Origin of the sequence: Kribbella sp. NBC_01510, from assembly GCF_045040325.1 — a bacterium.
Taxonomy (GTDB): domain Bacteria; phylum Actinomycetota; class Actinomycetes; order Propionibacteriales; family Kribbellaceae; genus Kribbella.
Genome location: NZ_CP109418.1, coordinates 2321791 through 2437133, shown reverse-complemented (window position 1 = coordinate 2437133; position 115343 = coordinate 2321791). Strand labels below are relative to the sequence as shown.

Annotated in this window: 106 protein-coding genes and 1 tRNA gene (2 of these 107 only partly in view); 55 read left to right on the top strand and 52 right to left on the bottom strand. The window is 68.9% G+C overall.

Features of this window, described 5'->3' with window-relative positions; all coding sequences use genetic code 11:
• Nucleotides 1–2847: the 5' portion of a phosphodiester glycosidase family protein gene (locus OG558_RS12105; RefSeq protein WP_405070304.1), read on the bottom strand. 573 nt of this gene lie to the left of the window's left edge; the window shows 2847 of its 3420 coding nt (coding positions 1–2847); the start codon lies at nt 2845–2847; its stop codon lies off the left edge, out of view.
• 143 nt (nt 2848–2990) lie between these two features.
• Nucleotides 2991–3683, bottom strand: a complete 693-nt coding sequence (locus OG558_RS12100) for a response regulator (RefSeq protein WP_405070303.1) — start codon at nt 3681–3683, stop codon at nt 2991–2993.
• A gap of 175 nt (nt 3684–3858) precedes the next feature.
• Between OG558_RS12100 and OG558_RS12095 the strand changes: the two genes are divergently transcribed.
• Genes OG558_RS12095 through OG558_RS12085 form a run of 3 tightly spaced genes read left to right on the top strand, consistent with a single transcriptional unit; the run spans nt 3859 to nt 6733 of the window.
• Nucleotides 3859–4404: a hypothetical protein gene (locus OG558_RS12095; RefSeq protein WP_405070302.1), complete on the top strand. Its 546-nt coding sequence runs from the start codon at nt 3859–3861 to the stop codon at nt 4402–4404.
• A 28-nt stretch (nt 4405–4432) separates the two neighbouring features.
• Nucleotides 4433–5590, top strand: a complete 1158-nt coding sequence (locus tag OG558_RS12090) for a sensor histidine kinase (RefSeq protein WP_405070301.1) — start codon at nt 4433–4435, stop codon at nt 5588–5590.
• A 15-nt stretch (nt 5591–5605) separates the two neighbouring features.
• Nucleotides 5606–6733: a sensor histidine kinase gene (locus OG558_RS12085; protein WP_405070300.1), complete on the top strand. Its 1128-nt coding sequence runs from the start codon at nt 5606–5608 to the stop codon at nt 6731–6733.
• 75 nt (nt 6734–6808) lie between these two features.
• Here the strand turns inward: OG558_RS12085 and OG558_RS12080 are convergent, their stop codons facing one another.
• A complete protein-coding gene (locus OG558_RS12080; RefSeq protein WP_405070299.1) occupies nt 6809–7132 on the bottom strand; it encodes a rhodanese-like domain-containing protein in 324 nt (107 codons plus the stop codon).
• 138 nt (nt 7133–7270) lie between these two features.
• Here OG558_RS12080 and OG558_RS12075 point away from each other — a divergent pair, with 138 nt between their 5' ends.
• Nucleotides 7271–8110, top strand: a complete 840-nt coding sequence (locus tag OG558_RS12075) for a hypothetical protein (protein WP_405070298.1) — start codon at nt 7271–7273, stop codon at nt 8108–8110.
• 14 nt (nt 8111–8124) lie between these two features.
• On the opposite strand, the gene OG558_RS12070 is transcribed toward OG558_RS12075, so the two are convergent.
• Nucleotides 8125–8982: an Fpg/Nei family DNA glycosylase gene (locus OG558_RS12070; protein ID WP_405070297.1), complete on the bottom strand. Its 858-nt coding sequence runs from the start codon at nt 8980–8982 to the stop codon at nt 8125–8127.
• Nucleotides 8983–9096: 114 nt separating this feature from the next.
• Here OG558_RS12070 and OG558_RS12065 point away from each other — a divergent pair, with 114 nt between their 5' ends.
• Nucleotides 9097–9243, top strand: a complete 147-nt coding sequence (locus OG558_RS12065; RefSeq protein WP_329483297.1) for a hypothetical protein — start codon at nt 9097–9099, stop codon at nt 9241–9243.
• Here the strand turns inward: OG558_RS12065 and OG558_RS12060 are convergent, their stop codons facing one another.
• The 3 genes from OG558_RS12060 to OG558_RS12050 form a co-directional block, all read right to left on the bottom strand.
• Nucleotides 9244–10068: a class I SAM-dependent methyltransferase gene (locus OG558_RS12060; protein ID WP_405070296.1), complete on the bottom strand. Its 825-nt coding sequence runs from the start codon at nt 10066–10068 to the stop codon at nt 9244–9246.
• Nucleotides 10069–10110: 42 nt separating this feature from the next.
• Nucleotides 10111–11064 (bottom strand): DUF6528 family protein, encoded by a 954-nt coding sequence (locus tag OG558_RS12055; RefSeq protein WP_405070295.1) that lies wholly within the window; start codon nt 11062–11064, stop codon nt 10111–10113.
• Nucleotides 11065–11183: 119 nt separating this feature from the next.
• Entirely contained in the window at nt 11184–11453 is a 270-nt protein-coding gene (locus OG558_RS12050) for a hypothetical protein (protein ID WP_405070294.1), read from the bottom strand.
• 82 nt (nt 11454–11535) lie between these two features.
• Here OG558_RS12050 and OG558_RS12045 point away from each other — a divergent pair, with 82 nt between their 5' ends.
• The 5 genes from OG558_RS12045 (at nt 11536) to OG558_RS12025 (ending at nt 15801) form a co-directional block, all read left to right on the top strand.
• A complete protein-coding gene (locus tag OG558_RS12045; RefSeq protein WP_405070292.1) occupies nt 11536–12489 on the top strand; it encodes a GlxA family transcriptional regulator in 954 nt (317 codons plus the stop codon).
• Nucleotides 12489–12908, top strand: coding sequence for a GNAT family N-acetyltransferase (locus OG558_RS12040; protein WP_405070291.1), 420 nt, complete (start codon nt 12489–12491; stop codon nt 12906–12908). The genes OG558_RS12045 and OG558_RS12040 overlap by 1 nt, the downstream gene beginning before the upstream one ends.
• A gap of 244 nt (nt 12909–13152) precedes the next feature.
• Complete coding sequence (locus tag OG558_RS12035; protein ID WP_405070290.1) at nt 13153–13848, top strand: PadR family transcriptional regulator; 696 nt, start codon at nt 13153–13155, stop codon at nt 13846–13848.
• Nucleotides 13849–13993: 145 nt separating this feature from the next.
• The gene (locus OG558_RS12030) at nt 13994–14983 is read left to right on the top strand and encodes an ATP-binding cassette domain-containing protein (RefSeq protein ID WP_405070289.1); all 990 of its coding nucleotides are present in this window, start codon (nt 13994–13996) and stop codon (nt 14981–14983) included.
• A complete protein-coding gene (locus tag OG558_RS12025) occupies nt 14983–15801 on the top strand; it encodes an ABC transporter permease (protein WP_405070288.1) in 819 nt (272 codons plus the stop codon). Before OG558_RS12030 ends, OG558_RS12025 begins: the two co-directional genes overlap by 1 nt.
• Before the next feature lie 111 nt (nt 15802–15912).
• Here the strand turns inward: OG558_RS12025 and OG558_RS12020 are convergent, their stop codons facing one another.
• On the bottom strand, nt 15913–16983 hold the full coding sequence (locus tag OG558_RS12020) for an adenosine deaminase (RefSeq protein ID WP_329483288.1): 1071 nt from the start codon (nt 16981–16983) through the stop codon (nt 15913–15915).
• 80 nt (nt 16984–17063) lie between these two features.
• Between OG558_RS12020 and OG558_RS12015 the strand changes: the two genes are divergently transcribed.
• Both OG558_RS12015 and OG558_RS12010 read left to right on the top strand, forming a co-directional pair.
• Nucleotides 17064–18044 (top strand): YhcG family protein, encoded by a 981-nt coding sequence (locus tag OG558_RS12015; protein WP_405070287.1) that lies wholly within the window; start codon nt 17064–17066, stop codon nt 18042–18044.
• An 88-nt stretch (nt 18045–18132) separates the two neighbouring features.
• Nucleotides 18133–19137: an NAD(P)-dependent alcohol dehydrogenase gene (locus OG558_RS12010; RefSeq protein WP_405070286.1), complete on the top strand. Its 1005-nt coding sequence runs from the start codon at nt 18133–18135 to the stop codon at nt 19135–19137.
• A 54-nt stretch (nt 19138–19191) separates the two neighbouring features.
• On the opposite strand, the gene OG558_RS12005 is transcribed toward OG558_RS12010, so the two are convergent.
• On the bottom strand, nt 19192–19665 hold the full coding sequence (locus OG558_RS12005) for a nitroreductase family deazaflavin-dependent oxidoreductase (protein ID WP_405070285.1): 474 nt from the start codon (nt 19663–19665) through the stop codon (nt 19192–19194).
• A 112-nt stretch (nt 19666–19777) separates the two neighbouring features.
• Between OG558_RS12005 and OG558_RS12000 the strand changes: the two genes are divergently transcribed.
• The gene (locus OG558_RS12000) at nt 19778–20545 is read left to right on the top strand and encodes a TetR/AcrR family transcriptional regulator (RefSeq protein ID WP_405070284.1); all 768 of its coding nucleotides are present in this window, start codon (nt 19778–19780) and stop codon (nt 20543–20545) included.
• A gap of 27 nt (nt 20546–20572) precedes the next feature.
• Here the strand turns inward: OG558_RS12000 and aat are convergent, their stop codons facing one another.
• The gene (gene aat, locus OG558_RS11995) at nt 20573–21238 is read right to left on the bottom strand and encodes a leucyl/phenylalanyl-tRNA--protein transferase (RefSeq protein ID WP_405070283.1); all 666 of its coding nucleotides are present in this window, start codon (nt 21236–21238) and stop codon (nt 20573–20575) included.
• 216 nt (nt 21239–21454) lie between these two features.
• Between aat and OG558_RS11990 the strand changes: the two genes are divergently transcribed.
• Both OG558_RS11990 and OG558_RS11985 read left to right on the top strand, forming a co-directional pair.
• Nucleotides 21455–22150, top strand: a complete 696-nt coding sequence (locus OG558_RS11990; protein ID WP_405070282.1) for an EcsC family protein — start codon at nt 21455–21457, stop codon at nt 22148–22150.
• A 48-nt stretch (nt 22151–22198) separates the two neighbouring features.
• Entirely contained in the window at nt 22199–22585 is a 387-nt protein-coding gene (locus OG558_RS11985; RefSeq protein ID WP_405070281.1) for a VOC family protein, read from the top strand.
• Here the strand turns inward: OG558_RS11985 and OG558_RS11980 are convergent.
• On the bottom strand, nt 22577–23422 hold the full coding sequence (locus OG558_RS11980; RefSeq protein ID WP_405070280.1) for a helix-turn-helix transcriptional regulator: 846 nt from the start codon (nt 23420–23422) through the stop codon (nt 22577–22579). The two genes, OG558_RS11985 and OG558_RS11980, sit on opposite strands and share 9 nt — an antisense overlap.
• A gap of 232 nt (nt 23423–23654) precedes the next feature.
• The gene (locus OG558_RS11975; RefSeq protein WP_405070279.1) at nt 23655–24581 is read right to left on the bottom strand and encodes a hydroxymethylglutaryl-CoA lyase; all 927 of its coding nucleotides are present in this window, start codon (nt 24579–24581) and stop codon (nt 23655–23657) included.
• 56 nt (nt 24582–24637) lie between these two features.
• Here OG558_RS11975 and OG558_RS11970 point away from each other — a divergent pair, with 56 nt between their 5' ends.
• Entirely contained in the window at nt 24638–25282 is a 645-nt protein-coding gene (locus OG558_RS11970; RefSeq protein ID WP_405070278.1) for a GNAT family N-acetyltransferase, read from the top strand.
• 78 nt (nt 25283–25360) lie between these two features.
• On the opposite strand, the gene OG558_RS11965 is transcribed toward OG558_RS11970, so the two are convergent.
• Entirely contained in the window at nt 25361–26143 is a 783-nt protein-coding gene (locus tag OG558_RS11965; protein ID WP_405070277.1) for a metallophosphoesterase family protein, read from the bottom strand.
• A gap of 142 nt (nt 26144–26285) precedes the next feature.
• Between OG558_RS11965 and OG558_RS11960 the strand changes: the two genes are divergently transcribed.
• The 4 genes from OG558_RS11960 to OG558_RS11945 all read left to right on the top strand — a co-directional run bounded on the left by OG558_RS11960 (nt 26286) and on the right by OG558_RS11945 (nt 30838).
• Nucleotides 26286–27080 (top strand): hypothetical protein, encoded by a 795-nt coding sequence (locus OG558_RS11960; protein ID WP_405070276.1) that lies wholly within the window; start codon nt 26286–26288, stop codon nt 27078–27080.
• Nucleotides 27080–28396 carry a hypothetical protein gene (locus OG558_RS11955; RefSeq protein WP_405070275.1) on the top strand — a complete coding sequence of 439 codons (1317 nt, stop codon included), beginning with the start codon at nt 27080–27082 and terminating at the stop codon, nt 28394–28396. The genes OG558_RS11960 and OG558_RS11955 overlap by 1 nt, the downstream gene beginning before the upstream one ends.
• A 264-nt stretch (nt 28397–28660) precedes the next feature.
• On the top strand, nt 28661–29128 hold the full coding sequence (locus OG558_RS11950) for a MarR family transcriptional regulator (RefSeq protein WP_329483275.1): 468 nt from the start codon (nt 28661–28663) through the stop codon (nt 29126–29128).
• A 102-nt stretch (nt 29129–29230) separates the two neighbouring features.
• Nucleotides 29231–30838 (top strand): molybdopterin-dependent oxidoreductase, encoded by a 1608-nt coding sequence (locus OG558_RS11945; protein ID WP_405070274.1) that lies wholly within the window; start codon nt 29231–29233, stop codon nt 30836–30838.
• On the opposite strand, the gene OG558_RS11940 is transcribed toward OG558_RS11945, so the two are convergent.
• Nucleotides 30819–31430 (bottom strand): TetR/AcrR family transcriptional regulator, encoded by a 612-nt coding sequence (locus tag OG558_RS11940; protein ID WP_329483273.1) that lies wholly within the window; start codon nt 31428–31430, stop codon nt 30819–30821. The genes OG558_RS11945 and OG558_RS11940 overlap by 20 nt on opposite strands.
• A gap of 56 nt (nt 31431–31486) precedes the next feature.
• Between OG558_RS11940 and OG558_RS11935 the strand changes: the two genes are divergently transcribed.
• Together OG558_RS11935 and OG558_RS11930 are read left to right on the top strand one after the other, a co-directional pair.
• Nucleotides 31487–32212, top strand: a complete 726-nt coding sequence (locus OG558_RS11935; protein WP_405070273.1) for a hypothetical protein — start codon at nt 31487–31489, stop codon at nt 32210–32212.
• On the top strand, nt 32209–34272 hold the full coding sequence (locus OG558_RS11930) for a YhgE/Pip family protein (RefSeq protein WP_405070272.1): 2064 nt from the start codon (nt 32209–32211) through the stop codon (nt 34270–34272). Before OG558_RS11935 ends, OG558_RS11930 begins: the two co-directional genes overlap by 4 nt.
• Here the strand turns inward: OG558_RS11930 and OG558_RS11925 are convergent.
• From OG558_RS11925 to OG558_RS11915, 3 genes are all read right to left on the bottom strand, one after another.
• The gene (locus OG558_RS11925; protein WP_405070271.1) at nt 34269–35510 is read right to left on the bottom strand and encodes a hypothetical protein; all 1242 of its coding nucleotides are present in this window, start codon (nt 35508–35510) and stop codon (nt 34269–34271) included. The two genes, OG558_RS11930 and OG558_RS11925, sit on opposite strands and share 4 nt — an antisense overlap.
• Before the next feature lie 109 nt (nt 35511–35619).
• Entirely contained in the window at nt 35620–36291 is a 672-nt protein-coding gene (locus OG558_RS11920) for an N-acetylmannosamine-6-phosphate 2-epimerase (RefSeq protein ID WP_405070270.1), read from the bottom strand.
• Complete coding sequence (locus OG558_RS11915) at nt 36288–37175, bottom strand: N-acetylglucosamine kinase (RefSeq protein WP_405070269.1); 888 nt, start codon at nt 37173–37175, stop codon at nt 36288–36290. Before OG558_RS11915 ends, OG558_RS11920 begins: the two co-directional genes overlap by 4 nt.
• A gap of 113 nt (nt 37176–37288) precedes the next feature.
• Between OG558_RS11915 and OG558_RS11910 the strand changes: the two genes are divergently transcribed.
• Entirely contained in the window at nt 37289–38119 is an 831-nt protein-coding gene (locus OG558_RS11910) for an LLM class flavin-dependent oxidoreductase (protein WP_405070268.1), read from the top strand.
• Here the strand turns inward: OG558_RS11910 and OG558_RS11905 are convergent.
• On the bottom strand, nt 38116–39546 hold the full coding sequence (locus OG558_RS11905) for a gamma-aminobutyraldehyde dehydrogenase (protein WP_329483266.1): 1431 nt from the start codon (nt 39544–39546) through the stop codon (nt 38116–38118). The genes OG558_RS11910 and OG558_RS11905 overlap by 4 nt on opposite strands.
• Nucleotides 39547–39553: 7 nt before the next feature.
• Nucleotides 39554–41179, bottom strand: a complete 1626-nt coding sequence (locus tag OG558_RS11900; protein WP_405070267.1) for an amidohydrolase — start codon at nt 41177–41179, stop codon at nt 39554–39556.
• A 179-nt stretch (nt 41180–41358) separates the two neighbouring features.
• On the opposite strand from OG558_RS11900, the gene OG558_RS11895 reads away from it, so the two are divergent.
• From OG558_RS11895 to OG558_RS11885, 3 genes are all read left to right on the top strand, one after another.
• Nucleotides 41359–42747 carry an aspartate aminotransferase family protein gene (locus OG558_RS11895; protein ID WP_329483264.1) on the top strand — a complete coding sequence of 463 codons (1389 nt, stop codon included), beginning with the start codon at nt 41359–41361 and terminating at the stop codon, nt 42745–42747.
• A gap of 848 nt (nt 42748–43595) precedes the next feature.
• Nucleotides 43596–43961 carry a hypothetical protein gene (locus OG558_RS11890; protein WP_405070266.1) on the top strand — a complete coding sequence of 122 codons (366 nt, stop codon included), beginning with the start codon at nt 43596–43598 and terminating at the stop codon, nt 43959–43961.
• A 2-nt stretch (nt 43962–43963) separates the two neighbouring features.
• Nucleotides 43964–44545, top strand: coding sequence for a carboxymuconolactone decarboxylase family protein (locus OG558_RS11885; protein WP_405070265.1), 582 nt, complete (start codon nt 43964–43966; stop codon nt 44543–44545).
• A 287-nt stretch (nt 44546–44832) separates the two neighbouring features.
• On the opposite strand, the gene OG558_RS11880 is transcribed toward OG558_RS11885, so the two are convergent.
• The 5 genes from OG558_RS11880 to OG558_RS11860 are packed head-to-tail and all read right to left on the bottom strand — an operon-like array spanning nt 44833 to nt 50215.
• Entirely contained in the window at nt 44833–46200 is a 1368-nt protein-coding gene (locus OG558_RS11880; protein WP_405070264.1) for an NAD(P)/FAD-dependent oxidoreductase, read from the bottom strand.
• The gene (locus tag OG558_RS11875) at nt 46197–46994 is read right to left on the bottom strand and encodes an ABC transporter permease (protein WP_328524980.1); all 798 of its coding nucleotides are present in this window, start codon (nt 46992–46994) and stop codon (nt 46197–46199) included. The genes OG558_RS11880 and OG558_RS11875 overlap by 4 nt, the downstream gene beginning before the upstream one ends.
• Nucleotides 46991–47893 (bottom strand): ABC transporter permease, encoded by a 903-nt coding sequence (locus tag OG558_RS11870; protein WP_329483260.1) that lies wholly within the window; start codon nt 47891–47893, stop codon nt 46991–46993. Before OG558_RS11870 ends, OG558_RS11875 begins: the two co-directional genes overlap by 4 nt.
• Entirely contained in the window at nt 47890–49023 is a 1134-nt protein-coding gene (locus OG558_RS11865; RefSeq protein ID WP_405070263.1) for an ABC transporter ATP-binding protein, read from the bottom strand. Before OG558_RS11865 ends, OG558_RS11870 begins: the two co-directional genes overlap by 4 nt.
• Nucleotide 49024: 1 nt before the next feature.
• Nucleotides 49025–50215: a spermidine/putrescine ABC transporter substrate-binding protein gene (locus OG558_RS11860; RefSeq protein WP_405070262.1), complete on the bottom strand. Its 1191-nt coding sequence runs from the start codon at nt 50213–50215 to the stop codon at nt 49025–49027.
• 146 nt (nt 50216–50361) lie between these two features.
• Here OG558_RS11860 and OG558_RS11855 point away from each other — a divergent pair, with 146 nt between their 5' ends.
• Together OG558_RS11855 and OG558_RS11850 are read left to right on the top strand one after the other, a co-directional pair.
• The gene (locus OG558_RS11855) at nt 50362–50844 is read left to right on the top strand and encodes an Lrp/AsnC family transcriptional regulator (RefSeq protein ID WP_405070261.1); all 483 of its coding nucleotides are present in this window, start codon (nt 50362–50364) and stop codon (nt 50842–50844) included.
• Between the two features lie 65 nt (nt 50845–50909).
• A complete protein-coding gene (locus OG558_RS11850; RefSeq protein ID WP_405070260.1) occupies nt 50910–52190 on the top strand; it encodes an NAD(P)/FAD-dependent oxidoreductase in 1281 nt (426 codons plus the stop codon).
• Here the strand turns inward: OG558_RS11850 and OG558_RS11845 are convergent.
• On the bottom strand, nt 52176–52817 hold the full coding sequence (locus OG558_RS11845; RefSeq protein ID WP_405070259.1) for a nucleotidyltransferase domain-containing protein: 642 nt from the start codon (nt 52815–52817) through the stop codon (nt 52176–52178). The two genes, OG558_RS11850 and OG558_RS11845, sit on opposite strands and share 15 nt — an antisense overlap.
• Before the next feature lie 133 nt (nt 52818–52950).
• A complete protein-coding gene (locus tag OG558_RS11840; protein ID WP_405070258.1) occupies nt 52951–53691 on the bottom strand; it encodes a GntR family transcriptional regulator in 741 nt (246 codons plus the stop codon).
• Between the two features lie 171 nt (nt 53692–53862).
• Between OG558_RS11840 and OG558_RS11835 the strand changes: the two genes are divergently transcribed.
• Genes OG558_RS11835 through OG558_RS11800 form a run of 8 tightly spaced genes read left to right on the top strand, consistent with a single transcriptional unit; the run spans nt 53863 to nt 64487 of the window.
• Nucleotides 53863–54651 (top strand): TIGR03084 family metal-binding protein, encoded by a 789-nt coding sequence (locus OG558_RS11835; protein WP_405070257.1) that lies wholly within the window; start codon nt 53863–53865, stop codon nt 54649–54651.
• Nucleotides 54648–56360, top strand: a complete 1713-nt coding sequence (locus OG558_RS11830) for an acyclic terpene utilization AtuA family protein (RefSeq protein WP_405070256.1) — start codon at nt 54648–54650, stop codon at nt 56358–56360. Before OG558_RS11835 ends, OG558_RS11830 begins: the two co-directional genes overlap by 4 nt.
• Nucleotides 56357–57478 (top strand): acyl-CoA dehydrogenase family protein, encoded by a 1122-nt coding sequence (locus OG558_RS11825; protein ID WP_405070255.1) that lies wholly within the window; start codon nt 56357–56359, stop codon nt 57476–57478. The genes OG558_RS11830 and OG558_RS11825 overlap by 4 nt, the downstream gene beginning before the upstream one ends.
• A complete protein-coding gene (locus OG558_RS11820) occupies nt 57475–59085 on the top strand; it encodes an acyl-CoA carboxylase subunit beta (RefSeq protein ID WP_405070254.1) in 1611 nt (536 codons plus the stop codon). The genes OG558_RS11825 and OG558_RS11820 overlap by 4 nt, the downstream gene beginning before the upstream one ends.
• Before the next feature lie 5 nt (nt 59086–59090).
• A complete protein-coding gene (locus tag OG558_RS11815; protein ID WP_405070253.1) occupies nt 59091–61082 on the top strand; it encodes an acetyl/propionyl/methylcrotonyl-CoA carboxylase subunit alpha in 1992 nt (663 codons plus the stop codon).
• Nucleotides 61079–62236 (top strand): acyl-CoA dehydrogenase family protein, encoded by a 1158-nt coding sequence (locus OG558_RS11810; RefSeq protein WP_405070252.1) that lies wholly within the window; start codon nt 61079–61081, stop codon nt 62234–62236. The genes OG558_RS11815 and OG558_RS11810 overlap by 4 nt, the downstream gene beginning before the upstream one ends.
• 48 nt (nt 62237–62284) lie before the next feature.
• A complete protein-coding gene (locus OG558_RS11805) occupies nt 62285–63850 on the top strand; it encodes an AMP-binding protein (RefSeq protein ID WP_405070251.1) in 1566 nt (521 codons plus the stop codon).
• A complete protein-coding gene (locus OG558_RS11800; RefSeq protein WP_405070250.1) occupies nt 63843–64487 on the top strand; it encodes a TetR/AcrR family transcriptional regulator in 645 nt (214 codons plus the stop codon). Before OG558_RS11805 ends, OG558_RS11800 begins: the two co-directional genes overlap by 8 nt.
• Here OG558_RS11800 and OG558_RS11795 read toward each other — a convergent pair.
• The gene (locus OG558_RS11795) at nt 64460–65188 is read right to left on the bottom strand and encodes an AraC family transcriptional regulator (protein WP_405070249.1); all 729 of its coding nucleotides are present in this window, start codon (nt 65186–65188) and stop codon (nt 64460–64462) included. The genes OG558_RS11800 and OG558_RS11795 overlap by 28 nt on opposite strands.
• 55 nt (nt 65189–65243) lie before the next feature.
• On the opposite strand from OG558_RS11795, the gene OG558_RS11790 reads away from it, so the two are divergent.
• A complete protein-coding gene (locus tag OG558_RS11790) occupies nt 65244–66377 on the top strand; it encodes an MFS transporter (RefSeq protein WP_405070248.1) in 1134 nt (377 codons plus the stop codon).
• Here OG558_RS11790 and OG558_RS11785 read toward each other — a convergent pair.
• Complete coding sequence (locus OG558_RS11785) at nt 66374–68623, bottom strand: NACHT domain-containing protein (RefSeq protein ID WP_405070247.1); 2250 nt, start codon at nt 68621–68623, stop codon at nt 66374–66376. The genes OG558_RS11790 and OG558_RS11785 overlap by 4 nt on opposite strands.
• A gap of 216 nt (nt 68624–68839) precedes the next feature.
• Here OG558_RS11785 and OG558_RS11780 point away from each other — a divergent pair, with 216 nt between their 5' ends.
• The 3 genes from OG558_RS11780 to OG558_RS11770 all read left to right on the top strand — a co-directional run bounded on the left by OG558_RS11780 (nt 68840) and on the right by OG558_RS11770 (nt 71972).
• Nucleotides 68840–70294: an MDR family MFS transporter gene (locus OG558_RS11780; protein ID WP_405070246.1), complete on the top strand. Its 1455-nt coding sequence runs from the start codon at nt 68840–68842 to the stop codon at nt 70292–70294.
• A 103-nt stretch (nt 70295–70397) separates the two neighbouring features.
• Nucleotides 70398–70901 (top strand): hypothetical protein, encoded by a 504-nt coding sequence (locus OG558_RS11775; RefSeq protein WP_405070245.1) that lies wholly within the window; start codon nt 70398–70400, stop codon nt 70899–70901.
• A gap of 33 nt (nt 70902–70934) precedes the next feature.
• Complete coding sequence (locus OG558_RS11770) at nt 70935–71972, top strand: GNAT family N-acetyltransferase (protein WP_405070244.1); 1038 nt, start codon at nt 70935–70937, stop codon at nt 71970–71972.
• Here the strand turns inward: OG558_RS11770 and OG558_RS11765 are convergent.
• On the bottom strand, nt 71969–72400 hold the full coding sequence (locus OG558_RS11765) for a MarR family winged helix-turn-helix transcriptional regulator (RefSeq protein ID WP_405070243.1): 432 nt from the start codon (nt 72398–72400) through the stop codon (nt 71969–71971). The genes OG558_RS11770 and OG558_RS11765 overlap by 4 nt on opposite strands.
• A 28-nt stretch (nt 72401–72428) precedes the next feature.
• On the opposite strand from OG558_RS11765, the gene OG558_RS11760 reads away from it, so the two are divergent.
• The gene (locus tag OG558_RS11760; RefSeq protein WP_405070242.1) at nt 72429–72824 is read left to right on the top strand and encodes a MarR family winged helix-turn-helix transcriptional regulator; all 396 of its coding nucleotides are present in this window, start codon (nt 72429–72431) and stop codon (nt 72822–72824) included.
• 1194 nt (nt 72825–74018) lie between these two features.
• On the opposite strand, the gene OG558_RS11755 is transcribed toward OG558_RS11760, so the two are convergent.
• Nucleotides 74019–74192, bottom strand: a complete 174-nt coding sequence (locus OG558_RS11755) for a hypothetical protein (protein ID WP_328524955.1) — start codon at nt 74190–74192, stop codon at nt 74019–74021.
• Between the two features lie 229 nt (nt 74193–74421).
• Between OG558_RS11755 and OG558_RS11750 the strand changes: the two genes are divergently transcribed.
• Genes OG558_RS11750 through OG558_RS11735 form a run of 4 tightly spaced genes read left to right on the top strand, consistent with a single transcriptional unit; the run spans nt 74422 to nt 78427 of the window.
• Complete coding sequence (locus OG558_RS11750; RefSeq protein ID WP_405070241.1) at nt 74422–75717, top strand: XRE family transcriptional regulator; 1296 nt, start codon at nt 74422–74424, stop codon at nt 75715–75717.
• A 7-nt stretch (nt 75718–75724) separates the two neighbouring features.
• Nucleotides 75725–76285: a GNAT family N-acetyltransferase gene (locus tag OG558_RS11745; RefSeq protein WP_405070240.1), complete on the top strand. Its 561-nt coding sequence runs from the start codon at nt 75725–75727 to the stop codon at nt 76283–76285.
• 27 nt (nt 76286–76312) lie between these two features.
• The gene (locus OG558_RS11740; protein ID WP_328524952.1) at nt 76313–77197 is read left to right on the top strand and encodes an oxygenase MpaB family protein; all 885 of its coding nucleotides are present in this window, start codon (nt 76313–76315) and stop codon (nt 77195–77197) included.
• A gap of 27 nt (nt 77198–77224) precedes the next feature.
• Nucleotides 77225–78427: an ROK family protein gene (locus OG558_RS11735; RefSeq protein ID WP_405070239.1), complete on the top strand. Its 1203-nt coding sequence runs from the start codon at nt 77225–77227 to the stop codon at nt 78425–78427.
• A gap of 60 nt (nt 78428–78487) precedes the next feature.
• Here the strand turns inward: OG558_RS11735 and OG558_RS11730 are convergent, their stop codons facing one another.
• From OG558_RS11730 to OG558_RS11705, 6 genes are all read right to left on the bottom strand, one after another.
• Complete coding sequence (locus OG558_RS11730) at nt 78488–79084, bottom strand: ParA family protein (RefSeq protein ID WP_329483232.1); 597 nt, start codon at nt 79082–79084, stop codon at nt 78488–78490.
• 112 nt (nt 79085–79196) lie between these two features.
• Nucleotides 79197–80153: an ABC transporter substrate-binding protein gene (locus OG558_RS11725; RefSeq protein WP_405070238.1), complete on the bottom strand. Its 957-nt coding sequence runs from the start codon at nt 80151–80153 to the stop codon at nt 79197–79199.
• Nucleotides 80150–82102: an ABC transporter permease subunit gene (locus OG558_RS11720; protein WP_405070237.1), complete on the bottom strand. Its 1953-nt coding sequence runs from the start codon at nt 82100–82102 to the stop codon at nt 80150–80152. Before OG558_RS11720 ends, OG558_RS11725 begins: the two co-directional genes overlap by 4 nt.
• On the bottom strand, nt 82102–83157 hold the full coding sequence (locus OG558_RS11715) for a glycine betaine/L-proline ABC transporter ATP-binding protein (protein ID WP_329483228.1): 1056 nt from the start codon (nt 83155–83157) through the stop codon (nt 82102–82104). The genes OG558_RS11720 and OG558_RS11715 overlap by 1 nt, the downstream gene beginning before the upstream one ends.
• 119 nt (nt 83158–83276) lie before the next feature.
• Nucleotides 83277–83735, bottom strand: coding sequence for a group II truncated hemoglobin (locus OG558_RS11710; RefSeq protein WP_405070236.1), 459 nt, complete (start codon nt 83733–83735; stop codon nt 83277–83279).
• Between the two features lie 12 nt (nt 83736–83747).
• Nucleotides 83748–84647, bottom strand: coding sequence for an aminoglycoside phosphotransferase family protein (locus OG558_RS11705; RefSeq protein WP_405070235.1), 900 nt, complete (start codon nt 84645–84647; stop codon nt 83748–83750).
• 38 nt (nt 84648–84685) lie between these two features.
• Here OG558_RS11705 and OG558_RS11700 point away from each other — a divergent pair, with 38 nt between their 5' ends.
• Nucleotides 84686–85402, top strand: coding sequence for a hypothetical protein (locus tag OG558_RS11700; RefSeq protein ID WP_405070234.1), 717 nt, complete (start codon nt 84686–84688; stop codon nt 85400–85402).
• Here the strand turns inward: OG558_RS11700 and OG558_RS11695 are convergent.
• Both OG558_RS11695 and OG558_RS11690 read right to left on the bottom strand, forming a co-directional pair.
• Entirely contained in the window at nt 85380–86021 is a 642-nt protein-coding gene (locus OG558_RS11695; RefSeq protein ID WP_405070233.1) for a class I SAM-dependent methyltransferase, read from the bottom strand. The two genes, OG558_RS11700 and OG558_RS11695, sit on opposite strands and share 23 nt — an antisense overlap.
• A gap of 182 nt (nt 86022–86203) precedes the next feature.
• Nucleotides 86204–87037 (bottom strand): siderophore-interacting protein, encoded by an 834-nt coding sequence (locus OG558_RS11690; RefSeq protein WP_405070231.1) that lies wholly within the window; start codon nt 87035–87037, stop codon nt 86204–86206.
• 201 nt (nt 87038–87238) lie between these two features.
• On the opposite strand from OG558_RS11690, the gene OG558_RS11685 reads away from it, so the two are divergent.
• Entirely contained in the window at nt 87239–89848 is a 2610-nt protein-coding gene (locus tag OG558_RS11685; RefSeq protein ID WP_405070230.1) for a hypothetical protein, read from the top strand.
• Nucleotides 89849–89854: 6 nt separating this feature from the next.
• On the opposite strand, the gene OG558_RS11680 is transcribed toward OG558_RS11685, so the two are convergent.
• The 3 genes from OG558_RS11680 to OG558_RS11670 form a co-directional block, all read right to left on the bottom strand.
• Nucleotides 89855–90295 carry a type II toxin-antitoxin system VapC family toxin gene (locus OG558_RS11680; protein WP_405070229.1) on the bottom strand — a complete coding sequence of 147 codons (441 nt, stop codon included), beginning with the start codon at nt 90293–90295 and terminating at the stop codon, nt 89855–89857.
• The gene (locus OG558_RS11675; protein WP_329483220.1) at nt 90292–90546 is read right to left on the bottom strand and encodes a type II toxin-antitoxin system prevent-host-death family antitoxin; all 255 of its coding nucleotides are present in this window, start codon (nt 90544–90546) and stop codon (nt 90292–90294) included. The genes OG558_RS11680 and OG558_RS11675 overlap by 4 nt, the downstream gene beginning before the upstream one ends.
• A 125-nt stretch (nt 90547–90671) precedes the next feature.
• Nucleotides 90672–91793: an endonuclease gene (locus tag OG558_RS11670; protein WP_405070228.1), complete on the bottom strand. Its 1122-nt coding sequence runs from the start codon at nt 91791–91793 to the stop codon at nt 90672–90674.
• 452 nt (nt 91794–92245) lie between these two features.
• Between OG558_RS11670 and cysS the strand changes: the two genes are divergently transcribed.
• Entirely contained in the window at nt 92246–93709 is a 1464-nt protein-coding gene (gene cysS / locus OG558_RS11665; RefSeq protein ID WP_405070227.1) for a cysteine--tRNA ligase, read from the top strand.
• A 25-nt stretch (nt 93710–93734) separates the two neighbouring features.
• On the opposite strand, the gene OG558_RS11660 is transcribed toward cysS, so the two are convergent.
• The 4 genes from OG558_RS11660 to OG558_RS11645 are packed head-to-tail and all read right to left on the bottom strand — an operon-like array spanning nt 93735 to nt 97171.
• On the bottom strand, nt 93735–94634 hold the full coding sequence (locus OG558_RS11660; protein WP_405070226.1) for an ornithine cyclodeaminase family protein: 900 nt from the start codon (nt 94632–94634) through the stop codon (nt 93735–93737).
• Nucleotides 94631–95761 (bottom strand): aminotransferase class I/II-fold pyridoxal phosphate-dependent enzyme, encoded by a 1131-nt coding sequence (locus tag OG558_RS11655; protein WP_405070225.1) that lies wholly within the window; start codon nt 95759–95761, stop codon nt 94631–94633. The genes OG558_RS11660 and OG558_RS11655 overlap by 4 nt, the downstream gene beginning before the upstream one ends.
• Nucleotides 95745–96368, bottom strand: a complete 624-nt coding sequence (locus OG558_RS11650; protein WP_405070224.1) for a transcriptional regulator — start codon at nt 96366–96368, stop codon at nt 95745–95747. Before OG558_RS11650 ends, OG558_RS11655 begins: the two co-directional genes overlap by 17 nt.
• Nucleotides 96365–97171 (bottom strand): PrsW family intramembrane metalloprotease, encoded by an 807-nt coding sequence (locus tag OG558_RS11645; RefSeq protein WP_329483214.1) that lies wholly within the window; start codon nt 97169–97171, stop codon nt 96365–96367. The genes OG558_RS11650 and OG558_RS11645 overlap by 4 nt, the downstream gene beginning before the upstream one ends.
• A gap of 226 nt (nt 97172–97397) precedes the next feature.
• Here OG558_RS11645 and OG558_RS11640 point away from each other — a divergent pair, with 226 nt between their 5' ends.
• Entirely contained in the window at nt 97398–101039 is a 3642-nt protein-coding gene (locus tag OG558_RS11640) for a S8 family serine peptidase (protein ID WP_405070223.1), read from the top strand.
• Between the two features lie 59 nt (nt 101040–101098).
• Here OG558_RS11640 and OG558_RS11635 read toward each other — a convergent pair whose 3' ends face one another.
• The 3 genes from OG558_RS11635 to OG558_RS11625 all read right to left on the bottom strand — a co-directional run bounded on the left by OG558_RS11635 (nt 101099) and on the right by OG558_RS11625 (nt 104985).
• Entirely contained in the window at nt 101099–102076 is a 978-nt protein-coding gene (locus OG558_RS11635) for a helix-turn-helix domain-containing protein (protein WP_405070221.1), read from the bottom strand.
• A gap of 336 nt (nt 102077–102412) precedes the next feature.
• Nucleotides 102413–104245, bottom strand: coding sequence for a hypothetical protein (locus OG558_RS11630; protein WP_405070220.1), 1833 nt, complete (start codon nt 104243–104245; stop codon nt 102413–102415).
• The gene (locus OG558_RS11625) at nt 104230–104985 is read right to left on the bottom strand and encodes an ABC transporter ATP-binding protein (RefSeq protein ID WP_405070219.1); all 756 of its coding nucleotides are present in this window, start codon (nt 104983–104985) and stop codon (nt 104230–104232) included. Before OG558_RS11625 ends, OG558_RS11630 begins: the two co-directional genes overlap by 16 nt.
• Before the next feature lie 136 nt (nt 104986–105121).
• Between OG558_RS11625 and OG558_RS11620 the strand changes: the two genes are divergently transcribed.
• Nucleotides 105122–105952 (top strand): carbon-nitrogen hydrolase family protein, encoded by an 831-nt coding sequence (locus tag OG558_RS11620; protein WP_405070218.1) that lies wholly within the window; start codon nt 105122–105124, stop codon nt 105950–105952.
• 5 nt (nt 105953–105957) lie between these two features.
• Here the strand turns inward: OG558_RS11620 and OG558_RS11615 are convergent, their stop codons facing one another.
• From OG558_RS11615 to OG558_RS11600, 4 genes are all read right to left on the bottom strand, one after another.
• On the bottom strand, nt 105958–106707 hold the full coding sequence (locus OG558_RS11615; protein ID WP_405070217.1) for a hypothetical protein: 750 nt from the start codon (nt 106705–106707) through the stop codon (nt 105958–105960).
• Nucleotides 106700–109438 carry a CHAT domain-containing protein gene (locus OG558_RS11610; RefSeq protein ID WP_405070215.1) on the bottom strand — a complete coding sequence of 913 codons (2739 nt, stop codon included), beginning with the start codon at nt 109436–109438 and terminating at the stop codon, nt 106700–106702. The genes OG558_RS11615 and OG558_RS11610 overlap by 8 nt, the downstream gene beginning before the upstream one ends.
• Nucleotides 109439–110278, bottom strand: coding sequence for a hypothetical protein (locus tag OG558_RS11605; protein WP_405070214.1), 840 nt, complete (start codon nt 110276–110278; stop codon nt 109439–109441). It lies immediately after the preceding gene.
• 156 nt (nt 110279–110434) lie between these two features.
• Nucleotides 110435–110521: transfer RNA gene (locus OG558_RS11600), tRNA-Leu, on the bottom strand.
• Between the two features lie 167 nt (nt 110522–110688).
• On the opposite strand from OG558_RS11600, the gene OG558_RS11595 reads away from it, so the two are divergent.
• The 5 genes in view from OG558_RS11595 to OG558_RS11575 are tightly spaced (at most 10 nt apart) and all read left to right on the top strand, a layout consistent with a single transcriptional unit that may run on beyond the window.
• The gene (locus OG558_RS11595; RefSeq protein WP_405070213.1) at nt 110689–111516 is read left to right on the top strand and encodes an FhaA domain-containing protein; all 828 of its coding nucleotides are present in this window, start codon (nt 110689–110691) and stop codon (nt 111514–111516) included.
• A gap of 10 nt (nt 111517–111526) precedes the next feature.
• Complete coding sequence (locus tag OG558_RS11590; RefSeq protein WP_328524923.1) at nt 111527–112009, top strand: FHA domain-containing protein; 483 nt, start codon at nt 111527–111529, stop codon at nt 112007–112009.
• 10 nt (nt 112010–112019) lie between these two features.
• Nucleotides 112020–113405, top strand: a complete 1386-nt coding sequence (locus tag OG558_RS11585) for a PP2C family protein-serine/threonine phosphatase (protein WP_405070211.1) — start codon at nt 112020–112022, stop codon at nt 113403–113405.
• The gene (locus OG558_RS11580; RefSeq protein ID WP_329483202.1) at nt 113402–114799 is read left to right on the top strand and encodes an FtsW/RodA/SpoVE family cell cycle protein; all 1398 of its coding nucleotides are present in this window, start codon (nt 113402–113404) and stop codon (nt 114797–114799) included. Before OG558_RS11585 ends, OG558_RS11580 begins: the two co-directional genes overlap by 4 nt.
• A protein-coding gene (locus OG558_RS11575) for a peptidoglycan D,D-transpeptidase FtsI family protein (protein WP_405070210.1) crosses the window boundary here: on the top strand, nt 114796–115343 show its 5' portion. It continues 907 nt past the right edge of the window; the window shows 548 of its 1455 coding nt (coding positions 1–548); its start codon is at nt 114796–114798; the stop codon falls past the right edge of the window. Before OG558_RS11580 ends, OG558_RS11575 begins: the two co-directional genes overlap by 4 nt.

Genomic DNA, 115343 nt, shown 5'->3' with positions numbered 1-115343 from the left:
GGCGGCTTCCTTGCGGTCGCCGAGCTGCGAGTTCTGCGTCGGCGACGGATCGTCGATCGGGTGATGCGCCATCACCACCACGTTGCGGATCGTCGTGTTCGTCGCCGCGTCGTCCAACTGCTTGCGCAGGTCGAGGATCTGGTCGAACCCGCCCGCCCGGAGCGATCCCAGCGACGAGTCGCGCAGGATGAACCGCGTGCCCTTGTGATCGAAGGTGCTGGTCGGCGACCCGAACACCTTGGTCCACTCGGACAGGTCACCCGGCCCGTACGTCTCGTGATTGCCCGGCACGTAGTGCACCGGCACCTTGCCGGCGACCTCCTCGTCGATGATCTGCTTCGCCAGCGCGATGTCCGGCCCGAACGCGCGGTCGACGAAGTCACCGTTGATCACCAGGAAGTCCGGTTTCTGCGCGAGCGCCTCGCGGATCGTCCGCCGGGCCTGCTTGACGTAGTCCGAGTTCGGGTCGTCGGAGGTGAACTGCGCGTCCGACATCACCGCGAACCGCCACCGGCCGCCGCCGGTCACCGTCCCGTCCGTCACCACCATCGGGTCGATCACCTTCGCGGGCGGCTCCATCGTCACCGGCGGCGCGCTGCGGACGGTCAGGTCGTCGATGATGATCCGGCCCGAGTACTGCCGGGTCGGCACGGTCTCCACCACGTAGATCCGCCAGAACCGCAGCGGCATCGTCAGACCGGGCGGGATGTCGGCCTCGACGTACTTCCAGCCGGTCCAGTCGACCGCGGTCGCGAGGTTCAGCGTCTGCGCGGTGCCGCCGGCGGCGTCGTACGCGTTCGCCCGCAGCCACGCGCCCTTGCCGTCGCCGTACACCCACGCGCCGAGCTTCTGCGGCTGTCCCGGGAGCGTCTGCTGCGGAGTCTGCGAGAGGTACGCCGCTCGCGTCGCCGTACTGCCCGTGAGTGAGTAGTCGAGCGCGATCGCCTGGCCACCGTCATGGCCCTCGGCCGCCGACCGCGACGCCGTCGCCGCACCGACCGGTACGGCGTTCGCCGCCCACTTGCTCAGGTCGTCGACCTCGTCCACCACCGTACTGGCCAGCCCGGCCGTGACACTGAGCTGCGTCGACAGGTTGCCGACCGTGGCGGTGATCACGGTCGACACCGCTTCGTTGCTCAGGGCATTCACGTCAAACCCGTTGCCGCGCGCAACCACATTCACGACCGCGGGGTCGTAGGTCAGCTTGACGTCGCGCGGTTCGATCCAGGTCGAGAAGCCGTCGGCGTCGTACCCGTCGACCTCGAAGAAGCCCTTGGCCGTTGCGTCGGACAACGACACCTGCCGGGTCGACGGCGCCAAGCGGGTCGGCGGACCGAGCACTGTCATCGGGAACCTTCCGTTCGCCGTACCGCGGGCCGCCGTGATCACCGCGTCGCCTGCCTTCCGACCGATCACCACGCCATGCTGGTCGACCCGGACATTGCTCCCACCGAACCAGTACGGCGTACCCGTCGCCGGCGCGTACGTCTCGTCGTGACCGGTGGCGGTGAGGACGCGGCTGAGGCCGGTGAGGACGCGGGAGCTGCGGGAGATGTCGGTGTCCGGCTGCTCGGCCGCGGTGCCCACCGCCTCGACTCGGAAGCCCTTCAGCTTGCCGGAACCCTTCACCGGCAGCAGGCCGAGGCCGTTCGGGATCAGCCGCTCGCCGCCGTCGGACGGGTCGTTCACGACCTGCGGCGCCGCCTTGCCCGGCGTCCGGGCCAGCATCGTCGACGAGCCGCCGCCGTCCAGGTTGAGCGCGTCGTCGGCCCCGAGGCCGATCATCAGCTGACCCATCTCCTTCAGCGACAGGCCGCGAGAACCGGTCGTGCGGCCGTCGACGGTGAGCAGGATCATCCGGCTGCCGTCCGCGTCGAACCCGATCGCGGTCCGCGGCGCGAGGTCGGCGTCCGGCACGTCGCCGGGGACCTTGCCGTCCTTCGCGAGCTGCGTGTTGCCGCTGATGCCGACCGCGACATCCGTCGCGTCGGGGCGCAGGCCGTACTGCACGTCGACCTTGTCGCCCACCTCGAACGCGGTCAGCGCGTCGGCGCCGGCCTCGCGGCCGATCAGCGCCTGCTCGTTCGCGGCCAGCGGGGCGGTGCCCGGAGTGGTGGCCGACGAGACGACCACACCGTCGCGAAGGATCACCTCGCGGACGGTCGGCAGGCCGTCCACGGTCCTGGTCCGGGCCGCGTCGCCCCACTCCGGGGTGTAGAGGCCGATGCCGCCGGTATTGACGGCCGGCGAATTGAGGTTGGTCAGCTGGAGCTTCGTCGCGTCGTCGTCGGTCGCCGTACCTTGCAGGAAGAGCTGGGCGATCGTGCCGAGTCCGTCCTTACCGATCACCGCGGTGTCGTTGTGGCCGGCGGCCGGGGCGTTGATCAGCCGGCCGGACCGCTCGACCCCGACGCCGAGCGGCGCGGTGGTGTCGTTGATGTCGAAGAAGTCGCCGTTGACCCCGGCGATCGCGCCCTTCCGAGCCAACTGCTGGCTCAGCGGCGTACCGCCGGAGACCTTGCCGGTATTGACGTAGTCGACGGTGACGCCGTGCTTGTCCAGGTCGGTGGCGAGAATGTCGCCACGCAACCAACCGCGGGCGTCGAGGCGCTCGAAGGCGGTGTAGTTGACGCCGGGCGCGACCGGGCTGTTCTGCCGGCTGGTCACCAGCCCTTCGCCGGCCGGGGCGATCGCGAGGTCGGAGATGTCCGAGCTCGACGACGAAGGCCGCTGCGCCTCGACCGGCTGCGGGCCGGGGACAGGCTGCGCGAACGCCGGGTTCAGCGCGGCGCCGGCGAGCAGACCGCCGATGCCGAGCGTGGTGGCGAGTGGACGGAAGAGCGACACGACAGCCTCCCCAGCGTGGACGGACGCGGCCATCCGACGCTGTGCGCTCTACCGCCGCATGAGACACAGGTGTACGCCGGTCAACCGACCGGTGACAAAGTAACGCCTCCAGAGCCTGATCGGAAGGTTTTCTCCTCCACTGATCAGTGCCGAGCGACGAACCCGGTCTCGTAGGCGACCACCACCGCCTGGACGCGATCGCGGACGCCAAGCTTGGTCAGGACCCGGGCGACGTGGGTCTTCACGGTCGTCTCGGCCACCACCAGCTCGGCCGCGATCTCCGCGTTCGACAGCCCACGGGCGATGAGCCGCAGTACGTCGCGCTCGCGGTCGGTCAGCGCGGCCAGCTCCGGGGGCAGCTCTTGCGGCTGGACCGGCTCGACGAAGCGCTCGACCAGCCGCTGGGTGATCGCCGGCTCGATCAGCGAGTCGCCGGTGGCCGCGGCGCGAACAGCCGCGACCAACCGGGTCGACGGGGAGTCCTTGAGCAGGAAGCCGGCCGCGCCGGCCCGCAACGCCCGGTAGATGTACTCGTTCTGGTCGAACGTGGTGAGCACGATGATCGTCGGCGCGTTCGGGTGCCGCCGGATCTCCTCGGTGGCCGACAGTCCGTCGAGTCCGGGCATCCGGATGTCCATCAGGATCACGTCGGGCTCGACCAACTGAGCCTGCCGGATCGCCTCGGTTCCGGAGTCGGCTTCGGCCACCACCGCGATGTCTCCCTCAGCCTCCAGGATCACCCGGAAGCCTGTGCGGACCAGGGTCTGGTCGTCGGCGACGAGCACGCGGATCTTCGACCGGGGCGGTGGGGCGGGGAAGGAATCCAACTCGGTCACACCGAGAGTGTGCCCGCTCCGGTCCGCCGGGTCATCCATCCGGCGTCGGTGTCATCCCTGCGGAGGACAGCAGCGCCTGACAATCGTCCTCGCGCCAGAGGTGGACGACGGATGCCGCGACCTACCGTCGCGGCATCAGGGTCAATCAGGGTGGCCCGGAACGAAGGGAAGACCAATGAACGGAATCTTCAGGGGAATCCGGCCGCTCGACTACGTCCTGGCCGGCCTCATGACCGCCGCCGGTGTGTTCATCATGCTCGAGAACGTCACGGCGTCGAGCTCGGACGGCCTGCCGCACCCCTTGTCGTCGACCTCGTGGGTGATGGTGCCGGCCTTCCTGCTCGTCACGCTGCCGATCCTGTGGCGTCGGCGCAATATCCTCGCGGTCGTCGCAGTGACCGCGGTCGCCACTCTCGCCCACGTGCTCGCGTTCGGCTGGATCACTCGCTGCGGCGTCGAGCTCCCGCTGGCGTTCGCCCTGGCGTACGCCGTCGCCCGGTTCGCCGGCTCCTGGCGGAACCAGGTGCTCGGCCTCGTCGGCATCGTCGTCACGCAGCTCGTCATGCTCGCCAGGGACGCGTCGATCGACACCATCGCGGGCGGTCTGGCGGTGGCGCTTCCGCTCACCGCGCTCTTCTACGGCATCGGCCTCTTCGTGCAGAATCGGGTCACCAGGCAGTCTGCGGGCGTCGCGCCGGTCACCGAGCGTTCAGCCGCCTGACCGGGTCTGCTGCGAGTAGGAGTTGGCGATGGATGAGGTCTTCCGCGGCATCAAGGTCCGGGACTGGGCCCTGGCGGGAGGCCTCACCGCGCTCGGCGTCCTCCTGATGTGGGAGGACGTCCGGATGACCGGCGACCAGGTCCGTGCAGCCATCGCGGAGGGGTCGATGGTTCACCTGACGAGTTCTCGGTCGCCCTGGATGATCGTGGTGTTCCTTGGCGCCACGATTCCGGTGCTCTGGTGGCGGCGCAACATCATCGCCGTCACCACCGCCGCCGTCGTGGTGATGGCGCTGCACGACGTCGTCTTCGGCTGGGTGACCCGCTGCGGCGCCGGTCTGCCGCTGGCCTTCGTACTGGCGTTCCTCGGGGCACTCGGGTCTGAGCGCACGACGGCGTGGATCGTCGGCGCACTCGGTGCCTTGCTGACCGTGCTCGTGCTGGTCGTGGACGCCACCACCGGTCCGAGCGCCATACTGCTGGCTCTACCGGTTCTCCTGGTTGTCTTCGGCGTCGGCCTGGCCGCCCGCCACCGAACCGCTTTGAACCGGGAGCTCGAGATTCGTGAAGCGGAGCTGCGTCAGTTGCGCGACGAGCGTGCCGCGCTCGACGTCGCGGACGACCGGGCGCGGCTGTCCCAGCAGCTCGATGGGTTGCTGCAAGAGCGGCTCGGTCAGCTGACGACGGCTGCTGAGTCCGCCGACCGCCTGCCGCCCGCCGAGGCGAAGGTCGTGCTCGAGTCCATCGAGTCGCGCAGCCGGCAGACCCTGGACGACATGCGTGAGATCGTCGGTCTGCTGCGCGGCGATGACGTTGCGCTGGCGCCCGTACCGACCGTCGCTCATCTCGACACGCTGCTCGCCCGGCTCCGCACCACACACTCGCGGCTGACCGTGACGGGAGACCCCCGAGTGCTGCCGGCAACGGTCGAGCTGTCGGCGTACCGGATCGTCGAGCACCTGATCACCGCGCTCGCCGACCATGCCGACGCCCCGATCGAGGTCGGGGTGAGATTCGAGACCGACGCCCTCGAGATCCGCGTGAACGGGCTGGTGGACAAGAGCGCGGACCTGAAGGCGGCCGTCGCCCGGGCCAGGGAGCGGGCCAAGCTGCTCGGTGGCTCGGTCGACGTGAAGGTCGCCCGTGGCCGGGCGGGCGCCGTGGCCCAGTTGCCCGTCCTCGGCTGATCCGAAGGGGCGGGCGTGCACAGACTCGAGCGAGTGGGGATCGTCGTCCTCGACGCCATTGTGGTCGCGCTGCCGACGGCGTTGCACGGCTGGCCGACCACGGTCGTGGGGAACGTGTTCACCGCCGTGCTGCTGGCGAGCGGACTCACGCTGCTGTGGTGGCGTGACCACCCTCGTCTGGTCGCCATCTCAGGTGGCGCGATGTGGCTGTTCCTCGCGCTGCTCGGCGACTACGGCTGGTTCCCCGACACCGCCTTCGCGATCATGGTGCTGCTTGCGACGGTGACAGCACTGGCCTGGTCCGGCCGGGCCGCCTCGGTGGTCGGGGGCGCGTTGGCGGCGTACCTGTTCGTCCTCTGGCTTGTCCTCGGCAGCACCAGTTGGGTCGCGTTGGGGATGTTCAGTGTTCCCGGCTTCTTCGCCGGCACGATCCTGCGGCTTCGTCAGGAGGCCGCGGACGAGCTTGCCCAGCGCGGCCGGGAGTTGGAGGAGGAGCGCGAACTCTTCGCCGAGCTGGCCGTCCGCCATGAGCGGGCGCGCATCGCCTCGGAGCTGCACGACATCGTCGGCCACGCGCTCAGCGTCATGGTCATCCAGGCCGCGGCCGGGCAGCGACTGCTCGAACAGGATCCGGTCCGGGCCAAGCAGGCCTTCTCCGCCATCGCGGAGTCGGCGCGGCGGGGCCATGACGACCTGCAGCGGCTCGTCGAGCTGCTCGGCGGAACCGAGGTCGCCGAGCCGGATCTGTCCCTGATCGAGGAGGTCGTGACCCGGGCCGCTCGGGGTGGGCTGGACGTGTCCTGCCGGTTCGAGGGCGAACGCGACGGCTTGGCCGCTCCGACCGCCCATGTCGCCTTCCGTGTCGTCCAGGAGAGCTTGACGAACGCGCTCCGCTACGCACCGGGCGCCGCCGTACGCGTGCTGGTCAACGGGTCAGGTCGCGAGATGACCGTGAGCATCGAGAACGACCACTCGATCCAGGAGCGGCCCGGTCTGGCCGGTACGGGTCGCGGGCTGGTCGGGCTGCGGGAGCGGGTGCAGGAGCTGGGCGGCCGGCTGGTCACCGGACCGATCCCCGGGGGCGGGTGGCTGGTCGAGGCCACCCTGCCGGACGGTCGCCGCGTTGGCGATCGCGGGAGTTGACCGGGCAGAGCTCAGGTTCTGGATCGCCCTGGATGACTGGGCGGCCGCCGAACCCGATGCCGTTGCCGGGAGTCGTCAGTTGGTGCTGACCGGGCGGCCGGAGGTCTGCCATGCGTGCATGCCACCGTCGAGGTTGATCGCCTCGCGGCCGAGCTGGTTCAGGAACTGGGTCGCCATCCCGGACCGGCCACCGACCGCGCAGACGCAGAGCACCTTCTGGTCCAGGGGCACCTCGCCGACCCGCTCCTGCAGTTCGCCGAGCGGGATGTGGTTGGCACCCTCGATGTGCCCGCGGTCCCACTCGTCCGGCTCACGCACATCGAGCACGAACGCCTCCGCCAGCAACACGTCGTCGAGATCGGCCACGACGACCGAGGGAATCTCCTGGTTCTGGAACATGCGACCAAGCATGTCAGATCAGCACCTCCCTCCGTAGGTTCCGCCGAGGAGGGTTGGGAATGCGATTGCCCGCTGTGTGGGATATCGCATTGACACCGGCCGCCGGATTGCGGACCGTGGCTCGAAGGAGGCGCGGCCGTGGCACTGATACAGGGGATCCCGGGGGAGTTCGAGCCGCAGCCCTGGGGCGAGGCAATTCTGCGGAGTCGCGAACTGCTGCTGCTCCGGATCGCGCGCCGGCCACCCGACCACGAGGTCCGCCTGCCCGGTCTGGCCACCACCCCGCTGCACGTCGTCGAGGACCGCACCGGCAAGGCCTTGACCTGGCGGCACGACGGCGACGACCTGATCGTCCGGCTGCCCGGCTCAGGCGAACCGCCGCTCGTCCGGGTCGCCCTGCAGGGCAAGCTCCGCATCGTCCCGCCGGACACCGTCACCGCGAACGCCGACGGCGTCTGGGACGTCACCCCGACGGGCACCACGGCCCACCTGGTCGCCCGCCGCTCCGCGGACGTCGCCGTACGCTTCCTCGGCCCGATGGACCCGGACGCCCAGCAGCACATCCGGCTGGCCGGCCGGAGGTACGTCGTCTCGGGTCATCAACTGCTGCGGTCGACGATCGGCCCGTTCCCGATGCCGGCTCGACGCGTGCTCCCGCTCCTCGTCCCCACCGGCGTACGACGGATGCTCGTCGCGCCGGTCGGCACCGTGCTGGCCTCGATCCACCCGGGGACCTCCGGAGAGCTCACCGTCCTGGTGACGAACTTCGGCCGTGGGCGAGCGCGTGGCGAGGTCGTGCTGCCGCTGCCGCCCGGGTGGTCCGCCACCGACCGTGGGTGGACGTTCGACGATCTCGCCGCGGGCCGGTCGATCGGCTGGGCGACCCGCCTCGCCGGGCCGGCAGGTGCCCACGAACTGCAGCTCCGCCTCGAGGCCGGCCGCCGCTCGGCGTCGTCACCCTACGTCATCCACCTGTGACTGACTGGATTCGCCTACTTGAGGAGCTTGGACAGGCGGCGGTCCGCGAGGGGTTTGCCGCCGGTCTGGCAGGTGGCGCAGTACTGCAGCGAGGAGTCGGCGAAGCTCACCTCGCGGACGATGTCACCGCAGACCGGGCACTTCTCGCCCTTGCGTCCGTGCACCCGCAGACCGGACTTCTTCTCCGACTTCAGATCCTGTACGGCGAGGCCGGCGGAGCGATCCACCGCGTCCTGAAGGGTCTCGCGCATGGCGTCGTACAGAGTCTTCAGCTCGTCCTCGGAGAGGTTGGAGGCCGGCTTGAACGGGCTCATCTTCGCGACGTGCAGGATCTCGTCGGAGTATGCGTTGCCGATGCCGGCGATGACCGACTGGTTCCGCAGGACGCCCTTCAGCTGGACCCGGCCCTCCCGCTTGAGGATGGCGCCGAAGTCCTCCAGCGACAGCGTGAACGGATCCGGCCCGAGCCGCGCGATCCCCGGCACCTCGGCCGGGTCGCGGACGACGTACACCGCGAGCTTCTTCTGCGTGCCCGCCTCGGTCAGGTCGAACCCGGAGCCGTCGTCGAGCACCGTCCGCAACGCGATCGGCCCCTTGCCGGGCCGGACCAGCGTCGTCGACTGCTCCTCTTTCCACCGCAGCCACCCAGCCCGCGCCAGGTGGATCACCAGGTGCACGCCCTGCGCGGAGATGTCCAGGAACTTCCCGTGCCGCTGCACATCGTCGATCAGCAACCCGACCAGCGCCGAGATCGGCGGGTCGTAGGTCTTCAGCGCGCTGATCGCCGTGATGTCGGCGCGCACGAACGCCTGCCCGACGGCTCGCTCCCGCAGGAACCCCGCCAGCGACTCCACCTCCGGCAACTCAGGCACGAACCCAGTGTGCCAAAAGCCAGGGACACTTTCCCGGGTTTCTCCGGCGGATCACCTATGGAAGGGGTTGGGCGGGGCGGCTACCGTCGGGGGCAACAGAGTAGGGAGGCCCTCATGGGGTTTGTGAAGACGTTGGTGAAGGGTGCCGTCGTCGCGACGTTGGCTCAGGTCGTGCAGCGCGAGTTGAGCAAGCCGGAGAACCAGCAGAAGATCAAGGAAGCCTTCCAGAAGGTTCAGCAGCGCCGGAGCGGGGCGCAGTAGTCACTGGGCGCGGTGGGCCTGGAGGGTGTAAGTGGCGGGGAGCCGGAGCGGGTTCTCCGTCAGCCGCCACTCGCCTGCGGCGTCCTCGGTCATCAGACCGGGCAGGGCGTTCCAGGGCGCACTGTCGTGCTCGCTGAGTGAGTCGAAGGTCAGCCCGGCGCCCTGGACCGCGGTGATGATCTCGGCCAGGCCGTGGTTCCACTCGTGCGTCAGGTTCGCGGTGAACACTGCGTCGGTTTCGACGTACGTCCCACCCTCGTCCCAGACGATCGGCTCGGGCGTCTCGAAGTACGGGTGCCTCAGCACGGGCTCCTCGAGGCCTTCACCGGCGAGCGCCCACAGCATCGGGTGGCCCTCGCGGACGAAGAGCCGCCCACCGGGCTTGAGCAGTCCGGCGACTGTGTCCGCCCAGCGCTGGATGTCGGGGAGCCAGCACAGCGCGCCGATCCCGGTGTAGACCAGGTCGTACGACGACGCGCCGAGCACCTCGACCGCGTCGTACACATCAGCCACGTGGAAGTCCGCGGTCAGCCCGAGCCGATCGGCCAGCGACTGCGCCTGCTCGACCGCGGGCGCCGAGAAGTCGAGTCCGCTCATCCGCGCCCCGAGGCGCGCGAGGGACACCGTGTCAGTGCCGATGTGGCACTGCAGGTGCACCCCGCGCAGCCCGGCGATGTCGCCCAGCCGGGGGACGTCGAACCGGACCACCCCGCTGAGGTACGACGGATCCTGCTCGAACGACGCCACCCGGTAGTCCGGCGACGCCACATGCGCCGGGACCCGCTCGTCCCAGCTGGCCCGATTCACGTCCCGGTAGTCGGTCACGGTTCGAACTGTCGCACACCGCGACCGCGGCTCAGAACAGATTTACTGGAACGCCGTGGTCCAGATCCGCGCCTTGTAGAACTGTGCCCCCGACCGGGTCCGGTCCGGCGAGGCGGAGAAGCGGACCGTCTTGTTCGCCCAGTCCCTCGGCTGCGTGCCGTCACCGCGGATCGACACGACCTCGCCCGAGGAATGCTTCACGTACGACTTCACCCCCGACTCCGACGAGATCTTCCGGGTCCGGAACGACCCGCCGTCGGTCAGCAGCTCGTACACACCCTTGGTCGACGTGATCAGCATCTTCTGGTGGTTGGTGTAGTCCGGCTGCAGGTCGTGGCCGAGGTTTCCACTGCCCAGGCTGAAGTGGGCGGCGTACTTGAGCCGGGTGTTCCGCTTGCTGCCCATCACGGCGTAGTGGCTGAACCGGTTCTTCCCGACCACCCAGAGCAGTTCGTACGTCGGGTCCCACAGCACGCCGTGCGCACCTGGGTAATCCACGGTCTGTACCTTGGCCAGACTGCCGAGGCTGCCGACACTGCTCGGCGCGTACAGCGTCAGCTTGCCGTCGGAGCTTGCCACGATCACCGAGCCGTTCCCCGGCACTCGCTCGATCGCATGCGGATTGCCGCCCGGCGTCGCACTCCAGGCCAGGTCGTTCAGCTCGGTGTTCTTCTCGCTGTCGATGTCCACGATCCCGGCCTTGCCGCCGGACGCGGCCATCAGAGCGATCCAGCCCTGCGCCGCGGTCTCGCGGATCTTCACGTCGGACAGGTTCGACCAGGCTCCGCCGCCAGGGCTGAAGCTCCAGTGCACATTGGCGTCCGAGAACGCCTTGTTCTTGGGGAAGACGAGGACCTTGTTCTTGGTCTGCTCGGTGGTCGCGACGTAGTAGTTCGCTGCCACCGCCGCCTGTGCGTCCTGCTGCCCCAGTAGCGTGATCGCCGGCGCGCCTACGGCCGCCGCGGCCAGCCCCTGCAGGAACGTCCTCCGGTGCATTCAGATCCTCCTCAGGTTGGTAAGCCCTTTCAGTCGGTACTGACGCCGCCGACGGTGCCGGGGTTCCCTCCCACAAGGAGACCGCCCGGGACAGGAGCCCCGGGCGGTCTTGGTATGACTCAGGCCGCGTGGCGGCCGTGGTGGGTGGTGAGGCGAGCGCGACGGATCGCGTGCACGGTCCCCGCGGTCGAGGCGGGCTTGTGGTTGAAGGGCTCGGCCACGCCACCGAGGGCGAGCAGGTCGAGCTTGGTCCGGGCCTTGTCGCGGTCGTCAGCGATCCAGGTGCCCTCCGGACCGGCGGTCAGACCGGTGGAGTGGCGCTTGTTGCTGATCTCCAGAGCCGCGATCACGGCCAGCACGAGTACTGCGAGAACGATGTATCCGGTCATGGCAGTAATCATGCTACCAACTAGATCCAGCCACCATTGGCACTATTGACATACTTCCACAAATTACTGCCATACTGGCTGCATGCTCCGAAAGATCGCGGTCGTCCTGATGGAGGACGTCGCCATGTTCGAGTTCGGCGTGGTGTCCGAGGTGTTCGGGATCGACCGGACCGACGACGGTGTGCCCGAGTTCGACTTCAAAGTGTGTTCGACCAAGCCCGGTGAGCCACTGCGGAGCAGCAGTCACTCCTCGGTGATCGCGCCGTACGGGCTGGAGGAACTCGAGGACGCCGACCTGGTCGCGCTGCCGGCGACGACCTGGCGCGAGGAGTACGACGAGCGCATCCTCGACGCACTCCGCCAGGCCGAGGCCCGCGGGGCGATCCTGCTGACGGTCTGCTCGGGCGCGTTCGTGCTCGGCAAGGCGGGTCTGCTGGACGGTCGGCCGTGTACGACGCACTGGCGCTACGAGAAGCTGTTCCAGGAGCAGTTCCCGCTGGCCAAGCTGGACGCGGACGTGCTGTTCGTCGACGACGGCAACATCATCACGAGCGCCGGCACCGCGGCCGGCATCGACGCCTGCCTGCACCTGGTCCGCCGCGAGCTCGGCAGCGCGGTCGCGACCCGGATCGCCCGCCGGATGGTCGTCCCGCCGCAGCGCGACGGCGGCCAGCGGCAGTACGTCGAGGTCCCGGTGCCGGAGTCGTCCGGGGAGAGCCTGCAGCCGGTCCTCGACTGGATGGTCGACAACCTGACCATCGAGCACACCGTGCCCGCACTGGCCCGGCGGGCGCAGATGTCGGAGCGGACCTTCGCCCGGCGGTTCGTCGCCGAGACCGGGACGACCCCAGTGAAGTGGGTCACCACGCAGCGCGTCCTGCGGGCCCGGACGCTCCTCGAGCAGACCCGGATGGGTGTCGAGCAGATCGCGACCGAGTCGGGATTCGGGACGGCGGCTCTGCTGCGGCATCACTTCCGTAGGGTGGTGGGCGTGCCACCACAGGACTATCGCCGTACGTTCCAGACCGCCAGCTGATGGTCGCCTACCGCAACGCCGTCGCGGCCGATGCCGACGACGTGATGAAATTCTGGGCCACCGCCGCTGAGGACTCACAGCGCCCACCGGACTCGGCCGACGCCGTACTGCGGCTGATCTCGCGTAATCCGGAGGCGCTGATCCTTGCCGTCGACAACGATATGGTCGTCGGCTCGATCATCGTCGGCTGGGACGGCTGGCGCTGTCATCTCTACCGACTCGCCGTCGCTCCGACCCATCGCCGCCAGGGCATCGGCCGCGAACTGGTCGCGCGGGCCGAGGCCCGGTTCACGGCGTACGGCGGGACCCGCGCCGACGCGATGGTCCTCGACGACAACAGCCAGGCCCACCGCGTCTGGTCAACCGCCGGGTACGCACCCCAGCCCGAATGGTCTCGCTGGGTCAAGCCGCTCCCCTGATCCACTGGTGCAGCTCGACAGGACGTATACGTCCACTGCCAAGCGACCGGACGTCTGCACACGCTTGGCAGTTGGCACGCTCGCCGGACAGTAGGCGTATACGTCCTGTCGGGACTGGCCGGCGCTGACCAAACCTCCTCCGCGCTCGATGGTGTCCGATCCCGTCGACCGGCTCCAGCTACTTGACATCGGATACCCGCGGTCTAATACTCGATTTCGAGTACTTGAGATCGAGGAGGGTGTCGTGGCGAAGCGAAAGGTGGGGAATCCCCTGGCGTTCGCCGTGCTCGGGAGTCTGGGCGAGCGGCCGATGCACCCGTACGAGATCTCCACGATGCTCCGGGCCCGCGGCAAGGACCAGAGCATCAAGGTGAACTACGGCTCGCTCTACTCCGTCGTCGGGGCCCTGGAGAAGCACGGCTTCATCGAGGCGCTGGAGACGGTCCGGGAGGGCAACCGCCCGGAGCGCACGGTGTACCAGATCACCACCGCCGGCCAGGCCGAGTTCTCCGACTGGCTGGCGGAGCTGATCGGGACGCCGACCCGCGAGTTCCACCCGCTCGAGGCCGGCCTGGCCTACCTGCCCGGCCTGCCGCCCGACCGCGTGCTCGAACTCCTCGACCAACGCCTGACGACGATCGACGGCGAGATCCAGGAGCTGACCGAGCTGCACGATCAGATGGACTCGATGGAGTTCCCGCGCATCTTCTGGATCGAGTCCGAGTTCCGGTTGAAGCTGCTCGAGGCCGAGTCGGCGTACGTCCACCAGCTGGCCGCGGAGATCCGCTCGGACGCACTCGGCGGCTCCGCGTTCTGGCGGCTGGCCTGGAAACACTTCGAGGAGGACGGCATCACCCCGACCGAGCAACTGAAGGATCCGGTCAAGTATTTCGGCACGGACTTCGCCTGGATGAAGGCGATCCCGCCGGAAGCTCAGTAAATAAACGGCCCTCGACCACGGTGCGGCAACACCAGGGTCAAGGGCCGCGGTTCCTCGAGTCGGTCCGAAGACCTGGCACCCAAGGCGCAATCACAGGATAGGCCAGACCGGACCGGCTCCCAGCACCCACAAAGGGAGTCACCTGATGGCTACGCATGCCCTCGAAGCGGTCGACCTGGTCAAGACGTACCCGGCCGGCCGGAAGAACCCACCGCTCCGCGCGCTCGACGGTCTCACGTTCAGCGTCCCCGACGGCGTCGTCCTCGGCCTGCTCGGCCCGAACGGCGCCGGCAAGTCCACCACCGTCAAGATCCTCACCACGCTCTCCCGGGCCGACTCCGGCCGGGCGCATGTCGCGGGGTACGACGTGGCCGGCCGGCCGGACCAGGTACGACGCTCGATCGGCTATGTATCGCAGAAGTCCAGCTCCGACCCGATGGCGACGGGCGTCGAGAACCTCGTCCTCAGCGGCCGGATCTACGGCCTGTCGCGGCCGGCCGCGGTGCGGCGGGCGACCGAGTTGCTGGAGCGGTTCGACCTGACCGAGGCCGGCGATCGCCAGGTCAAGACCTACTCCGGTGGCATGCAGCGCAAGCTCGACGTGGCGCTCGGCCTCGTCCACCGGCCGCGGGTGCTGTTCCTCGACGAGCCGACCACCGGCCTCGACCCGGAGGCGCGCGCCGACCTGTGGAACGAGGTCGGCCGGCTGTCCGGCGACGAAGGCCTGACCGTGCTGCTCACCACGCACTACCTGGAGGAGGCGGACCGGCTGGCCGGCCAACTCGCCATCGTCGACCACGGCAAGATCGTTGCCGAGGGCACCCCGGAGGCTTTGAAGGCCGAGCTCCGCGGCGACTCGGTGCACGTCGAACTGGTCGATCCGGACCTCGACGGGAGTATCCGCACGCTGCTCGGACAGCTGTCCGGCATCGGCGCGATCGTTGTCGAGGGCAACGTGCTGCGGCTTCGGGTCGACCACGGTGCGACCGCGGTTCCCGCTGTACTGGGAGCCCTTGAAGACAAGGCGGTTCCGGTCACCGCGGTGACCGTCTCACGGCCGTCGCTGGATGATGTGTACCTGCGCTACACCGGCCGCTCGTTCCGGGAAGCCTCGCTGGAGAGGGAGGCCGCGTGATGGCCACTTTGACGGCAACGCTTCCGGTTGTGGCCCAGCGCCGTACCGGATTCCTTGCGCACACTCGTTTCATCACGGGCCGTTGGCTGCGGGCGTCGTACCGGCAGCCGGCTCTGATCGCGTTCACGCTGATCCAGCCGGCGATCTGGCTGCTGCTGTTCGGCCAGCTCTTCGAGGGTGTGGTGAACATCCCGGGCTTCAGCGACTCGTCGTACATCGCCTTCCTCACGCCCGGCATCGTGATGATGACCGCGCTGATGACGAGCGGCTGGAACGGTACGACGTTCATCGCCGACATGGAGCGCGGGGTGATGGACCGGTTGCTCGCGTCGCCGGTCAGCCGGGGTGCCCTGATGGCCGGGCAGTTGATCAGCAACGCGACCACGACGCTGATCCAGACCATCCTGGTGTTCGCGATCGGCATCGCCGCCGGCGCGCGGTACCACGGCGGTGCGGCCGGCTACCTGGTGACGATCGGGGTGTCGATGCTGGTCGGGATCGCGTTCGGCTCGCTGTCCAACGCGGTCGCGCTGCTGACCCGGCAGCAGGAGGCGCTGATCGGGATCTCGCAGTTCGTCTCGCTGCCGCTCACCTTCATGTCGTCGATCATGATCGACCCGGCGGTAGCCCCGCACTGGGTCAACGTGGCGGCTCGCTTCAACCCGGTCGACTGGGCCGCCATCGCCGCCCGCCAAGCCCTGGCCGCCGACCCGGACTGGTCGTCGGTAGTCCGGCACAGCGCCTACCTGCTCGCGTTCACGCTGGTCGTCGGCTGGGCCTCGACCCGCGCCTTCCGCACCTACCAACGCTCGGTGTGAGGTTGGCCCCGGACCTGCACCACTCAACAATCGTCGTCTCGGCCTGATCCGAGCTGCCGGCTGAGCGTAAGCCGCCGAGGGTGCGTGCAATTGATGAGTGGCGCAGGTCCGCTACCCGAGGGCTTCGGCGTACCAGGGCTTGATGACGTTGTCGATCAGGGCGAGGCGTTGGTCGAAGGGGATGAAGGCGGACTTCATGGCGTTGATGGCGAACCAGCGGAAGTCGTGGAGGCTGTAATCGAAGGCTTCCGCGAGCAACGCCAGCTCCCGGCTCATCGACGTACCACTCATCAACCGGTTGTCCGTGTTCACCGTGACCCGGAAGCGCAGCTTGGCGAGCACGCCGATCGGGTGGTCGGCGATCGACTCTGCGGCGCCGGTCTGCAGGTTGGAACTCGGGCACATCTCCAGCGGGATCCGCCGGTCCCGGACGTACGCCGCCAGCAGCCCGAGCTCGGCCTTCTCCCCGGCCTCGTCGTACGTGATGTCGTCGATGATCCGTACGCCGTGACCCAGCCGGTCGGCGCCACACCATTGGATCGCTTGCCAGATCGACGGGAGACCGAACGCCTCGCCGGCGTGGATGGTGAAGTGCGCGTTCTCGCGCTGGAGGTACTCGAACGCGTCCAGGTGCCGGGTGGGCGGGTACCCGGCCTCCGCACCGGCGATGTCGAACCCGACCACTCCCGCGTCGCGGTACGCGACCGCCAGCTCGGCGATCTCCATCGACCGGGCCTTGTGCCGCATCGCCGTCAGCAACTGCCGAGCCACGATCGGCCGCTCCGCGGTCGCCATCCCGTGCTCGAACCCTTCCCGGACCGCGTCCACCACCTGCTCGAGCGTCAACCCTGCAGTCAGATGCTGCTCCGGCGCGTACCGCACCTCGGCGTACACCACTCCATCCGCGGCCAGATCCTGCACACACTCACTGGCGACCCGCTTGATCGCCTCGGCGTTCTGCATCACCGCCACCGTGTGATCGAACGTCTCCAGATACCGCTCCAACGACCCCGAATCCGCCGACTCGACGAACCATTCGGCCAGTTCCCCCGCGTCCCCCCGCGGCAACCGATGCCCGATCTCCCGCGCCAACTCCACAACCGTCCCCGCCCGCACCCCACCATCCAAATGGTCATGCAACAAAGCCTTGGGCGCTGCCTTCAACTGCTCCGGGGTGATCATCCCGCCATCTTCGCAGTCCCCCACCAACCTCAAGCACATCCGAGCCTTCCCACCGCCATTCGAATTCGTGCAACGCGGCGTTGCACTTTTCCTTGGCTCGCCACCGGTCACCGCCGCGAACCGGGAGATGCTCAAGAGCTACTGGCTCCATCGGGCACGAGATCCTTGACCGGCAACAGGAGCAGGACTGGGGCAGCAAGGTCATCGACAGGCTCTCGACCGACCTCAAGAATCGTTGTCCCGGAGTGACCGGATACTCACCGCGCAACCTCAAGTACATGCGAGCGTTCGCGGCTGCTTGGGCAGGAGAGGCAATTGTGCAAGCGCCACTGGCACAATTGCCGTGGTACCACCATCTCGCCTTGCTGACGAAGATCGACCACCCTGAGTTGCGCTCCTGGTACGCCGCTGCCGCAGTCGAGCGTGGCTGGACCCGGGACGTACTCGCGCTCCACATCGACAGCCGATTCCACGAGCGCGCCGGCAAGGCGGTGACGAACTTCGCCACGGCGCTGCCGTCGGAAGAGTCCGACCTGGCTCAGCAGGCAACCCGCGATCCCTACCTGTTCGACATCCTCGGCGCGACCGACGGCTGGCGGGAGCGGGAGGTGGAGAAGAAGCTGGTCGAGCACGTCGGCAAGTTCCTCCTCGAGCTCGGACAGGGGTTCGCGTTCATCGGGCAGCAGGTCCGGCTCGAGTTGGACGGCGAGGAGTTCTTCTGCGACCTGCTCTTCTACCACCTGGAACTCAGGTGCTATGTGGTGATCGAGCTCAAGTCCGTGAAATTCGACGCATCGTTCCTGGGTCAGCTCGGGCTGTACATGGCCGTCGTGGACGACGTACTCGCGAAGGACGGCGACAAACCGACCATCGGCCTGCTGCTCTGCCGGAACAAGAAGCAGGTCGTCGCCGAGTACGCCTTGAAGGGGTTCAAGGCGCCCATCGGAGTGGCGGACTGGACGAGCGCGATCAACAGGTCGTTGCCCGAGGAGTTCCAGTCCGCACTGCCGAGCGTTGCCGAGTTGGAAGCCGAACTTGCCTCCGGAGCGGTGGAGGACTGACCGACAGTCGCCTGCGCTCCGCAGGGCGATTCCCGGGTGGGAATTGAGGGTGGGTGCGGGGTGAACGCACCGTTGGGGGGTGGAAACGATGAAGAGCTATCACATCCAGTACGGCGGCGGGCTCGAGAGTTTGCGGTTGCGCGAACACCCCGTGCCGGAGCCCGGGCCGACCGAGGTGCTGGTGCGGATCCGGGCGAACTCGCTCAGCTCACGCGAGCTGAACATCCTGCGCGGCCGCTATCCGCTTCCGGTCTCCGACGACATCATCGCCGCGTCGGACGGCGCCGGTGAGGTGGTCGCGGTGGGTGGCGAGGTCGACCGCTTCCAGGTTGGCGATCGGGTGATGGGCGTCGTGTTCCAGCGGTGGTTCGACGGGCGCTTCGACCTCGCTCGCGCCGACCAGCTGGGCGGGTCGCTCAACGGTCTGCTGACGGAGTACGCCGTACTCGACCAGGAAGGCGTCGTACCGATCCCCGATCACCTCACGTACGAAGAGGCGGCGACGCTGCCGTGTGTGGCAGTCACCGCGTGGAACGCCCTGCTCGGCGGGCAGGGTCTGGTGCCTGGCGAGCAAGTCCTGACGCTGGGTTCGGGTGGTGTGTCTCTGTTCGCTTTGCAGCTCGCCAAACTGCTCGGTGCTCGCGTGATCGCTACCGCCGGCACTGATGAGAAGGCCGCGCGACTGACCGAACTTGGTGCCGACGCCGTGATCAACCACACCACCACGGTTGACTGGGCGAAGCAGGTCCGTGAACTGACCGACGACCGCGGCGTCGACCATGTGGTCGATGTGGCCGGCACTCTGAACGAGTCGCTCCGAGCCACCGCCACCGGCGGCGAGATCGCCTTCGTCGGCTCACTGGGCGGCGCCGACCCCGTCGACGCCCGCCTCCTCTTCACGTCCTCGGTCACCGTGCGCCCGATCGCCCTGGGCCACCGCGCCCACTTCCAGGCAATGAACCAGGCCATCGCCGCAGCCGACCTGCACCCGGTCATCGACCGGGTCTTTCCCTTCGACCAAACCCCTGCCGCCTTCGCCTACTACGCCAACGGCGGCGGCTTCGGCAAAATCGTCATCTCCCACACCGCCTGACCTTTGCCCAGTGCGGCCCCGCGCCTACTCCAGCCGCCCCGCATCAGCGGGTCGTCAGATGGCGTGGATTCGGAAGACGGGGACGCCGGGGGCGATGTGGTGGAGGACCTCGTCGGGGGAGTTCTTGTCGACGTCGCCGCCGAAGAATGTGCCGACCTCCCAGGCCCACTTCTTGAGGTAGAGCCGGAGCATCGGGGTCTTGTCGGCGTCGGCGATCTCCTCGGCGCGGAAGGTTTCGACCTTGCGGCCGAGTTGGAGGCGGCCTTCCTTGGTGGCGCGGAGGTTCTTCACCCACTGGGTGTGGCCGCGAGGGGCGACCAGGTAGCGCTCGCCGTCGAGGATCAGGAGGTTGACCGGAGTGCTGCGCCACTCGCCGGACTTGCGGCCGCGGACCGAGAGGACCCGGCTGCCCATCAGGCTCAGGCCGAGCTTGGTCATGCGGGCGACGATCCGGTTGAAGACCCGCATGCTGCCCTCGGCCGCGGTGATCACGCGCTTGCTGTCGTAGGTCTGCTTGTACTCCGGCATCGTCCTGCCCTTTCATCGTTTCGAGAGCGGTGCTCTCTGTTGAGATCAGTGAACACGGAAGCAGTGCTCCTTGTCAAGAGCACTGCTCTCGAATCTGTGGCAGACTGGGTTCATGAACGCTGGACGCACCGCACGCGAGAGAGCCAGGGCCGAGCTGACCGACGAGATCAAGGCGGTCGCCCGGCGGCAGCTCGCAACGGTCGGGGCGGAAGGGCTGTCGCTGCGGGCGGTCTCCCGGGAGCTCGGGATGGTGTCGTCGGCGCTCTACCGGTACTTCCCGAGCCGCGACGACTTGCTGACAGTGCTGATCATCGACGCGTACGACGCTCTCGGGGAAGCGGCCGAGGCAGCGGCGATCAAATCGGGAGCGTCGTTCGCAGTCGGCGGGGCGACCCCGGACGCGGAACCGCCGGACGGAGGGCTGGCGCCGGCCCCGGGGTCGTGGGACCCGTTGCAAACCTGGGTGGCCGTGTTCAGCGCCATTCGGGACTGGGCTCGCTCGAATCCACAGCAGTACGCACTGATCTACGGGTCGCCGGTGCTCGGCTATCAGGCACCGCAGACGACGGTTCAGCCCGCCATCCGGGTGCCCATCCTGATGCTCGGGATTCTCCAGCAAGCGCATGCGGAGGGCCGGCTGGCGCCGCTCGACGATGCGCCTGAGCCGGACGGCGTACTTGCCGGCCAGGTGGCAGTGCTGGTCGGGTTGGCGCCTGGTGTGCCACCCAGCGTGCTGCTCCGCATGGTGATCGTGTGGACGCAGCTGTTCGGGATGATCAACTTCGAGTTGTTCGGTCAGCTGGTCGGATCGATGGACCCGGCGGACGAGTTCTTCACCTCGGCGACCCGGCAGATGGCCGCCTTCGTCGGTGTCAGTTGACGACCTTCCTGCACGCCCCGGCAGGTGTCAGCTGAACGCCTTCGGAAGCGGGAGGTCGACGGCGCGCGCGACCCGGCGGACGTAGTCTTCGCGCGGGATCGAGACCGCGCCGAGGGTGGCCAGGTGGTCGGTGACCCATTGGATGTCGAACACGCGCTCGGCGGCGTACTCGTCGTCCAGCAGTTCGATCAGACCGGCGACGGCAGCCTTCGAACCATCGGTCTTGTGATGGAACATCGACTCTCCGGCGAACAGCCCGCCGATCGACACGCCGTACAGGCCGCCCGCGAGCTCGTCGCGGTCCCAGGCCTCGACCGAGTGCACCCAGCCGAGCCGGTGGAGTTCGGTGTACGACGCGATGATGTCCCGGTCGATCCAGGACCCGGGCCGGCGCGGATCGGCACACGCGCGGATGACCTGATCGAACGCCGTGTTCACCCGGATCTCGAACTTGCTCCGGGCCCGCCGCACCGACCGCGACGGCCGGTACCCGGCGACCTCGATCACCCCGCGATCGACCGGCGACCACCACAGCACCGAGGCTCGGCGGTCCGGCATCGGGAACAGACCCCGCCGGTACGCCGCCAGCACGGTCCCCGGCGCCAGGTCGGCACCACCCGCGACCACGTCGCTCGCCCCGGCAACCCCGACCGGCGGAAACTCCCACACAGAAGCAGCAGGCTCGACAGGCACACCCCCATCCTGGACCACACCCCACCACTCCACCGCCGAGGGGACACCCCGAGCTGGAGGGTCCGTCCCGGGCCGAGGCGACACTCCGCGGTCGAGGGGACACCCGAAGAGCTAGGGGACACCCGGGGTTTCTCCCGAGTGGCGGGGTACCGGAAGCCACGTAGAGTTGAGGCACGCCCAGGCTTCCGGACGCGGGGGAGGGCGGGAAGGAGCACCGTGGCCGGAGTAGCCAGGTTCGTCGCCAGCAGTCTTGCGCCCGCCGCGCAGCGGCTCGCTCCGCAGGCCGCGGCGGGAGTACTGCGCCAGATTCTCGAAGTCGCGATCGACGGGTACCAGCGGTTCCCCGGCGCCGAGCGGATCGCGGAGAGCAAGCTGGCCCGGTGCGGCGGCGACCCACAGCTCGCCATCGACGCGGTGATCGACCAGCACATCCGGCTGGCCGGCGTCCAGGGCTTCGCCACCGGCCTCGGCGGCCTCATCACCCTCCCGGTCTTGCTGCCCGCGAACCTGACCGGCATCGCGATCGTCCAGGCGCGGATGGTCGCCGCGATCGCGCACCTGCGCGGCTACGACCTGGACGACCCGCGCGTCCGCACCGCGGTCATCACCTGCCTGCTCGGCGAGGAGGGCATCGCCGACCGGCTGAAGAAGTCCAGTCTGGTGTCGTCGCCGATGGCGATCGCGACCGCGCCGGTGTTCGACCCGGAGCTGGATCGCCAGGTCTCCGGCGAGGTGGTCGGCGAACTGATCGCCCGGATCAGCGGCAAGAAGATGGCCCTCACCGTCACCCGCCGGGTTCCGCTGCTCGGCGGCGCGGTCGGCGGCTGCGTCGACGGCTGGTCGACGTACCGCGTCGGTCAGTACGCCGACAAGAGCCTGGTCCGCCGGATCCGGCGCCCGATCGAGCCGTGATCGCCGTACGCCGCAGCGCGCTGACGGCTGTGGAAGGGTGATCGCCGCGTGGTAGCGCCGTTTTGGGGACCGATGCTGGACTGCCCGGACCCGCTGCCGCTGGCTGAGTTCTACCAGCGGGTGGCCGGCGGTGAGCTGGCGGTCGTCCACGAGGCGTTCGTGGAGCTGAGGTTCGACACCTTCAGCCTCGGCTTCCAGCGTGACCCCAACTACCGGGCGCCGACGTGGCCGGACCCGCGCGTACCGCAGCAGACCCACCTGGATTTCATGGCCGAGGATCTGGACGCGGAGCAGGCTCGAGTGATCACTGCCGGTGGGACGCCGACTGCCTTCCAGCCGCAGCCGTCCGTCTTCCGCATCTTCCTCGACCCGGCCGGTCACCCGTTCTGCCTGACCACGTGGCGTACGCCGGGTGGTCCACCCGAATCACGCTGACGCTTCGGCCGGCTCCAGGCTGCGCCGCGTCAACGGAAGGCGAGTCCGGGTCTCCTCGTCCGCGGGCGTCTCGACAAACAGAATCAGATCCGGATGCGCGGGCAACGCGAACTCGGTCACCGTGAAGTGGAGCTCGCCCGCGGCCGGGTGGATCACGTGCCGCGGCCGCGGCGTGCAGGCAGCGACCTCGTGCCGTGACCACAGCTGGGCGAACTCAGGACTGAGCGCCTGCAGCCGCTCCAGGTCCGTCTCCCAATCCGGGTCGCCGAGGTGTTCGCCGTACGCCGATCGCAGCCGGCCGACGAGGTACGGGAGCTCGGTGTCGTAGTTCAGCAACTGCTGCCGGGCGGTCGGCTCGGTGACGATGCACCACAGCAGGTTCTTGTGGATGCAGGGCAGGCGGTGCCAGTCGTGGAAGAGGTCGCTGAACGCCGCGTTCGTACGGACGATGTCGAACCGGGTGTTGGTGATCACCGCGGGCAACGGATCGAGTGCGTCGAGGATCTCGGCGAAGACGTTCTCCTTCGCACACACCGTCGCCCGAGGTGGTCGCACAGGCGTCGCCTCGGCCAGACGGTAGAGATGCTCGCGCTCGATCGAGTTGAGCCGCAGCGTCGCGGCGACCGCATCCAGCACCTGACCGCTCGCGTTGATCGGTCGCCCCTGCTCGAGCCACGTGTACCAGGTCACGCCGACCCCGGCGAGCTGAGCCAACTCCTCCCGCCGCAGCCCCGGCGTACGACGCCTCCCGCCGGCGGGCAGGCCGACATCCTCGGGGGACACCCGCGCACGCCGCGCCTTCAGGAATTCCCCGAGCTCAGCCCGGTGAGTACTCACGCCACCATCGTGACGCCCCGCACCGACAGTTTCCGGTCGGCGAGCAAGTGCGAGCGGAAGCCATGACTCGGCGGCCGGGGTCGCCCGAGCCGGGGCACCACCCACTCCAGCCGTGGGCCAAAAGTCGTTAGGTGGACCAGGAACTGGGGGGCTGGGACAGGCCCCAGCCCCCGACAACCTCTCCCAGGTCCCCGGATGTGATCCCGTTCGCCGGCGGACGGGGCGCTGCGATTCAGCCGGCGAGAGCTTGCACCACTCGGCTCGGGGACGGCTTGCCTAGCTGCTCGGCCATCCAGACGCTGGTGGTGACGAGCTTCTCCAGGTCGACGCCGGTGTCGATGCCGAGCCCGTCGAGCTGCCAGAGGAGGTCTTCGGTGGCGAGGTTGCCGGTTGCGCTCTCGGCGTACGGACAGCCGCCGAGGCCGCCGGCGGAGCTGTCGACCGTGGTGACGCCTGCGCCGAATGCGGTGAGGGTGTTGGCGAGGGCCTGGCCGTAGGTGTCGTGGAAGTGCACAGCCAGCTTGTCGACCCCGACCCCGGCGGAGCCGAAGGCCGTGATCAGCGCGGTCACCTGGCCGGGCGTCGCGACGCCGATCGTGTCGCCGAGGGACAGCTCGTGGCAGCCGAGGTCGACCAGCCGCGCGCCGACCTTCACCACCTGATCGATCGGTACGTCGCCCTCCCACGGGTCGCCGTAACACATCGACACGTAGCCGCGGACCGTCAGTCCTTCGGCCAGCGCACGCTGGATCGTCGGGGTGAACATCGCGAACTGGTCGTCGAGTGTGGAGTTCAGATTCTTCGCCGCGAAGGTCTCGGTCGCGCTGGCGAACATCGCGATCTCGCGGACACCGGCGGCCAGCGCTCGGTCCAGGCCGCGTTCGTTCGGCACCAGGACAGGGGCTCGCACATCCTCCGGGAGGTCGAGCTGGTCGAGCAGTTCGGCGGCGTCCGCGAGCTGCGGGACCCACTTCGGGTGCACGAAGCTCGTCGTCTCGATCGTCGTCAGGCCGGCCTCGATCAGCCGCCGGATGAACTCGGCCTTCACCGCGACGTCGACGATGGCCGACTCGTTCTGCAGTCCGTCCCGTGGACCGACCTCGTAGATCGTCACCCGGTCGGGCAGGCCGTCGGCCTTCACCAGTTGCGGTTTCCGCATCGTGCCGCCTCCGTGCGTCTGAGCCTGACACGGGATCTCCGCGACAATGGCTCGTGATGACAACTCTGGCTGACATTCTGCGCGGCATCGAACGTGGCGTCTTCCCCGCCCCGGATCTCGGCGTCACCGTCGTACCGGCGCCGTCGCCGCGCGAGACCTGCGTGGTCGCGCTGACCGGGCACATCGTGATCGCCGCGGACGTCGACCCCGCGTGGGTCGCCGAACGCGTCCCGGCCGGTGACCTCTCCGCACCGACCAATCCGCCGTTCCTCTCGGCTCTCGAGGAGTTCACCGGCCGCCGGGTGAACGCGATCGACGCGATGCTGCTCGCGCCCGCGCTCAAGGATCCGGCCGATCGCGTCGCGGCGACCACAGGTGTGACCGAACTCACCAATCACGACCACCCTCGCGTCGAGCGCGCGTGGCGCTACCGCGACGACGTCCGGGTGTACGGCGACGAGTACGGCGGACTCGTGCTCACCGGGCGAGGTCTGGCCGGCCGCCTCGAGTGTGCGATCGAAGTACCCGAGGAGTCCCGCGGCAAAGGCCACGGACGCCGACTCGCCTCAGCCGCTCGTGCGCTCGTCCCGCCGGACGCACACATCTGGGCGCAGGTCACGCCAGGCAACGCGGCCTCGTTCCGGACGTTCCTGGCCGCGGGCTACAAACCCGTAGGCTCCGAAGCGCTGCTGGTCAAGTGACCGCTCCGTGAACACCCGGCGGATTGTTGCTGACGGCCACTAGTCCACACCTGTGGACAAACCTGGGGAAAGCGGGCGTCACGCCGTACGGCGATGGTACGTGTGCGGCTCGTCGGCGTAGAAGTTGCCGCGGTAGAGGCCGCGGATGATCTCGGCTTCGTAGCCGTCGAGTTCGGGCATGCCGAGGTCGCGGGCGATCTCGAGTTCGGCGTGGGCGTCGTACGGGATGCGGACGAACTGGATCGAGAACGGCGCCGGATCCGGTGAGTCCGGGACGCCCTCGAGGATCGCGTAGACCGGGGTCGGATCCTCCAGGCTGTTGCCGACCGAGCCGATGTTGAACAAGGTCCGGCCGAGGTCGACCTCGTAGAACGGATCGTGGGTGTCGGCATACCCGACCACAGTCGGGATCGGGCCGTCTCCGGTGGCCGGCGTGTTCTCGAACATCCCGACGTACTCCGCCTCGTCGTGATCGAACCGGACCCGCCGGTGAACACTCGTCGACGACGCGTGGAAGAGCCGGAGCTGGCGGCCGCTCAGCAGGAAGTCATGGCAGAACGGAAGCCCGCGCAGCCAGGCCCACTGGTCCTCGCGCAATTCCTTCTTCCACCACCGCAGGCCTTCGCTGTCGTGCTCGCGCTCGGGATCGGGCAGGAAGTCGTCCCAGTTGCCGAGGATGTTCACCTCGCAGACCTCGCGACAGCGATCCACCACCGCCTGCCCGCGCGGCCCCTTCCCGACATAGTCGCCGAGATTGAAGATCCGCTCGATCCCCCGCCCCTCGATATCCGCGAGCACCGCCTCCAGCGCGGTCAGATTCCCGTGCACATCCGAAATCAGCGCAATCCGCTCGAGACCCATGAGCCGCATCCTTCCATCCCGCCGGGCCTCTCGGACAACGAATTCCAGCCGTCGGAGGGCCTGTGGATAACTTCCGCGGCGATCGGCCGATTTTGCCAGCCTTGTGTTCGTGAGGTTTCCAGCCGACAGATCGGGGAGCGGGATGAGTGAGAACGAACAGAAGTCACCCTTCGGGGCAGGGTTTGCCGCCGCATGCATCGTCGTCGGAGCCGTGCTGGTCTGCGGCATCCTCCTCCTCGTCAGCGGGCCGAACCACTCCGACGCATCAACGGGTACGACGCACTCCTCGGCCGCCGGCGATCCGGGGGCACCCGTGAGCTCACGGACCGATGGTCAGACCGCCGGTGCTCGGCCTGCGACCCCGTCGGGCAATGGTTCAGATCAGGCCGCTGCCGACGGTCGGAACGGCTGTGGCCCAGCGGCTGGGGATCAAGCGGTCCCCACCAAGCCGCCGGTTGCCGACAGCTGGGAGGTCAGCCATCGGGTCGTCGTCCCACGATCGACCGCCCACGGGCCGGCCAGGACCGACGCCGACGGCTTCCGGCGGTGCTTCGCCCATTCACCGACCGGTGCGGTCTACGCCGCCTACAACGTCGTCGCCGCACTCGCGGACCAACGGCAAGCGATCCCGACCGTTCAGAAGCTCATGGTCCCCGGCTCCAACACCGACGCACTGCTTCAAGAGCTACGGAAAGAGACGCCGACCGACGAGGCTGCCACCCAGTTGGCCGGCTTCCGGGTCCTGGACGCCGATCACGATCGGGTCACCATCATGCTCGCGGTCCCGGTCGAATCGGAGTACATGAGCCTCACCCTCACGCTGATCTGGTACGCCGGCGACTGGCGGGTCCGATCGCCATCGCCCGGCAACCCCGTCGGCGCGCCGTTCTCCCAACACCGTGATCTCGACGACTTCGTGGCTTGGAGTGGTGTCTGATGTGTGGCCCGACTAATGTCACCTGTCACATCGGCGAGGGATTCCAGGCGGTCGCCGAGAACGGGCTCAAGGCGCTGACGAAGGCCATCGGCGAGGCTGCGATGGAGGCCATGAACGGCGTGGCGACTTTCTGGATCGAGCAGCCGACCCCGACGCTGGTCGTCGGCGCCGACGGCAAGTCTCCCCGGAACAGCGAAATGGTGGCCTTCCTGCAGGGCAACGTCCTCGAGATCGCGGCGATCATCTTTATCCTGGCGGTGCTGGTCGCCGGCATCCGGACCGCCTGGGAGCAGCGCGCGCAACCACTCCAACAGTTGCTAAAGGCAACGCTTGTGTTCGTGGCCGTCAGCGCGGCCGGCGCGGCGACCCTGCAACTGCTCTCCGAGTACTCGGACTGGTTCGCGCAGATGATCATCAAATCGGTGCTCCCCGAGGATTCGGCTCTCGGCCCCGCGCTGGGCGGACTCGTGCTGCGAGGCAGTCTGGGTCCGATCACCGGCGACCAGACCGCTAGCCTGATGACGATGCTGATCGGGATGTTCGTCATCATCGGCGGCCTGGTCCAGGTCGTTCTGATGGTGATCCGGTCGGCGCTGTTGATCCTGCTCGCGGGCACTTTTCCGCTCGCGGCCGCCGCGACCAACACCGAGATCGGCAAGGCCTGGTTCAAGAAGTACTGCGGCTGGGCGCTGGCCTTCGTCGCGTACAAGCCGGCCGCGGCACTCATCTACGCCGCCGCGATGAAGATGAACCAGATCGGTGTCGGGGGCTCCGGCAACACCTTCGTGCGGACCGCCACCGGTCTGATGATGCTGTTCCTCGCGATCTTCGCCTTACCGGCCCTGCTGCGCTTCATGGTCCCCGTGACGGCGGCGGTGGCCGGCGGTAGCGCAGGTATGGGCACGGCGGCCGCCGACCCCGGTGGCATGGCCACCGGTGCCATCAACATCGGTCGGTCGGCCATGGGACGGCTCGGTGGATCGGGCGGCTCATCGGGTGGTGGAGGTGCGTCCGGGGCAATCGCGGCCGGCCCAGCAGGTGCGGGTCTGGCCGTCGCCGGTGCGGCTGTCAACGGGGGCAAGAAGTTGGCCGGTGGGGTGGCGGGTGCGGCCGCGCACTCGGCTGGTGAAACAGGAGGTGGGTCGGTCACGCCGACCTCGTCGGTCGGTCCGATGTCCCGCAGCGGATCCGGCGCACGGTCGTCCGGCGCGCGGTCATCGGGTTCGTCCGGTTCGAGTACGGCGAACTCCGGGACTTCCGCGTCCGCCACACCGGGACGGATCCCCGAACCCGCGGGTCCGAACGGTGCGTGGTAGGTGCCGAACCGCACCGCACTAGACCGGATTTTGCCGCTGTTGATCGAGCAGCCCGCAAGCCTTTCCGCACACCCCGGTGGCGCCGAGTTACGCTCAGGTGGTTTGCGGTTGAGGGTCGGTCTGTAGCCGAAAGGTCACCCCGCGTAGCGAAGTGACCTAGTCAGCTAATAGAGTCCGCGCATGACCATCGCGCCTTCGCTTTGCTCGCCCCTAGCGCTAGCCGATGCAGAACCCACTCGCGCCTCGGAACCTTGGGAAAGCGATGTGATCTCGGCCTATGGCCTGCTGCGTGAAGCAGCGGCCGAGCTGGATCATCTGATGCGCCACTCCCTGAAGCGCAGTGGACTGCAAATGGCAATGTTCGAACTGTTGCTGCGGCTGGCCCGCAGCCACGGGGAGAAGCAGCGTCTCACGTCCCTCGCCCGGGAGTTGACCGTCACCACCGGCGGCATCACCCGGCTGGTGGACCGCGCCGAGAATCTCGGCCTGGTGCGCCGGGAGCCGTGTCCCGACGACGCCCGCGGCTCGTTCGCGGTGCTGACCGAGGAGGGGAAGCGGCGACTGCGCGAAGCACTGCCGGACCACCTCCTCGAGATCGACAGCCTTTGGATGTCCCAGCTGGCCGACGAGCGGGACCTCGTCCTCGGCAAGCTCCGCCGGGTCCGGGACAACGCCCGCCGCTGGCCGAACGGCCGCCCGGGCCTGGGGCCGATCTCACCCGACCGGATCTGAACCACAGCGACAAACCTGAAAATCGGATACGAAGCATTACCCGCTACTAACGGTTGGGGCGCTCGGCTGGTGTCGAGCGCCCCGGCGCGTAATGGTTGAGAGGTGAAGCAACCAACCGGTCAGGTGCGCACGGACACCCCCAGCCGACGTACCGGCGGACCCGGAGACGGTGGCCCGCCGACCGGGCAGGAGCTGAGCCGGTGGCGGCATGCGACGCGGTGGCGGGGCGCTGTCGCCGGCGTGCTCTCGGCGTTGGCCGGGCTGGCGGCGGGGAGCGTGGCGGCGGGTCTGCTCGGCACCTCGCAGACACCCGTGGTCGCGATCGGGTCGGCGTTCATCGACCGGACACCGCCGTGGCTGAAGGATCTCGCCATTTCGTGGTTCGGCACCAACGACAAGAACGCACTACGGGTCGGCATCCTGATCGTCGTTCTGGCACTGGCCGCGATCGGCGGCGTTCTCGCCGTACGGCGCTATTGGGCCGGCGCACTCATCATCGTCGTACTGACCGGCGTGGCCGTGATCGCGGCGATGACTCGGGCGGACTCGGGGCAGACCGGGTTCCTGCCATCGGCGGTCGCCGGGATCACGGCGTTGCTCATCCTGCGGCTGTTCAGCAAGCGGCTCGAGCCACTGATCGACTTCCCCGATGACGGCGTCACCCGCCGGGGGTTCCTGCAGTTGTCGGCCGGGGTCGCACTCGGGTCGGCGGCAGTCGGTCTGCTGGGCCGAGTGGTCAGCGGAAATCGTGCGGCCGTCGCGGACGCGCGGAAGAGCCTGAAGCTGCCCCAGCCGCCGACCCTCGCTCCGCCGGCCGGTGTGCAAGCCGACGGCGCCACCCCGTGGGCCACGTCGAACGCCGACTTCTATCGCATCGACACCGCCCTCTCGGTGCCGCAGATCCTGCCGACGGACTGGAAGCTGCGCATCCACGGCATGGTCGACAACGAGATCCAGCTGACCTTCGACGACCTGCTGAAGCGCCAGGTGCTGCACAAGTGGGTGACGCTGACCTGCGTGAGCAACGAGGTCGGCGGTGACCTGATCGGCAACGCGCTCTGGTCCGGCGTACTCCTCAAGGATCTTTTGCAGGAAGCCGGACCGTCCAAGGACGCTGATGCGATCCAGTCGACATCGAAGGACGGATTCACCGCCGGTACGCCGCTCAGCACGCTGCTCGACGATCGGCAGGCGATGCTCGCGTTCGCGATGAACGGTCAGCCGCTGCCGGTCGAGCATGGTTTCCCGGTGCGGATCGTCGTACCCGGTCTGTACGGCTACGTGTCGGCGACGAAGTGGCTGGTGGACATCGAGGTGACCCGGTTCGACCAGTTCGAGGCGTACTGGACGCCGCGTGGGTGGTCGGAGCTCGGCCCGATCAAGCTGTCGTCGCGGATCGACGTACCGTTCGGCAAGAAGGTGACCGCAGGTCCGGTGACCGTGGCCGGGGTCGCGTGGGACCAGCACGTCGGGGTGTCCAAGGTCGAGGTGCGCGTTGATGGGGGCCCTTGGCAACAAGCGACGCTGGCGACGGACGCGTCGATCGACACCTGGCGGCAGTGGCACTGGACCTGGAACGCGCCGCATGGCACGCATCTGCTGCAGGTACGGGCGTTCGACGACAAGGGCAACCCTCAGGTCGAGGCGTCGGCTCCGCCCGCTCCGAACGGCTCGACCGGCCTGCACACCGTCAGCGTGAAGGTCGACTGACCGCAGCCAGCACCATGGGCAGGAACGTGTGCTCGAGCGAACCCGCCGGCACCTTCCGAGGCTCCAGCAGGCTCTGTGAGCGTGCGCCCTCATGCAACGCGATGACCATCCGGACGAACTGCTCCGGCGGCACGCTGAACGTCAGCCCACTGGCCGCGGAAATCTCCTCGACCAGTTTCGTCAGGCTGTCCCGGAACATCGCCCGCTGGCGGTTCAACGCCCGCGCCGCCTCTGGATGCCGCAGCGCGTGCAGAGTGAACTCGGTCGAGATCAGATGCCACTGCCGCTGGTCCGGCGACGCCTCGTCGAGCAGACCGAGGACGGCGTCCAGCAACGTGCCCGGCTGATTCGCGAGGTCGGGCAACAGCGCGGCGATCTGCTCGAGCAGGCGGTCGGTGGTGGCCTGGAACAACGCGAGGACCAACTCGTCCTTGGACGCGAAGTTCGAGTAGAAGGCGCCGCGGGTGAACCCGGCCCGGTCGCAGATGTCCTCCACCGAGGCTCCGTGGAATCCGCGCTCGGCGAAGACTTCGAGGGCGCCGTCGAGCAGACGGGCCCGGGTGGCGGAGCGACGGCGTTTGGGCGGTTCCATACGAGTAGGATACAGTTCTGTATTGAATACACAACCGTATTGAACGGGGAACTGGGATGCAGCTCGAGGCCACCGGGATCAGCGTGCGCGGTCCACACGCGCCAATGCTGGCCGCGACGTCGGTGCGCGTCGCCGATCATCAGCTGGCGGTGCTGGCGGGCTACCCCGGTCCGGGCCATGTCGCGGCCGGCCTAGGGCTGTCAGGTCGTCTCAAGCCCGACACCGGCTCGGTCCGGCTCGACGGGAAGGCGGACGCGGCGCTCCTGCGTCGGCGGGTCGCTGTGATCGATGCACCCGGTATTACCGAGCCGGACGACGCCCTGCCCGTTCAGACCGTCGTGGGCGAGGAGCTGGCGATCGCGGGTCGCAAGGCCGGCCGGAAGGCTGTCCTGGAGTGGCTGAACGAGCATGACGCGGCGGAGCATGCGGACAAGCGGTTCGAGCACCTGCCGGTCGGCGTACGGACCAGCCTGCTCGCGGAACTGACCGTCGCGCGGCCGGACGTGAAGCTCGTCATTCTGACGATGCCGGATCGGCACGGTGGAGATCCGCACGAGTGGTACGCGCTCGGTCGCGACCTGGCGTCCCGCGGGTACGGCGTGATCATCACATGCGCCGATGCGTCGGCACGGCTGCTGGACGTGGAGGCCGCCCGGCTCGGCTCGACCGACCAGCCGGACCCGGTGCAGGTCGCACCCATCGCACCGGTCGCACCCATCGCACCGATCGAGGACCCGACGCCGGAAGACGTCGTACCGCTGGAAGAGGAGACGAACGCGTGACTGCGATCAGGATGGCCTTGAGCGAGTTGCGCAGGCTGACCGCGGGGCGGTTGCCCAAGTTGGCCGTGGTCGCCCTGCTGCTCGTGCCAGTGCTGTACGGCGGTCTGTACCTCTACGCCAACCACGACCCGTACGGGCGCCTCGACAAGATCCCTACCGCGGTCGTGGTGGAGGACGCGGGGACGACGCTCGCGACCGGGGAGAAGCTGAACGTCGGACCGCAGGTCGCGGACGAACTCGTGAAGTCGCGGAGCTTCGACTGGCATCGCGTCGACCGGGCCGAGGCGGCCGCGGGAGTGTCGGACGGGAAGTACGAGTTCGCGCTCGTGCTGCCGAAGTCGTTCTCCGCTGACCTCGCGTCGAGCGCCGAGTTCACGCCGCGGCAGGCGCAGCTCGAGCTGCTGACCAACGACGCCACCAACTACATCGCCCACACCATCGCGAACCAGGTGGTCGCGCAGGTGACCAAGACCGTCGCGTCGCAGGTGAGCGAGACGGCGGCGAGCCAGTTGCTGGCCGGGTACAACACGATCCACACGCAGATCGGGCAGGCGGCTGCCGGTGCTGCTCAGCTCCAGACCGGACTGACGTCGGCGGCGACGGGCGTGACCAAGCTCCAGACCGGCGCGACCCAGCTCAATACTGCACAGAAGCAGCTGTCGGCCGGCGCGACCAAGCTGGCGGCCGGCACCACTCAGGCATCGCAGGGCGCGACGTCGCTTGCGGCAGGTGCGAGCAAGCTGGACAGCGGTCTGGACACACTCAAGCGGAAGACGGCGACGCTGCCGAAGCAGACCAAGACCCTCGCCGCCGGTGCCGATCAAGTGGCCGACGGCAACGAAAAGATCGCAACCGCCGGACGCCAGGCCGCGACCGCGTCGAGCACGCTGGTGAAGGACCTCAGCACGCTCGATTCCGGATTGGCTGCCCGGCTCAGGGCCCGCGGCTTCAGCCAGCACCAGATCAACGAGGTCCTGACCGAGACCGCCAAGCTGCGTGGGCCCGTCGTACGCGCGAACACCAAAGTCCAGTCGACGTCCAAGCAGCTCAACCAGTTGGCCACCGGAGCCCGCAAGGTCTCGAACGGCGCGGCCGCGCTGGCCAAGGCGACCCCGGCGCTGACGAGTGGCATCAGTACGGCGGCCAACGGCGCACAGCAACTGGACTCCGGCGCGGGGCAACTCAAGACCGGCCTCGCCAGCCTGCAGACCGGAGCACAGCAACTCGCGACCGGTGAGAAGCAGGCGGTGGTCGGACAAGGGCAGCTGCTGACCGGCGTGAACAGCCTTGCCACCGGAGTCACCAAGCTGAAGACCGGTGCGACTCAGCTGAACACCGGACTGGCCGACGGCCTCAAGCAGATCCCGAACCCGTCCGCTGACCAGCGCAAGGCGGTGGCCGAGACGCTCGGCGCGCCGGTGACCCTGCAGAACGTCTCACAGGCGACGGCCGACAGCTACGGCGCCGGTCTGGCTCCGTTCTTCCTCAGCCTGGCCTGCTGGATCGGGGCGTACGTGCTCTTCCTGCTGGTCCGGCCGCTGTCACCGCGGGCGTTGGCGGCACTGCAGTCGCCGTTCCGGGTCGCGCTGGGCGGTTGGTTGCCCCCGGCCCTCTTCGGCGCGATCCAGGCCACGCTCGTCTTCACCGCGGTCACCCTCGGCCTCGGCATCCACGCGGCGCATCCGTGGCTGACCGTCGGGTTCCTGATCCTCACCTCGTTCACGTTCGTGGCGATCCTGCATGCGCTGTCCGCGTGGTTCGGCGCGGTCGGCAAGTTCCTCGGTTTGGTCCTGATGGTGGTCCAGCTGGTCAGCGCCGGCGGCACGTTCCCGTGGCAGACCATCCCCGCGCCGCTCTACTTCTTCCACCACGCCCTCCCCATGAGCTACGCCATCGACGGCGTCCGCCACCTCATGTACGGCGGCCCCGGCACCTCCCTCGGCCGCGACCTCCTGGCCCTGCTGGCTTGGTTCGCAGTAGCCCTCGCCGCGTCGACCCTGGCGGCCCGCAAACAACGCGTCTGGCCAGCCAAGAGCCTCCAGCCGGAACTTGCGCTCTAGGTGTTCATGAAGGCGGTGGTGCGGGAGAGCAGTTGGGTGGTGGTGGGTTGGTCGAAGTAGGTGATGAGGGCTTCGTAGGCGCCGGATTCGGCGGCGGAGTGGTCTACGACGTAGCCGTAGTAGCCGTCGGTGTAGCCGACGACGCGGGTGACGGGGTGGGTGCTGTCGGCTTGCAGGCAGGCGCCGTGGACGGCGAAGAGTTCGACGGGGAGGTTGACCCAGCAGACGTCGCCCATCGTCACGACGCTGATGGGCAGCTCGAGGGAGTCCGGTAACGGGACGGCTGCCATCAGCGCTTGGCCGCGGGCGCCGTCGAGGCGGGTCTGGGCGATCCGGCCGGAGGGGTCGTCCTGGCCATTGGCCCGGCCCTCGGCCGCGACGACGAGTCGGGCGGCCTCGGCGGCCGACGGGATCTCGCGCACCTTGAGGTCCAGCGTCGTACGGCGAATTGCCGGTGCCGACTCTGGGAGCGCCAGGCCAGGCCCGGCCAGCGCTTCGCGGACCCGTGAGGCGAGCAGACCGCCGAGCCGGGCGACCTCGGCGGCTCCGCGACCCTGCCGAGTGAAGCGGGGACTCACATCACCGGCGGCACCCTGCAGGAACCCGACCACAGCGGGAGCGAGCGCGGCGCGGGCAGCGCCCGGCCAGTCGGCGGAATACCGCAGGTTTTCCGGACCATAGGTGGTCGGATGGCAGGCGAAGTCCAGCAGAACCGCCTCGAGTGAGCCCTCCGGCGAGTGCAGCGCGAGGATGCCGGCGGTGTTGTCGTGCGGACCGCTGCGACGGTGCCGATTGGTCCCGACACCGATCACCTCGACCGACCGCCACGACGCCGTCACCGACCGGCGCGCGAGACACGTCGCCCGGACCTTGGTCGTCAGCGCGTCGACCAGGTCCCGCTCCCGCTCGGCCGGGATGACCGGATGGATCTCACCGGTCCAACCGGACGGACCGGAATGCGTGTGCGAGGCGGACACCACCACGTGCGACGCCGGGATGCCCGCCGCTGCGCCGGCCGCAACAGCCAGCTCTGTAGTCAGGTCCTTGCCGACGGCAATCGCGTCCAGCGTCAGCCACAGCACACCGGGCTCGTCCGCCGTACTCAGCCAGATGATGGTGGCCCGGAGTGGGTCCGCGGCCCCGGTCGCGAGGTCGGTACGGGCGGCATAGCCGTCCAGCCGGTGACCCGGTGGCGGGGTGACGTCCAGGGATGTCGCGGCCAAGAGGAGTTCGGTCACGTCGGGGCTCCAGCGTTCATACCGGCTTTGATCTGGCAGGGGCAGGCGAGTCGGTGTTGTGTACCAAGACAACCAGGTATTCGTTCCACCTGCCCAGACACGGAGCGGACTACCGCCGCGCGGGAATCGCGCTGACCAGGCGGGCGGTGATGTCCGTGGGGTCGGTGATCGCGTGGCCGACGACGACGGCGTACGCGCCCGCGTCGCAGACGGCACGGACGTCCTCGGTGGTGCGGATCCGGCCCTCGGCGACGACCGGGCAGTCCAACCTCGCTGCGAGCCGGCGGACCAGTTCGACATCAGGTCCGGTCGGCGTAGGACCCGCGGTGTAGCCCGACAGGGTGGTCGCGACCAGGTCGGCACCTGCGTCCCGGGCAGCCAGGCCGGCGTCGAGGCTGTCCACGTCCGCCAGCACAGGTACGCCGAGTTCGTCATGGATCCGGCGGATCTGCCGGTCGAGCGGCTGTCCGTCGGGCCGCGGCCGGAGTGTGCCGTCGAGCGCGACGAGGTCGGCGCCGGCCGCGACGACGCCGGCCGCGGCCTCGTAGGTCGGCGTGATGAACACACCGGCCGGGTCGCCGAGCTTGTGCAGACCGATGATCGGCAGGCTGGTCACGACCCGGATCGCGGCGATGTCGGCCGGCCCGTTGGCCCGGATCGCACCGGCTCCACCGGCCTCGGCGGCCCGGGCCATCAGCGCCATCGCGGCCGGGGAGTCGAGCGGGTTCCCGGGACCTGCCTGGCAGGACACCACCATGGTGCCGGGCGCGAGAGCTGTCATCGACGGTGCGTCACGATCAGGTCGGCGTACGTTCCTACCGGCCCGGTCGCCAACCGCTCCGCGCCGTCGAGCGAGTTGCCGACGGCCGGGGTGAGCTGCGCTCTGGGCGACAACGCCGTACGGACCGGAGTCAGCAACTGCTCGCCGGCGCCGTCGAACAGTCCGCCGACACACGCCACCGGAACCGGGCCTTCGCCGGCCAGCTGCGCCACGGCCGCACTGACCGTCTCGGCGATGTCACCGGCCGCGCGTACGACGAGATCGTGCGCGACCGGATCACCCTCGGCGGCACACCGCAGCACCTCGGGAGCGAAGCGGGCGACGTCGTCGACCAGCGTCGAGGACCGGTAGAGCGTGACCGGATCGAGCGCGGTGTCCGCGAGCTTGGTCACCGGGCCGCGGCCGTCACGGGCACGCTGGACCGCGACCAGGCCGGCGCGGCCGATCGCGAACGCGCTCCCCGCGTCGCCGAACAGGTACCCATGCCCGTCGAGCTTGCGCCAGGTGCCGTCCCGGTCCACCGCGAGGCAGACCAATCCGGTGCCTGCGGCAACCACCACGCCGTACCCGTCGGGCAGGGCGCCGGCGTGCGCGGTCACCATGTCCTGGGCCAGTCGCACCTCGTCGGCGTCGAGCAAGGCGCCGACCTCCGCGGCGAACGCCTCCGCCGCGCCCGGTGCGGGCGGGTAACCGGTCAGGCCGAGAGCAACCACCTCGACCGGCCCACTGACACCTGCCTCGGCCGCGGCGTCGCTGATGGCCGCCAGCATGCGTCGGGGAGCGTCCGGGCCGTGGGTGTACCCAGGCCCCCTGCCGGTACGGCGCGAAGGGAGGGCTCGGAGTCTGAGGGCGGACTGTCCGCCGTCGATCGCAATGCGGGTCACCGGTTCACTCTTTCCCACCAAGCGCGGCCGGTAAAGCACCTCAGGTAGACCACTCGGGCGGATCGCACCGAACACTGTGGCAGGCTGGCAGGAATCCTCGGGAGGGATCAGGTATGCGCTTCGGACTCAAGGTCAACCCGGCAGGCTGGGACGACGCGTCGTCCTGGGCGGCGATCGCGGAGGAGGCCGGCTTCGACGGGCTGTGGACCGGCGACAACCTGCGCAACCCGCGCGATCCCGCCATCGCGGTGCACGACGGGCCGACCATCATCGCCGGCTGGGCCGCGACCACGCGACGGATCCGGGTCGGGTTGCTGATCGCGAACCTGGTGTTCCGGCACCCGACCGTCCTGGCCAAGCAGGCGACGACACTCGATCATGTGTCGGGCGGCCGGTTCGATCTCGGCATCGGCTCCGGCGTCTGGCCGACCGACCACGGCATGGCCGGTACGCCGATCTGGACCGCGCGGGAGCGGACCGAGCGGCTGGCCGAGTTCGTGGCGATCGTCGACCGGCTGTTGTCCGGGGACGTGACCGATCACGCCGGGCCGTACTACCCGTACTCACTGGCCGCGATGACACCTGGGACAGTGCAGGATCGGCTGCCGCTGATCATCGCGGCGAACGCGCCCCGCGCCCTCGCGGTCGTCGCGGCGCACGGCGACGGGTGGGTGACGTTCCCGGGTGCGGCGACCGAGGCGGAGTTCTACGCGAAGTCGGTCGAGCGCATACACGCCCTGGACGCGGCCCTCGAAGGCAGGAGGATCCGGCGACTCCTGCTCGCCTACGGGCAGATCGATCCGTGGGCGTCGGAGGATGGGTTCGCCCGGCTGGTCCAGCGCTACCAGGGCATCGGCTTCGACGAACTGGTCGTCTACGCGCCGAAGGATCACGAACGCGCCGTCTTCGACAAGGTGGCGAAGCGGCTTGACGACTACCGCTAGTCCTCGATGTTGGACATGACGTGCTTGATGCGGGTGTAGTCCTCGAGGCCGTACATGGACAGGTCCTTGCCGTAGCCGGAGTGCTTGAAGCCGCCGTGCGGCATCTCGGCGACGATCGGGATGTGGGTGTTGATCCAGACGCAGCCGAAGTCGAGGCGGCGGGCCATCCGCAGCGCGCGGCCGTGGTCGCGGGTGAAGACCGAAGAGGCCAGGCCGTACTCGACCCCGTTGGCCCAGCGCAGCGCCTCGTCCTCGTCGGTGAATCGCTGGACCGTGATCACCGGGCCGAAGATCTCCTGCTGGATGGCGTCGTCGTTCTGCCGGAGTCCTGAGACGACGGTCGGCGCGTAGAAGTAGCCGCGTTCGCCGACGGCCGCGCCACCGGTCCGGACGGTCGCGTGGTCGGGCAGGTTGCGGATGAAGTCGCTGACCCGGTGCAACTGGGCTTCGTTGTTCAGTGCGCCGTACGCCGCGTCCGGATCGTCGGGCTGGCCGGTGTGGGTGTGGTTGGCCCGCTCGGTCAGGGCGTCGACGAAGTCGTCGTGGATGCCGGGACCGGCCAGCACCCGGGTCGCGGCCGTGCAGTCCTGGCCCGCGTTGAAGTAGCCCGCGTCCGCGATCGCCTGCGCAGCCTTCGCCAGGTCGGCGTCGTCGAAGACGACCACCGGCGCCTTGCCACCGAGCTCGAGGTGGGTGCGCTTGAGCTGCCGGGCCGCGGCCGACGCGACCTCCATCCCGGCCCGGACCGAACCGGTGATGGCGACCAACTGCGGGATCTCGTGGTCGACCAGCGCGCGGCCGGTGTCGCGGTCGCCGCAGACCACGTTGAGCACCCCCGGCGGCAGGAACTCGTTGCACAGCTCGGCGAGCAGCACCGTCGACGCGGGTGTGGTGTCGCTCGGTTTCAGCACCACCGTGTTCCCCGCGGCCAGGGCGGGCGCGATCTTCCAGATCGCCATCATCAGCGGGTAGTTCCACGGCGTCACCTGACCGACGACACCGATCGGCTCCCGCCGGATCCAGGACGTGTGGCCGGTCATGTACTCGCCGGCTGACCTGCCCTCCAGCACCCGGGCCGCGCCGGCGAAGAACCGCAGCTGATCCACACACGGCGGCACCTCGTCGGTGGCCGTGATGGACAGCGGCTTGCCCGTGTTCCGGCTCTCCACCGCGATGAACTCGTCCGCCCGCCGCTCCATCGCGTCCGCGATCCGCAGCAACGCCAACTGCCGCTCGGCCGGCGTCGTGTCCCGCCAGGTCTCGAAGGCTCGCGCGGCCGCGGTCATCGCCTGGTCGACATCCTCCGGCCCGGACAACGGCGCCCGCGTGTAGACGTCACCGGTCGCCGGCGCGATCACGCCGTACGTCGCGCCACTCAGCGCGGCCACCGGCTTGCCGTCGACGATGTTGGTGAGGGTCTGGTCCATGACGGTCCTATCTGCTCGATTCTTCGCCGAAGACGCACTCGCCCTCGACGTAGGTGGCCCGCACCCGGGCTTGCGCGATCTCGTCCGGCGGTCCGGCGAACGGATCGCGGTCGAGGATCGCCAGGTCCGCGAGCGCCCCGGCCTCGATCCGGCCGGTCTCGTCGGCGTGGTTCACCCACGCGCTGCCCGAGGTGTACGCCGCCAGCGCGGCAGCCAGGTCCAGCGCCTGCTCGGGGAGGAATGCGTCGGCCGCGCGGTCGTCCCTGCGATTCACCGCGACGTGTACGGCGGCCAACGGGTCCGGGCTCGACACCGGCCAATCTGATCCAGCAGCGAGCCGGGCACCCGACCGGGCCAGGGCACCGAACGGGTACTGCCACGCCGTCCGCTCCGGCCCGAGGAACGGGATGGTCAGGTCGACCATCTGCGGTTCGTACACCGCCCACAACGCCTGCATGTTCGCGGCCACCCCCAGCTTCGCGAACCGGCCGACGTCATCGGGATGAATCACCTGCAGATGGGCGATGTGGTGTCGCAGGTCGCCGTCGCCGTTCTCGGTCAGCGCCGTCTCGAACGCATCCAGCGCCTCCCGGACCGCCCGGTCGCCGATCGCGTGCACGTGGACCTGGAACCCTTCCGCGTCGAGCCGCGTGACGTGCTGCCGCAACTCGGCCGGATCCACGAACGACAGCCCGGCGTTGGCGGTCCGGCAACCACAGCCGTCGAAGTACGGCTCGAGCATCCCGGCCGTGAAGTTCTCCGCCACGCCGTCCTGCATGATCTTCACGCTGCCGGCCCGGAACCGTGGGAATTTCAGGGAGTCTCGCCGTACGACGAGGTCCGGGATCTGCTCGGCGCCGCGGTCCCGCTGCCACCACAGCGCGCCGACGACCCGTGCCGTCAAACGGCCTTCACGAGCGAGTTCGACGTACGCCGGAGTCGCGTCACCCATGTTCGCGTAGGCACCGAGGATCGCGTCCTGCCAGCCGGTGATGCCGAGGGAGTGCAGATACGCCTGCGCGTCCATCAGGGCCGCTACCAGCTCGATGTGTGTGGTCGGCGGGAGCAGCCGGCCGACGAGGTCCATCGCACCCTCGTGCAGCGTGCCGGTCGGCGATCCGTCCGGGCCGCGCTCGATCCGGCCGTCGGGCGGGTCCGGCGTACGCGCGTCGATCCCGGCCAGGGCCAGCGCCTGGGAGTTGGCCCAGGCGCCGTGGTGGTCCGCGTTCACGAGGAAGGCCGGGCGGTCGCCGGTGACTGGGTCGAGGTCGATCGCGACCGGCGCGGCGCCCGGGAAGTCGGGCTGGTGCCAACCGCCGCCGAGGATCCACGGGACGTCCGGGTGCTGTACGGCGTACCGCGCGATCGACTCCTGGTACGCCGCCAGCCCGGAGGCGGGCGCGAGATCGCAGCGGGCACGTTGCAGACCGCCCTGCACCGGGTGGATGTGGGCGTCAACGAATCCGGGGAGCAGCAGGCCGCCGGCCAGGTCGACCACCGTGGTGTGCGGACCACGCAGCTCGCCGAGGTCGGGACCGATCGCGGCGATCCGGCCGGAGCGGACCGCGACGGCCAGGCCGGGCCGGTGCCGCAGCCCGTCGAAGACCGAGCCGTTGACGAACAGCGTGTCCACCCCGCCGACCTCCCGCTGTACTTGGTGCTGTCACCCCAGTCGACTGATTCCGCATCAGATGCCGATCTGAACTGCCGACATCGACACACTATCGGCTCGCTGGGAACGAAATCACTTGCCCGAACGCATTTTTCCAGGCACCATGGCGGGCAACGCCAGCCTGAGACGAGGGAACCACCATGTCGTCCGACACGCTCGACGACGCCGACTTCGCCCACCTGCAGCAGTCGGCTCGCGATCACCTGTGGATGCACTTCACCCGCTTGTCGAGCTACCAGACCGGTGAGGTCCCGGTCATCGTCCGCGGTGACGGCGCCTACATCTACGACGCCCGCGGCAAGCGATACCTGGACGGCCTGGCCGGTCTGTTCGTCAGCCAGCTGGGCCACGGGCGGACTGAGCTCGCCGAGGCGGCGGCCAAGCAGGCCTCGGAGCTGGCGTTCTTCCCGCTCTGGTCGTACGCGCATCCCAAGTCGATCGAGCTGGCAGAGCGGGTCGCGGGCTATGCGCCGGGGGACCTCAACCGGGTCTTCTTCACCAGCGGCGGCGGTGAGGCCGTCGAGACCGCCTGGAAACTGGCCAAGCAGTACTTCAAGCTGACGGGCAAGCCCGGTAAGCACAAGGTGATCAGCCGTGCGATCGCCTACCACGGCACCTCTCAGGGTGCACTGTCCATCACCGGGCTGCCGGAGCTGAAGGCGCCGTTCGAGCCGTTGGTGCCGAGCACGTTCCGGGTCCCGAACACCAACATCTACCGCGCCCCGATCCACGGCGACGACCCGGCCGCGTTCGGCCGCTGGGCCGCCGACCAGATCGCGGTCGCGATCGAGAACGAGGGCGCCGACACCGTCGCCGCCGTCTTCCTCGAACCGGTGCAGAACGCGGGCGGTTGCTTCCCGCCACCACCCGGGTACTTCGAGCGGGTCCGCGAGATCTGCGACGAGTACGACGTACTGCTCGTCAGCGACGAGGTGATCTGCGCGTTCGGCCGGCTCGGACACATGTTCGGCGCCGAGCGGTACGGCTACCAGCCGGACATGATCACCTGCGCGAAGGGCATCACCTCCGGCTACTCACCGCTCGGCGCGATGATCGCGACCGACCGGCTGATCGAGCCGTTCCTGCACGGCGACACCACATTCGCCCACGGCTACACCTTCGGTGGCCACCCTGTATCCGCCGCGGTCGCGCTGACCAATTTGGACATCTTCGAGCGCGAAGGCATCAACGAGCACGTCCGGAGCCGGGAGGGGGATTTCCGGGCGACGCTCGAAAAGCTGCTCGATCTGCCCTTGGTCGGCGACGTCCGCGGCGCTGGGTACTTCTACGGGATCGAACTGGTCAAGGACAAGGCGACCAAGGAGACGTTCGACGACGACGAGTCGGAACGCCTGCTCCGCGGCTTCCTCTCCAAGGCCCTCTTCGACGCCGGCCTCTACTGCCGCGCCGACGACCGCGGCGACCCCGTCATCCAGCTCTCCCCACCCCTGATCTGCGACCAGCCCCACTTCGACGAAATGGAACAGATCATCCGAGCCGTCCTCATCGAGGCCGAGTCGAAGCTGTAGGCGTCGTCGGACCACCTCCGGGGGTTCGGACACCTTCCGCGGGTCTGGACACCTTCCGCGGGTCTGGACACCTTCCGCGGGTCTGGACACCTTCCGCGGGTTCGGACACCTCCCGGGACTTCGGACACCTCCCGGGACTTCGGACACCTCCCCGGGGGCGTGAACACGAAATAACCTGTGCCGGCCCACCACGTCTTGTCCGAGGCCCCGGCAGTTGGCTAGCGACTGGCCCAACCCCATCCCCATCCCAGCGGACACCACCCGCCAGCGGACACCACCGCCCAGCTCTACAGCCCGGCTGCACAGCAGCCCGGCTGCCACACCTTCGTCCGGGCCGATCACTTTGTGCACCAGATCCGTACGCCGACCACCTCGGCGTACGGATCCGGTGCACAAAGACGATCCCCGCCGTCGACCACAACTCCGATCCACCCCGGCCGAGGACCGCGCCGGCGGGCGCAGCGCACCGAACCGACGTCACCACCACGGGGCGGTTCGGATCCGTGGCGCGGATCTGGGCCACTCACCAAGCAGTCACCGCCCCGACCGGTCACGCTCCAACCTGCACCCGTGATGATGCGGCGGTGGGGTTGGTGAGTGCCCCAGGTCCGCACCAGCAACGATCCGGGCCCACCGGTCTCGAACACCGCCAGGACCAGTCGCCCACGGAAACGACACAAAGAGCCGAAATAACCTGTCGCAGCCCACCACGACCTGTCCCAGCCCACCAGACGTGGACCGATCCGCGGGCAACGAGCCCGCCGGCAGCCCGCAAGTCCGGCGGCGGTACGTCTTTGCGGCTGGTTTCGGGCGGATGTCGCGTTGAGCGCGCGCCGATCGTCATACAGGTGAGGGCAGATAGCCTGACTGCGGAGGAGGCGGAGAGTGCCGTGCCGGATGACGACAAGAAGCGAGCAGCGCATCAGGCTCTGGTCGATCGAGTCCTGAGCGGGGAAGGCAAGGCACCCGCGGATCAGCGAGCGCGTGCCTTCAGGAACGACGGGCTGGCCCCACCGTTGGACGCCCTGATCGCCAAGGTCGCCGACAGGCCCGCGCAGATTACCGATGAGGACCTCGCTGCGGCCAAGGCGTCGGGCTGCACCGAGGATCAGCTGTTCGAGCTCGTGGTCTGCGCCGCGGTCGGCCAGGCTGCCCGGCAGTACGAAGCCGGACTGGCCGCCCTCGCCGAAGCGACCGGCCAAGGGGAGGCCTGATCATGCGTCTCGACATCCTCAACCACGGTTACGGGCCAGGCACCAAGATGCTCTTCGCGGTCATCCGGCTGTTCTCCCGGCACTCCGTACCGGACGCCGCCAAGCTGGTCTTCTACCGGCCCGACTTCTACGGCACCCGCGCCAAGGAGTTCACCCACGAGGCGATGCGCGGACCGTCCGCCTGGTCGGTCGGCGACCGCGAACTGATGGCGGCCTACGTGTCCAAGGTGAACGACTCCGCGTTCTGCATCAGCGCCCACACCGCAACCGCCTCCCAGGCCTACCAGGACGGCCCACGAGTCGCGGCTGTCTTGGCCGACCCGGACTCGCCTCCCGTCGAGGAGCCACTCCGGTCAACGCTGCGGATGCTGGGCAAGCTGACCCGCGAAGGAAAGGTCGGCGCCGAAGACATGCGCGAAGTACTGACCGCCGGCGCCACACCCCAACAGATCAAGGACGCCCTAGCCGTCTCCGCTGCCTTCAACACCACCGACCGCCTGGCCGACACCTTCGGCTTCGAACTACTCACCCCCGAAGGCTTCGACGCCGGAGCCAAGTACCTCCTCAAACGGGGCTACCGGTAACCGATCTTCCCGACGGTGGATCGTTGCCGAGCCCTCCGGTCTTCCAGGCGAACTGACGATGGACCCGCCCCAGGGCGAACAGGAGCATGTCGCCGCGTACCGACGAACGGGTAGTGGTGTCGACATCGAGCGGCTGATGGATCCCGCAACGCCTGACGGGTGGAGGCGGGCGGCACTACTACCCGTTCGTCGGTACACAGACCTGGACATCGCGGGCAGAGGTTGCGATGGCACGCGCGTGGGCACGACGGAGGGGTGGGTGCGTGGCACGCGGGGGTGGGATGCGGTTAGAAGTCGAAGCCTAGGCCCATTCGGTCGAGGGTTCGGAGCCAGAGGTTGCGGTGGCCGGCGTGGGCGTCGGCTTGGGACATGGACCAGCGGGTGAGGTGGATGCCGGCGGCGCGGAAGGGCTCGGGTGGGAAGCGGTGGGGGCGTTCGCGGACCATGCGGAGGCGGGTGCGTTCGGTGTCTTCGCCGTACAGGAGGTCGAGCATGACGTCGGCGCCGAAGCGGGTAGCGGCTACGCCGAGGCCGGTGTAGCCGAGGGCGTAGCCGACCTTGCCGGCGTGGGCGGTGCCGAAGAAGGCGCAGAAGCGGGTGCTGGTGTCGATGACGCCGCCCCACCGGTGGGTGAAGTGCAGGCCTTCCAGTTGCGGGAACGTGGTGAAGAAGTGCCGGGCCAGGAGCTTGTGGATGGAGTCGCGCTGCTCGAAGGACGGGTCGATGCGGCTGGCGTAGTGGTAGAGGGGGAGGTAGCCGCCCCAGAGGATGCGGTTGTCGCGGGTGAGGCGGTAATAGTGGAACAGGTTGGAGGCGTCGCCGATGCCTTGGCGATGGCGCCAACCGATGGATGAGAGTTGGGCGGCAGAGAGCGGCTCGGTGACGAGGACCAGGTCGTAGACGGGGACGGTGTACTTCCGCAACCGCCGCAGCAGCGAGGGGAACGCGTTGGTGGCGAGGGCGATGTGCTCGGCGCGGACGGAGCCTGTTGCTGTTGCCAACGAGCGGGTGTGCATCCGGTTGACCTGGCTGTTTTCGTGGATGCGTACGCCGAGGTCGAGGCAGGCCTGCCGCAGTCCCCAAGCGAGCCGCGCGGGCTCGACGAGTGCGGTGCGGCCGGGGTCGTGCAGCGCGCCGAGATAGGTGGGTGAGTTCACCTCGGCGCGGGCCGCGTCCTGGTCCAGCAACCGCACGCCGGGACGCTCCTCGGCTTCCGCGGCCAGCTCGTCCAGGTGATGCGGCGCGGTGGCGACGGTGAGCTCGCCGGTTCGTTGCCAGTCGCAATCGATGCCGAGCCGGGTGACGGTGGCACCGATCGCGTCCAGGTTCTCCAGGCCCAGGCGCTCCAGGTCATCCATCTCAGCAGGCCAGCGGGCCTGCCCGTTGGCGAACCCGTGGGTGAGGCTGGCGTCGCAGAAGCCGCCGTTGCGGCCGCTGGCCGCGGATCCGCAGGTGTCCGATTCCAGGAGTACGACGTCCAGCGACGGGTACCGCTCCTTCGCCCGCAGCGCCGTCCACAGGCCGGTGTACCCGCCGCCGACCACGGCCAGGTCGGCCTCGGCCCGCCCGAGCAGTGCGGGCGCCGGCTCCGGCGCGGACTTGTCGTCGAGCCAGAAGACCCGCGGTTCGGCGTCTGCGAGCGCCGCGAGTTTCATCGCGCCCGTCGCCGCCGCGTGAGTTCGCCGCCCAGTACGAGGACGAGAGCGAGCAGGAACATCGCCGTACCGACGACGTTGATCTGCGGCGGGATGTCGCGTTGCGCCGAGCCCCAGACGAACATCGGGAACGTGACCGTGGTGCCGGCGTTCAGGTTGGTGATGATGAAGTCGTCGAAGGACAACGAGAAACTCAGCAGCGCCGCGGCCACGATGCCGGGGAGCACCAGTGGGAAGGTGATCCGCCAGAACGCCTGCCACTCGTTCGCGTACAGATCCATCGCGGCCTGTTCGAGCCGGAAATCCATCCCGTTCAGCCGGGCCTTGACCGTCACGACGACGAACGACAGGCAGAACATCACGTGCGCGATCAGCACCGTCCAGAACCCGAGCTGACCGCCGAACCCGCTGGAGACGAACAGCGCGAGCAGCGACGAACCGAGCACGATCTCCGGCGACGCCATCGGCAGGAAGATGAACAGGTTCGTCGCGGACCGGCCACGGAAGCGGTGCCGCACCATCGCGAAGGCCATCAGCGTGCCCAAAGCAGTCGCGATCACCGTCGCGAGCAGGCCGATCCGCAGGCTGGTGCTGACCGCGTCGCACAGCCCGAACGGCCGGCACGGATGCTGCCAGTTCTGCCACGTGAAGCCGTCGAAGGTGTACGAAAGCTTGCTCTTCGGCGCGTTGAACGACATCAACATCACGACCATGATCGGCGCGAAGAGGTAGAGCAGCACGAGCACGGCGAACATCATGACCAGGTTCCGCCTGATCCAGCGCCCGGCCCTCATACCAGTTCCTCCGTCCCCGAGCGCCAGACGTAGACAACGACCAGCAGGACGATCGCCGCCATCAGTGTCACCGACAGCGCGGCCGCGGTCGGATACGCGCCCGCGGCGAACAGACGCTGGATGTCGTTGCCGATCATCCGCTGCTTCGGCGTACCGAGCAGCTGCGCGTTGATGTAGTCGCCGGCCGCCGGGATGAAGGTGAGCAGCGTGCCCGCGACCAGGCCCGGCATCGACAGCGGCAGCGTGACGGTCCGGAACGTGGTGAACGGATTGGCGAACAGATCCCCGCCCGCCTCGATCAACCGCGGGTCGATCCGTTCCAGGCTCGCATACAGCGGCAGCACCATGAACGGCAGGAAGTTGTACGTCAGCCCGGTGACGACCGCGGTCGTGGTGGCCAGCAGCCGGCCGTCCTGGCCGAGGATGTGCAGCCACTTCAGCGTGTCGACGACGAACCCGTTGTCGCTCAGCAGCAGCTTCCACGACAGCGTGCGAATCAGGAAGCTGGTGAAGAACGGCGCGATCACCAGCGCCAGCATCAGGTTCTTCCACCGGCCTGCCTTCATCGCGATCGCGTACGCCAGCGGATACCCGAGGATCAGGCAGAACGCGGTCGTGATCAGCGAGTACCACAACGACCGGAAGAACGGCCGCGCGTAGTCCGCCATCGCGTCGGCGAAGTTCTGGAAGTGCCAGGTCATCTTGAACCCGGACTCGATCGAACCGTTCGGGTCGTACAGGCTGGCCGCGAGCAACGTCACCAGCGGTACGACGAAGAACAACAGCAGCCAGAGCCCACCCGGGAGCAGCAGCAGGTACGCCGTGAGCCGCCGGCCGGACCGTTGGGGCTTGGCGGTCGGGGCCGCGGTGGCCGCACCCAGCTGGCCGACCGCGCTCATCCGGCGCCCCCCGCGTCGTCGATCTTCTCGACCCCGGCGTGCGCATCCTGCTCCGCGTCCAGCACGAACGTATGCGACGGCTGCCAGTGCAGGTCGACCGCGTCCCCGACGGCGAACGTGTCGCGGGCGCCGGTGTTCTGCTCGAAGACCGTCAGTTCCTGATCCCACGGCAGCTTCGCCAAGTACTGCGTACTGACGCCGACGTAACTCACATCGGTCACCAGCGCACCACGCAGCTGGTTCGCTCCGTTGCTCTGCTCGGTGCCCGCTCGCGCCAGGAAGACCTTCTCGGGTCTGATCCCCATCCAGACGTCGCCCTCGGTCACCCGGCACCTGGGCAGCGGCACGGTCACCTTGCGTCCGTGCACGTCCACCACCAGGTTCTCGTCGGCCTGGCCGATGATGGCGGCCCGGATCAGGTTGGACTGACCGAGGAAGTTCGCCACGAACGTCGTGGCGGGCAGGTCGTAGAGCTCGGTCGGCGTACCCATCTGCTCGATCACGCCGGCGTTCATCACCGCGATGGTGTCGGCCATGGTCATGGCCTCCTCCTGGTCGTGGGTGACGTGCACGAACGTGATGCCGACCTCGGTCTGGATCCGCTTCAGCTCCAGCTGCATCTGCCGGCGCAGCTTGAGGTCGAGCGCACCGAGCGGCTCGTCCAGCAGCAGCACCTGCGGGCGGTTGATCAGCGCCCGGGCCAGGGCGATTCGTTGCTGCTGGCCACCGGACAGCTGGCTCGGCTTGCGCTTGCCGTACCCGCCGAGCTCGACCAGGTCGAGCATCTCGTCGACCTTCGGCTTGAAGTCCTTGACGCCACGCCGCCTCAATCCGAACGCGACGTTCTCGAAAATGTCGAGATGCGGGAACAGCGCGTAGTTCTGGAACACCGTGTTGACCGGACGCTTGTACGGGCGCAGCCCGGTGATGTCCTGCTCACCCAGCCGGATCCTCCCGGCGCTCGGCTCCTCCAGCCCGGCGACCATCCGCAGCGTGGTCGTCTTGCCGCACCCGGACGGGCCGAGCAGCGCGAAGAACGCCCCCTCCGGCACGGTCAGATCCAGATCGTCGACCGCCCGGTGCGCGCCGAATTCCTTGCTGATGCCGGTGAGAACCAGATCGCTGGTCATCTCAGCCCCCGATCGCGAGATTGAAGTCGGTTTCGTAGAGGGCTGCCTTGGCCGTGTCCAGTGGCATGAACGCGGAAGTCTTGGCCAGCATCGCCTCGTCGGGGAAGATCAGCGGGTCGTCGACGACGTCGGGATCGACCGTCTCCATCGCCTTCTTGGCGCCGGTGACCGGGCAGATGTAGTTCACCCAGTCGGCCAGCGTCGCGGCGACCTCAGGTTCGTAGTAGTAGTTCATCAGCTTCTCGGCGTTGCCCTTGTGGGTCGCCTTGTTCGGCACGAGCATGTTGTCCGACCAGAGGTTCAGGCCCTCCTCAGGCACCACGAACTTGATGTCCGGGTTGTCGGCCTGCATCGCGATCACGTCGCCGGACCAGGCCTCGCAGGCGGCGATGTTGCCGGCGTTCAGGTCCTGCACGTAGTCGTTGCCGGTGAAGCGGCGGATCTGCCCGGTGCCGACGACGTCCTCGAGCTTCTGCAGCGCCTTGCTCCACTCGGCGTCGTTGAACTTCTCCGGGTCGGCGCCGACCAGCTTGAGCATGAACGACATCGTGTCCGGCATCTCGGACAGCAGCGTGATCCGGCCCTTCAGGTCCTCCCGGGTGAGCAGATCCGTGAAGCTGCCCACTGGCTTGGTGACCTTCGCGTTGTACGCAATCCCGGTCAGACCGCTCTGCCATGGGACGCTGTAATCGCGGTTCGGGTCCCAGCTCGGCGCCTTGAGCTTGGCCAGCAACTGCTGGTCGACGTTCGGAATCTTCGCGTGGTCGAGCTTCTGGATCCAGCCCAGCCCGATCATCCGGGCCGCCATCCAGTCGGTCAGCACGAAGATGTCCCGGCCGCAGGACTGGCAACTGCCGAGCTGGTCGCGCACCTTGGCGTAGAACTCGGCGTTGTCGTTCACGTCGGTGGTGTAGGTGACCTTGATACCGGACTGGGTCTGGAAGTCCTCCAGGGTCGGCAGCACCGTCTTGCCGTTGACCTTCTCGTCGGACTCGTCCATGTAGCTCGGCCAGTTCGAGAAGTTCAGCGTCTTCTGTTGCGCCGACTCATCGGTGCTGATGCAGTCGCCCGCGCTCTGCTTGGCCGCGGGGATCCCGCAGCCGGTGAGGACCCCGCCCAGCCCGAGGGCGGACAACGACATCCCCTTCAGCACCGCCCGGCGCCCGATAACAGGCTGGTGACGAGGACTCATTGGACCCCCCTAGAAAGCGTCGTTCGCGGGCGATACTGTCAAACCGGGCCGACATAGACAAGGGATTCCGAAGTTATTCGCCCATTTCGCAACGAATTCCGCTTTGCCGACTTGCTTACGCCCGGTGACACTGACAGGATCTCCGCGTGGCAGTACGAACGGGGAACTCCGACAAGAACCAGACTCTGCTCGACGACACCTCGAAGGCGATCATCGAGCAGCTGCAGCTCGACGGGCGTCGCTCGTACGCGGCGATCGGCAAGGCGGTCGGCCTGTCCGAGGCGGCGGTCCGGCAGCGCGTGCAGCGGCTGACCGAGGCCGGCGTGATGCAGGTGGTCGCGGTGACCGATCCGCTCGAGCTCGGCTTCGACCGGCAGGCGATGATCGGGATCAAGGCCGAGGGCTCGCTGGAACCGATCGCCGACGAGCTCGCGAAGATGGACGAGGTCGAGTACGTCGTGATCACGGCCGGCTCGTTCGACCTGCTGGCCGAGGTGTTGTGTGAGAGCGATGAGCACCTCCTGCGGGTGCTGTCGGAGCGGGTCCGGCAGATCGAGGGCGTGAAGGCGACGGAGACGTTCGTCTACCTGAAGCTCGTCAAACAAACGTACTCCTGGGGTGTGCGCTGAACCTCTGGTCCACGACCACCTCGGCCACCGAACGCCCCGGGCTCGCCGGTGACCGGGACGCCGACGTGGCGATCGTCGGCGCCGGGTACACCGGCCTGTGGACCGCGTACTACCTGGCGAAGGCCGATCCGTCGCTGCGGATCGTCGTACTCGAGGCACACACGGCCGGGTTCGGTGCGTCAGGGCGCAATGGTGGTTGGTGTTCCGCGCTGTTCCCGGTGTCGTCGCGACGGTTGGCGTCGCTGCCGGGATCGAGCCGGGAGGCGGCGATCGAGCTGCACCGCGCGATGCAGGCGACGGTGAACGAGGTGGGGCTGGTCACCGCTGCCGAGGGGATCGACTGCGATTACCACAAGGGCGGGACGATCGTGCTGGCCCGCACGCCGGTGCAGCTCACCCGCGCTCGCGCCGAGGTGGCCGCCGCCCATGAGTGGGGACCTGGCGATCTCCGGTTTCTCGAGCCGGACGAGGTCGCCGCGCAGGTGCGGGCAACAAAGGTGCTCGGGGCAACATTCACACCGCATTGCGCGGCGATCCATCCGGGCAAGCTCGTGCGCGGACTGGCCGCCGTGGTCGAGCGTCTCGGCGTGACGATTCACGAGCACACGCCGGTACACACGATCGAGCCGGGTCGCGCGATCACGTCGTACGGCGGAGTGCGGGCGGACGTCGTGGTCCGGGCGACCGAGGGATTCACACCAGGGCTGGCCGGAGAGTCTCGGGCGGTGGCGCCGGTGTACTCGTTGATGGTGGCGACCGAGCCGCTCGATGCCGCCGTGTGGGAGCGGATCGGGCTGGCGGATCGGCCGACGTTCGGCGACCACCGGCACCTGATCATCTACGGGCAGCGGACGGCCGATGGGCGGCTGGCGTTCGGCGGGCGGGGTGCGCCGTACCACTTCCGGTCGCGGATCAAGCCGTCGTACGACGAGATACCGCGAGTGTTCAAGGGGTTGCAGGCGACGTTGCGGGAGCTGTTCGATCTGCCGGAGGTTGGGTTCACGCATGCGTGGGGCGGGCCGCTGGGGATACCGCGCGACTGGTGCGCGTCGGTCGGTCTGGATCGCGGGTCGGGGCTGGCGTGGGCCGGTGGGTACGTCGGGGATGGCGTGAGTACGACGAACCTCGCGGGGCGGACGTTGACCGATCTGATCCTCGGGCGGGACACCGGGTTGGTCCGGTTGCCGTGGGTCGGGCATCGGTCGCGGCAGTGGGAGGCCGAACCGCTGCGGTGGCTCGGGATCAACGCGGGGCTGCGCGCAATGACGCTCGCGGACACGGAGGAGCGGGTGACCACGCGGGAGAGCCGGATCGCGCGGTTGATGGCGCCGCTACTGGGCCACTAGCGTCCGGCCGGACTCCGCCATCAGCGCTGCGAGCGGGAGAGGGGTCAGTTGGATGCTGGGACGCATCCAGTCGTTGAGGATCGGCTCCTCGGCGGCGAGGTGGCCGGCCAACTCGGTCCGGCTGAGCTCGAAGACATGAGCCGGGTTGCCGGTGAGGTCGACCACAGTCTGCATCAGGCGGCCGGCCTGATCCTCCCAGAGCACGTCGCCCGCATCCAGGTGGTCCGGCCGGATCAGCAGCAGGTCGACGTCACTGTCCGGATCACCGTCGCCGCGCGCGAGAGCGCCGTACACACTCGCGTGGACCGGCGGGATCCGCCAGCCGTTGATCTCGTCCGCGAGCCGGCTGATCAACGTACTGCGGAGGTCCGCGAGGAACACGACCGCGGGTGCGACGAGGTGCTTGCGGTTGAGGCGATAGAGCAACGAGTTGCCCACGTCATCGACATGCACCAGCCCGGTTGCCGCCAGCCGCTGCAACACGAGCCGGACGCCCGCGACACTCCCCGACCCGGCCAGCTTGTGGATCTGCCGTCCCGACAGCCCTTCCTCACTCCGCGCCAGCACCTGCAGGACCGGCCCGTCCAACGACGGCACCACAACACTGATCGGGCTCTTGAGATCCATGGTCCGCCCAACCTAGCCACCCCCGCCCCCACCCCGTAATCAACGTGACGAGTCAGCGACCAGGCCGACTTTGTGCACGGTAGACGCACGCGACGGCCCTGGAACTGCGGACTGGGTGCACAAAGTCGCCGGTTCAGAGGCCTTTCGCGGTGGCACGCGGGGTTGGGGTGGTGCGGAGTTCGGTGGTGAAGGCGTAGCGGTCGCCGCGGTAGAGGGCTGAGGTGTACTCGAAGACGCGGGCGCGATTGTCGAAGCTGATGCCGTGGATCGCGAGGCACGGCTGGGTGGTGGGGATGTCCAGCCAGCCAGCGGTCTTGGCGTCGGGCATGACTGGTTCGAGTCGCGACGTACCGCTGACGAGGTCGATGCCGTAGCGGCTGGTGAGCAGGTCGTAGAGGGATCCGTTGAGGTCCTCGGCCTGGAGGCCGGGGACGTAGGCGGCCGGCATGGTGGTGCGTTCGACGACCATCGGGAGATCGTCGGCCAGCCGGAGCCGGGTGAACGCGATGATCGGGTCGCCGACCGGGATCCGCAGCCGGCGGGCCGCGGCTCGTTCCGCCTTCTGGTGCCGGAACTCCAGCATCGTGCTCCCCGGCCGCATCCCGCGCCGGCGGATGTCCTCGGAGAACCCGATCATCCCCAGCCACCGCGCCACCTTCGGCCGCGTTGTGTAGGTCCCACTCCCGTGCCTGCGGACCAGCAACTCCTCGATCACCAACTCGTCCACCGCCCGCCGCAACGTCATCCGCGCCACGTTCCACCGCACCGCCAACTCCCGCTCCGCCGGCAACGCCGCCCCCTCCGGCAACGCGTCGATCAACCCCAACAACAAAGCCCGAACCTCGGCAGCCTTCCCCGGCAACGACCCACGCATTGCTCCTGCCTAACACTCCCCACAACCCCCGGGAACCCTTTTCACCGGGATCTAACCCAATCGCACTAGACCACTCCGCGGCGGGGGCGGTCGTTGGAAAACAAGCACACTTGATTCTTTTTGCTGGGCGTGCCAGTGTCGGCTGCACGATCCCCGGCGAGGGAGTGCAGCGTGCAACTGGACGAAGTGCTGGCCGATCTGTGGGCCGAGAGTGCGGAGCTGGATCGGCTTGTCGGTGGCCTGGCCGCCGAGGCGTGGGCGACGCCGACGCCGGCCGAAGGCTGGACGATCGCACATCAGATCGCCCACCTGGCATGGACCGACGAGGCCGCGCACCTGGCCGCCACCGATCCGGAAGGGTTCAAGGCCTCACTGCAGAAGGCCGTCGCCAACCCGACCGGCTACGTGGACGAGGGCGCGGCCGAGACCGCGGCGCTGCCCCCCGACCAGCTCCTGCCGTACTGGCGCGAGACCCGCACCGAGCTCGCCGATGCACTGAAGAAGGTCCCGACTGGCGAGAAGGTGCTCTGGTACGGCCCGCCGATGAGTCCGACCTCGATGGCGACCGCCCGGTTGATGGAGACCTGGGCTCACGGGCAGGACGTGGTCGACGCGCTCGGTGTCCACCGCCAGCCGAGCAATCGACTGCGGCACGTCGCGCATCTCGCCGTCCGCACCCGCGACTTCGCCTACCTGCTGAACGACCGCACCCCGCCGGCCGACCCGTTCTACGTGGAACTCACCGGCCCCGATGGCGACACCTGGACCTGGGGCCCGGACGACGCTGCCGACCGCGTGACCGCTCCCGCGCTCGACTTCTGTCTGCTGGCGACTCAACGCCGCCATCGCGACGACCTCGCCGTACGCGCGGAAGGCGCGCAGGCGGAGGAGTGGCTCGAGATCATCCAGGCCTTCGCCGGGCTCCCGGGGAAGGGCCGTGAACCGGGGCAGTTCGGATGACCGCGCCGATCCGGATCGGCAACGCGTCCGGCTTCTACGGCGACCGGTTCAGCGCGGTCCAGGAGATGCTCACCGGCGGTCCGCTCGACGTGCTGACCGGCGACTACCTGGCCGAGCTGACCATGCTGATCCTCGGCCGGGATCGGCTCAAGGACCCATCCCTCGGGTACGCGCGGACCTTCCTCAAGCAACTCGAGACCGGCCTGGGCGAGGCGCTCGACCGTGGCGTGAAGATCGTCAGCAACGCCGGCGGCCTCAACCCCGCCGGACTCGCGCAGGCCATCCAGCAGCTCGCCGACCGCCTCGGCCTGCACCCGAAGATCGCGTACGTCGAAGGCGACGACCTGCTCGCGCGAGCCGAGGAGCTGGACCTCGGCACCCCGCTGACCGCCAACGCGTACCTCGGCGCTTGGGGTATCGCGGAAGCCCTCCAAGCCGGCGCGGACGTCGTGGTCGCCGGCCGCGTCACCGACGCCTCGGTGATCGTCGGGCCCGCCGCCGCCCACCACGGCTGGAAGCGGACGCAGTACGACGAACTCGCCGGAGCCGTCGCAGCCGGCCACGTGATCGAATGCGGGTGCCAGGCGACCGGCGGCAACTACGCATTCTTCAGCGAGATCCGCGACCTCGGCCGGCCCGGCTTCCCGATCGCGGAGATCCATGCCGACGGCAGCAGCGTGATCACCAAGCACGACAACACCGGCGGCGCGGTCACCATCGACACGGTCAAGGCCCAGTTGCTCTACGAGATCACCGGCGCCCGGTACGCCGGTCCGGACGTCACCACCCGCCTGGACACGATCGAGCTCGACGACGACGGCCCGGATCGGGTCCGGATCTCCGGTGTCCAGGGTGAGCCGCCGCCACCGACGTACAAGGTGTCGCTGAACAACGTCGGCGGGTTCCGCAACGAGGTGGATTTCGTGCTCACCGGCCTTCAGCTGGAGGAGAAGGCCGAGCTGGTCAAGGCGCAGCTCGAGCAGGCGCTCCCTAATCGGCCGGCCGAGCTGCGATGGACCGTGGCCTGGACCGAGAAGCCGAACGCGGACTCCGAGGAGGAGGCCAGCGTGTTCCTCCGGTGCGCGGTGAAGGACCCGGATCAGAAGGTGGTCGGCCGGGCGTTCTCCAGCGCCGCGGTCGAGCTGGCGCTGGCGAGTTACCCCGGTTTCCATGTGACCGCGCCGCCGGGCGACGGATCGCCGTACGGCGTCTTCCGGGCCGGGTACGTCGACATCCGCGAGGTGGAGCAGGTCGTCGTACTGCCGGACGGGACGCGGAAGGTGATCGAGCCCGCGGCGGAGACGCAGCCGCTGACCGCGGTCGAGGAGACCGGACTGCCGATGCCGTTGCCCCAGCTCGCCTCGAGCGGACGACCGCGGACGCGCGAGATCCCGCTCGGCCGGATCGCCGGTGCGCGGTCCGGCGACAAGGGCGGCGACGCGAACGTCGGCGTGTGGGTGCGGCAGGAGAAGGCCTGGCGATGGCTGGCGCATTCGCTGACGGTCGAACTCTTCCAGGAGTTGCTGCCGGAGACCAAGGAGCTGACGGTCACGCGATATCTGCTGCCCAATCTGTGGGCGGTCAACTTCGTGGTCGAAGGGCTGCTCGGCGAGGGCGTTGCCGCACAGTCGCGGTTCGATCCGCAGGCGAAGGCGGTCGGCGAGTGGCTGCGGTCCCGGTACATCGACGTACCGGAGGTGTTGCTGTGAACGACTTCCGGCAATCCGTCCGGCGCTTCATGGCCGCCGAGGTGCTGCCCCACGTGGACCAATGGGAGCGCGACGGCGAGCTGCCGCGCGAGCTGCACAAGAAGGCCGGTCAGCTCGGGTTGCTCGGGGTGGCGTTCCCGGAGGCGGTCGGTGGTGGCGGTGGTTCGTTACTCGATGCGCTCGCGGTGGTCGAGGAGATGCACTACGCCGGTGGGTCCGGCGGTCTGGTCGCCTCGCTGCTGACCTGCGGAATCGCCGTTCCCCACCTCGTTGCCGCAGGCAACCAGGAGCAGGTCGACCGGTGGGTGCGACCGACCCTCGACGGTGAGCTGATCGGCGCGCTGGCGATCACCGAACCCGACGGCGGTTCGGATGTCGCCTCGCTCCGTACGACGGCCCGCCGCGAGGGCGACGTGTTCGTCGTGAACGGGGCGAAAACGTACATCACCTCAGGGTGCCGCGCGGACTTCGTGACGACCGCCGTCCGCACCGACGGGCCGGGCGCGCACGGGATCAGCCTGCTGGTGATTGAGAAGGGCACACCGGGATTCGAGGTATCGCGCAAGCTGGAGAAGCTGGGATGGCTGTGCTCGGATACGGCTGAGTTGTCGTTCACCGACGTACGGGTTCCGGTGGGGAATCTGGTGGGAGCCCAAGGCAGTGGGTTTGTGCAACTCGCGGTGAACTTCGTCGCCGAGCGGCTGACCCTGGCTGTGCAGGCGTACGCGGGAGCGCAGCGAGCGCTCGACCTCACCGTCGAATGGTGCAGAAACCGGGAATCGTTCGGCCGGCCGTTGATCTCACGGCAGACCGTGCAGCACACGCTCACCGAGATGGCCCGGCGGATCGACGTCGCCCGGGTCTACGTGCACCACGTGGCCGAGCGAGCAATGAACGGCGAGGACGTGATCGCCGAGGTGTGCTTCGCCAAGAACACCGCGGTCGAGGCCGGCCAGTGGGTGTGTGACCAGGCACTCCAACTGCACGGCGGTCTCGGCTACATGCGGGAGGCCGAAGTGGAGCGTCAGTACCGCGACCAGAAGATCCTCGCCATCGGCGGCGGCACCACGGAGATCCTCACCGGCCTGGCCTCGAAACGACTGGGGTTCACCGCATGAACAACACCGTTACGTCCGAAGATCCGAGGGCTCCAGGCCACACTTCTTCGGACGCAAGCAATCGCGAGGCGATGCTGGAGAAGCTGAGCGCGCTGGATGTGGAGCACGCGAAGGCGCTGGCGGGGGGTGGGGAGAAGTACGTCGAGCGGCATCACCAGCGCGGGAAGTTGCTGGCGCGGGAGCGGATCGAGTTGCTGCTCGACCCGGATTCGCCGTTCCTCGAGCTGTCGCCGCTGGCCGGCTGGGGTTCGGACTTCACCGTCGGCGCAAGCCTGGTGACCGGGATCGGCGTGGTCGAGGGGGTCGAGTGTCTGATCACCGCGAACGATCCGACGGTCAAAGGTGGCGCCAGCAATCCGTGGACGCTGCGCAAGGCGCTGCGATCCGATGAGATCGCACGGGCGAACCGCTTGCCGGTGATCAGCCTGGTCGAGTCCGGCGGCGCGGATCTGCCGACGCAGAAGGAGATCTTCATCCCCGGCGGCGCGATGTTCCGCAACCTGACCCGGCTGTCGGCCGAGGGGATCCCGACGATCGCGCTGGTGTTCGGCAACTCGACCGCGGGCGGCGCGTACATCCCGGGCATGAGCGACTACGTGGTGATGGTCGACGGCGGCGCGAAGGTGTTCCTGGCCGGGCCGCCGCTGGTGAAGATGGCGACCGGTGAGGACGCGGACGACGAGTCGCTCGGTGGCGCGTCGATGCACGCGCGGAAGTCGGGCCTGGCGGACTACTTCGCGGTCGACGAGCAGGACGCGATCCGGCTCGGGCGGCAGATCGTGTCCCGGCTGAACTGGCGCAAACTCGGTCCGCCGCCGGCTTCGTCGTACGCCGAACCTCTCTACGACTCCGACGAGCTCCTCGGGATCGTGCCCGGGGACCTGAAGATCCCGTTCGACCCGCGGGACGTGATCGCTCGCGTGGTGGACGGCTCGGTGTTCGACGAGTTCAAGCCGCTGTACGGCTCCTCGCTGGCGACCGGGTGGGCCTCGGTGCACGGATATCCGGTCGGCATCCTGGCGAACGCGCGTGGCGTGCTGTTCAGCGAGGAATCGCAGAAGGCGGCCCAGTTCATCCAGTTGGCGAACCGGGCGAACACGCCGCTGATCTTCCTGCACAACACCACCGGTTACATGGTCGGGCAGGAATACGAACAGGGCGGGATCATCAAGCATGGCGCGCAGATGATCAACGCGGTCTCGAACTCCAGGGTGCCGCACATCTCGATCCTGATGGGAGCGTCGTACGGCGCCGGCCACTACGGGATGTGTGGTCGCGCCTTCGATCCGCGCTTCCTGTTCGCGTGGCCGTCGGCCAAGTCGGCGGTGATGGGACCGCAGCAGCTTGCCGGGGTGCTGTCGATCGTGGCGCGGGCGGCCGCGGAGGCAAAGGGGCAGCCGTACGACGAGCAGGCCGACGCCCAGATGCGCGCGTACGTCGAGGGCCAGATCGAGGCGGAGTCGCTGCCGATGTTCCTGTCCGGCAGGTTGTACGACGACGGCGTGATCGATCCCCGCGATACCCGCACTGTGCTCGGGATCTGCTTGTCCGCCATTCACTCCGCACCGGTCGAAGGCACTTCGTCCTTCGGCGTTTTCCGGTTGTGAGCCCGATGACTGTGCTTTTGGAGCCGCGCGTGATCACCTCCGTGCTCGTTGCCAATCGGGGCGAGATCGCTCGGCGGATCTTCCGTACCGCGCGCACGCTCGGCCTCTCGACGGTCGCCGTCCACTCGACCGCCGACGCGGGATCGCCCCACGTGACCGAGGCGGACGCGGCGATACACCTGCCCGGCAACACGCCCGGCGAGACCTATCTCCGTGCTGACTTGATCATCGAAGCGGCCTTGCGGGCCGGCGCGGACGCCGTACATCCCGGCTACGGCTTCCTGTCGGAGAACGCCGGGTTCGCGCAGGCCGTGATCGATGCGGGTCTGACGTGGATCGGGCCGCCGGTGGACGCGATCTCGTCGATGGGCTCGAAGATCGAGGCGAAGAAGCTGATGTCGGCGGCCGGCGTGCCGGTGCTCGCCGAGCTCACGCCCGCGGAGGTCTCCGCGGACGACTTGCCGGTGCTGGTGAAAGCATCGGCCGGCGGTGGTGGACGCGGGATGCGGGTGGTCACGCGGCTGGAGGACCTGCCGAACGAGATCGAGGCGGCCTCCGCCGAAGCGTTGTCCGCTTTCGGGGACGGCACGGTCTTCTGCGAGCGCTACCTCGCGTCCGGCCGCCACATCGAGGTCCAGATCATGGCCGACCGGCACGGCACGATCTGGGCGGTCGGCGAACGCGAGTGCTCCATCCAACGCCGCCACCAGAAGGTCATCGAGGAAGCCCCGTCCCCGCTGGTCGAGCGGATCCCGTCCATGCGCGCCGAACTCTTCGGCGCTGCCCGAAAGGCGGCCGCCGCGATCGCGTACGTGGGCGCCGGCACCGTCGAGTTCCTCGCCGATGAGAAGGGCGCGTTCTACTTCCTGGAGATGAACACCCGCCTCCAGGTGGAGCACCCAGTCACCGAGGAGACCACAGGCCTCGACCTGGTGGAGTTGCAGTTCGCGATCGCAGCCGGCGAACCGCTGCCCCCTGGGCCGCCTGAGACGGTCGGTCACGCGATCGAGGTGCGCGTCTACGCCGAGGACCCAGCCCACGACTGGCAGCCCACAACCGGCCGGATTCACCGCTTCAGTGTCGGGGATGGTCAGCTGTGGGGAAACAAACTTGCACCAGGTGACGAAAAGTTTCCCCACGGCGGCAGAGGACCTCGGCTGCGGGTCGAGTCCGGGGTGGTTGACGGGTCGGCGGTGTCGCCGTTCTACGACGCGATGCTGGCCAAGGTGATCGTCTGGGCGCCGAGCCGAGCCGTGGCCGCGGCGCGGTTGGCCGCGGAGCTGGCGCGGGCGAAGATCCACGGCGTGGGCACCAACCGCGACTTGCTGGTGTGGATCCTGCGGCATCCCGCGTTCTTGGCGGGTGACACGGACACAGGGTTCTTCGAGGTGCACGGGATTGCGCCCGCTGTTGATGCCGAGGTCGTCAGGGTTTCGGCGTTGGCGGTTGCGCTGGCGGATGCGGCCGCCCGAGTGCCGGTGGTCCGGGTGCCGAGTGGGTGGCGGAATCTGGCGTCGCAGCCGCAGCGGAAGAGCTACCGGGCAGGGGACGACACCCACCAGGTCGAGTATCGGCTGACCCGGGACGGGTTGGTTGCTGCGGGCAACGTTCAGCTCGTCGACAGTACGGCGGACCGCGTGGTGCTGGCGGTTGACGGCGTACGGCGTACCTTCGAGGTAGCGGCGTACGACGGGCTCGTCTGTGTGGACTCGTCATGGGGGAGCGTCGCGTTGACTCCGGTGGAACGGTTCACGGACCCGTCGCAGCAGGTCGCGGCCGGATCGTTGGTGGCGCCAATGCCGGGGATCGTGATCCGGGTCGGGGTGCAGGTCGGTGACGAGGTCAGACAAGGGCAGCCGTTGCTGTGGCTGGAGGCGATGAAGATGGAGCACACTATCGCCGCGCCGGCCGACGGGATCGTCGGTGAGCTCATGGTCGAGGCAGGACAGCAGGTCGAGGTCGGCGCCGTACTGGCGGTCGTAGGGGAGGAAGCATGAGCTTCACCGAATCCGAAGAACGCCAAGCGCTCCGCAAGGCAGTGCGGGAGCTCGGGAAGAAGTACGGCTATGCGTGGTTCAACCAGCAGGCGCGGAGCGGCGGGCACACGACCGAGCTGTGGCTGGAGGCCGGCAAGCTCGGCTACCTCGGCGTGAACCTGCCCGAGGAGTACGGCGGTGGAGGCGGCGGCATGGCCGACCTGTCGATCGTGCTCGAGGAGCTCGGCGCCGCGGGCTGCCCGTTGCTGATGCTGGTGGTCTCGCCGTCGATCTGCGGCACGGTGATCGCCCGCTTCGGCACCGACGAGCAGAAGCAACGCTGGCTGCCCGGTCTGGCCGACGGTACGACGATCATGGCGTTCGCGATCACCGAGCCCGACGCCGGGTCGAACTCCCACCAGATCACCACGACCGCCCGGCGTACCGAGGACGGCTGGTCGCTGACCGGGCGGAAGGTCTTCATCTCCGGGCTCGACGTGGCCCAGGCGGTGCTCGTGGTCGGCCGGACCGAGGACGCCCGGACCGGCAAGCTCAAGCCGGCGCTGTTCATCGTCCCGGTGGACGCGCCCGGGGTGGAGTACCGGCAGATCGAGATGGACCTGATCAGCCCGGACAAGCAGTTCGCCTTGTTCCTCGACGACGTACGACTGCCGCGCGAGGCGCTCGTCGGCTCCGAGGACGCGGCCCTGATGCAGCTGTTCGCCGGCCTCAACCCGGAGCGGATCATGGCGTCCGCGTTCGCGCTCGGGATCGCCCGGCACGCGCTCGGCAAGGCGACCGCGTACGTCAAGGAGCGGCAGGTCTGGAACACGCCCATCGGCGCCCACCAAGGGATCGCGCACCCGCTCGCGCAGATCAAGATCGAGCTCGAACTGGCCCGGCTGATGATGCAGAAGGCCGCCGCGCTGTACGACGCGGGCGACGACCTGGCGGCCGGCGAGGCCGCGAACATGGCCAAGTACGCCGCCGGCGAGGTGGCGGTCCGGGCCACCGACCAGGCGGTCCAGTCGCTCGGCGGCAACGGCATGACGACGGAGTACGGCGTCGCCTCGCTGGTCGCGGCCGCCCGGGCGACCCGGATCGCCCCGGTCAGCCGGGAAATGATCCTGAACTTCGTCGCCCAGCACTCGCTGGGTCTACCCAAGTCGTACTGAGATCCAGCACAGTCTGTTCACCATCCGGGCAAGGAGAGGATCCCGCCGATGATCATCACCAGTGAATTCCCGCCCGTCGAAGTGCTCGACGTCCCGATCCACGACGCCGTCCTCGGTCGCGCCCAGGAGTACGGCGACCGGCCGGCCATGGTCGACGGGGTCACGGGCCAGGAGATCAGCTACGCCCAGCTGGACGCGATGAGCCGCCGGGTCGCGGCCGGCCTGGCCGAGCTCGGGATCCGGCACGGCGACACGATCGCGCTCTACAGCCCGAACACGATCCTCTACCCGGTCGTCTTCTACGGGGCCACCCGCGCCGGCGCGACAGTTACCACGGTCAACGCGCTCTACACCGCGGACGAGCTGCACAAGCAGCTGGTCGACTCGAAGGCCAAGTTGCTGGTGACGATCTCGCTGTTCCTGCCGGTCGCCACCCGGGCGGTCGAGGGCACGGACGTCGGCGAGATCCTCGTCTGCGACAGCGCCGAGGGGTACCGCTCGGTGCTGGAACTGATCGCGTCCACGGGCCCCGAGCCGGACGTGACGATCGATCCGGCCGAGGACGTCGCCGTACTCCCGTATTCCAGCGGGACCACCGGTGCGGCCAAGGGCGTGATGCTGACACATCGGAACATCGCGACGAACATCGCGCAGGCCGAGGTGATGATCAAGCTCGGCGAGGACGAGCGGATCATCGCGATCCTGCCGTTCTTCCATATCTACGGCCTGACCGTGCTGATGAATCTCCCACTGCGCCTCGGTGCGGCGGTCGTCGTGCTGCCGAAGTTCGACCTGGACCAGTTCCTCACCACGCTCGACCAGCAGAGGATCACCCGCGCGTTCGTGGCGCCGCCGGTGGTGCTGGCGCTGGCCAAGCACCCGGCGGTGGACGGGGTCGACCTGTCCGCGCTGAAGTACGTGATGTCCGCGGCGGCGCCGCTGGACGGTGAGCTGGCCGAGGCGTGCGCGAAACGGCTCGGGCTGCATGCCGTACTGCAGGCCTATGGCATGACCGAGCTGTCGCCGGGTACGCACTCGGTGCCGCAGGACGACCAGGAGCCGCCGCCCGGCGCCGTGGGCAAACTGTTCCCGTCCACCGAGATGCGGCTGGTCGGTGCCGATGGCAACGATGTGGGCGACGAGGAGACCGGCGAGATCTGGATCCGCGGGCCACAGGTGATGAAGGGTTACCTGGGCCGGCAGGCCGAGACCGACGCGACCATCGACCCGGATGGCTGGCTGCACACGGGCGACATCGGCCGGGTGGACGAGCGCGGTTATCTGTACGTCGTCGACCGGGTGAAGGAACTGATCAAGTATCACGGCTACCAGGTGCCGCCGGCCGAGCTGGAGGCGGTGCTGCTCACCGACGACCGGATCGCGGACGCGGCGGTGATCGGGGTCGATGTCGAAGGCAACGAGGTGCCGAAGGCGTTCGTGGTGCCGATGCCGGGGATCGAGCTGACCGAGGCCGACGTGATGGAGTACGTCGCGGCGCGGGTGGCGCCGTACAAGAAGATCCGGCAGGTGGAGTTCATCGAGGCGGTGCCGAAGGCCACGTCCGGCAAGATCCTGCGGCGGGAGCTGCGAGCCCGCGAGGCCGCCCGTGAGTGAAGTGTTCAATGGTGAACTCGCTGCGCTCGCTCACGGCCTCAAAGCACCCCAGCAGGACCGCAGCCGGGCGACCCGGCAGCGGCTGCTCGCGGCGGCCGTGGAGTCGCTGGCCGAGGTCGGGTACGCCGCGACGACGGTGAGTGTCGTGGCGACCCGGGCCGGGGTGTCGCGAGGTGCCGCTCAGCACCACTTCCCGACGCGGGCGGATCTGTTCGCGGCGGCGGTCGAGTACATGACCGAGGTGCGGCTGGCGGAGATCCGTGCTCAGGCTGGTCGACTGCCCAGCGGCCCCGGCCGGACCGAGGCGATTGTCGGGATGCTCGCGGAGGTCTACACCGGACCGCTCTTCCGGGCGGCCCTGCATCTGTGGGTCGCTGCATCGACCGAGGAGGCGTTGCGGCGGCAGATCGTCCGGTTGGAGGCGCATGTCGGGCGCCAGGCCCACCGGGCGCTGCTGGAAGTGCTCGAGGTGAGCGAACGGACGCCTGGTGTCCGGGAGACCGTGCAGGGTGTGCTGGACATGGCGCGCGGTCTCGGGCTGGCTGACCTGCTCACGGATGACAGTGCGCGGCGTCGGGGGATCGTGCGGCAGTGGAGCCGCATCCTCGATCAGGCCTTGCGAGACCGCGGCGTGTGACCGAACGCCCGGCGGAAGGTGTCGATGAACGCACTCGTCGACGCCCACCCACACTGGTGCGCCACGCGGGTCACCGACTCGTTGTGGGCCAGGAGCCGGAGAGCGTGATGCAGGCGCAGCTGGGTGCGCCACTGCGGGAACGTCATCCCCAGGTCGGTCTGGCAGAGGCGGCTCAGGGTGCGCTCACTCGCGCCGACCTCACGGCCCAGCTCCGTCAGCGTCCGGGTGTCCGCGGGGTCCTCGCGCAACAGGTCGCAGACAGCGGCCAGCCGTGGGTCGTGGGGTGCCGGTAGATACATAGGCCGCTGCGGCGATCGCCGCAGCTGATCAAGCAGTACGGCGTGCAGCCGCTCCCGTTCCACCGGGTCGCCATCACCTGACGTGTAGACCCGGATCAGCTCCCTCAGCAGCGGGCTGACCACCAAGGCCGACGGTCCGTCCAGACCGAGTGGGTTCACGGTGAGGCCAACTGTGTGCAGCGTGGTCTCGCCGTACGCGCGGTGTTGGTGGAGGGTGCCGCCGGGGACCCAGATCGCCCGGGTGGCCGGGGCGATCCAGCTGCCCGCGTCGGTGGTGACCGAGAGGACGCCGCGGCCGGCGTAGACGATCTGATGCTGGTCATGCCAGTGCGCCTCGATGCCGCCGCCGGCCCGGATCGGCTGGTGGCCGGTGGTCGCGGTACGTTGGCGGGTTTCCGGCATAGGTTGGCATTTTATCGGAAGCCGGACAGGCAGTCCGCCCACGACGATCGATGGTGTGCGGAGACTGCGACCGATCGGGCTGATGGCGGTTGGCCACGCCTGCGTGGATGTCTACCAGGGCAGCGTCCCGGCGCTGGTGCCGTTCCTGGTCGCCGAGCGCGGGCTCGGGTACGTCGCGGTGTCCGGGATCACCTTGGCCGCGACCTTGCTGTCCTCGGTGGTCCAGCCGGTGTTCGGCGTACTGACGGACCGGCGGCCGCTGACCTGGCTGATCCCGGTCGCCATGACCACCGCCGGGCTCGGGATCGCGCTGGTCGGGGTCGGGCCGTCGTACTGGCTGAGCTGGCTGGCGGCCGCGTTGTCCGGGCTGGGGGTGGCGGCGTACCACCCGGAGGCCGCGCGGATGGCGCGGGCGGTGAGTGGCGGGAGCCATGTCGGGATGAGCTGGTTCTCGGTCGGCGGGAACGTCGGGTTCGCGCTGGCACCGGTGCTGGTCACGCCGCTGATCGCGGCCGGTGGATTGTCGCTCACACCGCTACTCATGATCCCAGCACTCTTCGGCGCAGCGGTCACCCAGCTCGCGCTTCGATCCACTAATCTAGTTGCCCCTAGCAAACAACCGTTGGCCGGCGCCGACGACTGGTCGTCGTTCCTGCGGTTGTCGGCGATCATGATCTGCCGATCGATCGTGTTCGTCGGACTCGGCACGTTCATCGCCCTGTACGCCGGTCAGCGGGTCGGCGGCGGGACGACGACGACCGGCGGGGTGGCGCTGTTCGTGCTGTTCGCGGCCGGTGCGTTCGGCACGCTGCTCGGCGGCCGGTTCGCCACCCGTTGCGGGCGGGTCCGGACCCTGCGGACGTCGTACGCCGTCGCCGTGCCGGCGCTCGCGGGTCTGGTGCTCGCGCCCGGGCCGGCGTTCTTCGGGTTCCTCGCCGTCACCGCGATCGCGATGTCGATCCCGTTCTCGCTGCACGTCACCCTCGGACAGGACTTCCTCCCGAGCCGCATCGGCACCGCCGGCGGGATGACACTCGGCCTGGCCGTCAGCATCGGTGGCGTCGCCACCCCGGTCCTCGGCACGATCGCCGAGCACACGTCCCTACGCGTCGCGCTCAGCACGCTGATCGCCCTTGCCCTCACGAGCAGCCTGATCGGTCACGCCCTGACCGAGCCGGACATTGCCTAACGGCGGGCGGCACGTGCGGCGATGCGGCGGTCGACCTTGGCAGCCAGTTGGTCGGGTGAGCATTCGGCCAGGTGGTCGCGGACGAGCAGGTGGATGAAGGAGTACTCCCCGCGGCCGCTGCGGGCGAGCACATAGCGGTCGGCGGCGTACCTGAGGAACGCGCGACGGCGCCAGGGAAGGTATCCGGTCCAGCGGAGCAGGAAGTCGTGGAGCAGGCGGGACAGGGGGCCGGCGAACACCGGTGGCCGGCGGCGCCAAGCCTTCGCGGCGACCGCTCCGACGATGACGCCGGCGGCGGCTTCCAGGTGGGGCGAGGCCGGGTCCGCACCGAGCGCCAGGGCCAGCAGGAGTCCGGCGGCGGCACCGCCCAGCACCCACGGGTCCATCCGCCAGCCCTGTCCGGTCGTCGGGCGGACCAGGTGGTCGGTCGGGAGCGACTTCACCATGCGGATGCCTTGGGCAACCATTAGACCGATCGCGAGCCCGGCGGCGAAGCTGCCCGGCGCGTCACCGAGGCCGAGCGTCACCCAACTGGCCGCGACGACGACCGTCAGCCGGACCGCGAGCAGCAGCCGGCGCCGGTTGTCATGGAACACCATCAGCTCGACGACGTACGACGCTGCGATCGCGGCCGCCTCGATCGCGAGGGCGATCGATGTCGGAAGGAACTCCACCAGTCCGATCGCGGCGACCGTGAGGATGACGGTGGTCGCCGTACCCGCGAGGAGTGTGGCTGTCAGGAGTGGCGCCCACTGCGGTCTGGGTCCGTCGGTGGTGAGTGCCTGCCAGGGGTGTGGGCGCAGGTGCACGAGCAGCAGTGTGGCCCCGGCCACGGCCAGCGCCGCGAGTACGCCGTACTGCGCAAGCGTCACGAGGGTCGCGCCCGCGGCGAGGCCGGCGAAGAGTGCGGGCAGGCAGACGGCGTGGGCGAGGTAGTCCACCTCTGGGAGCGAGAGGCCGTACCAGCCGTTCGGGACGAGCCATCTGGGTACGGCGGTGCGATCGCCGGCGCGGCTGCGGGTCCACCAGGCGAGGCACCACAGTGAGCGGACCGCCGTGCTGGAGTCGTACTGGCGGCTGGTGGAGCGGTCGCGGGCGAGGACCTCGGTGATGTAGGTGTCGAACAGTTCGCAGCGGAGGTCTGCGACGCCGCCGGCGGCGACCTCCTCCGGGGCTCGGCCCTGGTAGGCGAGGATCGTGACGTTCAGCATCAGGGGTGAGTTGACCAGGTCCCAGAGTGTGTCGTCCTGCTCGATCGCGGTGCGAGCGCCGTCCAGCTCCGGCCCGACGGCGGCGAAGTAGTCGAGCACCTGTTGCCGGTTGAGCGGTCTGATGTGCACAGCGCCGTACAGGCTGAGCTGGTCGGGGAGGAGCTCGTAGTCCTGGGTGCGGCAGGTGACTGCGAGCTTCCCGATCAGATAGCGGCGGCGGAGTTCTTCCAGCACCGGTGCAAGCTTGGGACGGTTCGGCTTGGCGATCTCGTCGAGACCGTCGAGGAGAAGGGCCAAGCGACCACGCCGCAGCCAGATGCGGCCGACGGCGGCGGGGATGCCGTAGCGGGTGCTGAGCTCGAACAGGAGCCAGCGGACGAAGCCGGCCAGGTTCGGGCTGTCGAGCGGGTCGTCGTCATCCTTGCGGGACGGCTGCGCGGTCCAGCCGGCCAGATCGACCACGACCGGGATCGGCTTGCTCTCGTCGGCGTGGGCCTGCTCGGACAGCGTGCGGGCGAGCTCCAGCAGCAGAGTGGTCTTGCCGGCGCCGGGCGCACCCAGAATCAGCATGGAGTCCTGGAGCTCGTCGAACACCGCAGCGATGTCGGTGTCGTCGGGCACCTCGCGAGGTGCGCTGTCGAGCGGCTGGACCAACAGGTCGTACGGGCGCAGTACTGCCTCGGGCCGTTCGTCGAGAGCGAGCGCGATGCGGGTGCGGGAGGCGAGCGAGCCGGCATGACGCTGGGACAGGTAACGGTCGACGCGGGCGAGCGCGTTAGGCCGGTTGCGTGGCTGGTCCGCACTGCGTCCGGAGACTGTCGGCAGGCGACGGCTGCGGAACTCGAACAGTGCGGTGACGATCGCGACGAGCCAGAGCAGCCCGATCAGCGGCCAGGTCCAGCCCGCGTACGGCGCGAGGAACCTCGGCGCCGTCCCGCCGGTGCCCACGTTGATCGCGATCGGCAACAACACCAGGGTGAGTGACACAGTCACCACGAGCACGACGGCCCGCACCATCCCATCCCGGATCCTCACCCCCCGGAGCGTAACCGCCCGTAAGCCCACAGTCCCCACCTCCGCGTGCCGCTCCGTCAACTCCCGGGACCTGACACGGGCAGTGGTGGGCTGAGACAAGTTATTGCCTGTCCGCGCCCACCAGATGGTGTTCCCGGCCCCGACTCCGGGCACTGGTCCACCAACTGGGCCTGGGCTCGGGGAATTGTTGTCAGATCACATACATTGACCACTGATATGACTACTGAGCGGATCGACCGGGCGAGTGTGGGGCTCCGGTCGGAGCGTGGGCCGATCCTGCTCGCGGTGATGCTGAGCGTCGGGCTGGTCGCGATCGACGCCACCATTCTGGCCACCGCCGTACCGTCGATCGTCGATGACCTCGGCGGGTTCACCCAGTTCCCCTGGCTGTTCTCGATCTATCTGCTGGCCCAGGCGGTGTCGGTGCCGATCTACGGCAAGCTCGCCGACCTGCGCGGCCGCAAGCCGATCATGCTGCTCGGCGTCGGGCTGTTCATCCTCGGCTCGGTGCTGTGCGGGTTCGCCTGGAGCATGCCGGCGCTGATCGCGTTCCGGCTGGTCCAGGGTCTCGGCGCGGGCGCGATCCAGCCGATCGGGATGACGATCGTCGGCGACATCTACACGGTCGCGGAGCGGGCCAAGGTGCAGGGCTACATCGCCAGCGTGTGGGGGATCGCGTCGTTCGTCGGCCCGACGCTGGGCGGCGTGTTCTCGGACTACATCTCCTGGCGCTGGATCTTCTTCGTGAACATCCCGCTCGGACTCGCCGCCGCGTGGGTGCTGGTGCGCCGCTTCCAGGAGAACGTCACCCAGAAGACCAGCCACCAGATCGACTACGCCGGCGCGGTTCTGCTCGCGATCGGCGGTTCCCTGTTGCTGCTCGGCCTGCTCGAGGGCGGCGTGATGTGGACCTGGGCCTCCGGCGCGAGCATCGCGATCCTGGCCGCGGCGGCGGTGCTGCTGATCGTGTTCGTCCTGGTCGAGCGCCGGGCGGCCGAACCGATCCTGCCGTTGTGGGTGCTTGGCCAGCGCGTGCTCAACTCGGCCAACTCGGCCGCTCTGCTGATCGGGCTGCTGATGATCGGCCTGTCGACGTACGTCCCGCTCTTCGCCCAGAGTGTGCTCGGTACGTCGGCTCTGGTCGCCGGGTTCGCGTTGGCCGCGATGACGCTGGGGTGGCCGATCGCGGCATCGCTTGCCGGGCGCATCTATCTGCGGCTCGGGTTCCGCACGACCATGCTCTTCGGCGCGATCATCGTCGTACTCGGGTCGGCTCTGCTGTTGATGGTCGACTCCGGCAGCTCCGTACTGCATCTTGCCGCCGCCTGCTTCGTGATCGGCGTCGGTCTCGGCTTCTCCGCGTCACCGTCGGTCGTGGCCGCCCAGTCGTCGGTGGACTGGACGACGCGCGGTGTGGTGACGGGCGCCAACATGTTCTCGCGCTCGGTCGGTAGTGCGGTCGGCGTCGCGGTCTTCGGCGCAGTGGCCAACGGTGTGGTCGCAGCACGCCTCGGCAACAGCCACGAGGACTTGGAGAAACTCCCGGGCGAGGTGCTCGCTCCCGCGATCCACGATGTGTTCTACGGCGCCGCGATCGCCGCCGTACTCCTCGTCGTCGCGGTCCTCTTCATGCCCAACAGAGTCGCCGAACGCCCACCGGCAGGTCGCTGACCAGCCATCTCCGCAACCGGCCGAGCGCGGCCGGTAGTGCTGTTCCTGCTGATCTTGTGCAGGTGCCTGAGGCAAGCACATACTCCGAACTGGGGGCGGGGACATGAGCACAGCGGGGATTCTCGAGTTCATCACGTACGCAGGCATGGCGGCATCCGTTGTGATGGTCGTCAGTGTCTTGCGACTGCACGGGCATGCCTGGAAGCAGGCCGGACGAAGGAAGTGGCTCTGGGCACTGTTGCCCGTTGTCACGTACTTCATCCTGCTGAGCATCCCGGTAGCTGTGTGGTACTACGTCCGGATCCGCCCGGGGGTCGCGGCCGCCGACGCGGACTGCATCGCCGCCCGCGTGGCGAAGCGCAACACCCGCGCGGCCAACCGTCCGCGGGCCGGCCAGCTGCCACCCCAAGGGTCGACCTCCGCCAGCTGGCTCGCAGCCAGCCCCGCGAAGCAGGTCTGCTCTGCCTGCACCAATGGCAAACAGATGTGCTGGACGTGCCATGGCCGCGGATCGATCCAGGACAACGACTCGACATGGAAGAGCTGCTGGGCCTGCAACGGCGGCTACACGACCTGCGCAATGTGCAACGGCAGCGGCTATCGCTGAGCCCACCGGCGCGCCTCGGTCTAGGTTGGGGGCATGCGTTCGGTTGACTGTGTGGGTGCTTTGATCCGGGACGAACAACATCGCGTTTATGTGCAGCGGCGTACGGCGGAGCGGCGGTTGTATCCGGAGATCTGGGACATCGTCGGCGGGCACCTGGAAGCAGGGGAGACGCCGGAGGAGGCGCTGGCGCGTGAGGTCGAGGAGGAGACCGGGTGGAAGGTCCGCGACATCGTGTGGGCCGTCGCCGACTGGGAGTGGGAGTACCGGGGACGCGTACGGCGTGAGCTCGACTACCTGATCACCGTCGACGGAGACCTCACTCGTCCGCGGCTGGAAGCCGGCAAGCACGACGCGTCGGCCTGGGTCGGGCCGGACGAACTGGACCTGCTGATGGTCAATCGGACTGACGGCGACCGGCGATTACGCGATCTGGTGGCACACACGGTGCGGACCAGGTTCACCGACCGCCTCCGCCTCGAACCGATCACCGGGCCCAACGGGGTCCTGCCCGGACATGTGGAGGACCTCGTCAGCCTGTACGCGGACCCGGTGATGGCGCACTGGTACGACGAGTCCTGGTCGCCCGAGGAGGCGGCACGGCGAACTGCCGGGTTCCGGGACGCTTGGGAGCGAGACGGCGTGAGCAAGTGGATCGCCTACGAGCGCGTCGGTGGCGCGCTGGCCGGCCGCGGCGGGCTGTCCCGGATACCGGCCGATGCGCCGGCGGCCGCGGCTATCGCCGAGTTGGTCAGCGCGGAGTGGGCGGTCGATCGGCTGGAGTTGGGGTGGGCACTGGTCGCGTCGGCGCGGGGGCGCGGTCTGGCCACCGAGATCGGGCGTGCAGGGCTGGAGTTCGCGTTCGGGACATTGGGCGCTCAGGCGGTGATCGCGTTCACCGAGCAACACAACCGTCCGTCTCGGGCGGTGATGGAGCGGCTCGGCATGACCTACGCAGGCGAGATCACCGCGGAGGGCTGGGTCGAAGGCTCACCTGTGGTCCGGCCCGACGCTCCCTTCGCCGTCTACGTCACCGACGCGGCCCAGGTCACCGGACCGGAGGCGGACATCTAACGGTCCAAGCCGGCCACGAAGCGGGTCAGGAGGTCCGCGAAGGTCTCGCGCTCGGTGGCGGTCCAGTCGTCCATCGCCGCGGCGAACCGCTCTCGGCGGTAGGCGTGCACCACGTCGAGCTGCTCCCTGCCCGCGGCGGTCAGCACGAGGTTCGTCCGGCGCCCGTCCCGCTGGTCGGCCTCACGTCGTACCAGGCCTGCCGACACAGCCGCCGCCACCAACTTGCTCGCCCGCGGCTGGTCCACCGCGAGGGCAGCCGCCACTCCGTTCACCCCGAGGGCGTCGGGCGCCGCCGCCTCGATCGCGTCGAGGACCTCCTGGACCGGGTCGGGCCCGCCGGACTCGACCGCGAAGGTACGGCGGGTCTGCCGCCGGCGGACCGCGATCATCGCCGACTCGACCGCGGTCACAGGATCGGGCTTGGCCACAGCCTCTCCACGATATATGTTGATTGACATGTATATGTCAGATGACAACAAGCCTATCGGATGGTGGCTGAAAGAGGTGGATCGGCTGCTCGAGGCGTCGTTCGAGCAGGTCCTCGCAACAGACGGGTTGACCCGCCGGCAATGGCAGGCACTGAACGCGGCCGCCGGCCCGGAGTCGGTTGCGACCGCACTGGCCCCGTTCCTGACCGGCGACCCGGCGGAGCTCGCGACGGTCACTGACCCGCTGGCCGAGCGCGGCTGGCTGAGCGGTGACGAACTCACGCCCGCGGGCCGGGTCGCGCTGGCGGCGCTGACGACGAAGGTCCAGGAGCAGCGCAGGCGAGTGACGACCGGAGTCAGCGACGACGACTACGCCGCGACCGTCGACGTACTGCGGAAGATGGCCGCAAACCTCACCCGTTGACCCAGCGACCCCGAGGACACAACTGGCGCCCGTGAACAGGACCTGGTGCCTCCGCACAGGAGGCTATTTCGGCTCTTGTGCTGGGTGTGTGGGTGATAGGGGCCGCTGCGGTGCGGTCGGTGGGTTCGGGGTCTGTGGTGCGGTCGGTGGGTTCGGGGTCTGTGGTGCGGTCGGTGGGTTCGGGGTCTGTGGTGCGGTCGGTGGGTTCGGGGTCTGTGGTGCGGTCGGTGGGTTCGGGGTCTGTGGTGCGGTCGGTGGGGTCCGGGGGCTGCGGGGTCACCCGTTGGGGAGTGCGGACATGGGGTGTGGTGTCCGCGGCCTCGATCAGGTGTCCGCGGTCCGAGAGGGTTGCTTGATCGAGTCCCCGGGAAAGACCCGGTGTACCGACGAACGGGTAGTGGTCGGCCACGCCCCACCCGACCGGCCGGCATTCAGGCTGACCACCGCACCCAGGTGCCCGCGCCGGCTGACCACTACCCGTCCGTCGGTACACCGGTCCCCTCCCCCTCCTCCGCCACCGTCCCCGAGCCCTCGGGACCCGATCGGTAGGTCACCCTTGGGCGGGGGGCGCGAGGTCGACTTTGTGCACCGGATGGTCGTTGTGCGTGCCGTTCCGTGGTTGAACCGTGCCCAAGGTGGCGAGCCGCGCCCGGGTACACCCGCGGAAACGACAGGGGAGCCGAAATAGCCTGTTCAAGCCCCCACTCGCCCTCCACACCCCCGCCGCCTGTCGCAACTCTCCAAACATCCCCGCCCCATCACCGCTGCCCACGGCACCCCGCCTCGGCAGCCCTCCGGCGTCCCCGGCCCCGGCCCGGGTGGACGAAAGAAGGGCTCCGCTGTGTGACCGCCCAGGCGCGACGGTCACACAGCAGAGCCGGCCACCTCAGGGGGAGGCTCCCGGTGAGGTGTCGGGAGCCTCCGGTGTCCTACCGCCCAGGACACTCGCCCCGCCTGGCCCGAGGTGTCGGCCAGGAGGTGGTTGGAACGGCTGGGCGGCGGCGATACAGGGTCAGCCGCCAGGCCCAGCCGGGTCGGTGGGCGGTGCGGTCCGGAGCTGAGGAGTGCTCCGGACCGCACCTGGGTTTCGTCCGGGACTGAGGAGTGCCACGGACCTTCCAGTGCTACCCCTGGACGTGAGGAGACTCCAGGGCGCAGCGGCCGGGTCTGAGGAGGACCCGGAGGTTCAGGTTTTCAGTCGGTGCTGTCGAGCGGGCCGAGCAGGTCGTTGGTGACGCGGAGACCGGCGAAACGGCGCCGCATCGCCTGTTCGTAGCGGGCTGCCAGTGGCGCGTCCGCGACGTACTGCGCGATCACATGCTCGCCGAACCAGACCCGAACTCTGCGTCGGTGCTGCCTCGACGTCATCTCCGCGATGCTCACTACCTCTCACCCCGTAACTCTGAGCCCTTGCAACCAGTTGGACTTACTGGTTGTCATGGCAGTAATGGTGCACGAGCCCACCGTGACCGCTCTAGGACCTGGACCGGACCTTTGCCGGACCTCTTCCGGTCCTCTGGCGGACATCTGGGGGACCGCACCTTGTCGTGGGGCATGAGTCGAGACAACGTCTGATCTGACGTGAACAGGAGGAACGATGGCGGGTAGGTATACGCCAAAGACGGTCCTGGCGCACCTGATCCAGCGCCGGAACCAGACCTACTCCGAGATCGTCGCCGAGTTCGTCGAGCTGGGTGGAACCATCACCGAGCGGCACCTGCGGCGCCTCGCATCGGGCGAGCGTGCAGGCACCACTCCTCAGACCCGGCGCACCCTGCAACGCATGTTCGGCAAACCGGTCGAGGAGCTCCTCGCGCCGTACGTCGCCGAGCAGGCCGCCCAGGTGGTGCCGTCACCTGCCGCGAGTGGACGGATCACGACAGGTAATGAGATGGAGGTTCTCGACATGGCTGCCAGCCGAGCGAGGGCGTTTGCCCTCGCGGCCCAGTCCGGTCTCGGAAGCGAGGCCATGGAACAGGTGTACGACGATGTGCGCCACGTCGCGAAGGCCTACCCGCAGCGCCCGCTGCCGGAGATCCTCGGCCAGCTGGTCGAGACCCAGGACCTGGTCTTCGCCCTGCTGGAGAGCCGGCAACGCCCGGAGCACCTGCGGCAGCTCTACTTCCTCGGCGGCGTGACCGGCGGTCTGCTGGCCAAGGCGTCCCACGACCTCGGTAACCCGCATGCTGCCCTGACGCAGGCGAGGACCGCGTTCCTGTGCGCCGACAACGCCGACCACCACGGCCTGCGCGCCTGGGTGCGCGGCCTGCAGTCCCTGGTCTCCTACTGGGCCGGCAACCCGCACGACTCGGTCCGGTACGCGCAGCTCGGCGCCGGGTACGCCGAGCAGGCCAACAGCACCACCAGCGTCTGGCTGCCGGTCAGCGAGGCCCGTGCCTGGGCGGCGCTGGGCAACCCGGAGGCCACCCGGGCCGCGCTCGAGCGGGCCGAAGAGGCCTGGAGCTCGGTGCGCAAGGACGACCTGGACGAGATGGGCGGCCTGTGCACCTTCGGCCGTCACCGCCAGCTGTACTACGCCGCCGACGCGCTCGCCTGGCTGCCCGGTGAGGTCGACCAGGCCGAGCGGTACTCCAGCCAGGCCGTCGACGCCTATACCGACCAGAACCACCCGGAGTGGGCCTTCGGCGACGCCGCCGGCAGCCAGGCCGCGATGGCGATCAGCCGGATCGCCAGCGGCGAGCTGGACGGCGCGGCCGACGCGATCGCCCCGGTGCTGGGCCTGCCGACCGAGCGCCGGATCAACGGCGTGGTGCACTCGGCCCGCCGGGTCCACCAGGCGCTCCGGCAGTCCGGACGCGCGGACGACGCCCGGGAGTTGCAGGAGGAGATCGAGATGTTCACCCGGACGCCGATGCAGACCTTCTCCCGGTAGCGTGCGGATGGAGCCCCTCACCGGCGACCTGACCAGACTCCGTGACTTTCGGCCCTCCGACCTCGACGACTACCTGGCGATCGCCGGCGACGACCGGGTGACCGCCTGGATGGCGTTCGACAGCTACGACCGCGAGAAGGCGGCGGAGATGCTGGCCGGCATCATCGAGCGCTCGGCGCGGGAGGACCGCCCGGAGCACATGCTCGCCGTCACGCGCCAGGACGGCGACCAAGTGATCGGCTTCGCACGGATCGCTCCGAGTGGGCCCCGGGCGGCCAAGCTGGGCTATGCGATCCACGCCGACCACTGGGGGCACGGCTACGCGACCGACGCCTCCCGCGTGATGCTCGACTTCGCCTTCGGCCCGCTCGGCAGGCACCGGGTCACCGCGGCGATCGGCCCGGAGAACGAGGCCTCGATCGCCGTCGTCAAGCGCATCGGCTTCACCTACGAAGGCCACCTGCGCGACCACGTCTTCACCAACGGCAACTGGCGCGACTCCCTCCTCTACTCGCTGCTGGAGGACGAGTACGCCGAGCGTTCGTCCGGCGGCCGCCTGGAACCTTGACGGGATCGGTCGAGGCACACTGGTCGTATGACCGCCACCCTCGCTGGACCGCTGGACCCGCTGCGAGACGGACTCGCGCGGATGATCATGACGAAGGTGGCGGGTCCGGACCCGCGCGCTGAACGCAACCGGGTGCACAACACCCCCGGTCCACGCTGGTTCGCACCGGACCGCCCGATCCGCCGGGTGCATGGCGACGCGTCGATGTTCGCCGGCGGCCTGCGCGCTCTGCTGCTGCAGTCGCTGCATCCGCTGGCAATGGCGGCTGTCTCGGCGCACTCCGGCTATCGCGGCGACCCGTGGGGGCGGTTGCGCCGGACCAGCTACTTCCTGGCGATCACGACGTACGGCGCGATCCCGGACGCGGAGGAGGCGATCGCCCGCGTCCAGGGGGTGCACGAGCGCGTCCGCGGGACCAGTCCGGACGGGGTCAAGTACCGAGCTTCGGACCCGCATCTGCTCAAGTGGGTCCACCTGGCCGAGCTGGACAGCTTCCTCGCCGCCCACCAGACGTACGGCGTTCAGCCGCTCGACGCCACGGAGCAGGACCTGTACGTCGAGGACGCCGCACTCGTGGCCCGCAAGCTCGGTGTGGTCGACCCTCCGACCACCATGGTCGAGCTACGTCAGATGCTGGCCGAGTATCGGCCGGAGCTCCGCGGCACGACCGAGGCACGCCAGGCTGCGCGCTTCATGCTCGTCCACCCGCCGGTGCCGTGGGCCGCTCGTCCGGCGTACGGCGTACTCACGGCCGCCGCGGTCGGACTGCTGCCGTGGTGGACCCGCTGGCCGCTGCGGCTCCCGTACCTGCCGCTGGCCGAGCGGACCGTCGTTCGCGCGGCCGGCGAAGGCCTCACCCGCACCATCCGGTGGGCCCTGACCTCACCCATCCTGGGAAATATCGAGGTTTAGCGGCGGACTCGCCGGTAGGTTGTTCTCGTGCCGCTGCGTCCTCATCGTCCGCTCCCCCTGGCCACGCCGGCGGGAGTCGCGGTGCTGACCAGGATTCTGACCCAGGGCCCGATCCCGCGGGTGGAGATCGCGCGCCGGACCGGGCTGTCCCAGGCGGCTGTCACGAAGGCGGTCGCGCCGCTGATCGAGACCGGGTTCGTCACCGAGCAGGGGGCGGCGCCGGCCGAGGTGGACAGCCAACTCGGCATCGGACGGCCGGTCAGCCCGCTGACCGTCGTACCGAGCAGCGTCTCCGTGATCGGGGTGAAGGTGACCCCGACCAGCCTGATCGGGGTGACCACGGACTTCACCGCCGGGATCCTGAGCGTCCGGCACGAGAAGCTCGACGACACAGCGCCGGAGCGGGTGATCGAGCGGCTTGCCGAGCTGGTGAAGGCGTTGATCGGTTCGCTGAAGTCGGGCGAGGTGTCGGCCGGGCCGCTGATCGGGATCGGCGTCGCGGTGTCCGGTGATGTGGATGCCCGGCACGGCGTGGTGCGCGACTCGCCGCTGATGGGCTGGCGCGGCGTGCCGGTCGCGGAGTTGCTCGGCAAGCGGATCAAGGTGCCGATCGTGGTCACGAACGACGTCCGCGCGCTGACCGTGGCCGAGCACTGGTTCGGCGTCGGGGTGAACGCGGACTCGTTCGCGGTCGTGACGATCGGCTCCGGCATCGGCTGCGGCCTCTACATCAACGGCGAAGTGGTGTCCGGCGCGTACGGCGTCTCCGGCGAGCTCGGCCATCTCCCCCTCGCGCCGGGCAACCTGGTGTGCACGTGCGGCCGGCGTGGTTGCGTGGAGACCGTTGCCTCGTCGGACGCGATCCTGGCGCGGACCCGTGAGACGACCGGGCGTGCGGACCTGGATCTGGCCGGTGCGATCAAGCTGGCCCACGAGGGTGACGAGCATGCGCGGGAGGCGTTCGACCGGGCCGGTGAGGTGATCGGTGCGGCCCTGGCCGCGATGGTGAACCTGGTCGGCCCGGAGCTCGTGGTGATCGCGGGCGAAGGCGTGGCGGAGTACGACCTGTACGAGGAGCGGATGCGGCAGACGTTCGCGGACCATGCCTTCGGCGCCGCGGGAGACTGCCGGCTGATGCTGCGCTCGCACACCTTCGACAACTGGGCGCGCGGCGCCGCCGCCACCGTCATCCGCTCGTACGTCCGCGGCGAACCACCCCTGCAACGCTGACGCGAAAGTTGGGCGGGCCGGGTCTGCGAGCGAGTTCGCCGACCCGGCCACCTCGGGCGATCAGGTCCGGGCCGCGGCCAGGATCTTGCGCCAGACCTTCTTGTAGGACTCCAGTCCGTCCGCGGCCAGCGGGCCGGCCGGGCCGGCCGTGATGGAGACCCGCTCGGGGATCGTGCCCCAGACCGGGACGCCCTCCGCGGCGTACTGCTGCATGGCTTCCTGGTAACTGCGGGTGTAGGTCCGGGCCGAGCAGATCACCAGGCCGACCGGGATGTTGTCCGGCACCAGGTCGAGCACGGCCTTCACCCGCGGCGTCTCCACCCCGCCCACCCGGGTCGGGATGATCACGATCCGGGCCCGTTCGAGCGCCTTGTTCAGCAGCCGCTCATGGGACGGGGGCATGTCGACGATGCCGATGCCCTCCGGCGGCACCTTGTCCAGTGCCTTGCTCAGGAGGCGCTCGGTCGGCGCCTCGGCGATCTCGATCCTGGCCAGGTGCTGGTCGTCGGAGGCTTCGACCCAGTCGGCTGCGCTGCCTTGTGGATCCGCGTCGACCAGAGTGGCTGTGCGGCGGTTGGAAGATGCCAACGAGGCCAAGTACACCGACGTGGTTGTCTTACCGACCCCGCCCTTCAGTGCAGCTGTCACGATGATCATGAGACCGAACTTACCCGGTTTTGTCCGACATCCGGCGTGTCGTCGGCGTTGCTCGCCCACATCGTGATAGTTGCCCCCGGCCCGTGAGAACAAGCTCAAGGGCGCTTCAGAGCTACTTCCCGAGCCAGGCGTCGACCTTCGACTGGTTGTCCTTGATCCACTTCTCCGCGGCCGCGTCCGGGGTCATCTTGTCGACCGCGATCATCCGGGCTACCGCGTTCTGGTCCTCGTTGGTCCACTGGAAGTTCTTGACCAGGTTGTATGCCGGGCTGCCGGAGTCGGCGAACTTCTTCGAGACGATCTTGTCCAGGTCGTACGGCGGGTAGTCGCAGGCGACCTTGGCCGGGTCGGTGTCGCAGCCGGTCTTGTACGCGGGCAGGTCGACCTTGACCAGCTTGACCTCGTTGAAGAACCACTGCGGCTCGTAGAAGTACGCGAGCAGCGGCTTCTTGTTCTTCTCCGCGTCCCGGAACGCCTGGATCAGCGCGGTCTCGCTGCCGCTCTGCACGACCTTGTAGTTCAGCGCCAGGTTCTTCACCAGCGCCTCGTCGTTCGTCACGTACGACGGGTCGCCGTCGAGCAACTGTCCCTTGCCGCCGGACTCCGACGTCTTGAACAACGCGGCGTACTTGTTCAGGTTGTTCCAGTCGGTGATGTCCGGGTACTGCTGCGCCATCCACGGCGGCACGTACCACCCGATCACGCCTTTGACGCCGGTGGAGCCGGCCTCGACCGCGACCTTCTGGTCGGTGATGTACTTCTTCTTCAGGTCCTCGTGACCCCAGTTCTCCAGGTTCACGTCGACCTCGCCGGTGCTGAAGCCCTGCCAGGCGATCTCTTCCTTCAGGTCCTTCTTCACCACCTTGCAGCCGAGATCCTGGGTCGCCACGTACGCGACCACGGCCGCGTTCGCCTCGTACCCGACCCACGGGCTGACAGTCAGGTTGAAGGTGCCGCAGTCCTTGCCCGCGGCGACAGCCGGCTTGTCTTCGCCGACCTTCGCACCACCGCACCCGGACAGGGCCAGCGCCACCGCCGTCAGGACACCGGCGTACCGGAGCTTCTTCACCGCTTGTCTCCTCTTCGTTGGAATCTCTGCGTACGGCGGGCCGCCGCTTGCGTCACCCGGTCGAGCAACACGCCCAGCAGGACGATCGCCAGCCCGGCCGCCAGGCCCTTGCCGTACAACTCGCTCTGCGCGAAGCCCGCGGCCACGTCGTACCCGAGCGCGCCGGCCCCGACCAGACCGCCGACGACGACCATCGCGAGCACGTAGATCAGGCCCTGGTTGACCGCCAGTGTGATCGCGGGCCGGGCCACCGGCAGCTGCACCTTGCTGATCACCTGCCAGCTGCTCGAGCCGACCGAGTTGGCCGCCTCGACGGTCGCGACCGGCACCGCCCTGATGCCATCGGCAACGATCTTGGTGGTGACGGGTACGGCGTACACGACGGCGGCCGCGATCGCCGTGAACCGGCTGGTGCCGAACAACGCGAGGAACGGCACCAGGTACACGAACGGCGGCATCGTCTGCCCGGCGTCCAGCACCGGCCGAATCCAGGTGTCGACCCGCCGGTTGCGCCCGGCCCATACTCCGAGCGCAACTCCGGCGGCGACGACCACGACGGTCGCGAGCAGGGTCGAGGCCAGCGTGATCATGCTGTCGTGCCAGAGACCGGTCGCGACCAGCAACCCCGAGCACACCGCGGCCGGGACCGCCCCACGCCAACCACCGAGTACGGCGGCCAGCGCGACGGCTACCGCGGTCACGAGCCACCAGGGCGACCCGGTCAGCAGAGCCTCGAGCGGGTTGAGCAAACCGTTGGTCACCGCGTCCCGGACGCCGTACGTGAACCCGCCGAAGACATCCTGCACCCAGTTCGTCACGTCGGTGGCGATCACCGCGATCCGCGAACCGATGTTCGCACCGGACGGGAAGTCCGCCGCCCACACGTAGGTCCGGGAGAACCAGATCGCGACCAGCACCGCGACAGCTCCCGCGCCGAGCAGGATCCTCCGGCGCACACTCGCCGTACGCCAGGGCCGGTCACCGGCCGCCGTGGTCACGCGGTCGAGCACGATCGCGAGCACCACGATCGCCAGGCCGGCGTTGAACGCGACGCCGACGTCCAGCGTCTGCAGCGCCTTCAGCACGGTCTGGCCGAGACCGGGCGCGTCGATCAGCGCGGCCACGGTCACCATCGACAGCGCGGCCATGATCGTCTGGTTGATGCCCACGACAACGGTCGACCGCGACATCGGCAGCAGCACCTTGGTCAGCGTCTGACCACGGGTGGAGCCGAGCGACCGGGCCGCCTCGACGCTCTCCGGCGGGACCGAACGGATCGCGTGCGCGGTCAGCCGGACGGCCGGCGGCGCGGCGTAGATCACCGTCGCGATCGTGGCCGCGGCCGGTCCGATCGCGAAGAACAACACCAGCGGCGCGAGGTACACGAACGTCGGCAGCGTCTGCATCAGATCGAGGACCAGCGTCGCGACCCGGAACGCGCGATTCGACAGACCGGCCCAGATCCCGAGCGGGATCGCCACCAGCAACGACAGCAGCACGGCCGCGATCGTCAGCGCGAGCGTGTCCATGCTCTCCTGCCACAACCCCTGCAACCCGACGAACACCAGCCCGGCCGCGGTCAGCAGCGCGACCTTCCAGGTGCCGAACGCCCAGGCCAGGTACGCCGCCAGCGCGACGACGCCGAGCCATCCGATCACCGGGACCGGCCGGTCGTACGACGGTTGGGAGATCAGGTTCTGCAGCAGGACGACCAGGTGGTCGACGCCCACCCGGATCCCGTCGAAGACGGCGTTGCCCTGGCCGACATCGTCGCGGTGGTCGGTCAGCCAGCGGTGGAACGCGGTCGTCTCCTGACCACCGAGCACGAGGTTGTCGATGCCGCGCAGAACGAAGTACGCCGCAACCCAGACGACGAGCAGGACGCCGACGACCACACTGCGGCGGGGCCGGCGTACCTCGACGTGGAGGTCGCTGGTGATGGCGGCCATCAGGAGTCCGCGACGACGGCGAGGATCTCCTCGTCGCTGATCACACCCAGCAGCGTGCCGTCCGCGACGACCTTGACCGGGCGGTCCGACTCGAGCACGAGCCGGGTGGCCTCGCGGACCAGGACGTCCGGGCCGAGCTCGGGACCGTCCAGCGGCTCCTCCGGGCGCGGTTCGCGGACGATCCAGCGCAGGGTGAGGACATCGGGACGGTGCACATCCCGCACGAACTCGCGGACGTAGTCGTCGGCCGGTGCCCCGACCAGTTCGTCGCCGGTGCCGAACTGGACCGCGGCACCGTCGCGCATCAGCAGGATCCGGTCGCCGAGCTTGAGCGCCTCGGACAGGTCGTGGGTGATGAACACCATCGTCTTGCCGACCTCGCGGTGCAGCCGGACGACCTCGGTCTGCATCTCGCGGCGGATCAGCGGGTCGAGCGCGGAGAACGGCTCATCGAACAGCAGGACGTCTGGATCGTTGGCGAGCGCACGGGCCAGGCCGACCCGCTGCTGCATGCCGCCGGAGAGCTGCTCGGGGTAGAGCTGCTCGTTGCCGGCCAGGCCGACCAGGTCGATGACCTCCTGGGCGCGCCGGCGCCGGTCTGGCTTGCTCTCGCCGCGGATCTCCAAGCCGTACGAGACGTTGTCGATCACCTTGCGGTGCGGCAGCAGCCCGAAGTGCTGGAACACCATCGAGAACTTGCTCCGCCGCAACGCCCGCAGCCGCTTCTCGTCGGCCGCGCGCAGGTCCTCGCCCTCGAAGAACAGACTGCCGGCGGTCGGCTCGATCAAACGGGTGAGACAACGCACCAGCGTCGACTTGCCGGAGCCACTCAGGCCCATCACCACGAATACTTCGCCGGGCGCGACGTCGAAGCTGAGGTCGCGGACGGCCGCCGTACAGCCGGTCTTGGCGTAGAGGGTGGCGCGGTCGAGGGACGCAAGGTCGGGCCGGTGCGGGACCCGCTGCGCCTTCGGGCCGAACACTTTCCAGAGGCCCTGGATGGACAGCAGCGCGTCGTCGTCCTGGATCCCGGGATACTCGAGCTGAGCGGTCACAGGTTCACCCTCGCATCCCCGCCACGCGGTTTCGTCGTGAACCGCGACTGTATCCAACCCCCAGTCCCGCGGCGTGTCCCCGGGTGTCTGTCAGGTCAACTATGACTGGTAGGGCCTAACTATGGCTGGTAGGGCGGGGCCTCGCCCCAGCCCCAGTGGGGGACCGGTGCCTTCGGGGGCGGGGTTGCGCCGGGCTGGGAGTTGGCGAGGGCGATCCGCGTGCCCCACTCGACGTAGGCGACGAAGGCCGAGCGGAACTCCGGGTCGTCCGGCAGCCCGGCCGGGTCCGCGCTCTGGGCGATCAGCGCGGCCCAGCGAGACCGCTGCTCCTCCGTCAGCGCCAGACCGATGTGGTGCGACAGCATCGCTGGGTAGCCGCCGAACTCGTCGGTGTAACGGCTGGGACCGCGGAACACCTCGCCCAACCAGATCGCCACGTGCTCGCGATGCTGGTCGCTCATGTGCGCGAACACCGGCGCGAGCACCGGGTCCTCGAGCACCTTGTCGTAGAAGACCTCGGTCAACCGCCGCAGCGCCTCATGCCCGCCGGCCCATTCGTACAGCGTCGGAGTACTCACGTAATCATGTAATCACACATAGAGGGCAGCCGAGATGGCCGCCAGCTCGGACTCCAGCCGGGTCGCGCCGTCCCCGACGAACCACAGCACGTTCTGCAGGATCCGGCCCGCCGTCCAGCCGAGCGCCCGGTCCCGATCGATCCCGGTGATCTCGAGCATCAGATCGAACCGGTCCCGGATCGCCCGCGGCACGTCGCCGGTCGCGACCAGGTCGTCCCACCGGTTCCACAGCACCGGGAAGACCTCGAAGGCCGGGTCTCCTGCCAGCGGTTTGGGATCGATGACCAGCCACGGCTTCCGCTTCGCTGCCATCACGTTGAGGTAGTGCAGGTCCCAGTGCAGCAGCCGGTCACCGGACTCCGGCAGAAGCTCGGTCACCTGAGCGACGAACCGCCGTACCAGCTGCTGCTCGGCCGGATCGGCCAGCCGGGGGATCAGACCGGGCGCGTCCTCGACCATCGCGCCGGCGATGTCGGCGAGCCGGCGGATCCCGGGCGGAGCCGGTACGGCGCTGAGCCGGGCGAGAAGCTCGGCCAGGATCCGCGTCGCCTCGACGTGATCGGGCAGGTCGTTCAACGTGCGCGGCTCGAGTCGCTCGAGCAGGAGAGTCGACGTCTCGGGGTCGTCCTCGAACACCTCGACGACATCGTCATGGTTCCACGTCCGCAGCGCGAGGGCCTCGCCGTCGCTTTCGCCGTTCACCGGCTGAAGCTTGAGCATCGCCTCGGCGCCGTCCCGCCGTACGACGGGCAGGATCAGCGAAGCCTCGCCACTCAGCGGCTCACCCGTGACCGTCAACTGCCACCGGTCGAGGTACTTCGCAGCATCCCCAGGCAACCCCGCCAGCCACTCGGCCGACTGCTCGCCGTGGTTGTCGATCAGCTTCGTGGGAATCTCGATCACTCTCGGCACAGTAGGTGGTTGGGCGGCGATGTGCTTGGGTTTTCCCTGTGAGCGAAGTGGAGCGCAGGCATCGGCGGGTGCAGCGCGTGGTCGCGGTCATTTATCTAGGGATCCCGTTGGTATTGCTCGGGTTCGTCGCATGGATCAGCTCGACCGGGCCGGCCGCGGCCTGGATCGGGTGCGTCCTACCGGCCGGGATGCTCGTGCTCGGCTGGATTCTGCGGCGGCGGCACCGCTATCAGCCGCGCTGGTGGATGGGCGTCGGCGGACTGTACGGCGGTATCGCCGGGCTGGTCGTGACACTGTTCCCGCTGGTGACAGGCGTCTGGTGGCCGGCGATCCTCGCGCTACCCGCGCTCATCGTTGGCGTGGTCGGCGGCCTGGCTCTGGCGCGGTACGCCGATCGCGTGTTGCTGGTGCCCGTCGTACCTGAGCTGGCGGATACGCCGTACGAGCTGGTCTTCCGGCTGCGTGGACTGCCGTTGGCCGCGGTGCTTGTCGGGGCGGATTCGGTGACGATTCAGTCGCACCCGGTCCCGCGGTCGGAGCAGCAGTTTCGGACCTATCCGCTGGCCGAGGTGACAGGGACCTTCGAGTTCTCGCTGTCGGGGGCCGAGCGGCTCAAGTTCCCGATCGCGGTGAACCATGCGGTTGCCACTCCTGGACCGGCCGTCATCCTGCAGGCGTCGGGCGAGGACTGGGTCCTGCCGACGAATCAGCCGGACACGTTGATCGACGTACTCACGCGCCGAAAGCCCCACTGACGCCGCGACCGTCGGTCCAGCGCATCGCGAGCGCGAACCCGAGGTCGGTGTACTGCGCCCCCGGGAAGACGCTGTCGTAGATCTCGCGGAACTGCGACCGCGACAGGTACCGGTCGCTCCGTAGGTGGTCGAGCCACGGCTTGCTGTGCCAGAACCGGAACTCGAACCACGCGCCCCGCAACCCCAGCCGCGCGATCTGCCGCGGGAATCCCAGCCAGGCGCCGAGCAGGTACATCCACCCCGGCGGAGTCGGGTAGCGATCGCAGACATTGTCCACCACCGCCACTGTCCCACCGGGCCGAACCAGAGCCTTGAGGTGCTGGAGGCCGGCCCGGTAGTCGGGCAGGTGATGCATCATCGTGTGGCTGCAAACGAGATCGAAGCCGTCGTCGTCCACCGCGAACACGTCGTCCACCCGGTACTCGACATTCGGCTTGGACCGCTTGGTCCGGGCGAGCTCGATCATCGGCTCACTCAGATCGACGCCAAGCACCTCGTCGTACTGCGCAGCCAGCCGCTCGGCCGCATGCCCGGAACCACAGCCCACATCCAGCGCCCGCTCCCCACGCAACCCGAGCCCAGCCACCCACTCCACGTGCTGCCGAGGCTGCAAACTCACGAACCGGTCGTACGCCGCCGCGAACCGATCAAACGAAGCAGGATCCTCAACCATGCCCGGTACGACGCGGCACACGCCGCGATGGTTGGAAGCACCGGCCCGCGACTGCCCGGTGTTGTCGCGGCTTTACGGCGCAACCCAACGGCGCGGCAAGGTCTTCTCCATCCGCGGTCTCTGATCGGTCAGGAGGCGGCCGCTTCGCGCTCCTTGCGGGAGGTCTCCGCCTTCTCGGCCTGCCAGCCGTCCTCGTTCTTGCCGAGGCGCCAGTAGCCGGAGAGGGAGACGCGGTCGCGGGGGAGGCCGCGGTCGGTGAAGAGGTTCTGGCGGATGCGGAAGACGAAGCCGGCTTCGCCGTGGACGAAGATGTGCGGGTCGCCGGCGGGGAAGTCGAGGGCCGCGACCGCGGCGACCAGACTGTCGCCGCGGGCGGTGTCGCTGCCTGCGCGATGGAAGAAGGTCACGTCGACCTCACCCGAGCCGCCGAGCTTCTGCTCCTCGGTCTCGTCCTCCACTTCGAGCAGGACGGTCGCCCGCGCACCCGGAGGCAACTGCTCGACCGCGGCGCCGATCGCCGGCAGGGCGCTCTCGTCACCCACCAGCAGGTGCCAGTCGGCGGCCTCGTTCGGCGAGTACGCACCACCCGGACCGTTGAACCACAGCACATCGCCGGGCTTCGCCGCCGCAGCCCATGGACCAGCCACGCCCTCGTCGCCGTGGTACACGAAGTCGATGGTCAGTTCCTTGCTGTCGTCGTTCCAACTCCGCACCGTGTAGGTCCGCATCGTCGGCCAGTGCTCGGCCGGGAACGTCTCGCGGACCACGCCCATGTCCAGCGGCTCCGGGTACTCGATGCCGGGCTTTCCGAACAGCAGTTTCACGTAGTGGTCGGTGGTGCCGTTGTCCACGAAGTCCTCGGAGGTCAGCACGACCCGGATCATGTGCGGGGTGACCCGCTCGGTCCGTTGGACGACGGCGCGCTTGCAGACGCGGTTACGGCGGGGTGCGGGGCTGGTCACGCGACCACGGTCCTCTCGGGCGGAAGTTAGGTTTACCTAACCGAGGTTAACCCACCAACGCCAACAACCGCCCGGCGAAGGTCGCCAGGACCGAGGCGGTGATCGGCGGCGGTCGGTGGTTCAGCTGCCGGGGGACGAGTGTTAACCGACAGGCGATGTACAGCCTGTGTCGGGGACCGCTACGGTCCGCACGCTGGTCCAATGAGCCAGGTCTTCGGTACGCCGCGGCGCCCGGCGTACACCGTCACGCGGACGGACCGGCTCGGACGGCCGATCTCGCTCGGTGACCCGCTCCCGGAGAGCAAGGCGATCCTGTTCACCGGGCCGCCCGGTATGGGCAAGACCCGGGAGCTGGATCAGGCCCGGGCGCTCGCGGCCCAGCACGGCTGGACGGCGATCCGGGTGGAGGCCTCGGCGCGGGATCCCTTGGAGAACCGCTTCACCCGCGCGATCTCCGCGGACCTCGAGAACCTGCGCGCGCGGTTCGGATGGCTGCGGGTGCGCAAGCTGCGGAAGACGGTCCGTGACCTGACCCAGCGCGCTCGCAACACCCAGCACGGCGCCGAGGTCCGGGTCGGCGCCGGGGCTGTGCAGTTCATCGGCAAGCGGCAGTGGGACGTCACGCCGCAGGACAACCTCGGCACCACTCTGAACGACTTCGCCGACCAGCTCGGAGAACTTGCCGCGAGCAAGGGTCAGCGGGTGCTGCTGCTGGTCGACAACATCGACGCTGCGTCGCCGCGTGACCTGGCCGGGCTGAACGAGCTCGCCGTACACCTGGAGCAGCAGGGCCGCCCGGTGTGGCTGGTGGCGGCCGGTGGTGCGATGGCCACGAGCCGGCTGATGGCCGCTTCCGACCGGATGTCGGGCATCGCGACCACGGTCACCAATCAGTTCGACATCCGCGAACTGGGGCCGATGGCCGATCATGATCTGCGGCCGGCCGTGACGGTACCGCTGCAGCAGGCCGGCATCCGCTACCAGCCCGAGGCGATCGACAGCCTGCTGCGCGCCGCGAACGGCGACCCGAGCCGACTCCGCACCCTCGCCGACACCGCGGTCGCCTGCGCTGATCCCGCCGACGGGATCACCATCGCGACGGCCGCCGCCGCGACAGCTCGCGTCAACGACGAGTCCGCGGTGTTGTACCAGGGCCGGTGGAACCGGTGCACCGACGCGCAGAAGGACCTGCTCGCCAAGGTCGCGGCCCAAGGCCCGAACGGGCTGTCGATGCCGGCCGAGACCCAGGTGGCCGGGCCCGGCCACTGGCAGGCGATCGACGAGGCGCGCCAGGATCTGGTCGCTCGCGGCCTGCTCCGTGAGCACGGCGGCGAACGTGTCACGATCGCCGAGTCCGGCCTCCAGGATTGGGTCAACAACTACCTCGACCAGACCCCGGCGGAACCGACCCCGGCCGGTCAGGAGCTCGCCCGCACCGCCCAGCAGGGCGCCGGGATCGCGCCGGTGCACCCGACCGGTGACCGGGCGGCGCTCGTCAGCCAGGTGTTCGGTACGGCGCGCAACCCGGTCCACCCGGTGATCCGGACCGACCAGCTGGGCCGGCCGATCTCGCTCGACCAGCGGCTCCCGCGAGGGACCTCGGTCCTGTTCACCGGTCCGCCCGGCATGGGCACGAGCCACGAGCTGGACCGGACCCAGGCGCTGGCCGACCGGAACGGATGGACGGCCATCCGGCTGGACGCCTCACCGCGCGAGCCCCTGGAGAACCGGGTGATCCGCGCCGTCAACCAGGACATGGACAAGTTCCGCCAGCGCTTCGGAATCGGCGCGGCCCGCGATCTCAAGAAGTCGCTCGGCGAGCTGGCGGTGCGGACCCGGAACGCCCAGAACGGCGCGGAGGTGCGGATCGGTGCGCCCGGTGTGTTCCAGGTCGTCGGCAAGCGGCAGTGGGACGACGCGCCCCGGGACACCGTCGGCAGCACGCTGAACGAGCTCGCGGATCACCTCGGCCAACTGGCCGCGGAGAAGGGCGAGCCGATCCTGCTGATGGTTGACAACCTCGACGTCGCGTCGGACCGGGATCTGGTCGCCTTGACCGAACTCTCCGCACACCTGGAGCAGCAGGGCCGGCCGGTGTTCCTGGTCGGGGCCGGTGGCGAGCTGGCCACCACCCGGCTCCTGGGCGCGTCCGGCGGGCAGGCCGGTGTCGAGACCAAGGTCGCCCACCGGTTCGACATCCGGGAGGTGCCGCCGCTGACCGACACGCAGCTGCGCCAGGCGCTCACCGAACCACTCCGCCAGGCCGGCATCCCGCACGAACCGCAGGCTGTGGACAACCTGGTCAAGGCGGCCAACGGCAATCCCAGCCGCCTTCGCACGCTGGCAAGCTCTGCGCTCGAGCTGGCCGACCCGCAGACCGGGATCACCTCCCGGGTGGCGAAGGCCGCGATGGCCCAACTGAACGACCGCTCACGGACGCTCTACGAAGCCGCGTGGCACAACTGCTCCGACGCGGAGAAGGAGCTGCTGGCGAAGGCCGCCGTACGCGGTCCGCACGGGTTGTCGATGCCGGCCGAGTCCGCACCACCCGGCCCCGGCCGCTGGGACCTCGACAGCGCCGGTCAGGGCCTCATCTCCCGCGGCCTCCTCCGCAAGTCCGCCGGCCGCCTCACCGTCGCCGACCCCGGCCTCCAAGACTGGGTCCAAACCCGCCTGGGCCACTCCGCCGCCCACGCCGGCATAGCCCTCCCCACCGCAGCTCAACCCCAACTCTCCACAGGCGACCGCCGAGACGGCCGCCATGCCCCCGGCTCGCCCCGGGAACACAGCGGCCGAACCGTCAACCGCTAACCGCGTCTACTGCCCGAACTCAGGATCATTGGTGTCCGCGACGTAGAACCCGAGATTTTGGCCGGCTTTAAGCAGCTGACGGTCTCCCGAGGCGAAGAGCAAGTCTCGGTCGTTGACCTCCTCGGCCGAGGCGCAATGCAGCGCGTCGTAGCCCCGGAGCGCCTCCGATGACGTGAGCGTCGCCGCTCGGCGAATGACCGGCTCGGTCGGCTCGATGACATTGAGCTCGCGCCAAAGCCGGTCGACTACGCGCAGCGCCCGCACCTCTTGGTCAGCTGTGATCCGGCGGCATCGCACCGCCTGAGCCAGCGCTCCCGCTGCCTCGACATACAGCAATTGAGTGGACATCACATCGTCTGCTTCCTCCCAGAGCCGACGGCAGGCAGGTGACGACGCTTCATCGATCAGCAGAGGAACGAAGGCCGACGTGTCGAAGTAACAGATCATCGCCGTTGGTCGCCGATCAGGTCGCTGACGGTTCCCTCGGCTTTGATCGGTGGCGGTGCCGGCCGCTTGGGTTGCAGCGGCGGCCTGACCGTCCCCTCCGCCACCAGTTGCTGCAGTCGTGTTGGTCCGTCGACCGGGATGATCCGGGCGATCGGCTTGCCGTGGTCGGTGACGGTGATGGTGTGTCCTTCCCGCACGGACGCGAGATGACGGCTGAGACCGTCGCGGAGCTCCCGGATCCCGATATCCATCAGTAGTCCTCCTGTGGCCACTTTTCCTCCTTCGATACTAGCCACAATCTGTGTCTCCACTCACTGTGGAGGCACAGTCGGCCGGTGCGAAGGGCAGATGGTGGGGCAGGGCGGGGCAGATGGGGCTACGGCCAGATCGAGGTGATCCATTCGGGGTGGTCTATGAAGGGGTTCCGGTTGTGTTGGTAGGTGGTGTAGATGACCTCGTTGCGGCGCTGCTCGAAGGCATCGGGCGGGTCGGCAGCGGCCCAGGCCTTCAGGACCGAGAGCCTGCCGATGTACGGCGCGCTGCCGTTGTTGACCGAGTTGTTGACTTCGAGGTTCGCGAAGCCGTCGTCGCCCTCGTAGCGGACGGCCATGTAGAAGATCATCCGGGCGATGTCGCCGCGGACAGCCGGCCGCGGGGCGAAGGAGTCGGAGTCTGCGGTGCAGCCCGAGCACTGGGCGACCGCCGTACCGCCGTTGTCGAAGTCGAGGTTGCCGCGGGCCGCGTTCACCGACACGTCCTCGGGACGCAGGTGGTGGACGTCGGTGCCCGGGCCGGTCGCCGTACCGAAGTCGCCGTGGGACTTGGCCCAGACGTGCTCGCGGTTCCAGTCGTCGGCGGCGCTGCCGTTCGCGCTCTTGCTGATCGAGCGGCCGGAGTAGATCTCGATCACGTTGTTGCTGTTGGCCGGGTCCTGGTCGGTGTCCTTGAGCGCGGTCCAGACCTGGTCGTAGGTCAGCTTGGTCTGGCTGGAGATGATCGTGTGCAGCGCGGCCTTCAGCGCGGCACCGGTCTTGCCCTCGGCGCCGGCGTAGTAGTCACCCGGATCGCCGGGGTCCGACGAGCCGCCGCCGCTGAACGCGGTCGGGTCCTTCAGCCCGGCATGGGTGAAGTACGCGGTCAGTGTCCCGGTGACGGTGATCTGCTGACCGATCAGTCCGGGGTTGCTCTGCAGTCCGTACGACGCGCGGAAGGCCGTCGGGATCTGGACGTACAGCATCGACGACGTACTGGTCTGGGTCGCCGAGTCGGCCAGCGCCAGCGCGAAGTCGTTCGGGAAGTTGCTGCGGACAACGGTGTTGGTGGCGGTCGGCTGACCGACCACGTAGCCCGTGACCGAGGCAGTCGATCCGTCCTGCCGGCCGATCGCCGTACTGACGGTGATGGGCGTGGCGGCGTTCGACGGCGTGATGCCGAAGCCGAGCAGAGCGAGTACTGCGGTGACGACCAGAGCTGGGCGGAACAAGCGGGATCTCAGCACGGCAACTCCCAGGGGCGGGTGGGGACCGGACGCCTGACAGTCTGCCCAGGTCGTCCGGCTACCGAACATCCCGATCGCGAACACGAGATGAAGAGACGGAACCACCACGGCCTGGGATCAGCCGGTGAAGAGTTGAGCCGGTGGGGCGGAGAGCGAGTGAGTGCCGCTCGCCGCCCCACCTGGGTGTCTGGGCCCCCATCAGGCCGCGACGAACTGCCGCGGGCTGCTCTGCCCAGCCACCAGCGAGGCGCTACTGGCGGGCAGCACCTCACCGACAGGGGGAGGACTCACCATCCTCCGGCGGTGGCGTGGTGCGGACGCCGTTTACGGACCGTACTCAGTCCAGCACGCATTGTCCACAGCTCAGCGGGGCCATCTCACACTACTGACCGGTCACTGAGCAGGAAGCGGATCATCAGTGAGGTCCGACGGCCGCGGGCTAGCATCAGGCGGTGACCTTGCGGCTCTACAACTCACTCGGGCGCCGAATCGAAGACTTCGAGCCGGCCACGGACAACGTTGTGAAGCTCTACAGCTGTGGCCCGACGGTCTACAGCTTCGCGCATATCGGCAACCTGCGTGCGTACACGTTTGCCGACACTCTGCGCCGGGCCCTGCTGTGGAAGGGCTGGCAGGTCGAGCACGTCATCAACATCACCGATGTCGGCCACGCAGTGGCCGAAGCAGAACTCGGTGACGACAAGATCGAACTCGCGGCGGCTCGCGAGCGCAGGTCGGTCGAAGAGATCGCCGAGATGTACACCGAGGCGTTCTTCGCCGATCTCGACGCGCTCAACATCCTGCCCGCTCACCACTATCCACGGGCGACGCAGTACGTCGATGCGATGATCGCCTTTGCGGAGCGTCTGGTGGAACACGGTTTCGCGTACGAGATCCCGTCGGGCCTCTATTTCGACACCTCGAAGGATCCCGGGTACGGCCGGCTCGGTCTGGTCGACGTCGGCGGACAACTCGAGGGAGCTCGGGTCGAGCAGGTTCCCGGCCGTCGGGCCAAGACCGACTTCGCGCTCTGGCGTGCGGAGGCGCCGGGCCAGATCCGCGCCATGCGATGGAACTCGCCGTGGGGCTGGGGCGCGCCGGGATGGCACCTCGAGTGCTCGGTGATGAGCATGAAGTTGCTCGGGGAGCACTTCGACATCCACACCGGCGGAGTCGACCACCGGCAGTTGCATCACGTGAACGAGATTGCCCAGAGCGAGGCCTATCTGGGCGACGGCCGGCCGTGGGTGCGGTTCTGGCTGCACGGCGAATTCCTGCAGCTCGGCGCGGCGAAGATGGCGAAATCGGCCGGGCCAGTGCTGACCCTTCAGGAGTTGCAGACGCAAGGCTTCCACCCGCTCGCGTACCGGATGTTCCTGCTCGGTGGCCACTACCGCGCCCAGTTGGAATTCACCATGGATGGACTGGCCGCCGCGCAGGCAACGCTCCGCCGGCTGATCCGCCGTACGGCGGCGCTCGGGCGACTGCCGTCCGTCGGCACTCTCGAGGAAGCTCGCGCCCTGGCGAGCGACGACTCGGCCGCAGTCGCGGTGATCGACCAGCTCGATCAAGCGATCAGCGCGGACCTCAATACGCCTCGGGTGCTCGCCGTACTGCAGGAATCGTTGCGGGATGCGGTTCTGTCCGAGCACGGTCAGCGGGTGGTCACGGCCGCCAGTGGCGCCGTACTCGGACTGCCGTTCGATCGCCTCGAACCGGCCGACGTCGAGCCGGCGGCCGAGCAGTTCTCGCAGTCAGATCAAGCAACTGTCGACAAGTTGATCGCTGAACGCGAGGCAGCCCGTACGGCCCGGGACTGGGCTCGTGCGGACGCCTTACGCGCTGAGCTGAGCGAGCTCGGCGTTCAGCTCACCGACACACCGACCGGCCCGGTCTGGAGCAGAACCACCTCTTGACCGCGGTTGCGCCAAACTCAACGCACTATCTGACCAGTTGCTCCAGGACCGCAGCCGCGACCGCCGCGTCGGCCGCGCCGATGCCGGTCAGATCGGCGACCGACCGGCGCGTCCGGTCCAGCCCGTCGCGGAGTACGGCGCCAACCGCGAGGTCGACGTCGTCAGTCACGACTCCGGCCCGGACCGCGTTCCCGAAGTCGCCGTGGTCGAGGCACTGCGCGTGGTCGTCGGTGGCGACCAAAGCACCCGCGAACACTTCGACCGGCAACTCGCCCTTGCCCGGCATGTCGGTGCCCACCCCGGTCACGTGGATCGCCGACCGGAACAGCTCCGCCGGCAACGGCTCACGGGCTGCGGTCGTCGCGATCACGCACGCCGCACCACCGAGCGCATCGGGCTGAGCGTCCAAACCATCCGCAACGAAGGCCGCACACAAGCTCTCCACAGCCTCGGGTCGGCGACCCCACACCTGCACCTTGCGCAGTGGTCGCAGCTCCCGCAACCACAGCACTTGCAGCCGCGCTTGCTCGCCGGTCCCGAGTACGGCGACCTCGTCCACGCCGGCCGGGGTCATCGCGTCGGTGATCAGCGCGCCGGCTGCCGCCGTACGCCAAGCCGTCAGCATGCCCTCGTCAGCCAGCACCGCGGCCGGCGCACCCGTGGTCGCGTCGACGACGAGCATCAACCCGTTGTTCACCGAGGCGAACGTGCTCGCGATCTTCACCACGAAGTACGGCGACCCGTCCACGTACCCGGCCTTCACGTGACAGTCGCCGGCGTGGTCCGGGAACTCCAGCACCATCGGCGCCGGCACCGACGTACGCCCCTCGGCGTGGGCGATCAACGCGTCCCGGACCGCGCCGAAGACCACGTCAGGCGTGGCGACCCGAGCGATCGCGTCGAGACCGATCACCGGCAGCGTCATCCGCGCTTCTCCAACCAGGCCGCCCAGACGTCGAGAGCCTCCGCGGGATCACGGCGCCCGAGGCCGACCCGGAAGCGGTCGGTCGGGGTCTCCGTCAGCGCGGAGCTGTAGATGCTCGACGGCAGCAGCAGTACGCCGGCCTGGTCGACGAGCTCGGCGCACATCGCCTCGACGCCGTCGGTACCGACGTAGCGCGGAAAGCAGACGCAGCCGCCATCCGGCGGGGTGAACTCGAAGAGCGCGGGATACCTCGCGAAGAAGCGGCCGAAGACGGGAAGGTTCTCCGCGACGATCCGGCGGTTGCGGTCCAGCAGGTTCTCGCGTGCGCGGAGGGCGATCAATGCCAGCACCTCGCTCGGCGCGGAGTTGCAGATCGTCGTGTAGTGCTTGGCCCACTCGAGCTTGTCGAGGACGGCGCGGTCCCGGCAGGCAATCCACCCGATCCGCAGGCCGGGCAGTCCGTACGCCTTCGACATCACGTTGAGGGAGAGCGCCGTACCCGACAGGTCTGTTGCTTGAGGCAACGACGGGATCTCGAGCTCGAGGCCGCGGTACACCTCGTCGCTGAAGAGCGTGATCCCGCGTTCGTCGCAGAGCCGCACCAACCGGTGCCAGCTGTCGAGTGACGGGACGGCGCCGGTCGGGTTGTTCGGGAAGTTGACCGACACCATCCGGGTGTTCGGCCGGAGGACGCGCTCGATCGCGTCGACGTCCAGCGCCCAGTCGTCCTCGGGCCGCAACGCGACGCCGGTCACCTCGCACACGGACAGCGGGATCGTCTCGGCCGCCTGGTAGTTCGGCGTCAGTACGACGACATGGTCCGACGGCTCGAGCAGGGTCCGCATCGCGAGGTAGATCGCTTCCTCAGCGCCGGCGAAACACAGGATGTCCTCGGGGTCGGCGTCCGAGTACGTCGCCGCGATCTCGGCCCGCAACACGGGGAGACCCCGCGTCTCGGTGTAGCCGAGAGCCAGCGACTCCCACCGCTCACGGCCGTCGTCGTCGGCCAGCGCGAGCAACTCCGACATCGGCAGCGTCTGCGCGTCCGAGGCGGTCAGGTGATAGCGGGCGCTGAACTCCCAGCGCGCGAAGTAGGTCTCCAACCGGAAGTCAGGCAGGGTCGGCATTCGGCTCCTTCCGGGTCTGGGCGAGCAGTTGATAGAGCGCGGACCGGGAGATCCGCAGGGCGCGGGCAACGGCCGGCACAGACCGGCGCTGGCTGAGTACGCCGGCCGCGTCGAGCCGGCCGAGCAACTCCAGGCGGTCGGTCCGGCTCAACCGCTCGACAGTCACGCCGTGCTCCCGGATGTAACCGGCGACGATCTCGTTGAGGGTCTCGGACCAGTCGTGCTCGAACAGCACCCGCGGCTGCCCCGCGACCGGCGCGGCGAACGCGGCCAGCAGCCGGCTCGCCTCCTCGAAGGCGGACCGGTCGACGTTCACGCACAGCACGTACGCCGGTTTGCCGTCGTCGGCCCGGATCACCGCGCTGACGCTGGACAGCCGGCGACCGTCGGGCAGCGTCTTCGGGTAGGGGCCGTAGACGTCCGCGCCGCTCGCGCTCAGCTCATCCAGTTCGCCGAGCAGCGAGGGATCGCCCGGCTCGCGCCCGGACAGCGGGTTCCAGATCGCGGCAACCTCGTCGGTGGCCGGGTCGTGCAGCACGACCTCGGCGTGTGGGGACAGCAGTCGCGCGATCGCCTCGCCGATCGGGGTCAGTTGCTCCGGTGTCACGCTGAGACAATAGGTCCAGCTTGGACAATCTGTCCAGAGTCGCTGCGCTGGGCGCGCTTGAGGCCGTAGAGCAGCAGGCCGATGGAGATCGATCCGACGATGACGTACGTGATCCAGCCGCCGATACCGTCCCAGGTGGTGTGCAGGGCGACGGCCACTGCGTACATGCCAAGGAAGAAGGCGAGGTGCCGACCGGACGGCGCGGTCACGAACCGCCACAGCCCCCAGCAGGTCAGCCCGGTCCAGGCGGCGTGTCCGGCCGGTGACAGCAGACCGCGGATGAACAGCGTCTGCTCGGCGGCCCCGACATTCCCGTTCGACTCGAGCAGGGCGACGAACGCGTAGCCCATCGTCTCCAGTACGGCGAACCCGGTGCCGACCGCGACCCCGATGACGATGCCGCGGCCGATCGAGGTCCGGTACCGGGTCCCGAAGAACACCACCAGGATCACCGGCACGATCAGCTTGGCGGCCTCCTCGATCAGCCCGACCCCGACCAACGGCAGGGTGCCCAGCCGCCGCATCGCCTTGTACTCGAGCAGACCTGCGACGGCCACGCCGACCACGCCACCGAACAGGAGGCAGCCACCGAGGGTCGGGCCGTCGATCAGCCAGCGCCCGGACCGGCCGTCCGCGAACGTGACGAACGTCAGCGGTACGACCATCGCGCCGAGCAGGATCAGGGTCGGGAACAGGTTCGGGTTTCCGGTGTCGGTGAGGACGGCGAGCACGCCCAGGTACAGCCCCCCGCCGATCAGAAGCGTGCCCAGCCAAGCCCACCTGCGTACGACTCTTGGGGTCATTACCCGATGGTGCCGGTTAATGGCGTGGTTGCGCCATGTCGCAGGGACGGCCGTCCGGGAGTCAAAGGCCCCATGACCCGCCGCGCCGAAGGCGCGGCAATAAGTATGGCGTGGTTGCGCCATGTCGCAGGGACGGCAGTCATGGACAGGGCTCAGCCCCGTGACCTGGTTGCAAACTCTCTCGGAAGAAAAGGTGTGCCTGCCCCCAACCTCTCGAAGGAGAACTATGTCCCCCTACCGGATCACCGCCGCCACCCTTGCGGCGATGCTCACCCTCGGCGTGGTGACGGCCAACCCGGCCGCCGCCGCGACGCCGAGGGCCGGGAACACCACTGTCAAGACCACCACAGTCACGCTGATCACCGGCGATGTCGTCGATGTGACCGACGCCGGCGCCGGCAAGAAGGCGGCCACCGTCCGTCCGGCCGCGGGTCGCGAGGGCGTCTCGTTCCACACGATCGAGGCCGACGGCGGACTCCGCGTCCTGCCGAGTGACGCCGTACCGTACATCTCCACCGGCGTCCTGGACGTCGACCTGTTTGACGTCGACGAGCTGATCGCCGACGGGTACGGCGACTCCGCCGCGCGGCAGCTCCCACTGATCGTCAAGGACAGCGCAGGCTTCCGCGGTTCACAAGCCCTGGCTGGTACGACGACCACCCGGCAGGTCCCGTCGATCGGTGGCCGCGCCGTGGACGCGGCCAAGGACCAGCTGCCCGAGCTGTGGAAGTCACTGAAGCCGGCCGCAGGTGCGCGGTCGCTGAACAGCGGCATCACCAAGATCTGGCTGGACGGCAAGGTGCGCCCGGTGCTCGACAAGAGCGTGCCGCAGATCGGTGCGCCCGACGCGTGGAAAGCCGGCTACGAGGGCTCCGGCGTCGAGGTCGCCGTACTGGACACCGGCGTCGACGCGACACACCCGGACCTGGCCGGCAAGGTGAAGGAGAGCCAGGACTTCTCCGGCAGCCCGAGTGGCACCGTGGATCACTTCGGCCACGGTACGCACGTCGCCGCGACCATCGCGGGTACGGGAGCCGGCGCGGGCGGGACCCGGAAGGGCGTCGCACCGAAGGCCGACCTGCTCGTCGGCAAGGTGCTCGGCGACGACGGGTACGGCTACGACTCGTGGATCATCGCCGGGATGGAGTGGGCCGCGGCCGAGGGCGCGAAGGTCGTCAACATGAGCCTCGGCGGTGAGGCGACCGACGGCACCGACCCACTGAGCCAGGCGGTCAACGACATCACGGCGCAGACCGGCACGCTGTTCGTCGTCGCGGCCGGTAACGAGGGCCAGGACGAGACGGTCGGTACGCCGGGCGCCGCAGCGTCCGCGTTGACGGTCGGCGCCGTGGACCGGAACGACGGTCTGGCCGACTTCTCCAGCCGTGGACCGCGGCTCGGGGATGCCGGCCTCAAGCCGGAGATCACCGCGCCGGGTGTGGGCATCATCGCCGCCCGGGCCGCCGGCACGATCATGGGTGACCCGGTGGACAACCTCTACACGGCCGCCTCAGGTACGTCGATGGCCACACCACACGTGGCCGGAGCCGCGGCGTTGCTCGCCCAGCAGCACCCGGACTGGAAGGCCGACCAGCTCAAGAACGCGCTGGTCAGCACGGCGAAGACCCAGCCGAACCAGACCGTCTACCAGCAGGGCGCGGGCCGGGTCGACCTGACCCGGGCGACCGCACAGAAGGTGTTCGCCACCGGGGTCGCCGACTTCGGCCTGCAGACCGCGGCCGACGCGTCGAGCCGCACGATCACCTACCGCAACCTGGGCACCGCCCCGGTCCCGCTGAACCTCTCCGTCGCCGTCACCAACCTGGACGCGGGCAAGGCGGAAACCGACGCGTTCACTGTCCCGGCGACCGTCACGGTCCCGGCCGGCGGCAGCATCGACGTACCCGTGAACCTGACCGCGACCAAGCTCGACCGCGGCCTGCACAGCGGCTGGATCGTTGCCACCGGCCCCGATGGGATCGTCACCCACACCGCGGTCGGCGCCCTCCGGTCCGGGCCGAAGCACAAGGTCACGCTGCGCGCCGTCGGCCTCGACGGGCAGCCCACCGGCGTCCCGGTCGTCTCGCTGTACGGCGACAACTCGCGATCGGACGTACTCGCCTGGATCCCGGACGGGTCGAGCTACACCGCCGAGGTCGAGGAAGGCACGTACCTGCTGCACTCGCTGGTGGAGAACAGCGACCCGCAGGACGAGCAGGTGAGCCTGTTCACCGACCCGAACATCGCGGTCACCCAGGACATCGAGGTGGTCATCGACGCCCGCAAGGCGGTGCCGATCACGATCGAGACGCCCAAGCCGTCCGAGCAGCAGGCGGTGCTCAGCTACTACGTGCACCGCGAGTACGGGAACGGCCGGTCCATCAGCCACGGCGTGATGCACTTCAGCACGGTCAAGCAGGTGAACGTGACCCCGACCAAGCCGGTCAAGGACGGCAGCTTCGAGTTCTCGTCCCGCTGGCAACTGGTCGCGCCGATGGTCCAGGCGTCGGTGTCCGGGGTGACCGGGCCGCTCGACATCAACCTGCTGCACCAGTCGCCGTCGTACGAAGGGAAGAAGCGCTTCCGGCTCGTCTCGTCGCTGCAGGACGCGAAGGGCGCCCTCGTGGTGCTGGACTCCGACGACGAGCAGGCGCAGATCGAAGCAGCCGCCAAGGCAGGTGCCGCGGCCGTGATCCTGATCCGGCCGGCGGACTGGTCGGCGTGGACGGTCTGGCGCCCGACGGGGGACCGGGAGCCGATCCCGGCCATGGTCACCACGTTCAAGGACGGTCACAAGCTGGTCGATCGCGCCGCCAAGGGCCGGGCCACCATCGACCTGACCCTGACCACATCCAGCCCGTACCTGTACGACGTACAGCAGGTCTCGACCGGGTTCATCCCGAGCAAGATCGACTACAAGGTGACGCCGGCGAACAGCGCGCGGATCACCACCCGGTACGCCGACAACGGCGGCTTCGACTGGGCCAAGGAGCAGCGGTTCGGGTGGCGGCCGTGGCAGGAGTACTCGTGGAACGACGCGCAGCGGTTCGTGCAGACGCCGAAGGTCCGGGAGGAGTGGGTCACGTCCGGTGACTCGCTCTGGCAGCACCGGGTGCACCACCTGTACACCTGGGACGACATGAACCCGTTGGCCGGTGGGATGACCACACTGCCGCGGAGCTACCAGACGGGCACATCGGACGAGACGTGGTTCGGTCCCGTCGTACGCCCGGCTGCCGCGCCGGGTGTGGTGTCGACCCGGACCGGTGATCGGTTGTCGCTGCGGATCCCGTCGTTCGTGGACGCGGTCGGCCACTACACGGTCGGCGGGACGACGTCGTCCTCGGCGGTGCTGTCACGCAACGGCTCGGTCGTCGCCGAGTTACCGGATGCGTGGGAGGACGTGATCACGTCGAGCGATGACGCGTCGTACAAGCTGGATCTCTCGACCGAGCGGATCGATCCGGACGGCGAGTGGAACTGGGGGACTCGCACTCAGACGTCGTGGGAGTTCCGCTCGAGGAAGCAGGCGGACGACAAGGCCGTCCCGCTGTCGCTCCTGCAGGTCGGCTACTCCGCGCCGACCGACCTGAGCGGTCGAGTCGCCGCCCGGGCGCAGGCGATCGGGTTCACGGTCGATCAGCAGGCAGGTGCTCCGGCCGCGCGATCGACGACCCTGCAGGCTTCGGTGTCGTTCGACGAGGGCAAGACCTGGCAGCGCGTTACCGCGGTCGGTGCCCTCGGCCACTATGTGGCTCTGGTCCCGGCCGGGCGGTCGGGTGGCACCGTCTCGCTCAAGGTGAGCGCCGGTGACAACACCGGCGCGAAGGTCACCCAGACAGTGATCCGCGCGTACGGCATCGCCTGACCACCGCGTTGCGTCCGAAGATCCGAGGGCTATAGCCCACAGTTCTTCGGACGCAACGGTCAGAGCCAGCGGCGTTTGGCGGCTTGGTAGGCCAGTCCGGTGCGGGTGTCGACGCCGGCCAGGGCCATCATCCGGTCGAGCCGGCGCTGGACGGTACGGCGGCTGATGCCCAGCTGGGAGGCGATCGACTTGTCCGGTACGCCGGCTACCAGCAAGGAGAGGAGGAATCGCTCGGAGTCGTCCAGGCCTTCCGCCACCAGAGTGTCGTCCGGACGCAATCGCACCGGCGTCGCCTGCTCCCAGTGGCTCTCGAATAGCGCGAGCAGTGCGTCCAGCAACTGGCCGCGGCTGATCACCGCGGCCGTCGGTTCGCCGATGCTCATCTCGTCGTCGCGAACGAGCGGACAGATCGCGGTCGACCGGTCCACGATCGCCAGCCTGACCGGGAGAGTCGGCAGGGTGCGGGCCTCCTCACCCCAACCGACCCCCTCGGCGATCGTGTCGAGTTCGCCGGGGGTCTCGAGCAGCGCCCGCTCGTAGATCGCGCGATACCGGACGCCGCGGGACAGCGCGCCGTACTCCTCGGTGTTGTCGGCGCCCTGCATCGCCAGCGGGTTGGCCCGGCAGAACCAGAGGATCTCCTCGCGGGCGGATTCCTGCAGGTCGCGCAGCCGCTCGCGGAGCGTGGCCGCCCCGACGATCACCTCGACCAGGTGGTGCGCGTCCCGGCGGCTAGCGCTCGCGCGGAACTCCTCGCTCAGCGCCGCCACCGTCTTCCGGGCCGCCTCGAGTGACTCCTGCCGGCGGAGCAGCGTCGTACCGAGGGCCACGTCCGGCGGCAGCGCCCGGAACACCGGTTCGTCGGCCGGCTGGACCGCGACCAGCCCTGTGGCCTGCAGGCGTTGCAGCACCTCGGCCGCCTCGTGCTGCGGCAGCTCGGCGACCTCGGCCAGGTCCGCTGCCTTGGCGGCGGACAGACCGACGAGCAGCCGGTAGGCCTGTTCCTCACGGGCATCAAGCAACGAGCCGTCGTGCATCGACCCCACCTCCGGGCACCACCTAAGCAGGGTTTCCAGCGGTGGCACGAGGGTTTTCTCAATGGCACACCAAGGCCACGGCATGCCTGTGCCATCACGGACCTGCCGAGGCACCGTCACTTCCGGTCAGAACGTTCGCGGAACTCGCCGCCCCCTGACCGGGGCGGTGGGGTGGGACCGAGATGAGCACAGCGCCACCGCCCTTGAAGGAAGAACCAATGATGAGTCTGACCGACTATGCCGGAATCGCCGGCCTGATCGCCGCGGCCGGCGTCGGCGTCTGGATGCTCCGGAACGGCCGTGCTCCCAGCGCCGCGGGCCGGCACCGGGGCAGCCCTACTCTGCGGCTACCGCGGCCGAGCCACCCCGAGCGGGCTTCGCGCGCAGATAGGTGAGGCCGCCGTACGTGTACATCGACACGCCGAGCGCGGCCATCGCCACGATCACGACCCACGGCCACGGCGCCGGCACGTAGAGGGCGAGGAACCACGACTTGGTGTCGTGGTTCCCGGTCAGCAGGAAGATCGCCGGTACGACGGCCTGCGGGAACAACGGGATCGCGGCGAAGCCCAGGCAGAAGCCGGCCGTGGTACGACGCCAGCGCGGGAGCTTCTCGAGGTTGGACCGCTTGATCTCCCCGATCACGGATCGGCCGTGCCTGAGCAGCATGAGCAACTCCGGACCCCGGCGATCGAGCCGTCGTGCCGCCAGCCGGCCGAAGTACCACCACGCCAGGACGCCGGACAGGACACCGATCGGCACGCCCCACCACGACCAGGCGAGTGCGGCGACGAGCGCCGGCCCCGCGGTCAGCGACACCAGCACGAGCATCAGGTAGACGATGCCCATCGTCTCGCCTTCGTTCTCGCCGGCGTTGAGAGGATTGTCGGACCGTTTGTGCGCGTCGGTCGTCGGTACGGCGGCGTACACCGAGCAGGCGACGACCAGACCGGCCGCGCCACCGAGGATGGCCGGCAGCACGCTGAGCACGAGCGGCCAGGCACTGGCGTAGCCCGACCACCAGGTCAGCAGCAGAGTGATCAGCAGGGTGGGCGGACCGAATACCAGAAGGAACGCGCGCTGCCGTGCTCGCACATCGGGCCGGGCCGAGCCCGGAATCATCAGCGTGGTCCACAGCGCCGTACCGTCCGAGCCGTACAGGTTGGAGGACATCGAACCTGCCATCACGACGGCGGCCGGACCGGCCCACGGCAGCATGGCCTTCCAGCCGATCGCGAGTGGCATCAGGCAGAAGAAGAGCCCGTAGCTGATCGCGAAGACAGCCCGGTGACCGTAGAGCAGGTCCCGTGTCCAGGACCGCACCTCTTTGGCCGCAGCCGCGTCACGTGCGTTGGTCGCGCTGAGCAGCCGCCGGGGTTTGCTGCCCGCACGGCTACTCGTCGTACGTCGGACCAGCAGGGCGGACCAGGCCACCAGCATCACGGTGCCGAGTAACAGCAGACCCGCAAGTGCCACCAGCGCTCGGGGCCAATCGTTGCGCCCCGCCGCCTCGACGGCCACCAGACCCCAGCCGGACGGCGCAATGCGAGCGGCACTCGCCATGGTGCCCTGCACATCGGTGGACACGAAGGCGACGATCAACGCCCAACCCTGGGCCGTGAAGGCCAGGATGAACGCGTTGACCAGCGCCGCGATGACCGCACCCGACCGGACTTGCAGGAGTACGCCGTACACGGCGACGGCGAGCCGGGACGCCAGGACGAAGCAGAACAGTTGGAGTAGGAGCGCGGGTACGGCGATGATCGCTGCCGCCACACTCAACTGCGCACCGACGACCAGCAGACTGAGTAGGGCGAGCAGGCTGATGACCGGCGCGACGCCGGCCAGCGCGGCGGTCAGGAGGCCGGTGGCCAGCGTGCGCGGCGGGAGCGGCAGCATGCTGAAGTACTCCGGCTTGAGCGTCTCGTCACCACCGCCCGCGAACATCGGCCCGATGATCCAGCCCAGCATCCACACCGCGAGCGCGACGGCCAGGATGTCGTTGTCGCGGCCCGCGACCCAGACGGTGCCGCCGGCGAGCACGAGGCCGACGAATCCACCCCCGACGATCCAGGTCAGCCGGTTCTGGTCCTTGAGCGCGTGCCGGAACGCGGCCAGCCGCATCCGGACCAGCGTGTGCGACGTGGCATAGGTCAGGCCGACAGCCACGACAACCCCTCCGCGCCCCGGGTGGACGCTCCGACCAGCGCCACGAACGCGTCCTCCAGGCTGCCGCCGGCCTGCACCTCGGAAACGGTGCCTGCAGCAACTACCTTCCCGTTGGCGACGACGGCCACGCGGTCGCACAGCTGTTCGACGAGCGCCATCACGTGACTCGACATCACCACGGAGCCGCCGCCGGCGATGAACCTGTTCAGGATGGTCCGGATCGTCGCCGCCGAGATCGGGTCGACCGCCTCGAACGGCTCGTCGAGGACGAGCAGCCGCGGCGCATGCAGCAACGCGATCGCGAGCCCGAGCTTCTTCCGCATCCCGGTCGAGTAGCCGATCACCTGCTTGTCGTCCTCGTGGTCGAGCTCGAGCACCTCGAGGAGTTCCGCCGTACGCGCCTTCACCTCGTCCTCGGGCAGGCCGCGCAACAGCCCGAGATACGTCAGCACTTCCTGACCGGTCAGCCGCTCCGGCATCCCCAGCCCGTCCGGCAGTACGCCGACCAGCGCCTTCGCCTTCGTCGGCTCCTGCCAGACGTCGGCTCCGAAGATCTTCGCCGTACCGGCATCGGGCCGCAGCAGGCCGACCGCCATCGACAACGACGTCGTCTTGCCGGCGCCGTTCGGCCCCAGCATCCCGAAGAACGATCCCTTGGGGACCGTCAGACTGAGATTGTCGACCGCCCGCTGGTCGCCGAAGGTCTTGGTCAGCCCGATCAGCTCGAACGCGTGCTCCATACGCAGCACCCTCTCATCCACCACCGGCCCAAGCGTCACTCTCCCGACGGATCCGGCCGCTCACCTGCCGGTCGGACCACCGGTCACCCGTGCGCCGGTCCACCGATCTGTCGGTTCCGGGTGGCACGGTAGGGCGATGACGGGGATTCGGGTCGGTATTGCTCAGCCGACGATCAGTGCTGACGCACGGGTCAACGGGGAGACTGTTCGGGCGTTGATGCAGAAGGCGGCGGCCAAGCGGGCGCGGTTGGTGCAGTTTCCCGAGGGGATGCTGAGTGGGTACGCCAAGGAGCAGATCGCGGACTGGTCGCAGGTCGACTGGGGCGTCGTCCGCGCGGAGCTCGAGCTGATCATGGCGCTGGCGGCCGAGTTGCGGCTGTGGGTGGTGCTCGGGTCGGCGCACCCGCTCACGCCGCCGCACCGGCCGCACAACAGCCTGTACGTGATCTCGAACGCCGGTGAACTCGTGGATCGGTACGACAAGCGCTTCTGCTCGCACACCGAGATCAACCACTTCTATTCGCCGGGCTCCGACCCGGTCGTGTTCGACGTCGACGGGTACCGCTTCGGCTGCATGATCTGTGTCGAGGTCAACTTCCCGCATCTGTTCAGCCAGTACGAGCGTCTCGGCGTCGAGTGCCTGCTGTTGTCGGCGTACCCGGTGGACTCGATCTTCGAGCTGAAGGCCCGCGCGTACGCCGCGATCAACTGCTACTGGGTCGCGATGTCGCTACCGGCCCAGACCCTCGACCTGATGCCGTCCGGCCTGATCACGCCGGCCGGCATCTACGCCGCCCAGGTCACCGGCCGGGCCGAGCTCGCCGTCATCACCCTCGACCGCGACGACCCGGCCCTGACCGTCCTCCTCACGCACGCCCGCCCGTGGCGCGCCACCGCCCTGAAAGGCGACATCTACCGCACCCGAGCCGTCACCGACCCCCGCTCCACCAACCGGAGGTCGCTCTGACACCGTCAGTCGTCGGCTGACTGGAAGGCCTGGATCTCGTCGAAGTACGCGGCGCGCAGCATCATCGACGCCTGTGGCTCGCCCGCGATGTCGGCGAGCTGCGACCCGAGCAGCGCGGTCATCCCGACCTTGCCCGCGTAGACCTCGTCCTGCTCGCGCAGTTCGACGTACTTCTCCAGTGCATCGACCGCCAACCGGAACGCCGCGACCGGGTCGGCCGAATAGCTCAGCTGGGCGCTGACCGCGGTGAAGAACGCTTCCGCGGCCGGCGCTTCGAGCGCCTCGGACGTCTCCACGGCGTCGGCCACCTCGTCGAGGCCGACCGGCTCACCGCTTGCCAACCGATCGCTGAGCAGATAGAGATCGACGACAGCCGACTCCCGCGCTTCCCCGGCGAACGCCGCCCGCACCCTGTTGACCGTCGCCGCGCCGACCGCGCCCGGACCGAAGTACTGCTCGACAAGTTCGTCGAGCGCCGCCTTCTGCTCCGTGGACAGCTGCTGCGCGCGGGCCGCCTCCGCGATCGAGCCGAGCATGTCGGCGATCGCCTGCCGTTCTCCGGTCGCGATCATGCGCAGCATCCACGCGGTCCAATGGCCGGTGGTGAGGGCTGCCGCCGACGCATCCGCGGTGAGCAGGTTGCGGAGCATCAGCTTCTGCGCCTGGCGATCGCCGCTGTCGGCGGCCGCGTAGGTGTCGGCGTCGACCCCGGCCAGTTCGCCGACGTCGATGTAGATGGGCTCGTCGTCAGACATGTGTTTCCTCCCCAATCAGGGCGCGTCGCGCCCCGTCGAGCGGCTCTTCGTCGGCGCTCAACCAGCGGAGCCGACGTCGGGCCGCATCCAGAACGGTCTTGTTGTCGCCGAACGGCAACAGGTGCTTGCGCAACTCCACCGCGGCGGCGACCAAGAGATACGAGTCGCCGAGGATGCGTTCGATAGTGCGCGACTGGGCGACGATCACCTCGGCCTTCTGCTCGCGGTCCGCCGCGGCGGCAGTGGCGTGGCGCAACTCGCCGTACGAGCGCACCATCGCTGCCACGATCGCCGCCTGCGAGGTGGACGACAGTTGGTCGACGATCGCCTCGTCGGTTGCGGCGAAATGAGCCGCATCGTGTTCGGCGAGCGCCCGGAGGTCGTCGTCGATCGCCTGCGCGAGGTTGGCCGGCAGCCGCGTATCGTCCGCGAGCCGGTCGCGAGCAGCGCGAAGGTGTTCCTCGGTCCCGCTCGCGAGGTACCGCGAGGCCCACTCCGACCAGGTCCTCGGCTCGCTCAGGTGTGGACGGTCGAGGCGCAGGTCGGCGGCGCCGTGCTGGACGAAGCATCCCCACGCGGCCGGGTGGTAGCCGTCATCGGCGAGAGTTTGACGCGCCAGCAGCATTGCATCCGTCAGCAGGGCGTCCTTGGCGAAGTAGTACAGCAATGCCGTGAATTCGGCGGCGAGATGGTCCGGGACCATGTAGGCAGCCGCGATCGCGCCCGGTGCTCCTGTCCGGATCAGCGCCGTGACGAACCCGTGCTCCTGACCGGTCCGCAGCTGTCGACTGCGCCCGGCGAGGCAGGCGCTGAGCATGGTGAACGGCGCCGGTGCCGGTCCGATGGCCTCGAATCCACGCGCCGTGAGCCGCTTGCCAGGACCGAGCGGAAGCTCCTCGCCGATCCTGTCGGCGAGTCCGTGGCCGACGTAATGCAGCAGGTCGGCCCCGGCGCCGAGGTCGCGCAGGAGCGTCGAGGGTTCAGGCGCTCTGTGGACACTCGGTGTCATGCCCAGGTCGGTGGCAGCGGCTACGGCCATGCTCGTCTCCGCGTCGGCGTGGACGAGCGCGTCCTCCGCCCGGACGACGATCGCCGTGCCGGTCGGCCGGGCGTTCACCAGGTTGCGAGACAGCGAGAGGTTCAGGTCGCGGAGCGCCGGCGAGCGAACGATTCGCTGGCGGAGGCCGAGGTACGTCGTGCCGTCGTGGAGGATCTCGATCGGCAGTTCGCCGAGGTCCGTGCTGCTGTCCATCACGACCGCGAGCACCCGGACGCCGTCGATGTGCGCGCGGAGCTCGGGATCGAGCGCCTGCCACATCGCCTGACAGGCCTGCACATGGCGGGGACTCGGCGGGCTCGAGGCAGGGATCGCTCGATTCGACAGACGGTCGGTCGCCAGTCGCTGCTCGGCGATGAGGTCGCCGACCACCGCGGCCGCGTCCCGATCGAGAAGCTGGACCGCCACGCTGCCGCCGGCGAGTGAAACCAGGAGAACGGCATCCGGCACGGACTCGACGACGAGCACCCCGGTCGCTGTACTCGTCAACCGCTCGAGCAGCACAGTGATCTCGGAGTGGAACGCCGCGTCCGGCCGCCGCTCCATCGCCTGCGTGACGCTACAGAACTTGCCTTCCTCCTCTTTGAGCGCGAATACGAGATGCAGGAAGCGGACAACGGCACGGGCGTCGGCCGTGTCCAACCGCGCCGTTTCCAGCTTCAGCCAGAGCCGGTAGACGACGTCGAGGCCCTGCCGGACATCGAGATCCGATCCGCCGGCGGTCGACTCGGCCAGCACCTCCTCGTACCGGCACGCGAGGTCCGCCAACTCCTCGATCAGGCCGCCTTCCCGCCCGAGTTGGTACTTCGTGAACGCGACTGCGTAGCGAGTTCGGAGCGCCGCCTCGACGCGTCCGCCCACACCGATCTCCGCTGCCGACGTGAACGCCTCCAGTGCATCCTCGAGTTGTCCCAGCTTGGCGTGCTGGTTGCCCGCGTTGAACGTCAACTGGCCTCGCAGGTTGGTGATCTCGGGCTGGTCGGCGTACCCGTCGAGACGCTGCAAGCCGTCCTGTAACACAGCCAAGGCGCGGGCCGAGTCGTCGCACTGGTCGTAGACGTCCCCGAGCCTGAGCGCGAAACGGGCCCGGAGGAGGCCCTGCCCGGCCTCGGGTGTGAATCGCTCGATCCAGCCGAGGTAGTCGTTGGCGACCTCGTCGGCCAGGTCGACGCGATGCACATCGGCAAGGAGGCCGAGGACGAGGCCGGCGCTCCGCTGGAACTCGATCACGAGCCGGTCCTCGAGCCAGGCGGCAAAGACCTCGGCGTCGCTGAGCTTCGGCGGTGGATCCGGCGAGGACAGGACAGCGAGCAACACACGCGCCGCGGGCAGGATGACGTCGGAGCTCGGTCCGTTCGCCAGTGCGAGCCAGCGCTCCCAGGCGGCTCGCGCCGGGCCGATCGCTTCGCGAGGCTCGTCGAGTGCGACCCAGCACCTCGTCTCGCCGGCGAGCAGCGCGGCAGCGGCAACCGGATCGGGCGTCGCACTGTCCAGCGCGCGAGCCTCCGCGAGCCATCGCAAAGCCTGGCGCGGACGCCCCTGCCCCATCGCCCGCTCCGCTTCGGCCCAGCGCCGGAACACCCGCTCGAGCAGCAGGCCGTCGTCATCGGGCGGTACGCCGCCGAGCCCCGGGCGCGTGCAGTACCGGTGCAGGAGCACCTCGAACGCAGCCATTTAGGACCGCCCCCAGAACGGGAAGTCCTTTCGCCGGCCGATCAGCTCATAGCCCACGAAGTTCGCGCGCCCTGGAAACGTGTACGACGCCTCACACCGGCTGCGGACCTCGCGGTTCATCGCGACACCGGGGACCAGTCCGCCCAGCGACAGCCCCGGGATCTGAAGGGTGACCTCCAGCTCCGCTTCCCGGGTGAACTCGACGGTCACGCGCTCGGTCACACCCTTGTCGTCCGAGGTCAGATCCCACCCGATACCCGCCGGATGCGCTCGGTGCGGTCGACGAGCGGCGTCGGTGAAGCAGAGGGCGCAGGGCTGCAAGGGCTCGAGGTAGGAGTTGGTGACCGCTTCGACGTCCACCCTGAGGTCCTCGGGGGCATCGGCGCCGCGGCCGCGGAACGTCCGGAGCCGGACCTCGATCCACGCGCCGAGCGCGAAGCACTGGTCCCGCGTGCCGAGGTCGCGCTCGGCTCCGAAGCTGAACTTTCGCCCGGACCCACCGCCCAGGCCCATCACCTTCAGCTGCACCGCCGCATGCTGCGTCCCGGCGACTTCGAGCTGGAGCTGACCGGTTCCCCCTGGCGGGACGTGGAAGGCCAGCCACTCGAGCTTGGTCGAGTGCGTGCCCAGATCGTCAACCAGTTGCACGCCGCGGAACTGTTCGAGCAGGTTGCGCAGGATCCCCCGATCGCCCGCCTTCCCGACCTCCTGCTCGTCGAGATGCTGCTCGAGCGCGGCCGCGGCCGCTTCGTCGTCCTCGTCCGCCAGGCGCTCGACGGCCGCGGCCATTCCCTCCAGCGGCACGTCGTCCAGGATGACGAATCCACCCTCACGGTCCATCGCCCCTCCCACCACGCGGACGGACCATTCTCATAGATCAACGCACGGATCGATCAGCGAGACAAGACGCCGGACCCGGTCCGGCCACCGGACTCACCGTGTGAGTGAACACACCCCCGGGGAATGCAAAAAGTCCCGGTCATCGACCGGGACTTTTGGTGCGCGAGGGGGGAGTTGAACCCCCACGCCCTTTCGGGCACACGGACCTGAACCGTGCGCGTCTGCCTATTCCGCCACCCGCGCGCTGGTCGCTTCGAGATCTCTCAGCGACCGGAAGGAACAGTAGCACGGGTTGTGCCGGAGCTTCACATTGCGGGTTAGGTCGAACCTCCCGATACGATCGATCGTCGTACCCGGTGTGTCCGCCTCGACCGGTGGACTTTTGGTGTACCGACCATGGAGGAGGAGGCGTGCGACCGCTGCAGCGCTTCGAGCGACGCCTGGAGGGCATTGTGAGCGGTGTCTTCGCGCGTGCGTTCAAGGGCGACGTCGAGCCGATCGAGCTGGCGGCGGCGCTCAAGCGTGAGATCGACAACACCGCGCGGATCCTGTCCCGGGACCGGCGGCTGGTGCCGAATCACTTCACCATCGAGCTCGGCCCGGGCGACTTCGAACGCCTGAACGCCTACGGCCGGACCCTCAACACCGAGCTTGCGAACGAGCTGCGCGACCACGCCGACATCCAGCGGTACACGTTCTCCGGGCCGATCGAGATCGAGCTGACCCAGCAGGACGAGCTGCCGACCGGTAAGTTCCGGGTGGTCAGTGCCACGGTCGGGACGCCGCAACGGCGGCAGCCCCCGGCCTACGAGCAGCAGCCCTACCAGCAGGAGCCCTACGTGCCGCCGAGCGACGGCCAGACGGTCATGCACAGCACCCCGCCCCCGCAGCAGCCCCCGCGCAGCGGGCACCCGCAGGTGATGCTCGAGGTGAACGGCCGGCGCCGCCCGGTCAACCCGCCCGGCGTCGTGCTCGGCCGCGGCACCGACGCGGACATCCAGATCAACGACCCCGGTGTGTCCCGGCGGCACGCGGAGATCCGGCTGATGCCGGAGGGCCCGGGCGGGATCCGGGTGGTCCTGGTCGACCTGGGCTCCACCAACGGGACCCTGGTGAACGGCCGGCGCAGTACCGAGGCCGAGCTGGTCGACGGCTCGACCGTGCGGATCGGCAACACGACGATGACGCTGCGTCTGGCGGACGAGCCGATCGCCCAGCCGCCGAGCAGCGGGTGGTGATTGAAGCTCCATGTCGGAACTGACCCTGACCCTGATCAAACTGGGGTTCCTGGCCCTGTTGTGGATGTTCGTCCTCGCGGTGCTGTCCGTGATCAGGTCCGACCTGTTCGGTGCGAAGGTGGACAGCCGGGCCGCGGCCGCCGTCGTACCGCAGAACACCCGGACGCCGAAGACCACCAAGCCGGTGAAGAAACGCAAGGGGCTGCCCGGCTCGGTGACGATCGCGGACGGCCCCCAGGCCGGTGTCGGAGCGACCCTGGTCGACGAGCCGGTGATCATCGGTCGCGGCTCGGACTGTCAGATCCGGCTGGATGACGACTACTCTTCCACCCGGCACGCGCGGCTGTTCCAGTCCGAGGGGCAGTGGTGGGTCGAGGACCTCGGCTCCACCAACGGCACGTACCTGGACGGCCAGCGGGTGACCCGCCCGGTGCCGGCCGAGATCGGCGGCTCGATCCGGATCGGCCGGACGACGCTGAACATCGCGAAGTAGGCCTGCCTCGATGACCCTGTCGCTCGACTACGCCGCACTGTCCGATGTCGGACGAGTGCGGCGCAACAACGAGGATTCGGCGTACGCCGGTCCGCACCTGCTGCTGCTCGCCGACGGGATGGGCGGTGCGGCGGCCGGTGAGGTGGCCAGCGCGGCGGCGGTCCAGGTGATCCGGCGGCTGGACACGACCGAGATCAGCGGCGACGACATGATCGAGGCGCTGGCCGGCGCGGTGCACCGGGCGAACGAGCGGCTGTCCGAGCTGGTCGAGGAGGACCCCGAACGCGAGGGGATGGGTTCGACCGTCACCGCGCTGATGTTCGACGGCCAGCGACTCGGCCTGGCGCAGCTCGGCGACTCCCGCGCGTACCGGATGCGGGACGGGCAGCTCTATCAGCTGAGCCACGACCACACGTTCGTGCAGTCGCTGGTGGACGAGGGCCGGATCTCCCAGGAAGAGGCCTTCACCCACCCGCACCGCAACCTGATCCTGCGGGTGCTGGACGGCCGGCCGGACTCCGATCCGGACTTGGAGATCCTCGACGTCCGGGCCGGCGACCGGCTGCTGCTGTGCAGCGACGGGCTGCCCGACTACGTGAGCGACGAGGTGATCTCGGCCTCGATGGCCGACGGTACGCCGGACTCCGTCGTGGTGGAGCTGATCACCCACGCCCTCGAGGCCGGGTCCAACGACAACGTCACGTGTGTCGTGGCGGACGTGGTCGAGACGGAGCCGTCGAGCGGCATCACGCCACAGCTCGTCGGCGCCGCCGCGGAGCTGGCGCAAGGCGGGACCGGCCGCCCCGAGCCGACGATCGGCGTACGCGTCGGTGAAGGCTCCGATGGGGGCGGTCACACCAGTGGGCTCGACCCGGAGGAGTTGCGGTACGCGCCACGCCCCCCGAAGCGTTTCCCCTGGCTGCGGCGGATCGCCGTACTGGTCGTCATTCTCGGCCTGATCGGTGGCGGCGCCTGGTTCGCCTACAGCTGGACGCAGAAGCAGTACTACGTCGGCACCGACGGCGACTACGTGGCGATCTTCAAGGGTGTGGAAGCCGACATCCCGGGACTGACGCTGTCGAACGTGTACGAGCGGCAGACACTGCAGGTGGACAAGCTGCCGACGTACAGCCGGGAGCAGGTGGAGGGCAACATCCAGGCCGACAACCTGGCCGGCGCGCGGACGATCGTCAGCGAGCTGCAGCGGACCGCCGACGAGTGCGCCAAGCCGAAGCCGACCCCGACGCCCAAGCCGAGCACGCCGCCGGTGTCGAAACCGCCGGCGTCCACGCCGCCCAAACCGCCGGCGACGATTCCTGCGACGCATCCGTCCACCACGCCGTCCACGACACCGAGCGCACCGGTCGACCCGGACGACTGTGACGGGGTTCGATGAGCATCGCCTCGACCTCGGTCATCCAGATCATCCCGCGCACCCGCCGTGGGGTGGAGTTGGTGCTGCTCATCATCGCGATCGGCGTCTCCGTCGCCGCGTACGTGAACATCGGCATCACCGTCCAGGACAAGGTGCCGGCCAGCACCGGGTACTACGCGGCCGGGATCAGCCTGCTCGCCGTGATCGCCCACCTCGCGCTGCGCTATCGAGCGCCGTACGCCGATCCCGTCCTGCTGCCGTGTGCCGTGCTGCTGAACGGTCTCGGTGTCGCGATGATCCACCGCATCGACCTCGGTCTGGCCGCGGTCGCCGAGGCGAACGGCCGGACCCCGAAGCCGGCCGCCGCACCGCAGCAGATCACCTGGACCGCGGTCGGCGTTGTGCTGTTCCTCGTGGTGATCCTCGTGATCAGAGATCACCGCCGCCTGCAGGCCTTCACCTACACCGCCGGACTGGCCGGTCTGGTGCTGCTCGTACTGCCGCTGATCCCAGGCCTCGGCGTCAACCTGAACGGCGCGCGGATCTGGATCCGGCTGGCCGGCATGTCGTTCCAGCCCGGTGAGTTCGCGAAGATCTGCCTGGTCGTGTTCTTCGCCGGCTATCTGGTGGTCAAACGCGACGTACTCACGCTGGCCGGGCACAGGTTCCTCGGGCTCGACCTGCCGCGGGCGCGTGACCTCGGGCCGATCCTGATCGCCTGGTTCGTCAGCTTGGGCGTCCTGGTGTTCGAGAGTGACCTCGGGTCGTCCCTGCTGTTCTTCGGCCTGTTCCTGCTCCTGCTGTACGTGGCGACCGAGCGGGCCGGCTGGCTGATCATCGGCGGCCTGCTGTTCATCGGCGGTGCGTACTTCGCCTACGTGGCCTTCGGCCACGTGCACAAGCGGATCACCGACTGGCTGGACCCGTTCTCGATCGACGGCGGTCAGGTAGCCAACGGCCTGATGGGTCAGGCCTGGGGCGGCATCCTCGGCCGCGGACTCGGCCAGGGCCGGCCGGAGATCACCCTGTACGCCAACAGCGACATGATCATCTCCTCGTTCGCCGAGGAGCTGGGCCTGACCGGGCTGATCGCGATCATCCTGATCTACACGCTGATCGTCGAGCGTGGCCTGCGGACCGCGCTCGGCTGCCGGGACGTCTTCGGCAAGCTGCTGGCGACCGGTCTGGCGATGTCGTTCGCGCTGCAGGTGTTCGTGATCGTCGGCGGTGTCACCGGGCTGATCCCGCTGACCGGTCTGGCCACTCCGTTCATGGCCCTGGGCGGTACGTCGCTGGTCGCGAACTGGGCGATCATCGCGCTGCTGCTGCGGATCAGCGACCAGGCCCGGCGGCCGCAGACCCCGGCCGCTTTCGTGTCCGACGAAACGATCGCCATGGTGGTGCAGAAGCAGTGAACTCAGCGATCCGACGACTGGCCGTGGCGGCGATCATCCTGATGCTGGCCCTGATGGCGAACTCGACGTACCTGCAGGCCTTCCGGTCTAACGAGCTGAACGGCCGCAACGACAACCGCCGGGTGCGCGACTCGCAGTTCTCGGTCAACCGGGGCCCGATCCTGATCGGGAGTACGCCGATCGCCCAGAGCAAACCGACGAACGACCGGTTCAAGTACCAGCGCTCCTACCCGGCCGGGCCGACCTACGCTCCGGCGACCGGGTTCTACTCGTACCTGTTCGGCCGCAGCGGGATCGAACTGACCAGGAACTCCGAGCTGAACGGCTCCGATCCGTCGATGGCGTTCCGCCGAATCATCGACGTGATCAGCAACCGGCCACAGCAAGGCGGCAGTGTCACGCTGACCCTGAACGCGGCGGCCCAGCAGGCCGCCTACGACGGTCTGGCCGGGAAGACCGGCGCGGTGGTGGCGCTGGAGCCGAAGACCGGCCGCGTGCTCGCGATGGCGACCAGGCCGTCGTACGACCCGAATGTGCTGGCCTC

Excerpts from the sequence above, each read along its gene's own strand:
- OG558_RS12095 (WP_405070302.1), top strand. The coding sequence starts at position 3,859 with ATGAACGGAATCTTCAGGGGAATCCGGCCGCTCGACTACGTCCTGGCC.
- OG558_RS12090 (WP_405070301.1), top strand. The coding sequence starts at position 4,433 with ATGGATGAGGTCTTCCGCGGCATCAAGGTCCGGGACTGGGCCCTGGCG.
- OG558_RS12080 (WP_405070299.1), bottom strand. The coding sequence starts at position 7,132 with ATGTTCCAGAACCAGGAGATTCCCTCGGTCGTCGTGGCCGATCTCGAC.
- OG558_RS12065 (WP_329483297.1), top strand. The coding sequence starts at position 9,097 with ATGGGGTTTGTGAAGACGTTGGTGAAGGGTGCCGTCGTCGCGACGTTG.
- OG558_RS12055 (WP_405070295.1), bottom strand. The coding sequence starts at position 11,064 with ATGCACCGGAGGACGTTCCTGCAGGGGCTGGCCGCGGCGGCCGTAGGC.
- OG558_RS12050 (WP_405070294.1), bottom strand. The coding sequence starts at position 11,453 with ATGACCGGATACATCGTTCTCGCAGTACTCGTGCTGGCCGTGATCGCG.
- OG558_RS12045 (WP_405070292.1), top strand. The coding sequence starts at position 11,536 with ATGCTCCGAAAGATCGCGGTCGTCCTGATGGAGGACGTCGCCATGTTC.
- OG558_RS12040 (WP_405070291.1), top strand. The coding sequence starts at position 12,489 with ATGGTCGCCTACCGCAACGCCGTCGCGGCCGATGCCGACGACGTGATG.
- OG558_RS12030 (WP_405070289.1), top strand. The coding sequence starts at position 13,994 with ATGGCTACGCATGCCCTCGAAGCGGTCGACCTGGTCAAGACGTACCCG.
- OG558_RS12025 (WP_405070288.1), top strand. The coding sequence starts at position 14,983 with ATGGCCACTTTGACGGCAACGCTTCCGGTTGTGGCCCAGCGCCGTACC.
- OG558_RS12020 (WP_329483288.1), bottom strand. The coding sequence starts at position 16,983 with ATGATCACCCCGGAGCAGTTGAAGGCAGCGCCCAAGGCTTTGTTGCAT.
- OG558_RS12010 (WP_405070286.1), top strand. The coding sequence starts at position 18,133 with ATGAAGAGCTATCACATCCAGTACGGCGGCGGGCTCGAGAGTTTGCGG.
- OG558_RS12005 (WP_405070285.1), bottom strand. The coding sequence starts at position 19,665 with ATGCCGGAGTACAAGCAGACCTACGACAGCAAGCGCGTGATCACCGCG.
- OG558_RS12000 (WP_405070284.1), top strand. The coding sequence starts at position 19,778 with ATGAACGCTGGACGCACCGCACGCGAGAGAGCCAGGGCCGAGCTGACC.
- OG558_RS11975 (WP_405070279.1), bottom strand. The coding sequence starts at position 24,581 with ATGCGGAAACCGCAACTGGTGAAGGCCGACGGCCTGCCCGACCGGGTG.
- OG558_RS11970 (WP_405070278.1), top strand. The coding sequence starts at position 24,638 with ATGACAACTCTGGCTGACATTCTGCGCGGCATCGAACGTGGCGTCTTC.
- OG558_RS11965 (WP_405070277.1), bottom strand. The coding sequence starts at position 26,143 with ATGGGTCTCGAGCGGATTGCGCTGATTTCGGATGTGCACGGGAATCTG.
- OG558_RS11960 (WP_405070276.1), top strand. The coding sequence starts at position 26,286 with ATGAGTGAGAACGAACAGAAGTCACCCTTCGGGGCAGGGTTTGCCGCC.
- OG558_RS11955 (WP_405070275.1), top strand. The coding sequence starts at position 27,080 with ATGTGTGGCCCGACTAATGTCACCTGTCACATCGGCGAGGGATTCCAG.
- OG558_RS11940 (WP_329483273.1), bottom strand. The coding sequence starts at position 31,430 with ATGGAACCGCCCAAACGCCGTCGCTCCGCCACCCGGGCCCGTCTGCTC.
- OG558_RS11935 (WP_405070273.1), top strand. The coding sequence starts at position 31,487 with ATGCAGCTCGAGGCCACCGGGATCAGCGTGCGCGGTCCACACGCGCCA.
- OG558_RS11920 (WP_405070270.1), bottom strand. The coding sequence starts at position 36,291 with ATGACAGCTCTCGCGCCCGGCACCATGGTGGTGTCCTGCCAGGCAGGT.
- OG558_RS11910 (WP_405070268.1), top strand. The coding sequence starts at position 37,289 with ATGCGCTTCGGACTCAAGGTCAACCCGGCAGGCTGGGACGACGCGTCG.
- OG558_RS11905 (WP_329483266.1), bottom strand. The coding sequence starts at position 39,546 with ATGGACCAGACCCTCACCAACATCGTCGACGGCAAGCCGGTGGCCGCG.
- OG558_RS11895 (WP_329483264.1), top strand. The coding sequence starts at position 41,359 with ATGTCGTCCGACACGCTCGACGACGCCGACTTCGCCCACCTGCAGCAG.
- OG558_RS11885 (WP_405070265.1), top strand. The coding sequence starts at position 43,964 with ATGCGTCTCGACATCCTCAACCACGGTTACGGGCCAGGCACCAAGATG.
- OG558_RS11880 (WP_405070264.1), bottom strand. The coding sequence starts at position 46,200 with ATGAAACTCGCGGCGCTCGCAGACGCCGAACCGCGGGTCTTCTGGCTC.
- OG558_RS11875 (WP_328524980.1), bottom strand. The coding sequence starts at position 46,994 with ATGAGGGCCGGGCGCTGGATCAGGCGGAACCTGGTCATGATGTTCGCC.
- OG558_RS11870 (WP_329483260.1), bottom strand. The coding sequence starts at position 47,893 with ATGAGCGCGGTCGGCCAGCTGGGTGCGGCCACCGCGGCCCCGACCGCC.
- OG558_RS11865 (WP_405070263.1), bottom strand. The coding sequence starts at position 49,023 with ATGACCAGCGATCTGGTTCTCACCGGCATCAGCAAGGAATTCGGCGCG.
- OG558_RS11860 (WP_405070262.1), bottom strand. The coding sequence starts at position 50,215 with ATGAGTCCTCGTCACCAGCCTGTTATCGGGCGCCGGGCGGTGCTGAAG.
- OG558_RS11845 (WP_405070259.1), bottom strand. The coding sequence starts at position 52,817 with ATGGATCTCAAGAGCCCGATCAGTGTTGTGGTGCCGTCGTTGGACGGG.
- OG558_RS11840 (WP_405070258.1), bottom strand. The coding sequence starts at position 53,691 with ATGCGTGGGTCGTTGCCGGGGAAGGCTGCCGAGGTTCGGGCTTTGTTG.
- OG558_RS11830 (WP_405070256.1), top strand. The coding sequence starts at position 54,648 with ATGACCGCGCCGATCCGGATCGGCAACGCGTCCGGCTTCTACGGCGAC.
- OG558_RS11820 (WP_405070254.1), top strand. The coding sequence starts at position 57,475 with ATGAACAACACCGTTACGTCCGAAGATCCGAGGGCTCCAGGCCACACT.
- OG558_RS11815 (WP_405070253.1), top strand. The coding sequence starts at position 59,091 with ATGACTGTGCTTTTGGAGCCGCGCGTGATCACCTCCGTGCTCGTTGCC.
- OG558_RS11810 (WP_405070252.1), top strand. The coding sequence starts at position 61,079 with ATGAGCTTCACCGAATCCGAAGAACGCCAAGCGCTCCGCAAGGCAGTG.
- OG558_RS11805 (WP_405070251.1), top strand. The coding sequence starts at position 62,285 with ATGATCATCACCAGTGAATTCCCGCCCGTCGAAGTGCTCGACGTCCCG.
- OG558_RS11795 (WP_405070249.1), bottom strand. The coding sequence starts at position 65,188 with ATGCCGGAAACCCGCCAACGTACCGCGACCACCGGCCACCAGCCGATC.
- OG558_RS11780 (WP_405070246.1), top strand. The coding sequence starts at position 68,840 with ATGACTACTGAGCGGATCGACCGGGCGAGTGTGGGGCTCCGGTCGGAG.
- OG558_RS11775 (WP_405070245.1), top strand. The coding sequence starts at position 70,398 with ATGAGCACAGCGGGGATTCTCGAGTTCATCACGTACGCAGGCATGGCG.
- OG558_RS11770 (WP_405070244.1), top strand. The coding sequence starts at position 70,935 with ATGCGTTCGGTTGACTGTGTGGGTGCTTTGATCCGGGACGAACAACAT.
- OG558_RS11760 (WP_405070242.1), top strand. The coding sequence starts at position 72,429 with ATGTATATGTCAGATGACAACAAGCCTATCGGATGGTGGCTGAAAGAG.
- OG558_RS11755 (WP_328524955.1), bottom strand. The coding sequence starts at position 74,192 with ATGACGTCGAGGCAGCACCGACGCAGAGTTCGGGTCTGGTTCGGCGAG.
- OG558_RS11750 (WP_405070241.1), top strand. The coding sequence starts at position 74,422 with ATGGCGGGTAGGTATACGCCAAAGACGGTCCTGGCGCACCTGATCCAG.
- OG558_RS11745 (WP_405070240.1), top strand. The coding sequence starts at position 75,725 with ATGGAGCCCCTCACCGGCGACCTGACCAGACTCCGTGACTTTCGGCCC.
- OG558_RS11740 (WP_328524952.1), top strand. The coding sequence starts at position 76,313 with ATGACCGCCACCCTCGCTGGACCGCTGGACCCGCTGCGAGACGGACTC.
- OG558_RS11730 (WP_329483232.1), bottom strand. The coding sequence starts at position 79,084 with ATGATCATCGTGACAGCTGCACTGAAGGGCGGGGTCGGTAAGACAACC.
- OG558_RS11720 (WP_405070237.1), bottom strand. The coding sequence starts at position 82,102 with ATGGCCGCCATCACCAGCGACCTCCACGTCGAGGTACGCCGGCCCCGC.
- OG558_RS11685 (WP_405070230.1), top strand. The coding sequence starts at position 87,239 with ATGAGCCAGGTCTTCGGTACGCCGCGGCGCCCGGCGTACACCGTCACG.
- OG558_RS11680 (WP_405070229.1), bottom strand. The coding sequence starts at position 90,295 with ATGATCTGTTACTTCGACACGTCGGCCTTCGTTCCTCTGCTGATCGAT.
- OG558_RS11675 (WP_329483220.1), bottom strand. The coding sequence starts at position 90,546 with ATGGATATCGGGATCCGGGAGCTCCGCGACGGTCTCAGCCGTCATCTC.
- OG558_RS11660 (WP_405070226.1), bottom strand. The coding sequence starts at position 94,634 with ATGACGCTGCCGGTGATCGGTCTCGACGCGATCGCTCGGGTCGCCACG.
- OG558_RS11655 (WP_405070225.1), bottom strand. The coding sequence starts at position 95,761 with ATGCCGACCCTGCCTGACTTCCGGTTGGAGACCTACTTCGCGCGCTGG.
- OG558_RS11645 (WP_329483214.1), bottom strand. The coding sequence starts at position 97,171 with ATGACCCCAAGAGTCGTACGCAGGTGGGCTTGGCTGGGCACGCTTCTG.
- OG558_RS11640 (WP_405070223.1), top strand. The coding sequence starts at position 97,398 with ATGTCCCCCTACCGGATCACCGCCGCCACCCTTGCGGCGATGCTCACC.
- OG558_RS11635 (WP_405070221.1), bottom strand. The coding sequence starts at position 102,076 with ATGCACGACGGCTCGTTGCTTGATGCCCGTGAGGAACAGGCCTACCGG.
- OG558_RS11625 (WP_405070219.1), bottom strand. The coding sequence starts at position 104,985 with ATGGAGCACGCGTTCGAGCTGATCGGGCTGACCAAGACCTTCGGCGAC.
- OG558_RS11620 (WP_405070218.1), top strand. The coding sequence starts at position 105,122 with ATGACGGGGATTCGGGTCGGTATTGCTCAGCCGACGATCAGTGCTGAC.
- OG558_RS11615 (WP_405070217.1), bottom strand. The coding sequence starts at position 106,707 with ATGTCTGACGACGAGCCCATCTACATCGACGTCGGCGAACTGGCCGGG.
- OG558_RS11610 (WP_405070215.1), bottom strand. The coding sequence starts at position 109,438 with ATGGCTGCGTTCGAGGTGCTCCTGCACCGGTACTGCACGCGCCCGGGG.
- OG558_RS11605 (WP_405070214.1), bottom strand. The coding sequence starts at position 110,278 with ATGGACCGTGAGGGTGGATTCGTCATCCTGGACGACGTGCCGCTGGAG.
- OG558_RS11590 (WP_328524923.1), top strand. The coding sequence starts at position 111,527 with ATGTCGGAACTGACCCTGACCCTGATCAAACTGGGGTTCCTGGCCCTG.
- OG558_RS11585 (WP_405070211.1), top strand. The coding sequence starts at position 112,020 with ATGACCCTGTCGCTCGACTACGCCGCACTGTCCGATGTCGGACGAGTG.
- OG558_RS11580 (WP_329483202.1), top strand. The coding sequence starts at position 113,402 with ATGAGCATCGCCTCGACCTCGGTCATCCAGATCATCCCGCGCACCCGC.